109 protein-coding genes, 1 tRNA gene and 2 pseudogenes (2 of these 112 only partly in view) are annotated in these 114,210 nt (G+C 69.1%); 37 read left to right on the top strand and 75 right to left on the bottom strand.

The features are described from left to right. A protein-coding gene (gene dapB, locus HRC28_RS12335) for a 4-hydroxy-tetrahydrodipicolinate reductase (protein WP_182380347.1) crosses the window boundary here: on the bottom strand, window positions 1-611 show its 5' portion. The gene continues 172 nt to the left of window position 1, outside the view; only the first 611 of its 783 coding nucleotides appear in the window; the start codon lies at window positions 609-611; its stop codon lies beyond the left edge, outside the window. A 51-nt stretch (window positions 612-662) separates the two neighbouring features. Between dapB and HRC28_RS12330 the strand changes: the two genes are divergently transcribed. Further along, the gene (locus tag HRC28_RS12330; protein WP_182380346.1) at window positions 663-1,178 is read left to right on the top strand and encodes a class I SAM-dependent methyltransferase; all 516 of its coding nucleotides are present in this window, start codon (window positions 663-665) and stop codon (window positions 1,176-1,178) included. 240 nt (window positions 1,179-1,418) lie between these two features. Then, window positions 1,419-3,131 carry a BCCT family transporter gene (locus HRC28_RS12325; RefSeq protein ID WP_237111818.1) on the top strand — a complete coding sequence of 571 codons (1,713 nt, stop codon included), beginning with the start codon at window positions 1,419-1,421 and terminating at the stop codon, window positions 3,129-3,131. Here HRC28_RS12325 and HRC28_RS12320 read toward each other — a convergent pair. The 5 genes from HRC28_RS12320 to HRC28_RS12300 all read right to left on the bottom strand — a co-directional run bounded on the left by HRC28_RS12320 (window position 3,128) and on the right by HRC28_RS12300 (window position 8,760). Continuing rightward, window positions 3,128-4,495: a pitrilysin family protein gene (locus HRC28_RS12320; protein WP_182380345.1), complete on the bottom strand. Its 1,368-nt coding sequence runs from the start codon at window positions 4,493-4,495 to the stop codon at window positions 3,128-3,130. The genes HRC28_RS12325 and HRC28_RS12320 overlap by 4 nt on opposite strands. After that, window positions 4,492-6,723, bottom strand: coding sequence for a polyribonucleotide nucleotidyltransferase (locus tag HRC28_RS12315; RefSeq protein WP_182380344.1), 2,232 nt, complete (start codon window positions 6,721-6,723; stop codon window positions 4,492-4,494). Before HRC28_RS12315 ends, HRC28_RS12320 begins: the two co-directional genes overlap by 4 nt. Before the next feature lie 254 nt (window positions 6,724-6,977). Continuing rightward, the gene (gene rpsO, locus HRC28_RS12310) at window positions 6,978-7,253 is read right to left on the bottom strand and encodes a 30S ribosomal protein S15 (protein ID WP_182380343.1); all 276 of its coding nucleotides are present in this window, start codon (window positions 7,251-7,253) and stop codon (window positions 6,978-6,980) included. Between the two features lie 161 nt (window positions 7,254-7,414). Next, on the bottom strand, window positions 7,415-8,431 hold the full coding sequence (locus HRC28_RS12305; protein ID WP_182380342.1) for a hypothetical protein: 1,017 nt from the start codon (window positions 8,429-8,431) through the stop codon (window positions 7,415-7,417). Beyond that, window positions 8,428-8,760, bottom strand: a complete 333-nt coding sequence (locus tag HRC28_RS12300; RefSeq protein WP_182380341.1) for a PadR family transcriptional regulator — start codon at window positions 8,758-8,760, stop codon at window positions 8,428-8,430. Before HRC28_RS12300 ends, HRC28_RS12305 begins: the two co-directional genes overlap by 4 nt. Window positions 8,761-8,844: 84 nt before the next feature. Between HRC28_RS12300 and HRC28_RS12295 the strand changes: the two genes are divergently transcribed. Next, window positions 8,845-10,962 carry a molybdopterin-dependent oxidoreductase gene (locus HRC28_RS12295; RefSeq protein ID WP_237111817.1) on the top strand — a complete coding sequence of 706 codons (2,118 nt, stop codon included), beginning with the start codon at window positions 8,845-8,847 and terminating at the stop codon, window positions 10,960-10,962. Between the two features lie 18 nt (window positions 10,963-10,980). Continuing rightward, window positions 10,981-11,391 carry an alternative ribosome rescue aminoacyl-tRNA hydrolase ArfB gene (gene arfB, locus HRC28_RS12290; protein WP_237111816.1) on the top strand — a complete coding sequence of 137 codons (411 nt, stop codon included), beginning with the start codon at window positions 10,981-10,983 and terminating at the stop codon, window positions 11,389-11,391. Between the two features lie 22 nt (window positions 11,392-11,413). Here arfB and HRC28_RS12285 read toward each other — a convergent pair whose 3' ends face one another. The 8 genes from HRC28_RS12285 to rimP all read right to left on the bottom strand — a co-directional run bounded on the left by HRC28_RS12285 (window position 11,414) and on the right by rimP (window position 19,816). Beyond that, a complete protein-coding gene (locus HRC28_RS12285; protein WP_237111815.1) occupies window positions 11,414-12,430 on the bottom strand; it encodes a hypothetical protein in 1,017 nt (338 codons plus the stop codon). Between the two features lies 1 nt (window position 12,431). Beyond that, window positions 12,432-13,379 carry a bifunctional riboflavin kinase/FAD synthetase gene (locus HRC28_RS12280; protein ID WP_182380338.1) on the bottom strand — a complete coding sequence of 316 codons (948 nt, stop codon included), beginning with the start codon at window positions 13,377-13,379 and terminating at the stop codon, window positions 12,432-12,434. Between the two features lie 23 nt (window positions 13,380-13,402). After that, window positions 13,403-14,269: a tRNA pseudouridine(55) synthase TruB gene (gene truB, locus HRC28_RS12275; RefSeq protein ID WP_182380337.1), complete on the bottom strand. Its 867-nt coding sequence runs from the start codon at window positions 14,267-14,269 to the stop codon at window positions 13,403-13,405. Next, the gene (gene rbfA / locus HRC28_RS12270) at window positions 14,269-14,760 is read right to left on the bottom strand and encodes a 30S ribosome-binding factor RbfA (protein WP_182380336.1); all 492 of its coding nucleotides are present in this window, start codon (window positions 14,758-14,760) and stop codon (window positions 14,269-14,271) included. The genes truB and rbfA overlap by 1 nt, the downstream gene beginning before the upstream one ends. A gap of 79 nt (window positions 14,761-14,839) precedes the next feature. After that, a complete protein-coding gene (gene infB, locus HRC28_RS12265; RefSeq protein WP_182380335.1) occupies window positions 14,840-17,734 on the bottom strand; it encodes a translation initiation factor IF-2 in 2,895 nt (964 codons plus the stop codon). Between the two features lie 143 nt (window positions 17,735-17,877). Then, complete coding sequence (locus tag HRC28_RS12260; RefSeq protein ID WP_272902677.1) at window positions 17,878-18,207, bottom strand: YlxR family protein; 330 nt, start codon at window positions 18,205-18,207, stop codon at window positions 17,878-17,880. Window positions 18,208-18,272: 65 nt separating this feature from the next. Next, the gene (nusA, locus tag HRC28_RS12255) at window positions 18,273-19,247 is read right to left on the bottom strand and encodes a transcription termination factor NusA (RefSeq protein ID WP_182380334.1); all 975 of its coding nucleotides are present in this window, start codon (window positions 19,245-19,247) and stop codon (window positions 18,273-18,275) included. Next, a complete protein-coding gene (rimP, locus tag HRC28_RS12250) occupies window positions 19,247-19,816 on the bottom strand; it encodes a ribosome maturation factor RimP (protein WP_182380333.1) in 570 nt (189 codons plus the stop codon). The genes nusA and rimP overlap by 1 nt, the downstream gene beginning before the upstream one ends. Window positions 19,817-19,885: 69 nt before the next feature. Between rimP and HRC28_RS12245 the strand changes: the two genes are divergently transcribed. Next, entirely contained in the window at window positions 19,886-20,386 is a 501-nt protein-coding gene (locus HRC28_RS12245) for a hypothetical protein (protein ID WP_182380332.1), read from the top strand. Beyond that, window positions 20,383-20,868, top strand: a complete 486-nt coding sequence (locus HRC28_RS12240) for a ferritin-like domain-containing protein (protein WP_182380331.1) — start codon at window positions 20,383-20,385, stop codon at window positions 20,866-20,868. Before HRC28_RS12245 ends, HRC28_RS12240 begins: the two co-directional genes overlap by 4 nt. 284 nt (window positions 20,869-21,152) lie before the next feature. Here the strand turns inward: HRC28_RS12240 and HRC28_RS12235 are convergent, their stop codons facing one another. From HRC28_RS12235 to HRC28_RS12220, 4 genes are read right to left on the bottom strand one after another with little or no spacing between them, the layout of a single operon-like run. Next, on the bottom strand, window positions 21,153-21,872 hold the full coding sequence (locus HRC28_RS12235; protein WP_182380330.1) for an HAD family hydrolase: 720 nt from the start codon (window positions 21,870-21,872) through the stop codon (window positions 21,153-21,155). Continuing rightward, the gene (locus HRC28_RS12230) at window positions 21,872-23,656 is read right to left on the bottom strand and encodes a proline--tRNA ligase (RefSeq protein ID WP_182380329.1); all 1,785 of its coding nucleotides are present in this window, start codon (window positions 23,654-23,656) and stop codon (window positions 21,872-21,874) included. The genes HRC28_RS12235 and HRC28_RS12230 overlap by 1 nt, the downstream gene beginning before the upstream one ends. A gap of 48 nt (window positions 23,657-23,704) precedes the next feature. Further along, window positions 23,705-24,070, bottom strand: a complete 366-nt coding sequence (locus HRC28_RS12225; protein ID WP_182380328.1) for a hypothetical protein — start codon at window positions 24,068-24,070, stop codon at window positions 23,705-23,707. Between the two features lie 34 nt (window positions 24,071-24,104). After that, window positions 24,105-25,856, bottom strand: coding sequence for an FAD-dependent oxidoreductase (locus HRC28_RS12220; protein WP_182380327.1), 1,752 nt, complete (start codon window positions 25,854-25,856; stop codon window positions 24,105-24,107). Between the two features lie 146 nt (window positions 25,857-26,002). Between HRC28_RS12220 and HRC28_RS12215 the strand changes: the two genes are divergently transcribed. Continuing rightward, complete coding sequence (locus tag HRC28_RS12215) at window positions 26,003-26,620, top strand: TetR/AcrR family transcriptional regulator (protein ID WP_182380326.1); 618 nt, start codon at window positions 26,003-26,005, stop codon at window positions 26,618-26,620. Between the two features lie 10 nt (window positions 26,621-26,630). Here the strand turns inward: HRC28_RS12215 and HRC28_RS12210 are convergent, their stop codons facing one another. Then, on the bottom strand, window positions 26,631-27,476 hold the full coding sequence (locus tag HRC28_RS12210; RefSeq protein WP_182380325.1) for a DUF4081 domain-containing GNAT family N-acetyltransferase: 846 nt from the start codon (window positions 27,474-27,476) through the stop codon (window positions 26,631-26,633). Between the two features lie 103 nt (window positions 27,477-27,579). On the opposite strand from HRC28_RS12210, the gene HRC28_RS12205 reads away from it, so the two are divergent. Continuing rightward, complete coding sequence (locus tag HRC28_RS12205; protein WP_182380324.1) at window positions 27,580-28,476, top strand: homocysteine S-methyltransferase family protein; 897 nt, start codon at window positions 27,580-27,582, stop codon at window positions 28,474-28,476. Window positions 28,477-28,480: 4 nt separating this feature from the next. On the opposite strand, the gene ispG is transcribed toward HRC28_RS12205, so the two are convergent. The 5 genes from ispG to HRC28_RS12180 are packed head-to-tail and all read right to left on the bottom strand — an operon-like array spanning window position 28,481 to window position 34,385. Then, entirely contained in the window at window positions 28,481-29,632 is a 1,152-nt protein-coding gene (gene ispG, locus HRC28_RS12200; RefSeq protein ID WP_182380323.1) for a flavodoxin-dependent (E)-4-hydroxy-3-methylbut-2-enyl-diphosphate synthase, read from the bottom strand. Between the two features lie 49 nt (window positions 29,633-29,681). Further along, entirely contained in the window at window positions 29,682-31,127 is a 1,446-nt protein-coding gene (locus HRC28_RS12195) for a site-2 protease family protein (RefSeq protein ID WP_346010502.1), read from the bottom strand. After that, a complete protein-coding gene (locus HRC28_RS12190; protein ID WP_182380322.1) occupies window positions 31,063-32,178 on the bottom strand; it encodes a 1-deoxy-D-xylulose-5-phosphate reductoisomerase in 1,116 nt (371 codons plus the stop codon). The genes HRC28_RS12195 and HRC28_RS12190 overlap by 65 nt, the downstream gene beginning before the upstream one ends. Before the next feature lie 10 nt (window positions 32,179-32,188). Beyond that, entirely contained in the window at window positions 32,189-33,166 is a 978-nt protein-coding gene (gene meaB, locus HRC28_RS12185) for a methylmalonyl Co-A mutase-associated GTPase MeaB (protein WP_237111813.1), read from the bottom strand. A 19-nt stretch (window positions 33,167-33,185) separates the two neighbouring features. Next, the gene (locus tag HRC28_RS12180; protein WP_182380321.1) at window positions 33,186-34,385 is read right to left on the bottom strand and encodes an acetyl-CoA C-acetyltransferase; all 1,200 of its coding nucleotides are present in this window, start codon (window positions 34,383-34,385) and stop codon (window positions 33,186-33,188) included. Window positions 34,386-34,578: 193 nt separating this feature from the next. Here HRC28_RS12180 and mce point away from each other — a divergent pair, with 193 nt between their 5' ends. Then, entirely contained in the window at window positions 34,579-35,022 is a 444-nt protein-coding gene (gene mce, locus HRC28_RS12175; protein WP_202033323.1) for a methylmalonyl-CoA epimerase, read from the top strand. 162 nt (window positions 35,023-35,184) lie between these two features. On the opposite strand, the gene HRC28_RS12170 is transcribed toward mce, so the two are convergent. The 3 genes from HRC28_RS12170 to HRC28_RS12160 are packed head-to-tail and all read right to left on the bottom strand — an operon-like array spanning window position 35,185 to window position 37,410. Continuing rightward, window positions 35,185-36,036, bottom strand: coding sequence for a biotin-dependent carboxyltransferase family protein (locus HRC28_RS12170; RefSeq protein WP_182380319.1), 852 nt, complete (start codon window positions 36,034-36,036; stop codon window positions 35,185-35,187). After that, on the bottom strand, window positions 36,029-36,673 hold the full coding sequence (locus HRC28_RS12165; RefSeq protein ID WP_182380318.1) for an allophanate hydrolase subunit 1: 645 nt from the start codon (window positions 36,671-36,673) through the stop codon (window positions 36,029-36,031). The genes HRC28_RS12170 and HRC28_RS12165 overlap by 8 nt, the downstream gene beginning before the upstream one ends. After that, a complete protein-coding gene (locus tag HRC28_RS12160; RefSeq protein WP_182380604.1) occupies window positions 36,670-37,410 on the bottom strand; it encodes a 5-oxoprolinase subunit PxpA in 741 nt (246 codons plus the stop codon). The genes HRC28_RS12165 and HRC28_RS12160 overlap by 4 nt, the downstream gene beginning before the upstream one ends. Window positions 37,411-37,590: 180 nt before the next feature. On the opposite strand from HRC28_RS12160, the gene ccrA reads away from it, so the two are divergent. The 4 genes and pseudogenes from ccrA to HRC28_RS25750 all read left to right on the top strand — a co-directional run. Then, window positions 37,591-38,931, top strand: a complete 1,341-nt coding sequence (ccrA, locus tag HRC28_RS12155) for a crotonyl-CoA carboxylase/reductase (protein WP_182380317.1) — start codon at window positions 37,591-37,593, stop codon at window positions 38,929-38,931. Between the two features lie 199 nt (window positions 38,932-39,130). After that, window positions 39,131-40,384: a hypothetical protein gene (locus HRC28_RS12150; protein ID WP_182380316.1), complete on the top strand. Its 1,254-nt coding sequence runs from the start codon at window positions 39,131-39,133 to the stop codon at window positions 40,382-40,384. After that, window positions 40,381-41,526 carry an AI-2E family transporter gene (locus HRC28_RS12145; protein WP_182380315.1) on the top strand — a complete coding sequence of 382 codons (1,146 nt, stop codon included), beginning with the start codon at window positions 40,381-40,383 and terminating at the stop codon, window positions 41,524-41,526. The genes HRC28_RS12150 and HRC28_RS12145 overlap by 4 nt, the downstream gene beginning before the upstream one ends. A 92-nt stretch (window positions 41,527-41,618) precedes the next feature. Further along, a pseudogene (locus tag HRC28_RS25750) lies at window positions 41,619-42,167 on the top strand (DUF6629 family protein); the annotation flags it as partial. Here the strand turns inward: HRC28_RS25750 and HRC28_RS12140 are convergent. After that, window positions 42,099-43,190: an EamA family transporter gene (locus HRC28_RS12140; protein ID WP_182380314.1), complete on the bottom strand. Its 1,092-nt coding sequence runs from the start codon at window positions 43,188-43,190 to the stop codon at window positions 42,099-42,101. The pseudogene HRC28_RS25750 and the gene HRC28_RS12140 sit on opposite strands and share 69 nt — an antisense overlap. A gap of 38 nt (window positions 43,191-43,228) precedes the next feature. Between HRC28_RS12140 and HRC28_RS12135 the strand changes: the two genes are divergently transcribed. Both HRC28_RS12135 and HRC28_RS12130 read left to right on the top strand, forming a co-directional pair. Continuing rightward, window positions 43,229-43,771, top strand: a complete 543-nt coding sequence (locus HRC28_RS12135; protein WP_182380313.1) for a CGNR zinc finger domain-containing protein — start codon at window positions 43,229-43,231, stop codon at window positions 43,769-43,771. 78 nt (window positions 43,772-43,849) lie between these two features. After that, window positions 43,850-45,010, top strand: coding sequence for an endonuclease (locus tag HRC28_RS12130; protein ID WP_202033321.1), 1,161 nt, complete (start codon window positions 43,850-43,852; stop codon window positions 45,008-45,010). Window positions 45,011-45,020: 10 nt separating this feature from the next. Here HRC28_RS12130 and HRC28_RS12125 read toward each other — a convergent pair whose 3' ends face one another. The 3 genes from HRC28_RS12125 to HRC28_RS12115 all read right to left on the bottom strand — a co-directional run bounded on the left by HRC28_RS12125 (window position 45,021) and on the right by HRC28_RS12115 (window position 47,393). Beyond that, window positions 45,021-45,803, bottom strand: a complete 783-nt coding sequence (locus HRC28_RS12125; RefSeq protein ID WP_182380312.1) for an alpha/beta fold hydrolase — start codon at window positions 45,801-45,803, stop codon at window positions 45,021-45,023. Window positions 45,804-45,812: 9 nt separating this feature from the next. Then, complete coding sequence (locus tag HRC28_RS12120; RefSeq protein ID WP_182380311.1) at window positions 45,813-46,985, bottom strand: 3-hydroxyacyl-CoA dehydrogenase NAD-binding domain-containing protein; 1,173 nt, start codon at window positions 46,983-46,985, stop codon at window positions 45,813-45,815. A 93-nt stretch (window positions 46,986-47,078) separates the two neighbouring features. Further along, on the bottom strand, window positions 47,079-47,393 hold the full coding sequence (locus tag HRC28_RS12115; RefSeq protein ID WP_202033319.1) for a DUF167 domain-containing protein: 315 nt from the start codon (window positions 47,391-47,393) through the stop codon (window positions 47,079-47,081). Between the two features lie 25 nt (window positions 47,394-47,418). Between HRC28_RS12115 and nucS the strand changes: the two genes are divergently transcribed. Beyond that, complete coding sequence (gene nucS / locus HRC28_RS12110; RefSeq protein WP_182380310.1) at window positions 47,419-48,117, top strand: endonuclease NucS; 699 nt, start codon at window positions 47,419-47,421, stop codon at window positions 48,115-48,117. A gap of 155 nt (window positions 48,118-48,272) precedes the next feature. On the opposite strand, the gene HRC28_RS12105 is transcribed toward nucS, so the two are convergent. Beyond that, entirely contained in the window at window positions 48,273-48,716 is a 444-nt protein-coding gene (locus HRC28_RS12105) for a pentapeptide repeat-containing protein (protein ID WP_237111812.1), read from the bottom strand. 117 nt (window positions 48,717-48,833) lie between these two features. On the opposite strand from HRC28_RS12105, the gene HRC28_RS12100 reads away from it, so the two are divergent. Both HRC28_RS12100 and HRC28_RS12095 read left to right on the top strand, forming a co-directional pair. Beyond that, on the top strand, window positions 48,834-49,172 hold the full coding sequence (locus HRC28_RS12100) for a hypothetical protein (RefSeq protein ID WP_182380309.1): 339 nt from the start codon (window positions 48,834-48,836) through the stop codon (window positions 49,170-49,172). A 152-nt stretch (window positions 49,173-49,324) separates the two neighbouring features. After that, window positions 49,325-49,915: a DUF952 domain-containing protein gene (locus tag HRC28_RS12095; RefSeq protein WP_182380308.1), complete on the top strand. Its 591-nt coding sequence runs from the start codon at window positions 49,325-49,327 to the stop codon at window positions 49,913-49,915. 9 nt (window positions 49,916-49,924) lie between these two features. Here the strand turns inward: HRC28_RS12095 and HRC28_RS12090 are convergent, their stop codons facing one another. Both HRC28_RS12090 and HRC28_RS12085 read right to left on the bottom strand, forming a co-directional pair. Further along, on the bottom strand, window positions 49,925-50,455 hold the full coding sequence (locus HRC28_RS12090) for a ferritin (RefSeq protein WP_182380307.1): 531 nt from the start codon (window positions 50,453-50,455) through the stop codon (window positions 49,925-49,927). Window positions 50,456-50,474: 19 nt separating this feature from the next. Next, on the bottom strand, window positions 50,475-50,666 hold the full coding sequence (locus HRC28_RS12085) for a hypothetical protein (RefSeq protein ID WP_182380306.1): 192 nt from the start codon (window positions 50,664-50,666) through the stop codon (window positions 50,475-50,477). Window positions 50,667-50,760: 94 nt separating this feature from the next. Here HRC28_RS12085 and HRC28_RS12080 point away from each other — a divergent pair, with 94 nt between their 5' ends. Together HRC28_RS12080 and HRC28_RS12075 are read left to right on the top strand one after the other, a co-directional pair. Continuing rightward, on the top strand, window positions 50,761-51,120 hold the full coding sequence (locus HRC28_RS12080) for an ArsC/Spx/MgsR family protein (RefSeq protein WP_237111811.1): 360 nt from the start codon (window positions 50,761-50,763) through the stop codon (window positions 51,118-51,120). Window positions 51,121-51,497: 377 nt separating this feature from the next. Then, window positions 51,498-53,186 (top strand): hypothetical protein, encoded by a 1,689-nt coding sequence (locus HRC28_RS12075; protein WP_182380305.1) that lies wholly within the window; start codon window positions 51,498-51,500, stop codon window positions 53,184-53,186. 13 nt (window positions 53,187-53,199) lie between these two features. Here HRC28_RS12075 and HRC28_RS12070 read toward each other — a convergent pair whose 3' ends face one another. Next, window positions 53,200-55,227 (bottom strand): protein meaA, encoded by a 2,028-nt coding sequence (locus HRC28_RS12070; protein ID WP_202033413.1) that lies wholly within the window; start codon window positions 55,225-55,227, stop codon window positions 53,200-53,202. A gap of 117 nt (window positions 55,228-55,344) precedes the next feature. Continuing rightward, window positions 55,345-55,683 carry an STAS domain-containing protein gene (locus HRC28_RS12065; RefSeq protein WP_182380303.1) on the bottom strand — a complete coding sequence of 113 codons (339 nt, stop codon included), beginning with the start codon at window positions 55,681-55,683 and terminating at the stop codon, window positions 55,345-55,347. 139 nt (window positions 55,684-55,822) lie between these two features. Between HRC28_RS12065 and HRC28_RS12060 the strand changes: the two genes are divergently transcribed. After that, entirely contained in the window at window positions 55,823-56,401 is a 579-nt protein-coding gene (locus HRC28_RS12060) for a cob(I)yrinic acid a,c-diamide adenosyltransferase (protein ID WP_182380302.1), read from the top strand. Between the two features lie 54 nt (window positions 56,402-56,455). Next, window positions 56,456-59,626, top strand: a complete 3,171-nt coding sequence (locus HRC28_RS12055; RefSeq protein WP_182380301.1) for a DEAD/DEAH box helicase — start codon at window positions 56,456-56,458, stop codon at window positions 59,624-59,626. On the opposite strand, the gene HRC28_RS12050 is transcribed toward HRC28_RS12055, so the two are convergent. The 21 genes and pseudogenes from HRC28_RS12050 to HRC28_RS11950 form a co-directional block, all read right to left on the bottom strand. Further along, on the bottom strand, window positions 59,627-60,070 hold the full coding sequence (locus HRC28_RS12050; protein WP_182380300.1) for a DUF2550 domain-containing protein: 444 nt from the start codon (window positions 60,068-60,070) through the stop codon (window positions 59,627-59,629). A 7-nt stretch (window positions 60,071-60,077) separates the two neighbouring features. Beyond that, window positions 60,078-60,485 carry a F0F1 ATP synthase subunit epsilon gene (locus HRC28_RS12045; protein WP_182380299.1) on the bottom strand — a complete coding sequence of 136 codons (408 nt, stop codon included), beginning with the start codon at window positions 60,483-60,485 and terminating at the stop codon, window positions 60,078-60,080. A 2-nt stretch (window positions 60,486-60,487) separates the two neighbouring features. After that, window positions 60,488-61,942: a F0F1 ATP synthase subunit beta gene (gene atpD / locus HRC28_RS12040; RefSeq protein WP_182380298.1), complete on the bottom strand. Its 1,455-nt coding sequence runs from the start codon at window positions 61,940-61,942 to the stop codon at window positions 60,488-60,490. Window positions 61,943-61,984: 42 nt separating this feature from the next. Beyond that, entirely contained in the window at window positions 61,985-62,899 is a 915-nt protein-coding gene (locus tag HRC28_RS12035; protein ID WP_056706241.1) for a F0F1 ATP synthase subunit gamma, read from the bottom strand. Between the two features lie 3 nt (window positions 62,900-62,902). After that, window positions 62,903-64,540 carry a F0F1 ATP synthase subunit alpha gene (gene atpA / locus HRC28_RS12030; protein WP_182380297.1) on the bottom strand — a complete coding sequence of 546 codons (1,638 nt, stop codon included), beginning with the start codon at window positions 64,538-64,540 and terminating at the stop codon, window positions 62,903-62,905. Between the two features lie 73 nt (window positions 64,541-64,613). Continuing rightward, the gene (locus HRC28_RS12025; RefSeq protein WP_237111810.1) at window positions 64,614-65,420 is read right to left on the bottom strand and encodes a F0F1 ATP synthase subunit delta; all 807 of its coding nucleotides are present in this window, start codon (window positions 65,418-65,420) and stop codon (window positions 64,614-64,616) included. A 308-nt stretch (window positions 65,421-65,728) separates the two neighbouring features. Continuing rightward, a pseudogene (locus tag HRC28_RS25365) lies at window positions 65,729-66,280 on the bottom strand (F0F1 ATP synthase subunit B); the annotation flags it as partial. A gap of 50 nt (window positions 66,281-66,330) precedes the next feature. Next, entirely contained in the window at window positions 66,331-66,543 is a 213-nt protein-coding gene (atpE, locus tag HRC28_RS12015) for an ATP synthase F0 subunit C (RefSeq protein ID WP_056706247.1), read from the bottom strand. A gap of 134 nt (window positions 66,544-66,677) precedes the next feature. Beyond that, the gene (atpB, locus tag HRC28_RS12010; protein ID WP_237111809.1) at window positions 66,678-67,466 is read right to left on the bottom strand and encodes a F0F1 ATP synthase subunit A; all 789 of its coding nucleotides are present in this window, start codon (window positions 67,464-67,466) and stop codon (window positions 66,678-66,680) included. A 9-nt stretch (window positions 67,467-67,475) separates the two neighbouring features. Beyond that, on the bottom strand, window positions 67,476-67,721 hold the full coding sequence (locus HRC28_RS12005) for a hypothetical protein (protein WP_182380295.1): 246 nt from the start codon (window positions 67,719-67,721) through the stop codon (window positions 67,476-67,478). Window positions 67,722-67,751: 30 nt separating this feature from the next. Next, window positions 67,752-68,186, bottom strand: coding sequence for a hypothetical protein (locus HRC28_RS12000; RefSeq protein ID WP_182380294.1), 435 nt, complete (start codon window positions 68,184-68,186; stop codon window positions 67,752-67,754). A gap of 67 nt (window positions 68,187-68,253) precedes the next feature. Further along, window positions 68,254-69,465: an MraY family glycosyltransferase gene (locus HRC28_RS11995; protein WP_182380293.1), complete on the bottom strand. Its 1,212-nt coding sequence runs from the start codon at window positions 69,463-69,465 to the stop codon at window positions 68,254-68,256. Further along, entirely contained in the window at window positions 69,458-70,162 is a 705-nt protein-coding gene (locus tag HRC28_RS11990; RefSeq protein ID WP_182380292.1) for an L-threonylcarbamoyladenylate synthase, read from the bottom strand. The genes HRC28_RS11995 and HRC28_RS11990 overlap by 8 nt, the downstream gene beginning before the upstream one ends. A gap of 37 nt (window positions 70,163-70,199) precedes the next feature. After that, entirely contained in the window at window positions 70,200-71,081 is an 882-nt protein-coding gene (prmC, locus tag HRC28_RS11985; protein WP_182380291.1) for a peptide chain release factor N(5)-glutamine methyltransferase, read from the bottom strand. A gap of 5 nt (window positions 71,082-71,086) precedes the next feature. Next, the gene (gene prfA / locus HRC28_RS11980) at window positions 71,087-72,160 is read right to left on the bottom strand and encodes a peptide chain release factor 1 (RefSeq protein WP_182380290.1); all 1,074 of its coding nucleotides are present in this window, start codon (window positions 72,158-72,160) and stop codon (window positions 71,087-71,089) included. 82 nt (window positions 72,161-72,242) lie between these two features. Then, window positions 72,243-72,479, bottom strand: a complete 237-nt coding sequence (gene rpmE, locus HRC28_RS11975; RefSeq protein ID WP_182380289.1) for a 50S ribosomal protein L31 — start codon at window positions 72,477-72,479, stop codon at window positions 72,243-72,245. A 138-nt stretch (window positions 72,480-72,617) separates the two neighbouring features. Then, entirely contained in the window at window positions 72,618-74,537 is a 1,920-nt protein-coding gene (gene rho, locus HRC28_RS11970; RefSeq protein WP_182380288.1) for a transcription termination factor Rho, read from the bottom strand. 202 nt (window positions 74,538-74,739) lie between these two features. After that, entirely contained in the window at window positions 74,740-75,657 is a 918-nt protein-coding gene (gene thrB, locus HRC28_RS11965; protein ID WP_182380287.1) for a homoserine kinase, read from the bottom strand. 7 nt (window positions 75,658-75,664) lie between these two features. Next, complete coding sequence (gene thrC, locus HRC28_RS11960; RefSeq protein ID WP_182380286.1) at window positions 75,665-76,741, bottom strand: threonine synthase; 1,077 nt, start codon at window positions 76,739-76,741, stop codon at window positions 75,665-75,667. Then, complete coding sequence (locus HRC28_RS11955; protein ID WP_237111808.1) at window positions 76,738-78,045, bottom strand: homoserine dehydrogenase; 1,308 nt, start codon at window positions 78,043-78,045, stop codon at window positions 76,738-76,740. The genes thrC and HRC28_RS11955 overlap by 4 nt, the downstream gene beginning before the upstream one ends. Window positions 78,046-78,117: 72 nt before the next feature. After that, the gene (locus HRC28_RS11950) at window positions 78,118-79,068 is read right to left on the bottom strand and encodes a zinc-binding dehydrogenase (RefSeq protein ID WP_182380285.1); all 951 of its coding nucleotides are present in this window, start codon (window positions 79,066-79,068) and stop codon (window positions 78,118-78,120) included. A 37-nt stretch (window positions 79,069-79,105) separates the two neighbouring features. Between HRC28_RS11950 and soxR the strand changes: the two genes are divergently transcribed. Then, the gene (gene soxR, locus HRC28_RS11945; RefSeq protein WP_182380284.1) at window positions 79,106-79,561 is read left to right on the top strand and encodes a redox-sensitive transcriptional activator SoxR; all 456 of its coding nucleotides are present in this window, start codon (window positions 79,106-79,108) and stop codon (window positions 79,559-79,561) included. Between the two features lie 2 nt (window positions 79,562-79,563). Here the strand turns inward: soxR and lysA are convergent, their stop codons facing one another. Further along, entirely contained in the window at window positions 79,564-80,952 is a 1,389-nt protein-coding gene (gene lysA / locus HRC28_RS11940; RefSeq protein ID WP_182380283.1) for a diaminopimelate decarboxylase, read from the bottom strand. Beyond that, window positions 80,949-82,628 carry an arginine--tRNA ligase gene (gene argS, locus HRC28_RS11935; RefSeq protein WP_182380282.1) on the bottom strand — a complete coding sequence of 560 codons (1,680 nt, stop codon included), beginning with the start codon at window positions 82,626-82,628 and terminating at the stop codon, window positions 80,949-80,951. The genes lysA and argS overlap by 4 nt, the downstream gene beginning before the upstream one ends. A gap of 84 nt (window positions 82,629-82,712) precedes the next feature. On the opposite strand from argS, the gene HRC28_RS11930 reads away from it, so the two are divergent. The 3 genes from HRC28_RS11930 (at window position 82,713) to rnhA (ending at window position 84,786) form a co-directional block, all read left to right on the top strand. Further along, window positions 82,713-82,785, top strand: a tRNA-Arg gene (locus tag HRC28_RS11930). A gap of 280 nt (window positions 82,786-83,065) precedes the next feature. After that, the gene (gene purT / locus HRC28_RS11925) at window positions 83,066-84,274 is read left to right on the top strand and encodes a formate-dependent phosphoribosylglycinamide formyltransferase (RefSeq protein WP_182380281.1); all 1,209 of its coding nucleotides are present in this window, start codon (window positions 83,066-83,068) and stop codon (window positions 84,272-84,274) included. A gap of 26 nt (window positions 84,275-84,300) precedes the next feature. Continuing rightward, entirely contained in the window at window positions 84,301-84,786 is a 486-nt protein-coding gene (gene rnhA, locus HRC28_RS11920) for a ribonuclease HI (protein WP_182380280.1), read from the top strand. Here rnhA and HRC28_RS11915 read toward each other — a convergent pair. Continuing rightward, window positions 84,773-85,684, bottom strand: coding sequence for an LCP family protein (locus tag HRC28_RS11915; protein WP_182380279.1), 912 nt, complete (start codon window positions 85,682-85,684; stop codon window positions 84,773-84,775). The genes rnhA and HRC28_RS11915 overlap by 14 nt on opposite strands. Before the next feature lies 1 nt (window position 85,685). Beyond that, complete coding sequence (locus HRC28_RS11910) at window positions 85,686-86,258, bottom strand: hypothetical protein (RefSeq protein WP_182380278.1); 573 nt, start codon at window positions 86,256-86,258, stop codon at window positions 85,686-85,688. Window positions 86,259-86,440: 182 nt separating this feature from the next. On the opposite strand from HRC28_RS11910, the gene HRC28_RS11905 reads away from it, so the two are divergent. Both HRC28_RS11905 and HRC28_RS11900 read left to right on the top strand, forming a co-directional pair. After that, window positions 86,441-90,181, top strand: coding sequence for a multifunctional oxoglutarate decarboxylase/oxoglutarate dehydrogenase thiamine pyrophosphate-binding subunit/dihydrolipoyllysine-residue succinyltransferase subunit (locus HRC28_RS11905; protein WP_237111807.1), 3,741 nt, complete (start codon window positions 86,441-86,443; stop codon window positions 90,179-90,181). Beyond that, on the top strand, window positions 90,181-90,357 hold the full coding sequence (locus tag HRC28_RS11900) for a DUF6104 family protein (RefSeq protein ID WP_182380276.1): 177 nt from the start codon (window positions 90,181-90,183) through the stop codon (window positions 90,355-90,357). Before HRC28_RS11905 ends, HRC28_RS11900 begins: the two co-directional genes overlap by 1 nt. Before the next feature lie 34 nt (window positions 90,358-90,391). On the opposite strand, the gene HRC28_RS11895 is transcribed toward HRC28_RS11900, so the two are convergent. Beyond that, window positions 90,392-92,503 (bottom strand): MMPL family transporter, encoded by a 2,112-nt coding sequence (locus tag HRC28_RS11895; protein WP_182380275.1) that lies wholly within the window; start codon window positions 92,501-92,503, stop codon window positions 90,392-90,394. An 82-nt stretch (window positions 92,504-92,585) separates the two neighbouring features. On the opposite strand from HRC28_RS11895, the gene HRC28_RS11890 reads away from it, so the two are divergent. From HRC28_RS11890 to HRC28_RS11865, 6 genes are all read left to right on the top strand, one after another. Beyond that, window positions 92,586-93,245, top strand: a complete 660-nt coding sequence (locus tag HRC28_RS11890; RefSeq protein WP_202033317.1) for a TetR/AcrR family transcriptional regulator — start codon at window positions 92,586-92,588, stop codon at window positions 93,243-93,245. Between the two features lie 10 nt (window positions 93,246-93,255). Next, a complete protein-coding gene (locus HRC28_RS11885; RefSeq protein ID WP_182380273.1) occupies window positions 93,256-93,939 on the top strand; it encodes a hypothetical protein in 684 nt (227 codons plus the stop codon). Further along, window positions 93,936-94,541, top strand: coding sequence for an acetoacetate decarboxylase family protein (locus HRC28_RS11880; protein WP_182380272.1), 606 nt, complete (start codon window positions 93,936-93,938; stop codon window positions 94,539-94,541). Before HRC28_RS11885 ends, HRC28_RS11880 begins: the two co-directional genes overlap by 4 nt. A gap of 180 nt (window positions 94,542-94,721) precedes the next feature. After that, complete coding sequence (locus HRC28_RS11875) at window positions 94,722-95,189, top strand: hypothetical protein (protein ID WP_182380271.1); 468 nt, start codon at window positions 94,722-94,724, stop codon at window positions 95,187-95,189. 48 nt (window positions 95,190-95,237) lie between these two features. Then, a complete protein-coding gene (locus HRC28_RS11870) occupies window positions 95,238-96,326 on the top strand; it encodes a hypothetical protein (protein ID WP_182380270.1) in 1,089 nt (362 codons plus the stop codon). After that, a complete protein-coding gene (locus tag HRC28_RS11865; RefSeq protein ID WP_182380269.1) occupies window positions 96,323-97,939 on the top strand; it encodes a fibronectin type III domain-containing protein in 1,617 nt (538 codons plus the stop codon). The genes HRC28_RS11870 and HRC28_RS11865 overlap by 4 nt, the downstream gene beginning before the upstream one ends. 42 nt (window positions 97,940-97,981) lie before the next feature. Here HRC28_RS11865 and HRC28_RS11860 read toward each other — a convergent pair whose 3' ends face one another. From HRC28_RS11860 to HRC28_RS11845, 4 genes are read right to left on the bottom strand one after another with little or no spacing between them, the layout of a single operon-like run. Further along, complete coding sequence (locus HRC28_RS11860) at window positions 97,982-98,242, bottom strand: HPr family phosphocarrier protein (RefSeq protein WP_182380268.1); 261 nt, start codon at window positions 98,240-98,242, stop codon at window positions 97,982-97,984. Window positions 98,243-98,272: 30 nt separating this feature from the next. Continuing rightward, window positions 98,273-100,351, bottom strand: coding sequence for a fructose-specific PTS transporter subunit EIIC (locus HRC28_RS11855; RefSeq protein ID WP_182380267.1), 2,079 nt, complete (start codon window positions 100,349-100,351; stop codon window positions 98,273-98,275). Then, window positions 100,339-101,328: a 1-phosphofructokinase family hexose kinase gene (locus HRC28_RS11850; RefSeq protein ID WP_182380266.1), complete on the bottom strand. Its 990-nt coding sequence runs from the start codon at window positions 101,326-101,328 to the stop codon at window positions 100,339-100,341. The genes HRC28_RS11855 and HRC28_RS11850 overlap by 13 nt, the downstream gene beginning before the upstream one ends. Next, window positions 101,325-102,092 (bottom strand): DeoR/GlpR family DNA-binding transcription regulator, encoded by a 768-nt coding sequence (locus HRC28_RS11845; RefSeq protein WP_182380265.1) that lies wholly within the window; start codon window positions 102,090-102,092, stop codon window positions 101,325-101,327. The genes HRC28_RS11850 and HRC28_RS11845 overlap by 4 nt, the downstream gene beginning before the upstream one ends. Before the next feature lie 88 nt (window positions 102,093-102,180). On the opposite strand from HRC28_RS11845, the gene ptsP reads away from it, so the two are divergent. After that, window positions 102,181-103,860: a phosphoenolpyruvate--protein phosphotransferase gene (gene ptsP / locus HRC28_RS11840; protein ID WP_182380264.1), complete on the top strand. Its 1,680-nt coding sequence runs from the start codon at window positions 102,181-102,183 to the stop codon at window positions 103,858-103,860. Here ptsP and HRC28_RS11835 read toward each other — a convergent pair. Genes HRC28_RS11835 through HRC28_RS11825 form a run of 3 tightly spaced genes read right to left on the bottom strand, consistent with a single transcriptional unit; the run spans window position 103,857 to window position 106,426 of the window. Next, window positions 103,857-104,108, bottom strand: coding sequence for a hypothetical protein (locus tag HRC28_RS11835; protein WP_182380263.1), 252 nt, complete (start codon window positions 104,106-104,108; stop codon window positions 103,857-103,859). The genes ptsP and HRC28_RS11835 overlap by 4 nt on opposite strands. A gap of 24 nt (window positions 104,109-104,132) precedes the next feature. Then, on the bottom strand, window positions 104,133-105,275 hold the full coding sequence (locus HRC28_RS11830) for an acyl-CoA desaturase (RefSeq protein WP_182380262.1): 1,143 nt from the start codon (window positions 105,273-105,275) through the stop codon (window positions 104,133-104,135). 47 nt (window positions 105,276-105,322) lie between these two features. After that, on the bottom strand, window positions 105,323-106,426 hold the full coding sequence (locus HRC28_RS11825) for a ferredoxin reductase (protein ID WP_182380261.1): 1,104 nt from the start codon (window positions 106,424-106,426) through the stop codon (window positions 105,323-105,325). A 126-nt stretch (window positions 106,427-106,552) separates the two neighbouring features. Here HRC28_RS11825 and HRC28_RS11820 point away from each other — a divergent pair, with 126 nt between their 5' ends. Beyond that, window positions 106,553-107,176 carry a TetR family transcriptional regulator gene (locus HRC28_RS11820; protein ID WP_237111806.1) on the top strand — a complete coding sequence of 208 codons (624 nt, stop codon included), beginning with the start codon at window positions 106,553-106,555 and terminating at the stop codon, window positions 107,174-107,176. A gap of 72 nt (window positions 107,177-107,248) precedes the next feature. Next, window positions 107,249-108,322 carry an alpha/beta fold hydrolase gene (locus HRC28_RS11815; RefSeq protein ID WP_237111805.1) on the top strand — a complete coding sequence of 358 codons (1,074 nt, stop codon included), beginning with the start codon at window positions 107,249-107,251 and terminating at the stop codon, window positions 108,320-108,322. Window positions 108,323-108,331: 9 nt separating this feature from the next. Here HRC28_RS11815 and HRC28_RS11810 read toward each other — a convergent pair whose 3' ends face one another. From HRC28_RS11810 to sodX, 6 genes are all read right to left on the bottom strand, one after another. Then, the gene (locus HRC28_RS11810) at window positions 108,332-109,804 is read right to left on the bottom strand and encodes an MDR family MFS transporter (protein WP_182380259.1); all 1,473 of its coding nucleotides are present in this window, start codon (window positions 109,802-109,804) and stop codon (window positions 108,332-108,334) included. Window positions 109,805-110,029: 225 nt separating this feature from the next. After that, window positions 110,030-110,908, bottom strand: a complete 879-nt coding sequence (locus tag HRC28_RS11805; protein ID WP_182380258.1) for an RNA polymerase sigma-70 factor — start codon at window positions 110,906-110,908, stop codon at window positions 110,030-110,032. Next, the gene (locus HRC28_RS11800; RefSeq protein ID WP_182380257.1) at window positions 110,905-111,507 is read right to left on the bottom strand and encodes a carboxymuconolactone decarboxylase family protein; all 603 of its coding nucleotides are present in this window, start codon (window positions 111,505-111,507) and stop codon (window positions 110,905-110,907) included. The genes HRC28_RS11805 and HRC28_RS11800 overlap by 4 nt, the downstream gene beginning before the upstream one ends. 81 nt (window positions 111,508-111,588) lie before the next feature. Next, window positions 111,589-112,563, bottom strand: coding sequence for a zinc-binding dehydrogenase (locus tag HRC28_RS11795; protein WP_182380256.1), 975 nt, complete (start codon window positions 112,561-112,563; stop codon window positions 111,589-111,591). Window positions 112,564-112,606: 43 nt separating this feature from the next. Further along, window positions 112,607-113,722 carry an NADP-dependent malic enzyme gene (locus tag HRC28_RS11790; protein ID WP_182380595.1) on the bottom strand — a complete coding sequence of 372 codons (1,116 nt, stop codon included), beginning with the start codon at window positions 113,720-113,722 and terminating at the stop codon, window positions 112,607-112,609. Between the two features lie 130 nt (window positions 113,723-113,852). Next, a protein-coding gene (sodX, locus tag HRC28_RS11785) for a nickel-type superoxide dismutase maturation protease (protein ID WP_182380255.1) crosses the window boundary here: on the bottom strand, window positions 113,853-114,210 show its 3' portion. 5 nt of this gene lie beyond the right edge of the window; the window shows 358 of its 363 coding nt (coding positions 6-363); its start codon lies beyond the right edge, outside the window; its stop codon occupies window positions 113,853-113,855.

The raw sequence follows: 114,210 nt of genomic DNA, 5'->3' as shown, positions 1-114,210 counted from the left end.
CCACGAATGCGCAGGCTGTGGACCCGGACACCGTCGACGTCCGCGCCGCGCGCCGCGGCGATGCCGGTGCTGGTCGCGTCCGGGATCGGCGCGCTGCCGGCGTCGCGGCGTGCCGCGGCAATCAGTTCCGCCGTACGACCGGCGGTGCCGCTCGGGGCGTCGGCCTTGGTCGGGTGGTGGAGCTCGATGACCTCGACCGACTCGAAGAACGGGGCGGCGATGGCCGAGAACCGCATCATCAAGATCGCGCCGATCGAGAAGTTCGGGGCGATCAACACGCCTGTACCGGGGCTGTCGGCCAGCCAGCCACGCAGCGTCTCGAGGCGCTCGTCATCGAAACCGGTGGTGCCGACGACGGCGTGAATGCCGTTCTCGATGCAGTAGCGCAGGTTGTCCATCACCACATCGGGATGGGTGAAGTCGACGACCACCTGGGTGCCGGACTCGGCGAGCGACTCGATCGAATCGCCCTGGTCGACACCGACGGTGAAGTCGACGTCAACGGCGTCCTCGACGGCTCTCACCACCTCGGCACCGACCTTGCCGCGGGCACCGAGCACCCCGACCTGGAGCCGTCCTTCTGCTGCATTCTCAGCGACACGTGAAGCCACGAGACCAAGGTAGTGCGTCACCCGGGCCGAGGTTCTGGCAGGCTGACCCCCATGGTGAACAAGATCCCAGCCCGGATCCGATGGGCGGTGGATTTCATGGACGTCCAGCCCAACGACCACGTGCTGGAGATCGGATGCGGTTCCGGAGCCGCCGCCGACCTCATCTGCCGTCGACTCGAGGGCCGAGGCAAGATGTTTGCCATCGACCGTTCCGAGGCCGGCGTGGACCGCACGAAGGCCCGCTGCGCCGAGCACATCGAGGCCGGAAAGCTGACCGTGCGCCAGATCGACCTGGCCACGCTGCGCGTCCCGGTCAAGCGGCTCACGAAGGTGTTCGCCTTCGACGTGCACCTCTTCTGGGTGCGTGACGCAGCCGAGGAGATCGCGCTCCTGCACGAGCGACTGATGCCCGGCGGGTCGGTGCAGTTGTTCTTCGACACCAGCAAGCCCGAGCACGTCCCCGACATGCTCGCCAAGACGTCCGAGCAGTTGCGCGACGGCGGTTTCCGGGTCTACATCGTCGACTCGAAGGCGCCTCCCGTCATCGGAATCATCGGGCGCCGCTGACCCACCCCGGCGCCGGTTTCGACCGGCGGTCGGCAGATTCCGCTTGGCCGAGGATTGGCCAAGCGGGGGGCAGGTCTGGTTAACCTGCTGGTGCATGTTGCCCGTTCTCGGGCAGACCTTGCCGTGTCCGCGGAGCATGATCCGGCGGACCGTTTCCCGGATCGGTGTGGCGTTGAATCGCCCCTTTCTGGTGGCTCAGGGTGCCGAGAGCGGACGGCCGCACGACCCCTGAGGAGTGACGTGACCGAGAACGAACCCATTTCCCTGCCCCACCCCGCGCTGGACCAGGCGATCGAGATCAGCGAGGCGCCGCGCCGGGGCCTGGACCTGGTCGTCTTCGGCTGCGCCGCCGCCGTCAGCGTCGCCTTCGTCCTGTGGGGCCTCACCAGTACGACGTCCCTCGGCAACGCCTCCGATCACGCCCTGAACTGGGTCCTGACCAACACCGGCTGGCTCTTCGTCCTGGTGACCAGCGGCTTCGTCGTCTTCGTCGTCTGGCTCGCCATGAGCAAGTACGGCGCCATCCCGCTCGGCCGCGACGACGAGGAACCCGAGTTCAAGACCGTTTCCTGGATCGCGATGATGTTCAGCGCCGGGATGGGCATCGGCCTGATGTTCTACGGCGTCTCCGAGCCGCTCTCGCACTACGCGACGGCTCCCCCGGGCACCGAGGGCAACGCGGACGCCGCGGCCCAGACCGCCATGGCGACCACGATGTTCCACTGGACGCTCCATCCGTGGGCGATCTATGCGGTGGTTGGCCTCGCGATCGCGTACGGCGTCTACCGCAAGGGCCGCGTCCAGCTGATCTCGGCGGCGTTCGCCCCGATCCTCGGTCGCCACGCCGAAGGGCCCGCCGGGAAGCTCATCGACATGTTCGCGATCTTCGCGACCCTCTTCGGCTCGGCGACGTCGCTCGGTCTCGGCGCACTGCAGATCAGCAGCGGCCTCGAGATCGTCGGCGGCATCGGCCCGCTCGGCAACGGCGCGCTCGTCGCCATCATCGCCGTCCTGACCGCCGCGTTCGTGCTGTCCGCCGTGTCGGGAGTCGCCAAGGGCATCCAGTGGCTGTCGAACACCAACATGGTGCTTGCCGTCGTACTGGCACTGTTCGTGTTCGTCGTCGGCCCGACGGTCTTCATCCTCAACCTCGTGCCGACGTCGATCGGCAGCTACGCCCAGGACCTCGCCATGATGGCGGCCCGTACCGGCGCCGAGGGCCAGGACACCGCGGACTGGCTGGGCACGTGGACGGTCTTCTACTGGGCCTGGTGGCTCTCCTGGACGCCGTTCGTCGGCATGTTCATCGCCCGGATCTCGCGTGGCCGCACCATCCGCCAGTTCGTGACCGGTGTGCTGCTCGTCCCCAGCGTCGTCAGCGTGCTCTGGTTCTGTGTCCTCGGTGGCACGGCCATCGACCTCCAGAACAAGGGCACCGACATCGCGGGCGCCGACGGCCTCGAGGCGCAGCTCTTCAGCACCCTCGACGCCTTCCCGCTGGCCACGGCGGCGAGCGTGCTCGTCATGCTGCTGGTCGCGATCTTCTTCGTCTCCGGCGCGGACGCCGCGTCCATCGTGATGGGCAGCCTGTCCGAGCGCGGGACGACCGAGCCGCGACGACGGGTCGTCATCTTCTGGGGCGTGGCCACCGGCGCGGTCGCGGCCGTGATGCTGCTCGCGGGCGGATCGGACGCACTCCAGGGCCTGCAGACGATCACCATCGTCGCTGCCCTGCCGTTCGTGCTCATCGTGATCGGCCTCGCGGTCGCCCTGATGGCCGACCTGCGCAACGACCCCTTGGTCGTGCGCCGCCGGTACGGCGAGGAGGCGATCGAGCAGGCCGTCATCGCCGGCGTCACCGAACACGGAGACGACTTCGCCTTCACTGTCGAACTGGCCGAACCGACCGAGGACGAAGCCGAGACCGGGTCCGAGTCTGTCGCTGTTCGTTAGGCGGGGCCGACAACGGCCAGCAGCTCCGCACGACCGAACACGTCAGCGGCCACGGCCTGCACCTGCTCCAGCGTCACGCCCTCGATCCGTGCGATGACGTCGTCGATCCCGGTGACCTCGGCATGAACGAGTTCGTTCTTGCCCAGGCGCATCATCCGCGAGCCCGAGTCCTCGAGGCCCAGGATCATGCCGCCGACCAACTGTCCCTTGCCACGGGAGAGTTCGTCGGCGCTGATGCCTTCGGCAGCGATCAGGTCCAGTTGTTCGCGCACGACAGCGAGCACCTCGTCGGTGCGGTCGGGCAGGCAGCCGACGGCGACGCCGACCAGCCCCGAGTCGGCGTAGTGGCTGGCGAAGGAGTAGACCGAGTAGGCCAGACCTCGCTGCTCACGGACCTCCTGGAAGAGGCGGCTCGACGTACCGCCACCGAGAGCGGTGTTGAGCACGCCGAGGGCGAAGCGACGGTCGTCGTCGCGGGCCAGGCCCTCGCGGCCGATCACCACATTGACCTGCTCGAAGGGGCGCTCGACCTTGCCGGATCCGCCGGTCACCCGGGGGCGACGGCGGGCGGCGATGGCACGCGGAGGCTCGGGGACGGCCTGGCCGTCGAGCCAGCCGTGACGTGAGAAGGCCTTCTTGATCGCCTTCACGACAGCGTTGTGGTCGACCGCGCCAGCGACGGAGATGACGGTGTTCGCGGGCACGTAGTGCTTGCGGTAGAACCGCTTGATCTGAGCGGGCGACATGGCTTCGATCGAGCCGGTGGTGCCGGCGATCGGGCGGCCCAGCGGCGACTCGACGCCCCAGGCCAGCTCCGCCAGAAGATTCTGTACGACGTCATCGGGGTCGTCGTCGTGCATCGCGATCTCGTCGAGGATGACGTCGCGCTCGGCGTCGACGTCATGGCCCTCGATCAGCGATCCGGTGATCATGTCGCCGACGACGTCCACCGCGAGCGGCAGGTCATCGGACAGCACCCGCGCGTGGAAGCAGGTGTACTCCTTCGCGGTGAAGGCGTTGAACTCGCCACCCACCGCGTCGAGTTCGATCGAGATGTCCAGCGCGGTGCGCTCCCCCGTGCCCTTGAACAGCAGGTGCTCGAGGAAGTGCGAGGCGCCGTGGGTCGTCGCGGTCTCGTCGCGTGACCCGACCCCGATCCACACACCGAGGGCAGCCGACCGGGATCCGGCCATCTGCTCGGTGACGATGCGCAGGCCGGACGCGAGCTGCGTCCGTCGTACCAGGGAGGTCACGTGGCCGGCGTCGTCACGGACGGTTTCGAGGGTGCGGGTCGAGGCCCGGGAAACGGCCGACGGCCGGTCAGCGTTGCGCTGACCGGCCGTCGTGTTGAGCTTGTTGCTCACGCGTCCTCGGACTCCGCAACCTCGGCGGCTTCCTCGGTCGAGGCAGCCTCCTCGACGACGGGGATCAGCGAGAGCTTGCCGCGGTCGTCGATCTCGGCGATCTCGACCTGGAGCTTCTGACCGACGGAGACGATGTCCTCGACGTTCTCGACGCGCTTGCCACCGGCGATGGCGCGCAGCTTGCTGATGTGCAGCAGCCCGTCCTTGCCCGGCATCAGCGCGATGAAGGCACCGAAGTTCGTCGTCTTCACGACCGTGCCGAGGTAACGCTCACCGATCTCGGGCATGGTCGGGTTGGCGATCGCGTTGACCGCCTGGCGGGCGGCCTCGGCCGCTTCACCGTTGGTCGCACCGATGTAGACCGTGCCGTCGTCCTCGATGGACAGCGTGGCACCGGTGTCGTCCTGGATCTGGTTGATCACCTTGCCCTTCGGGCCGATGACCTCGCCGATCTTGTCGACAGGGACCTTCACCGTGATGATCCGCGGAGCGTGGATCGACATCTCCTCGGGGCCGTCGATGGCCTCGCCCATGACCTCGAGGATCGCCAGACGCGCGTCCTTGGCCTGGTTGAGGGCCTTCGCGAGGACCTCGGCCGGGATGCCGTCGAGCTTGGTGTCGAGCTGGAGCGCGGTGACGAACTCCTTGGTGCCGGCGACCTTGAAGTCCATGTCGCCGAACGCGTCCTCGGCGCCGAGGATGTCGGTCAGCGCGACGTACTCGAGCTTGCCGTCGATCTCACCGGAGATGAGGCCCATCGCGATACCGGCGACGGAGGCCTTCAGCGGGACACCGGCCTGCAGCAGCGACAGGGTCGAGGCACAGACCGAACCCATCGAGGTGGAGCCGTTGGAGCCCATGCACTCGGAGATCTGGCGAATCGAGTAGGGGAACTCCTCGCGGCTCGGCAGCACGGGCACGAGGGCGCGACGCGCCAGGGCGCCGTGGCCGATCTCGCGACGCTTCGGCGAACCGACGCGACCGGTCTCACCGGTGGAGAACGGCGCGAAGACGTACTTGTGCATGTAGCGGCGGTGCTTCTCCGGCGACAGCGTGTCGAGCTGCTGCTCCATCTTGAGCATGTCGAGGGTGGTGACGCCCAGGATCTGGGTCTCGCCACGCTCGAACAGCGCCGAACCGTGGACGCGCGGGATCACGTCGACCTCGGAGTGCAGCGGACGGATGTCGGCGAGGCCGCGGCCGTCGATGCGGATCTTGTCGCGGAGCACGCGCTCACGGACGACGTTCTTGTTGACCGAGCGGAATGCCGCGCCGATCTCCTTCTCGCGACCCTCGAACTGGCCGGCGAGCTTCTCGAGCAGGCCACCCTTGAGCTCGTCGGTGCGGGTTTCGCGCTCCTGCTTGTCACCGATGGTCATCGCGGAGGCCAGGTCGGCCTTCGCGGCGGCCTCGACGGCTGCGTAGACGTCGTCCTCGTAGTCGAGGAAGATCGGGAACTCCTGGATCGGCTTGGCCGCAACGTTGGCCAGCTCCTGCTGGGCCTCGCACAGCTGCTTGATGAACGGCTTGGACGCGTCCAGACCGGCAGCAACGACCTCTTCGGTCGGAGCCTGGGCACCGCCCTGGACCTTGGCGAACGAGTCCTCGGTGGCCTCGGCCTCGACCATCATGATCGCGACATCGCCGGTCTCGGTGACGCGGCCGGCAACGACCATGTCGAAGACGGCGTTCTCGAGCTGGCTGTGGGTCGGGAACGCCACCCACTGGCCGTCGATCAGGGCGACGCGGGTGGCGCCGACGGGGCCGGAGAACGGCAGGCCGGAGAGCTGGGTCGACAGCGACGCGGCGTTGATCGCGAGCACGTCGTAGGGAGCGTCGGGGTTGAGCGCCATCACCGTGATGACGACCTGGACCTCGTTGCGCAGACCCTTCTTGAAGGTCGGGCGCAGCGGGCGGTCGATCAGGCGGCAGGTGAGGATCGCGTCCTCGCCCGGGCGGCCTTCGCTGCGGAAGAACGAGCCGGGGATCTTGCCGGCGGCGTACATCCGCTCTTCCACGTCGATGGTCAACGGGAAGAAGTCGAAGTGGTCCTTGGGGTGCTTGCCGGCGGTCGTGGCCGAGAGAAGCATCGTGTCTTCGTCGAGGTAGGCAGTCACCGAACCGGCGGCCTGGCGGGCCAGGAGGCCCGTCTCGAACTTGATGGTGCGGGTGCCGAACTTGCCGTTGTCGAGAACGGTCTCCACGGCGGAAATGACGGGTTCAGTCAAGGGGTTCTCTTATTCATATGGGTGCGGGACGCGTTGCCCCGCTGAAATGGACTTGATGACGTTCGCCACCTTATCGATCAGGCGGCGAAATGCAGAACGGGCGACCCCATCAGGGGTCACCCGTTCAACAATGTTCATGCAACAGATCTGTGCTCCTGCGTGTGCGGCCGCAAGGCGGCGGGCCGAAGGCGGCCGTCGAGCGAAGCGGGCCGTCGAGGCCCGCCAACGCAGCGGACGCTCCGCAGGAGTGCAGATCAGCGGCGCAGGCCGAGGCGCTCGACGATGGAGCGGTAACGCTCGATCTCGGTCTTCTTGAGGTAGTTGAGCAGGCGACGGCGCTGGCCCACGAGGAGCAGCAGGCCACGACGGCTGTGGTGGTCGTGCTTGTGCATCTTGAGGTGGTCCGTCAGGTGGCTGATGCGGTGGCTCAGCAGCGCGATCTGCACCTCGGGCGAACCGGTGTCGCCCTCGGACGTGCCGTACTCGGCGACGATCTTCTTCTTGGTCTCAGCGTCGGTTCCGACTGCCATGGGTTCTCCCTGTGTTCGCTCGTTGCGCGGCGCCCCAGCCTGATTTCCTGGAGCACTCTCGATCCGCGGCCGTTCTGACGGCGGGTGTGCCGTCGAGAGTTCCCGACGACAACCGACCAAGGTTATCCCGGACCGGCCGCGAGTCTCCAATCGGTGACGCCTCAGCGCGCAGGCGGCTGGGGAAGCTCGACGGTCGGCGCGGTCGGGAACGGGAAGTCCGGCAGGGCGGGCCGGGTCGGGCCGTCCCAGGCATCGGCCGCCCGCTCCCCCGTTTCCGGGTCGACCTTGCCGATCGGGAGCGGGAAGACGTTGAACCGGGGCGAGCCGTTGCTCAACCACGGGTACATCAGGGTCTCGTAGTCCTCGAGGAAGAGGCCGTCGTTGATGGCGAGCGGCCGGCCAGCGCCGTCGAAGAGCTGGGCGCCCGTGACCGGCGCCCCCTGGGCGTCGTACACGAACAGGTTGGTCAGCTCGACCCCGTTGAACATGAGGCCGACCCCGACCTCCTCCGTGGCTCCGTCGACGTACGCCTGCTCGTAGGCATCGTGGTACTCGCCCCAGGTGGCGCGATCCATCGCACTCGGGAGCAGGCAGACCGCGAGCACGTTCAGGCCGATCAGGGCCAGTCGCGCGGCCACATGGCCACGCAACCGCGCCAGCCGTCCCTCGCCCCGAGCCAGCTGGACGCTGCCGATCACGAAGGCTGCGAGCACCGCGAGCCAGTCGACGCCGTAGCTGACGCCGTACCCATGGACCATTTCCTGCAGGAGCATCCAGGCGACCCACGCACGCAGCACCCACCACGCCGGCTGCAGCGATTCCAGGAACTCCCGCGGACTGCCCGGGACCTTGTCGACCAGTTCAACCCAGGTCCGCTTGCCGGAGTCCAGCCACTCACCCACCACAGCCGCGACCGGCCGTCGTTCTCGTCGCTCGGCCGCGACCGGCGCAAAGCCGGCCGCAGTCCGCAGCTCCACGGCGTAGGCGGCCGGGTCGCCCAGCACCTCCGCCGGAGCCTCCGGGCCTGAGTGCTCCGCCAACCGCTCCGAGAGGTCGGCCCGCAGGCCACCGATCAACTCGTCCCGTTCCTCGGCGCTCAGATCGGCGAGCCGACTCTCGACCTCGACAACGAAAGCCTCGACCTCAGGCTGGACAGCGACCTTCACGGTGTCGTTCATGCGGTGGCCTCCTGGCCGGAAAGGAGCGTGGTCACGGTGGTCGAGAAGTGGAGCCAGTCCTCCGACTGGCGCTTGAGCTGGTCACGCCCGCCGGGAGTGATGCCGTAGTACTTGCGGTGCGGTCCCTCGTCCGAGGGCACGACGTACGACGTCAGCGCGCCGGCGGCGTACAGCCTGCGGAGGGTGCCGTAGACAGAGGCGTCGCCGACGTCGCCGAGGCCGGCCGACCGGAGCCGGCGCAGCACGTCATAGCCGTAGCCGTCGTCGTCCTCGACGACCGCGAGTACGGCCAGATCGAGCACGCCCTTGAGGAGTTGGGTGGAATCCATGCAGTGCACACTATTACGGTTTGCACAGTACTGTCGACAGCGGGCGACCTTCCGTGTGTCGGCACGAACTGCGACGATGCGGGGGTGGAGCACAAGGTGGAGCAACGGATCGGCGTCTGCAATCTCTGTGAGGCAAGTTGTGGCCTCCTCCTCACCATCGAGGACGGGCAGGTGACGGGCGCCCGCGGCAACCCTGACGACCCGCTCTCCCGCGGCCACATCTGCCCCAAGGGCGTGGCCATCGGTGACATCCACGCCGACCCGGACCGGTTGCGCCGACCGGTGCGCCGGATCGGTGCGGGGCCGGACGCACAGTGGGAGGAGATCTCCTGGGACGCGGCGTTCGACCTGGTCGCCGACAAGCTCGCGGCCACGATCCGCGACCACGGCGACGATGCGCTGGCCATCTACCTCGGCAACCCGAACGTGCACAGCCTGGGCTCGATGACCCACGGCGTCGCGCTCGCGCAGTCGTTCCGCACCCACAACAAGTTCAGCGCGACCTCGGTCGACCAGCTCCCCCACCAGTTCCTCGGCCACCTGCTCTACGGCCACCAGTTGCTGCTGCCCATCCCCGACATCGACCGCACGTCCTACTTCCTGGTCTTCGGCGCCAACCCGATGGCGTCCAACGGCTCCCTGATGACGGTGCCCGACTTCCCCGGCCGACTGCGCGAGCTCAAGGCCCGCGGCGGACAAATGGTGGTCTTCGACCCGCGTCGCACCGAGACGGCGAAGGTTGCGACCGAGCACCACTTCGTCCGACCCGGCACCGATGCCTGGGTGTTGCTGGCACTGCTGAACGTTCTGTTCGCCGAGGACCTCACCCGCCCGCCGTCGTACGTCGACGGGCTGGACGAGGTGGAACGGCTCGTCGCTGACTTCACCCCCGCCGCGGCCGCCGAGGTCAGTGGCGTTCCCGCCGCGGAGATCGAGCGGGTGGCCCGGGAGTTCGCTGCCGCCGACGGCGCGGCGGCCTACGGCCGGATCGGGGTCTCGACCCAGGAGTTCGGGACCCTGTGCCAGTGGGCCGTGCAGTTGCTCAACCTGGTCACCGGCAACCTCGACCAGGTCGGCGGGGTGATGCTCACCAACCCGGCCATCGATGTGGTCGGGCGCGGCCTGATCGGGCGCGGCCACCACGACCGGTTCCGGTCCCGGGTGCGCCAGGCGCCGGAGTTCGGTGGCGAACTCCCGGTCTCAGTGCTCCGCGAGGAGATCGACACCCCCGGCGACGGGCAGGTGCGCGCACTGCTCACGATCGCCGGCAACCCGGTGCTGTCCACGCCCGACGGCGCGGCACTGGACCGCTCCATCAGCGGACTCGACTTCTACGTTGCGGTCGACATCTACGTCAACGAGACGACCCGTCACGCCGACGTGATCCTGCCGCCGACGACGCTGCTCGAGCGCGACCACTACGACCTGGTGTTCCACGCGTTCGCCGTCCGCAACACCGCGCGGTTCACGCCGGCCGTCTTCGACAAGGGCCGTGACCAGCGCCACGACTGGGAGATCTTCCGCGAGATCTACCTGCGGATGGCACGCAAGTTGCCCCGCAAGACACCGCTCAAGCGGCGCCTCATGGGTGAGGCCCGGATGCGGATGAGCCCCACCTTCCTGATCGGGATGCTGCTGCGCAGCGGCCGCAACACCACGATCACCCAACTGCGCCGCCACCCCGAGGGCGTGGATCTCGGCGCGCTGCGTGCGGGCCAGCTGCCCGAGCGACTGGTCACGAAGGACAAGCGGATCAACGCGGCCCCCGCCATCGTGGTGGCCGACCTCGCCCGGCTCCGCGCCCGCGAGGTGCCGAGCGGCGACCAGTTGCTGCTCATCGGCAGGCGCCACCAGCGCGACTGCAACTCGTGGATGCACAACTCCGAGCGCCTCACCCGTGGCCGCAACCGCCACGAACTGCTCATGCACCCGGCCGACCTCGACGCCCGCGGACTCGTGGACGGTGCCCTCGTGACGGTCAAGTCCCGCGTCGGGTCGGTCTCGGTGGAGGTGCAGGCCACCGAGGACGTGATGCCCGGCGTGGTGTCACTGCCCCACGGCTTCGGACACCAGGTCGGCGGCACCCGCATGGGCATCGCGGCCGAGGTCGTCGGAGTGTCGATCAACGACCTGACCGATCCCGACCGTCTCGACCTGTCCGGCAACGCCGCACTCTCGGGCGTACCCGTCACCGTCTCCTAGGCGCGCGTGGATCTCGACGTGCCTGCAGGCCCCGGCCTGCCCGAAGGGCTGGTCATCCCCGACACCGAACTGGTCGAGCGGTTCTCCCGTTCGCCCGGCCCGGGCGGCCAGTCCGTCAACACCAGCGACACCCGGGTCGAATTGGTCTGGGACCCGACCGACACCAGCGTGCTCACCGACAGCCAGCGTTCCCGCTTGCTCGCCAGGAGCCCGGGACCGATCGCCGTCGTCGCCCACGAACACCGCTCCCAGCACCGCAACCGGGTGGCCGCTCGCGAGCGCCTCGCGGCACGAGTGCGCGAACTGCTCGCCCCACCTCCCCCGCCGCGGCGCGCCACGAAGCCCACGCGGGGGTCGAAGGAGCGTCGGCTCGAGGCCAAGAGACAGCGCGGTACGACGAAGCGGCTGCGCGGTTCGGTGGACGACTGACCCGACCGACCCACGCAGGGGTTCAGTCCTGAACGAGGCTGTCGTTGCGCATCGACCGGTAGGCGACCCGCGCGCTCACGGCGCGTTCGAGCTCCTGGATCACGACGGAGAAGAACTGCCGGCGATACAACTCGTCCGTGACGGCGTAGACCGTGAAGTACAGGCCGCTGAACGCCGCGAGGAAGGTCGAGACCCGGATCAGTTCCTGGCTCAGCCGGGTGCCGGTCAGGTCTCCGAGCGGACCATCGATCGGGTGCAGCGTGCCCTGGGTCCAGGTGCTCACGACGCCCGGCTCCATCGCGACGACGCCGAACACGATGAAGAACGCGAAGACGGCCAGCGCGAGGAGCAACACCTGCAGTGCCTGGGCGACGAGCAGGACCAGCACCAGGTTGGCCTTCTGCAAACCGCTCACCTCGGCGTCGACGGCACCGACCCGGTCGACGCGCCCGGCGATGCTGCGGGCGGCTTCCTCCAGCGGAGTGCCGACACAGGCGTCGATCAACTGCTTGCCTTCGACCTCGTCGTCGACGCTGTCGAGTTCCTCGGGCAGGCGCACCATCAGGAAGCCGACGGCCAGCGCTGCGAACAGCAGCACCGCGATCCACAGCACGCCACCGTCCAGGCTCGCCGCCACCTGCCAGACCTCGGCATTGATGAAGAGGAAGGTGATGAAGAGCAGCAGCAGCGGGAGCGCCCGCGTCACCAGCGGGAACATCAGGCCCAGGGAACGGAAGGTACGGCGGACCGCCCACGTCACGATCAACCACGCCCGGAGCGTGGCGACGGCGTAGACCGCCAGCACCACGCCGACGACGGTCAGGCCGGCCCCCACCCCGGCAGCCGAGCTCAGCGAGGTACCGACGACCACACCGGCGGCAGCACCGACGACCAGCGCCAGAACGGTCAGGGCCACGAGTCGACTGCGCCGCAGGCCGCGTGCGACGGCGGCGCGGTGGTCATCGACGAAGTAAGGCAGGCCGTGCTCGACGAACCACCGCTCTGCTGCCGCAAGGTTCTCGACCGGCCCGTCGGGCACGTCAGGCTCCGAGGATCCCGCGGGCGCGCTTGACGTCATCGGCCATCGCCACCAGCAGCGCGTCGACGGAGTCGAACCGGACCATGCCGCGCAGGCGCTCGACGAAGGTCACCTCGACCTCGCGGCCGTAGAGCTCGAGGTCGGTGCGGTCCAGGACGTAGGACTCGACCCGCCGCTCCCGCTCCCCTGCGAACGTCGGGTTGGTGCCCACGCTGATCGCTGCCGGGTACGACGTCCCCGCATCCGGTCCGTCGAGGACCGTCAACCGGCCGGCGTACACACCGTCGGCGGGCGCCGCAGCCCCCTGACGCACCGGCACGTTGGCCGTGGGGAAACCGAGTTCGCGGCCGCGCTTGTCGCCCTCGATGACGACGCCACGGGTGGCGAACGGTCGGCCGAGGGCTTCCGCGGCACCGGTCACGTCGCCGGCGGCCAGACAGGTGCGGACGTAGGTGGACGACCAGACCTGGGGTCCGCCGTCGAGGCTGACCTCCTCGAGGACGAAGTCGTTCTGGAGCCCGGCCGCGCGCAGCAGGTTGCAGTCACCGGCTGCGCGATTACCGAAGCGGAAGTTCGCGCCGACCACGACGGCCTTGGCATGCAGGGTCGCGAGGATGATCCGGTCGATGAACTCCTGCGGCGTCCAGTTGGCGATCTCACGGGAGAACGGGATGACCAGCACGTCATCAACGCCGGCCTCGCCGAGCAGTCGCAGGCGCTCGTCGATGGTCGTCAGCGTGGGCGGGGCATGTTCCGGACGCAGCACCGCGATCGGGTGGGGGTCGAAGGTGACCGCCACGACGTGCGCGACCCCGACCTCGCCGGCCACCTCGCGGGCACGTCGGACGACGTGCTGATGGCCCAGGTGCATGCCGTCGAAGTTGCCGATCGTCACCACCGTGCGCCCGAGATCACCCGGGACGTCCTCAAAGGCTCGCCACGCTTGCACGGCGCAAGACTACTGATGTGCAGTCAGCCGACGAAGACTGCCTCGGGGCGAGCGGTGTCACCTTCGGGTCGGTAGAGCGCCAGGAACTCACCGTCGGGTGCAAAGACGCCGGTGAGTTCGTCGATCCCGAGGGGCAACGGTCGCCCGAAACGGACCGACTGCGCCTGCTCCTCGTCAAGGTCCAGGGCGGGGAAGGCCGCGCGTGCTGCGTCGGCGATCGGCAACTGGCTGAAGGACTCGGTGAGCTCGTCGAGGGTGCTGGCGACCTCGAGCCCGTAGGGTCCGACCGCCGTACGACGCAGCGCCGTGAGGTGCCCGCCGACGCCGAGGGCCGCGCCGACGTCCCGGGCAATGGCGCGGATGTAGGTACCGCTCGAGCAGCGAACCGTGATGTCCACGTCGAGCCAGTCCCCCTCCACCCGCTGCCCCAGAACGTCGAGCGAATGGATGGTCACGGGGCGCGCCTTGAGTTCGACCTCTTCGCCGGCCCGCACGCGGGCATAGGCGCGTTTACCGTCGACCTTGATCGCGGAGACGGCGGTCGGCACCTGCATGATCTCGCCGACCTGGGTGCCGAATGCCGCACCGACCGGTCCGGACTCCAGGAGGGCCGCACGGGACGTGGCGATGACCTCGCCCTCCGCGTCATCGGTCGTCGTGCTGACACCCAGCCGCACCGTGGCGTCGTAGCCCTTCTCGGTCAGCATCAGGTGACCGAGCAACCGGGTCGCGCGTTCGACCCCGAGCACCAGCACGCCGGTGGCCATCGGGTCGAGCGTGCCCGCATGCCCCACCTTGCGGGTGCCGGCGAGGCGTCGTACCCGGGCAACGACGTCGTGTGACGTCATCCCCGCGGGCTTGTCGACCACCACCAGGCCAGATGCGGCCACTACGCGTCGATGTCCTCGTCGCCGAGAGCAGCGCCAGCGTCAACGGTGTCGTCGGGGTCGTCCTCGTCGGCGATGACGCGCGGCTTCTTGTACGGGTCGGCTTCGCCGGCGGGGCTGGCACCCTCCCGGGCGGCGGCGACGGCAGCGTCGGCCTCGCGGGCACGCGCCAGCACCTCGTCGAGCTGGCGAGCCGACTCGGGGATGCCGTCGAAGGCGAAGGCCAGGCTCGGGACGGTGCGCATGCCGAGCTGCTTGCCGACCTCGGCACGGAGCACACCCTTGGCCGACTCGAGCGCGGCGGCCGTCTCCTGCTGGACGTCACCGTCGCCGAGCACGGTGTAGTAGATGGTGGCGTTCTGGGCGTCGCCGGTCATCCGGACCTCGGTGATGGTCACGAACCCCAGACGCGGGTCCTTGATCCGTCGTTCGAGCATCTCGGCGACGATCACCTTGATGCGGTCGGCGATCTTGCGTACGCGCGGGCTGGCCATGGGTCTGTCCTATCAGTAAACGGAAAACGCCTGCGCCGCCCGGCCCACGAGGGACCGGGCGGCGTGGCTTGAGCAGCAATCAGCTGCGGGGAATCTCGCGCATCTCGAAGGCTTCGACGATGTCGCCTTCCTTGATGTCCTGGAAGTTCTTGAGCACGAGACCGCACTCGAAACCTTCCCGGACCTCCGACGCGTCGTCCTTCTCCCGCTTGAGCGAGGCAAGGTCGATGTTGTCGGCCACGACTGCGCCATCGCGGAGGATGCGGACCTTGGCGTTGCGCCGAAGCACACCACTCGTGACCATGCAGCCTGCGATGTTGCCGATCTTGGACGAGCGGAAGATCGCACGGATCTCCGCCTGGCCGAGGGTCGACTCTTCGTACTCGGGCTTGAGCATGCCCTTGAGGGCCGCCTCGATCTCCTCGATCGCCTGGTAGATGACCGAGTAGTAACGAATCTCGACACCTTCCTTGTCAGCCATCTGGCCCGCCTTGCCCTGGGGCCGGACGTTGAAGCCGATGATGATGGCGTCAGAGGCAGACGCGAGGTCGACGTTGGTCTCGGTGATCGCACCGACGCCGCGGTCGATGACCCGAAGGCTGACCTCTTCGCCGACATCGATCTGGGCGAGGGCGTCTTCGAGCGCCTCGACCGAACCGGACACGTCACCCTTGAGGATGAGGTTGAGCTCCTGGCTCTCGCCCTTCTCCATGGAGGCCATGAAGTCCTCGAGGGTGCGACGGACACGACGCTTGGCCTGCATGGCCGCACGCTCGCGCGCCTCACGCTTCTCAGCGATCTGGCGAGCCATCCGGTCGTCCTCGACGACGAGGAAGTTCTGACCAGCGCCGGGGACGGCGGTCAGACCCAGCACCATCGCGGGACGCGACGGGTCGGCTTCCTCGATGTTGTCGCCGTGCTCGTCGAGCATCGCGCGGACCCGGCCGTAGGCCGGACCGGCGACGATCGAGTCGCCGACGCGCAGCGTTCCGCGCTGGACGAGGATCGTCGCAACCGGACCACGACCGCGGTCCAGGTGCGCCTCGATGACGAGGCCCTGGGCGTCCTGCACCGGGTTGGCGCGCAGGTCCAGCGACGCGTCAGCGGTCAGCACGATCGCCTCGAGCAGCTTGTCGAGGTTGAGGCCGGCCTTGGCCGAGACGTCGACGAACATCGCGTCGCCGCCGTACTCCTCGGGCACCAGGCCGTACTCGGAGAGCTGGCCACGAACCTTCGTCGGGTCGGCGCTCTCCTTGTCGATCTTGTTGACGGCGACCACGATCGGCACACCGGCAGCGCGGGCGTGGTTGAGCGCCTCGACCGTCTGCGGCATGACGCCGTCGTCGGCCGCGACAACCAGCACCGCGATGTCGGTCGCCTGCGCACCACGGGCACGCATCGAGGTGAAGGCCTCGTGACCCGGGGTGTCGATGAAGGTGATGCGACGGTCGTTGCCGTCGACCTGCGTGTGGACCTGGTAGGCACCGATGTGCTGGGTGATGCCACCGGCCTCGCCGGCCACGACGTTGGCGTCGCGGAGCGCGTCGAGGAGCTTGGTCTTACCGTGGTCGACGTGACCCATGACGGTCACGACCGGCGGACGGATGACGAGGTCTTCCTCGCCGCCCTCGTCGGCACCGAACTCGAGGTCGAACGTCTCGAGCAGCTCGCGGTCCTCGTCCTCCGGGGACACGATCTCGACGGTGTAGTTGAGCTCGTCACCGAGCAACTCCAGCGTCTCGTCGCCCACCGACTGGGTCGCGGTGACCATCTCGCCGATGTGGAACAGCATCTGCACGAGCGAAGCCGCGTCGACACCGATCTTGTCGGCGAAGTCGGTCAGCGAGGAGCCACGGGCAAGACGGATCGTCTCGCCGCTGCCCTTGCGGACCCGCATGCCGCCAATGGTCGGGGCCTCCATGGCCTCGAATTCCTGACGACGCGCACGCTTCGACTTGCGACCGCGACGAGCGGGACCACCGGGGCGACCGAAGGCACCCTGGGTCTGGCCACGCTGGCCGGGACGGCCACCGCCGGGACGACCGCCGCCACCGGGGCCGAAGCCACCAGGACCGCGACCGGGAGCGCCGGCACCGGGCGCACCAGCGCCAGCACCTGCACCCGGGGCACCGCGACCCGGAGCGCCACGACCGGGCGCGCCGCCGGGACGACCCGGACCACCGGCACCGGGACGACCCGGACCACCGGGGCCACGGCCACCGGCGTTCGGGCCGAAAGCGGCCGGGGACTTCGGCATCATGGCCGGGTTCGGACGCGGCATGCCGGGACGGCCACCGGGCGCAGCGGCGGGCGGACGCGGTCCACCCGGACCGGCCTCACCCTCGCGGGCCGGCGGAGCGGCAGCAGGCTTGCGGCCCATGCCCTGGCTCGGCGCGAACGGGTTGTTGCCCGGACGGGGGGTACCGCTGGGCTTGCCGACCGGACGCGGTGCGGGAGCCTTCGGCGTCGCACCTCGCGGCGCACCACCGGGCTTCGGACCGGCCGGAGCAGCAGGTGCTTCGGGGGCCTCGGGAGCAGCCGCGGCAGCGGGCGCCTCCACGACGGGCTCGACCACGGGCTCGGGCTCCGGGTCCGGCGTCTTCGCCGGTCCGGGACGCGGGCCGGGGCGCGGAGCCGCAGGCTTGTCGTCAGCAGCAGGGGCTGCAGGTGCCTCGGGCGCAACCGGAGCGTCGGCGACGGGCGCCTCGACAACGGGAGCGGCCGGTGCAGCGGCAGCCTTCTTGGCCGGCGCGGGCCGCGGGGCGGGCGTGGCCGCCTCGCCGCCAGCAGCAGCCGGCTTCATCTTTGCGAGAAGATCGGCGCCGTAGGTGTCTTCGAACTTCTTGACTGCAGGCAGTTCAACGCTCGACGACGCCGTCTTGGCGAATTCGCCAATGGCACTCAGCTTCTCCAGCGCTTCCTTGCTGGGGATGCCGTACTTCTTCGCGAGTTCGGAAACTCGGGTCTTGGCCACAATGCTCCTTCTGGCCCAAGACCCGGGTGGGGATCTTCAGACCGTTGGTGGGTGGTGCAGAACGAACTGGCTCATCGCGAGGTACTCATCGAGTGCTCATGAGCTGCTGCTCCAGTCTCTCTTGGTGGATGCGGTCGGATTGATCAGTGAAGCGAGGCGACGTACTCCCCCACCGGCACGCTGGAAAGCCCGGTTCCACCCGCACTCTGCGCGAAGCGCAGTGCCCGGGAGAAGGCTTTCCGCCGTACCGCGAGGTCGTAGCAACCGGAAGTGGGGTGCAGGTGCGCCCCGCGTCCCGGTGCAGTGCCCTCCAGGTCGGGTACGACGGCTGGTCGGCCGTCTGCGCCCGAGCCGGCGGTCACCCGCAACAACTCGCGTTTGGCGGCTCGCTGTCGACATCCGATGCAGGTCCGGACGGGCCCCTCGAGAGGGAAGACGTCAGGTTCTGCGGGGGAAATCGATTGTCGTGCCACCAACAGACGACTCTACCGCCCGGGAGGTCAGGATCACCAACCGGCAACGCCGCCAGCGCGCGGAATCAGGCCTGGCTCTCCTCATCGGAGTGGATGTCGATCCGCCAGCCGGTGAGGCGGGCGGCCAGGCGGGCGTTCTGGCCCTCCTTGCCGATCGCCAGCGACAGCTGGAAGTCGGGGACGACGACGCGGGCCGAACGGGCCGCGGCATCGACGACGGTGACCGACTGCACCTGGGCGGGCGACAGCGCGTGCGCCACCAGCTCGGCCGGGTCGTCGGACCAGTCGACGATGTCGATCTTCTCGCCGTGGAGCTCGGCCATCACGTTGCGCACCCGCTGGCCCATCGGGCCGATGCACGCACCCTTGGCATTGACACCGGGGACGGTGGTACGGACCGCGATCTTGGTGCGGTGGCCGGACTCGCGCGCGATCGCCGCGATCTCGACGGTGCCGTCGGCGATCTCGGGCACCTCGAGAGCGAAGAGCTTCTTGACCAGGTTCGGGTGCGAGCGCGACAGCGTGATCTGCGGTCCGCGCATGCCCTTGCGGACCGACACGACCAGGCACTTGATCCGGGTGCCGTGGCTGTAGTCCTCACCGGGCACGCGCTCGCTCGCGGGCAGCAGCGCCTCGAGCTTGCCGAGGTCCACGAGGACGTCGTCGGGGTTGCGGCCCTGTTGGATGATCCCGGAGAGGATGTCGCCCTCCTTGCCGGAGAACTCACCGAACCGGATCTCGTCCTCGGCGTCGCGCAGGCGCTGCATCATGATCTGCTTCGCGGTCGTCGCCGCGATCCGGCCGAAGTCGGCAGGCGTGTCGTCGTACTCGCCGATCTTGTTGCCTTCGTCGTCGAGCTCCGCTGCGAGCACGTTGACGTGCCCGGTCTTGCGATCCAGCTCGACCCGCGCCTGCGTGTGCGAGCCCTCGGTCTTGTGGTACGCCGTCAGGAGGGCCTGTTCGATGGCCTCCACCAGCACCTCGAACTTGATCTCCTTCTCGCGTTCCAGCGTGCGGAGGATGTTCAGGTCGATGTCCATCAGTCGGCGTCCTCGTCCATGTGTTCGTCCAGGTCGTCCTGGGCGTTGTCGTCTTGTTCCGTGGGGGTGGAGCTCTTGGGGCGGTTGAACTCGATCTGCACCAGTGCCTTGGCCACGTCGGCGTAGCCGATCCGGACGTCCGAGCCCGCCACGTCGAGGGTCACCCCGTCGTCGTCGCTGGCACCGATCCGGCCGACCACGTCGTTCGTCGTACCTTCCTCGACGGTGGTGACCACCTTGACGAGGCGGCCCTCGTTGCGGCGCCAGTGGCGCGGCAACGTGAGCGGGCGGTCGACACCACGAGAGGTGACCTCGAGGGTGTACGGCAACTCCCCCATGATGGCGGCACCGTCGGACTCGAGGACCACGTCGATCTTCTTGGTCGCCGACGCGACGTCGTCGAGCGTCAGGCCACCATCGGTGTCCAAGGCAATGCGCAACACGCGGCGCTTGCCGGCGGGGGTGAGCTCGACTGCTTCGAGATCCAGGCCGAGTTCGGCCAGGGGAGCAGTGAGAAGGTCGGTGATTCGCTCTGCTGTCGAACGCTGAGCGGGCTGGCCCGAACCCATGCGAATCCTCCCGTTGTCCTGTTGTGGTGGTGCGGATCAACACTACCGGGTCTCGGTAGTGTTCCCCGCGTGCCCGACCGTGTTAGCCACCTCTCCCGTCGCGCCTTCGTCGCATTCGGCCTCGGCGGAGCCGCGCTGACGCTGAGCGGATGCGACGCTCTCGACTCGGTGCTCGGCGACGACGACCCGGTGCCACCGGGAGCGGTCACGCCGACCGCGCCGGCCGCCGACGCCGACAGCACCCTCGTCGACGAGGTCGCCACCGCGATCGCCGAAGCCGGCGCGCTGGCCGCCGCCACGGGTACGACGATCGCCCCCCTCGCCCGGATCGGGGATCGACTGGCCCGGATCCACGCCTCGCACGCGAGCGAACTCGGCCGGACCGAGGCCGCCGCTCCCCCGGTCGTGACCGGACCCAGGGCCGCCGCCCTGCGCACGTTGCTGGCGAACGAAGCCGCCCTCCAGAAACGGCTCGTGGCCGCGGCACAGACCGCCGAGAGCGGTGCCCTGGCCCAGGTGTTCGCCTCGATGGCGGCAGCCCTCGCCCAGCAGCGGGTGGTGCTCTCGTGAGCGAACCGACCACCACCCCCACCGGCACCCCCACCGGCACCCCCACCGGAACCGCCGGGACCGCCACCTCGGCAGTGGACGCCCTGCAGGTCGCGCTGGCTGCTGAGCATGCCGCCGTTTTCGTCTACGGCGCACTCGGGGCACAGACGTCGCAGTCCCGTCAGCCGAGCCTGTACGGCGCCCTCACCCGCGCCTACGCCCTGCACCGCGACCGACGCGACCACCTGACCGGCGTCATCGTGGCCGCGGGCGGCAAGCCCGTCGCCGCCGAGCCCGGCTACGCGTTGCCGGCCGACCTCGGCTCACCGGCCGCGGTCAAGGGGCGCGCGCTCGCGATCGAAGAGGCGGCAGCGTCGACGTACGCCTATCTGGTGGCCAACACCAGCGCGACCGACCGGGCCTGGGCGGTGCAGGCGTTGCTGGACGCGGCCGTGCGCGGGCTGGGCTTCGGCGGGAAGCCCGAGCGGCTGCCTGGGCTCTAGCGCCACCCGATGTCTCGATACGCGCATCGCGACCTCGTGCCTCGGTTCAACGAGGGCCCGTAAAAACGCCAGTGGTTCACGGCCTGGTCTCCGGGAGACTCCCGAGACGTCCCCCGAAGACGGGGCCGCGAACCACTGGTGACCGGGGACACGGTCGTTTTGGTGACGGGAGAGGTGGGGCTCACCGATCACCTGTGCACAATCATGCAACAGAACGGCCCGAGGGTCTGTAACTATCGATCCTCATAAATGTGCAGTGCACAAACCTGCAGTGCAGGCCCCGCTCAGCGCCAGGGAGCGAGGAGGTCCGGGATCTCCGAAAGCCGGTGCGCGACCGCGTCCGGCTGGCCCTCCGTGTGACCGATCTGCTCGGCCGGAATCACGCTGTGCGGGACGTGGATGGCCCGCAGGCCGGCGTTCTGAGCGCCCCAGACGTCGTCGAAGAGCCGGTCGCCGACGTACACGCAGCGCGCCGGGTCGGTGGCGCCGACGGCGTCCATCGCGGCGCGGAACGCGTCGGGTGCCGGCTTCGTCCACGGGATCTCGCTCGAGTAGACGTCGCCGTCGATGAGGTCCAGGACGCCGTCGCGCTCGAAGTAGCCGCGGTGCCACTCACGGGGCCAGATCGTGTTCGACAAGATGCCGACCTTGATCCCCTCGGCGCGCAGCCAGCGGAAGAGCGGCGCCACCTCGACGTCGGTCAGGGTGTGGGGTTCCCAGAAGTCGTAGTACGCGCTCAGCAGGGCCGGGTCGTGGTCGAGACCGGCCTCGTCGAACAGGTCCGCGATGTTCGCACTCTGCTGGTGGTCACGGCTGCGCCCCCACACGACCGAGCCCGCGCCGTGCAGCTTCTCGGCGAACGCGTGGTGGTCGTCCGAGGTGTCCGGCGTCGCCAGCACGGCCTGGGCCAGCGCCAGCGACTCCGCGTGGAAGTCCACGTCGTGCCACTGGGTCAGCGTGCCGCCCCAGTCGAAGATGACCGCGTCGATGCCCGGTGCGGACATCAGGCGCGAACCTGCTGAACGAGTGCCTCCACCGCGCCTTCGAGTGTCAGTTCGCTCTTCTCGCCGGTACGACGGTCCTTGACCTCGATGACGCCGTCGACCACACCGCGACCGACGGTCACGATGGTCGGGACGCCGATCAGTTCGGCGTCCTTGAACTTCACACCGGGGCTGATCTTGCCGGCGCGGTCGTCGAACAGGACGTCGACACCGGCTCCGACGAGCCCGGCGACGAGTTCCTCGGCAGCGGTGAACAGTGCTTCGTCCTTGCCCGCGACGACGACGTGGATGTCGGCAGGAGCGACCTCGCGCGGCCAGCACAGGCCGATCTCGTCGAGGGTGTTCTCGGCGATCGCGGCCACGGCACGGGTCACGCCGACGCCGTAGGAGCCCATCGTGACGGTGACCAGCTTGCCGTTCTCGTCGAGGACCTTGAGGTCCAGCGCCTCGGCGTACTTGCGGCCGAGCTGGAAGACGTGGCCCATCTCGATGCCGCGGGCGGACGCGAGGGTGCCGTCGGTGCAGACCGGGCAGTGATCACCGTCGCGGACCTCGGCGGCCTCGATGGTGCCGTCGGGCGTGAAGTCGCGGCCGGCCACGAGGTCCAGCACGTGTGAACCGGCGACATCGGCGCCGGTCACCCAGCGGGTGCCGTCGACGACACGGGGGTCCACCAGGTAGCGGATGCCGGAGGCGTTCTCCTCGCCCAGCACGCCGGGCCCGATGTAGCCCTTGACCAGCGCGGGGTGACCAGCGAACTCGGCCTCCCCCATCGCCTCGATCTCGATCGGCTCCAACTGGCCCTCGAGGCGCTTCTGGTCGACCTCGCGGTCACCGGGCAGGCCGATGGCGAGGGGCTCGCGCTTGCCGTCGGGGTGGCGCAGCACCACGACGACGTTCTTGAGCGTGTCGCCCGCGGTCCAGGGCCGGTCCTCGCGCGGGAAGGCCGCGTTGAGGTGCTCGACGAGGGTCGCGATGGTCGGGGTGTCGGGCGTGGCCTCGGCGTGCGCGGCAGGTGCCCCGTCCCAGCCGTTGTCGGCGGTCGCCGTCACCGGCGTGGGACGCACTTCGACCGCCTCGACGTTGGCGGCGTAGTCACAGTTGGTGCAGCGGACGTAGGTGTCCTCGCCGACCTCGGCCTTCGCGAGGAACTCCTCGGACTTCGAGCCACCCATCGCGCCGGCGGTCGCCTTGACGATGGCGTAGTCGAAGCCGAGCCGGTCGAAGATCCGGACATAGGCGTCGCGGTGCTTCTGGTACGACGCCTCGAGCCCGGCGTCGTTGACGTCGAAGGAGTAGGAGTCCTTCATCGTGAACTCGCGACCCCGCAGTACACCGGCGCGGGGACGCGCTTCGTCGCGGTACTTGGTCTGGATCTGGTAGAGGCTGAGCGGCAGGTCCTTGTAGGAGCCGTACATGTCCTTCACCAGGAGCGTGAACATCTCCTCGTGCGTGGGGCCGAGCAGGTAGTCGGCGTCCTTGCGGTCCTTGAGACGAAAGATGTTGTCGCCGTACTCGCTCCAGCGACCGGTCGCCTCGTAGGGATCCCGGGGCAGGAGCGCGGGGAAGACGACCTCCTGCGCGCCGATGCCGTCCATCTCCTCGCGGATGATGTTCTCGATCCGGCGCAGCACCTTCAACCCGAGCGGCAGCCAGGTGTAGATCCCCGGCGCGGCGCGACGGATGTAGCCAGCCCGCAACAGCAGACGGTGGCTCGGGACCTCCGCGTCCGAGGGGTCCTCTCGAAGGGTCCGGACGAACAGGGTCGACATCCTCATCAGCACGGGGCGCAGCCTACGGCGGCGCCTGCCCGGACCGCGAACCAGTAACGCTCAGGCGGAGCGCGCGGCCTTGAGGACGCCGCGGATCATCGGGAGCTGCAGCGGGAGCCGCGCCCAGGACGCCGCCTTCAACGCGGAGTTGTCACCGCGTTGGGCGTCGAGGGCCATCTGCACGTTTCCGGGGAAGACGCCCAGCAGGAGCGCTGCGCTGGCGTAGCCCGCGAGCTTGCGGGTGCGCGGATGCAGCATTCCGGCGGCGCAGACCAGTTCTGCGACACCCGAACCGATGATCACCTCGCGGTGGCGCGGCACCCACGCCGGCATCAAGGGCTCGAAGACCTCGGGCTTGACGAGGTGGACGGTGCCGCTGACGACGAACGCACCGGTCACGACCTTGGCGCTGCTGGGAAGGCTCATGGCGCCATGATGGCAGCGCGCACCTCGCGGTCGCTCAGATGACGTCCAGCAGGTTGCGCTGCCCGAGCTTGTAGAGCAGCTTGTCGGTCTGCTTGAGGAGCTTGAACTCGGGCGGGTCGTAGAGCCGGAAGGTCTTCACCTGCGCCGCGGTCGAGCGCGATTCGTCGAGGATCGCGTTCACGGCATGGCGTGCCGACTCGTTGGCCCCCTCCATCGTGGCCAGGTCGATGTCGGTCTGCACGAAGTCACCACTCATCAACAGGTTCGGGATCTTCGTCCGCGCCGTCGGCCGGCTCTTCCAGGAGTCCACGGTGTTCACGAGCAGCGGGGTCTCGTTGATGTTGCGCAGGGTGCCGGCGTCCCACTGCACACCCGGGTCGAGGAACCAGGAGTGGATGATGCCCTCCGGCAGGAGGTCGCCCATGGTGTGGTGGTCGCGGATCTGCGCCAGCACCTCGTCGGCGATCTCCTGGCGACTGCACTGCTTGGCGGGCTTGCCGTAGAGGATTCCCGGCGCGTCCCAGTTCGAGATGTCGACGGACAGGACGTCGACGACCTCGCCGTCGCCGTAGTCACGCGAGATCGTCCGGTCCTCCCAGAACTGCCCCTGGGTCAGCGCGGTCAGGGACCACGGCGAGTCGATGAAGGTGATGTGGCCCTTGGTGAGGTCGGCATGGTCTCGCAGGAAGAACTGGATGCCGACCATCCAGTCCGTCTGCAGCTTCGCGAGGCCCTTCAGCCCGGGATCGAGCGCCAGGACGTCCGGCGTGAGGGTCGGCAGGACGCGCTCGACCGGCATCGCACTGACGAACCAGTCCGCCTCGACCCGGCTCGTCGCGCCGTTGGCGTCAGCGAGCACTGCGGCCACGATCCGGCCGGCAGCGACCTCGTAGCGGACCAGGCGCTGGCCTCCCACGAAGCGCACCCCCAGCCCGCGCAGGTAGGTCACCCACGGATCGATCCATGCCTCATTGGTCGGCAGGTCGAGGACCCGATCCAGGGCACCGTCGTTGCCGCGGCCCATGATGTTGTAGACGAAGGCCTCTCCCATGTTGCCGATGGTCCGCGTGCTGGCGATGGTCTCCTTGGCCGCCACCAGGTTGCGCGTCAGGCCGGCGGCGAGAATCTTCTGGTACGGCCCCGAGCGCTTGGCCGCGCCGACGAAGTCCCACCAGCTGACCTTCTCCCACTGGCCCAGCCGACGCTCGTCACAACTCGTGAGGAACACCAGAAGGCGCTCGACGAAGTACACGAGCTCGTGGGGCGGGACCGCGTGACCGCCCAGGTTGTCCAGCAGGTAGCGGCGCAGGCCATCGACCGTCAGCAGCGACACCGGGTCGGGGCCGATGCCGAACACGAACGCATCGGCGTGGTCGCCGCCGCGCAGGAACTTGCCGCCGGTGGCCGCGACCAGGTTGTCGCCCACGGTGCCGGAGCCGAAGGGAATGCGGCGCATCGTTTCCGGCACGTGGTGGTAGAAGCCGGGGAAGAACCGGAAGCCGTGCTCGCCGGGCAGGTCCGCCCGACCACCACTGCCGGTGCCGGCGAACGGGATGCTGCGCGCCTTGCCGCCCCAGGCGGTCGGCTCGAACACCGTGACCGAGAAACCGCGCTCGATCAGCTCGTGGGCGGCCGTCAGTCCGGCCATGCCACCGCCCAGCACGACGGCGTTCTTGCCGGGCGTGGCCGCGAAGGCCGGCGCCAGGCCGACCCCGGCCAGCGCCGCACCGGCACCCACCGCGACCGAGGACGAGAGCAAGGTACGGCGATCGAGACGCTGCGACATTGATGAACTCCCCACGACGACAACCGACAGTGGTGTCGGTAACTGTTGAAGGCGAGTATTGTGACTGAGGCCACAGAAGGTCAAGGGGGAACGCCAGCCGTTCCGACACCACTGTGGGTTTGCCCTCCCCGCGAGAAGGAGACCGCGTGACGACCACCGGGACCGTACGGCGCCGGCTCACCGCGCCCGCCCGACGCCAGCGCATCGAAGCCGCCGCCGTCGAGGTCTTCGCCGACCGCGGGTACGACGCCTCGTCGGTGGGTGAGATCGCCACGGCCGCGGGCGTCAGCAGAACGGTCCTCTACGACCACTTCAAGTCCAAGCGCGAGCTCTACGTCCAGGTGCTCGACAGCCAGAACGCCGCCATGCTCGCCGAGGTCGGCGCCGGAATCACGGGCGAAGGCGCCGGATCGGACCGGTTGCGTTCCACCGTCACGGCCTATCTCTCGTTCGCCCGGCAACGGCCGGCGGCGCGGCGACTCCTGGTCGACCCGATCCCGACCGGCGATGCAGATCTGGACCAGGTGATCTCTGCCTACCGCACGGCGCGAGCGCAGGCGGTCGCGATGATGCTCGCCCCGGACCTTGCCCGCTCAGGCGTCCTCGCCGGGTCGACCGAGTCCGCCGTGGTCGTCGAACTCCTGATCACCGGAGTCGACGGCGTCGCACGATGGTGGCAGGACCATCCGGTCGCGACGCTCGACGAGGTCACCGACATCGCCTCCCGCCTGCTGTGGAACGGACTCCCCCGGATCGGTGCCTGACCCGGCAGGGTCAGAACATGACGGTGGCGAAGCGTGCGGTCTCGACGAACCCCACCCGCTCGTAGGCCTTCCGCGCCGGCACGTTCCAGTCGTTCACGTAGAGCGACACCGTCGGCGCGATCCGGGCCCGGACCTGCTGGACGACCGCGGCCATACCGGCGGTCGCCAGGCCCTCGCCGCGGCGGTGCGCCGGCACCCAGACACCCTGGATCTGCGCGGCGTCCGGAGTCGCACAGGCAACCTCCGCCTTGAACACGAGTTCGTCGCCGTCGTACCGCACGAACGACCAGGCGCGTCCGATCAACTGGGCCACCCGGGCGCGGTAGAGGTCGCCGGCTCCTCCGGCCTCCGGCGAGACGCCCACCTCCTCGGTGTACATCGCGACGCAGGCGGGATAGAGCGTCAGCAGGTCGTCACGCACCCCGGCGCGGACGCCGTGGTCCGGCGCAATGGCCGGTGCCGTGTCGATGGCGAGGTGTCGCTGGTCCCATCGCATGTCGCGCGGATGGCCCCAGTGCGGGCCGACCTGGCCCCAGATCTCGCGGACCGCGTCCTGTGGTCCCACGATCGTCGAGGCCGTACGACGCCGCGTGAGCGCACGCTCGGCAAAGGCACGCGCATCGTCGGGACCGGCCTGCACCGGCACCATGTTGGCGGCGGCGTGGCAGGCAGCGACCAGTTGGCCGTCCTCGAAGCGGCCCCACATCTCGCCACCGAGCCAGCGTGGTTCGAGACGCGTGGTGTGGGCGCGGTGCACCGCGAACACGTTGACCACCGGATCCTGGTTCGCGAGCTCCAGGAAGGCAGGGAGGTCAGCGCTCGCGAGGACGCGAACGCCGTGTCGGATGGTCAACACGCCATCGAGCGTAGGGCACGAGCCCTGTTGGCACTGACGGTTGGCGTGCTACAAAGCCAAGGTCGAGCGTTCTCGGGGCCCGACCTGCCGAAAGGAGGGCCCCATGACCCGACATGTCACCGACGGCGGTCTGGAGACCGACCTGCTCTTCCTGCGCGGGATCGAGCTCCCCGAGTTCGCCGCATTCCCACTGCTGGACAGCGTCGAGGGCCGCGCAGCCCTCACTGACTACTACCGCGCGTACGTCGACATCGCCGTCCGGGCAGGAGCCCCACTTCTGCTCGAGACGCCCACGTGGCGCGCGAATCCCGACCACGCCACCCTCCTCGGGTACGACGCCGCCGGGCTCGACCGCGTGAACCGGACGGCTGTCGAGTTCATGACCGGGCTGGCCCGCGAGCGCGAGGCCGACCTGGTCGGCTGGTCGGTGGGCGGGATGGTCGGTCCGCGGGGCGATGGCTACGCCTCTGCCGGACCGGTCGAACCCGATGCGGCCGCCGACTACCACCGGCCCCAGCTGGCTTCGTTCGCCTCCGCCGGTGCCTCTCGTGCGTGCGTCCTCACGCTGACGGAGGTCGGCGAGGCGATCGGTTTGGCGCGCGCCGCGGCCGACGTGGGGATCCCGATCGGGATCGGATTCACGGTCGAGACCGACGGGCGCCTGCCTGACGGCACTCGCCTGTCCGAGGCGGTCGCGGCTGTCGACGCGGTCGCGACGCCGGCGTACTTCGTCATCAACTGCGCCCACCCGACGCACATCCTCGCCGGCTTCGACGAGCTCGACGGCGCTGCGTGGCGTGAGCGGATCGGTGGCCTGCGGGTCAACGCCTCGACGATGACGCATGCAGAACTCGACGAGTCCGAGGTGCTCGACGAGGGCGACCCGGTGCAGCTCGCCATCGATCAGCAGCCGCTGATCGATGCGTTCGGAAACCTCGAGGTGCTGGGCGGCTGCTGCGGCACCGATGCACGGCACGTCGCGGCCATGTGGGGCGTCTGAGTCGTCAGGACACGGAGATCGACGGCTCGGCGCCCTCGACCGGCTCCATCGACTCGGCGAGCTTCAACGCCTCTTCGATGAGAGTCTCCACGATCATCGATTCGGGGACGGTCTTGATGACCTCGCCCTTGACGAAGATCTGGCCCTTGCCGTTGCCGGAGGCGACACCGAGGTCGGCTTCACGGGCCTCACCGGGGCCGTTGACGACACAGCCCATGACGGCCACGCGCAGCGGCACCTCGAGGCCCTCGAGGCCGGCGGTGACCCGCTCGGCCAGCGTGTAGACGTCGACCTGGGCGCGGCCGCAGGACGGGCAGGAGACGATTTCGAGCTTGCGGGGGCGCAGGTTGAGCGACTGCAGGATCTGGATGCCGACCTTGACCTCCTCGACCGGCGGGGCCGACAGGGACACGCGGATGGTGTCACCGATGCCCTGCGAGAGGAGGGCACCGAAGGCGGTCGCCGACTTGATGGTGCCCTGGAACGCCGGGCCCGCCTCGGTGACACCGAGGTGCAACGGCCAGTCCCCCGCCTCGGCGAGAAGTTCGTAGGCGCGCACCATCACGACGGGGTCGTTGTGCTTGACCGAGATCTTGAAGTCACGGAAGCCATGCTCCTCGAACAGGCTGGCCTCCCACACCGCGGACTCGACGAGCGCCTCGGGCGTGGCCTTGCCGTACTTCTCGAGCAGTCGCTTGTCGAGCGAACCCGCGTTGACCCCGATCCGGATCGAGGTGCCGCGGTCGTTGGCGGCCCTCGCGATCTCCTTGATCTGGTCGTCGAACTTCTTGATGTTGCCGGGGTTGACGCGGACCGCTGCACAGCCGGCGTCGATCGCGGCGAAGACGTACTTCGGCTGGAAGTGGATGTCCGCGATCACGGGGATCTGGCTGTGCTGGGCGATCTCCGCCAGCGCGTCCGCGTCGTCCTGGCTGGGGCACGCCACGCGCACGATGTCGCATCCTGCAGCCGTCAGTTCGGCGATCTGCTGCAGCGTGGTGTTGACGTCCGAGGTGAGCGTCGTGGTCATCGACTGGACCGACACCGGGTGGTCGCTGCCGACGCCGACCTTGCCGACATTGATCTGGCGGGTGGTCCGGCGCGGAGCCAGTACCGGCGGGGGTGCTTCCGGCATGCCCAGGCTGATCGACGTCATGGCCTCAAGACTACTTCCACGGCACAGCGTGGCCGCTTCGGGGAAGGCGTCAGGATTCGAGGTGGAGCGGTACGACGAGGTCGCCGACGATCAGCACGACGCCCATGACGAGCAGGGCGCTCGCGACGACGTACGCAATGGGGAGAAGTTTGGCCGCGTCGACGTAGCCGGGGTCGGGGCGCCCGAAGACCTTCGCCCAGCCGCGGCGGATTCCCTCCCACAGCGCACTGGCGATGTGACCGCCGTCGAGGGGCAGCAGCGGCACGAAGTTGAACATGCCGATGAAGAAGTTGAAGCCGGCGATCAGCATCAGCAACGACACCGTCTTGTCCTGGACGTTGATCTCGTCGTGGGACGCGACCTCACCGGCGAGACGGCCGCCGCCGACGATGCTGACCGGGCCGAGCGGATCACGCTCCTCGACCCCGACGATCGCCTTCGCCACGCCCCACACCTTCTCGGGCAGGGTGGCGAGCGACTTGGCCACGTCGACCGTCATGTGGCCCATCTGGCCGATCGTGTAGAAGACACCGCCCGTACGTGCGTGGCTTTCAGGGCTGACGCCGAGGAAGCCCACTTCCTGGGTCTCGGTGTCACCGGACTTGAGGAAACGGGGCGTCACCGTCGTGTTGGTGGTGATCGTCTGCTCGACGCCGTCGCGTTCGATGACGATCGTCGCCTTGTCGCCCTTGTTGGCCCGGACGAGGCCCTGCATCTGGTCCCAGTCGGTGACCCGGGCGCCGTTGAAGGAGACGATCCGGTCGCCCTTCTGGATTCCCGCCGCGTAGGCCGGCGTCGGGGAGGTCTGGACCTCCTCGGCGGTGCAGGCCCGCCCGTCCTCGGACGGCGGAACCACGCAGGCGTGGACTTCGTCGACGGTCGTCTCCACGACGTTGTCGCTCCCGTTGCCGTAGGTGGCGAACACCCCGGCGAAGATCAGGAACGCGATCACGATGTTCACGCTCGGACCACCGGCCATCACGATGACCTTCTTCCACCACGGGAAGCGGTAGAAGAGGCGGTCGTGGTCCTCCGGACCGACCAGCTCCCACTCGGCTGCACGGGCGTCCGAGATCAGCTGGGTGAACATGCCGGTGTTGGACTTGCGGACCTTGAACACCTCGTTGCCGTCGGCGTCCACCTCGACCTCGTCGGCAAGGTCGGCCGCAGCCGGGGGCAGCATCCCGACGATCTTGACGTAGCCACCGAGCGGGATCGCCTTGACGCCGTACTCGGTCTCGCCGACCTGCTTGCTCCACACCGTCGGCCCGAAGCCGATGAAGTACTGGGTGACCTTCCCGCCGAACTTCTTCGCCGGGATCATGTGCCCGAGTTCGTGCAGGCCGATGGACGCCAAGATCGCAGTGAAGAAGATCAGGACGCCGAGGGTGTAGAGCAGAACGGTCATGCGGGCGATCAGGTCCTTGCGGTCAGGAAGCGGCGATGGATCGGGCTGCGGCGTCCCGCGCCCACGCGTCGGCCGCGAGGATGTCATCGAGGGAAAGCTGCTCACCCGAGGGTACGTCGTGCGCGGCTACCGCGCTGGCGACCACGTCAACGATCCCGGTGAACGGCAACCGGCCGGTGCGGAACGCCTCGACGGCGACCTCGTTGGCGGCGTTGTAGACCGCCGGCACGGTGGCGCCGCGGGCTCCCGCGGCGCGGGCCAGCGCGACGGCCGGGAACGCGTCGTTGTCGAGCGGGAAGAACTCCCACGTCTCCGGCTTCGTCCAGTCGACGGCGGGCGCGGAGTCCGGCACCCGGTCCGGCCAGGACAGGCCGAGGGCGATCGGGATCAGCATCGTCGGCGGGCTGGCCTGGACCAGGGTCGAGCCGTCGACGAATTCCACCATCGAGTGCACGACGCTCGTCGGGTGCACCACGACCTCGATCCGGTCGTACGGAATGCCGAAGAGCAGGTGCGCCTCGATCACCTCGAGGCCCTTGTTGACCAGGGTCGCGGAGTTGATGGTGATCACCGGACCCATGTCCCAGGTCGGGTGGTTCCCGGCTTCCTCCGGCGTGACCGACGTGAGCTGGTCGCGGGTCCGCCCGCGGAAGGGTCCGCCGCTGGCAGTGAGCACCAGTCGTCGTACGTCGTGGTAGCCGTTGGTCGAGCCTGTCGAGACCCGCAGGCACTGCGCGAGCGCGCTGTGCTCGGAGTCGACGGGCACGATCTGGCCCGGCCTGGCGCGCTCCAGCACCAACGGGCCGCCCATGACGAGCGACTCCTTGTTGGCCAGCGCGAGCGTGGTGCCGGCGTCGAGAGCGGCCAGGGTGGGGCGCAGCCCGACGGCACCGGTGATGCCGTTGAGGACGACATCGCAGGTCTCCTGCGCGGCGTCGACGCTCGCCTCCTCGCCCAGCCCGTGGAAGCGCGGAGAGAACTCCGCGACCTGCTTCTCGAACAGGTCGGGGTTGCTGCCGCCCGCAGTCAGTCCGACGACACGGAACCGGTCCGGGTTGGCCCGGACGAGGTCCAGGGCCTGGGTACCGATGGATCCCGTCGACCCGAGGATGACGACGTCCTTCACACCCTGGTCCATGGCGCCATCCTCACAGGAGGCTGTCGGCGGCGGCGTAGGGGTCGGTCTCACCGGCCACCACCGCCTTCGCGAGTTCGTCGAGGCGGTCGCCCTCGCCCACGGTCCCCCACCGGCGCCGGAGCGCGGTCAGGGCGAGGGTCTCGATCTCGTTGCGGGCGCGCCGGACGCGCCGGCGCTGGAGCTCGCCGCTCTCGCGCAGCCAGTCGCCGTGTTGCTCGATCGCGTCGACGACTTCCACGACACCGTCACCGGTCGAGGCGGTGGTCTTCAGGACCGGCGGCTGCCAGGCGCCGTCGCGGCGTTCGGCGAGGCCGAGCATCGAGCGCAGGTCGCGACGCACCTTCTCGGCGCCCTCACGGTCGGCCTTGTTGACGACGTACACGTCGCCGATCTCCAGGATCCCGGCCTTGGCCGCCTGGATGCCATCGCCCATGCCGGGGGCGAGCAGCACGATCGTGGTGTCGGCCTGGCCGGCGACCTCGACCTCGCTCTGACCGACGCCGACCGTCTCCACGAGGACGACGTCGAAGCCCGCCGCGTCCAGGACGCGTAGTGCCTGCGGGGTGGTCCAGGCCAGTCCGCCGAGGTGCCCGCGGGCCGCCATCGAGCGGATGAAGACCCCGGGGTCCAGGACGTGGTCGCCCATCCGGATCCGGTCGCCGAGCAGCGCCCCGCCGGAGAACGGCGACGACGGATCCACAGCGAGTACGGCGACCCGCTGGTCGCGCTTGCGCAGTTCACCGATCAGCGCGTTGGTGGACGTCGACTTGCCGACGCCGGGCGAGCCGGTGAGGCCGATGATCCGGGCGTGCCCGGCGTACGGCGAGAGGACCCTGGTCAGCTCCGGCAGCAGCGGCGATTCGTCCTCGACGAGCGACACCAGCCGGCCGACCGACCGCGGATCGCCTTCGCGGGCCTTCTCCACCAATGCAGGAACGGCCGCCGCGGTGACACCGCGGCGGCCGCCCTGAATGCCTACGTCAGGCAAAGCGTTCCTGTCTGACTCGTCAGGCAGAGGGGACCCGGATGACGAGGGCGTCACCCTGACCGCCACCGCCACACAGCGCCGCGGCACCGACGCCGCCACCGCGGCGCTGGAGCTCGAGCGCGAGGTGGAGGGTGATGCGGGCGCCCGAGGCACCCAGCGGGTGACCGATGGCGATGGCGCCGCCGTTGACGTTCACCTTCTCCTCCGGAATGCCGAGGGCGCGAGCCGACTCGATGCCGACAGCGGCGAACGCCTCGTTGAACTCGACCAGGTCGAGGTCGGCAACGGTCAGGCCGGCCTTGTCGAGGGCCTTCTGCGTCGCGTTGGCCGGCTGCAGCTGGAGGGTGGAGTCGGGGCCGGCGACCTGGCCGTGGCTGACGATCTCGGCAAGGATCGGCAGGCCGAGCTCCTGGGCCTTGTTCTTGCTCGTCACGACGACGACGGCGGCACCGTCGGAGATCTGCGAGGCGGAGCCAGCGGTGATCGTGCCGGTCTTGGAGAACGCGGGACGCAGGCCCGAGAGCGACTCGGCCGTGGTGTCGCCACGCACGCCCTCGTCGGCGCTGATGACGACCGGGTCACCCTTGCGCTGCGGGATGCTCACGGGAACGATCTCGTCGTCGAAGACGCCGTTCTTCTGACCAGCAGCGGCGAGCTGGTGCGAACGGGCCGAGAACTCGTCCTGCTCCTCGCGGCTCAGCGGGTTGTCACGCTCGGCGTTGACGGCCTCGGTGAGGTTGCCCATCGCCTGGGTGGTGGTCTGGTCGTAGAGCGCGTCGTAGGCCATCGAGTCGACGAGCGCGACGTCGCCGTACTTGAAGCCCTCACGGCTCTTGGGGAGCAGGTGCGGAGCGTTGGTCATCGACTCCATGCCACCGGCGAGGACGATCTCGGCCTCACCGGAGCGGATCAGCTGGTCGGCCTGCGCGATCGCGTTGATGCCCGAGAGGCAGACCTTGTTGATCGTGATCGACGGGACGCTCAGCGGCAGGCCACCGGCGATACCGGCGCTGCGGGCGGGGTTCTGGCCCGCACCGGCCTGGAGAACCTGGCCGAGGATGAGGTAGTCGACCTGGTCTGGCGAGACGCCCGACTTCTCCAGCGCGCCCTTGATGGCGACGCCCGCGAGGTCGGCAGCAGAGAAGGACTTGAGCCCTCCGAGCAGGCGGCCGATCGGGGTACGTGCCCCGGCGACGATGACGGTGGGGTTGTCGGACATTGCTGCCTCCGTGAAAGAACCGTGTGAAAAGGAACAGGGTGACGATGCGTTCGGGGAAACGTGCGGCCGAACCTCATCAACACTACTCGCGGGTCACGTGCGTGTGGGAGGGGTCTCAACGCGGCCGGCTGAGGCACTCGTCACAGCCGGACAGGCGCCGGGGCGTCCGCCGGACTTCGGCACAATGGGTCCCATGAGCCTTGACCTCCCGAAGCACCTGTTCACCGCGATCGACCACGTCGGCATCGCCGTGCCCGACCTCGACGTCGCCATCGCGTTCTACCGCGACAACTTCGGCATGGTCGTCGCGCACGAGGAGACCAACGAGGAGCAGGGCGTCCGCGAGGCCATGGTCGCCGTCGGTGACTCCGGTTCCTGCATCCAGCTGCTCGCTCCCCTGAACGACGAGTCGACGATCGCCAAGTTCCTCGACCGCAGTGGCCCCGGCCTGCAGCAGCTCGCCTACCGCGTCACCGACCTCGACCAGGTCTCCGCGATCCTGCGCGAGCGTGGCCTGCGCCTGCTCTACCCCGAGCCCAAGCGCGGCACCGCCAACAGCCGGATCAACTTCATCCACCCCAAGGACGCCGGCGGCGTGCTCGTGGAACTGGTCGAGCCCTCCGCCGCCCCCCACTGACCCACGAGGTGCGTGGGTTTCTTGGTCGAGGTGCGGCAGTTTCTTGGTCGACGTGCGTCAGTTGCGCACTCTCGGGTGAGAAACCCACGCACCTCGCGTAAGAAACCCACGCACCTCGCGTAAGAAACCCACGCACCTCGCGTAAGAAACCCACGCACCTCGTCAGGCCCAGCGGAACCGGACTTCGTCTCCGGGACGGAGCTGGGCCAGCCGGTCGGTGTCGGCGTCGATGACCACACCGACCACCGGATAGCCACCCGTCACCGGGTGGTCGGGTCCGAACACCACGGGTCCGCCGTTCGGCGGGACCTGGATCGCGCCACGGAGGGCGCCCTCGCTCGGCAACTGGCCACGCTCGGCCACCGGCGTGAGGGACGCGCCCTCGAGGCGTAGCCCGACGCGGTCGCTGGCCGACCCGACCCGCCACGTCACGGAGACGAGCCGATCGGCATCCGTGACCCAGTCCGCGCGCGGGCCCTGCAGGACGCGCAGGACCGGCCGGTCGTCGTACGACTGCGACGGGACGGCGTCGACGAGCATCTCGCCCGCGATCGCGTCGCCCACCGGCAGTCGATCGCCCGCGGACAGCGGCGCCGGACCGAGACTGGCGAGGGTGTCGTGGGCGCGGGAGCCCAGGAGCGGCGGCACCGCGATGCCGCCACGTACGGCGAGGTACGAGCGCAGGCCGGACGTCGGCGTCCCGAGCCGGAGCCGCTGGCCGGGGCGAAGCGCCAGGACGGCGCCCGTCGGTTCCGCGCGTCCGTCGACGTCGAGCGGCACCGGGGCACCGGTCACGCACACCCACACGACACCGGTTGCCTCGACCTCGAGACCGCCGAGGGTCACTTCGAGCGAGGCCGCACCGTCGGCGTTGCCGACCACCCGGTTCCCGAGTCGGTACGACGACCGATCGGCCGCGCCACTGGACCCGACGCCGATCGCGGCGTGCCCCGGCCGACCCGCATCCTGCACGAGGCAGGCTCCGCCGAGCGCGCGCACGACCAGCTCAGCCATCGATCGCCTCGAACCGCACCGTCACACCAGCACCGAGCAGTGCAGGCGGATCCCGCTCCAGGTCCCACAGCACGGTGTCGGTCTGGCCGATCAGCTGCCAGCCGCCGGGCGAGGACCGCGGGTAGATCCCGCTGAACTCCCCCGCCAGGCCGACGGCGCCGGCGGGCACCTTCGCCCGGGGTGACTCGTGCCGCGGCACCTGCAGCCGGGGGTCGCCGCCGACCAAGTAGGCGAAGCCGGGCGCGAAGCCGCCGAAGGCCACCCGCCACGGCGTGCCGGTGTGCGCGGCGACGACCTCGTCCTCACTCAGCCCCGTGTGGGTCGACACGTTCGCCAGGTCCGGGCCGTCGTACTGCACCGGGATGACGACCTCCGGGGCTGGTCCCTGGCCCAAAGCACCGAAATCCGCCCTTTGAAGGTGCGTTTCGTCAGGAACCATCGCGCGCAGCGCGTCGAGGCCGACACCCGGGCGAGCGACGAGCAACACCGTTCGAGCCCCGGGTACGACGTCCGCGACCAGATCACCGACCCGCCCCAGCAGCGCGGGGTCCCGCAACGCATCCACGCACGCCACCACCGCGGCGGTGTCGGCCAGTTCGAGCAGCAGTCCGCGGTCGCCGTACGGGAGCACCTTCATGACGAGCCGAACGCCTCCACCGCGATCCCGGCGTCCGACAGTGCGGCCCGCACCGCAGCGGCCGAAGCGGCAGCCCCCGGCGAGTCACCGTGGAGGCACAGCGAGTGCACCTCCCCGGATGAGGCCAGCCTGACGGCCTGCGCAGCCACGGCAGCAGGATCCACGAGCAGCGCTCCCGGCTCGGACCGCGGGACCAGCCCACCGGACGGCAGGTAGGCGCGATCGGCGAAGCCCTCAGCCACGACAAGCAGGCCCGCCGCGGTCGCGCGGTCCAGGAAAGCCGATCCAGCGAGGCCCAGGACCGGCAGTCCACCGAACGCGACGACCGCCGCGATCACGGCATCCGCCTGCTCCGGGTGCTTGCTCACCGCGTGATAGAGCGCACCGTGGGGCTTGAGGTAGGTGACGCGACCTCCGGCCGCAGCAGCCAGCCCGGCCAGGGCCGACAACTGGTAGAGCACGTCTGCTTCGAGGTCCTCCGGCGCGACGTCGATGAACCGCCGCCCGAAGCCAGCGAGGTCGCGGTAGCCCACTTGCGCCCCGATCGCCACGCCCTGCTCGACCGCGAGCGCACACGTGCGCCGCAGCGTGAGCGGGTCGCCCGCATGGAATCCGCAGGCCACGTTGGCGCTCGACAGGTGCGGCATCAACGCCCGGTCATCACCCAGCGGCCAGCGACCGAAGGATTCGCCGACATCGGCGTTGAGGTCGATCGTGGACGGGCAACCCGGTGGCAACGTCACAGGGCCTATCGTGGCCCATCGAAGAGCCGCCGACAGGTGAAGGGCGCCCGGGCGCTGACTGAGACAACCGTCACGAAGGCCCCATCCTGCGGTTACTCATGGGTAATCTTCGCGGCGGCCGTGCCCAATTAGCGATTGCCACCCCAAGAATTCAGAACCAGGGAGACAACGACCGTGCAGCACATCCTCGACGCCATCCTCGCCGACGACGCCTCTTCGCAGGACTTCGCGAGTTTGGCCCTTCCGGAGTCCTACCGCGCCGTGACCGTCCACAAGGACGAGGTCAACATGTTCGAGGGCGTGCCCTCGAAGGAGAAGGACCCGCGCAAGTCGCTGCACGTCGAGGACGTGCCGCTGCCCGAGCTCGGTCCGGGCGAGGTCTTCGTCGGCGTCATGGCGTCGGCGATCAACTACAACACCGTGTGGACCTCGATCTTCGAGCCCGTCTCCACGTTCGGGTTCCTCGAGCGCTACGGCAAGCTCTCCGAGCTGACCAAGCGCCACGACCTGCCGTACCACGTCGTGGGATCCGACCTGTCCGGCGTCGTGCTCCGCGTCGGCGCCGGTGTGACGAAGTGGAAGCCGGGCGACCGCGTCGTCGCGCACTGCCTCTCGGTCGAGATGGAGTCCGCTGACGGCCACGACGACTCGATGATGGACCCCGAGCAGCGCATCTGGGGCTTCGAGACCAACTTCGGTGGCCTCGCCGAGGTCGCGATGGTCAAGGCCAACCAGCTCATGCCCAAGCCCGAGCACCTCACCTGGGAAGAGGCCGCTGCGCCCGGCCTGGTGAACTCCACCGCCTACCGCCAGCTGGTCTCCAAGAACGGCGGCAACATGAAGCAGGGCGACAACGTCCTGATCTGGGGCGCCTCCGGTGGCCTGGGTGGCTTCGCGACGCAGTACGCCCTCAACGGTGGCGCCACCCCGATCTGCGTGGTCTCGAATGAGGAGAAGGCCCAGATCGTGCGCAACATGGGCGCCGAGCTGGTCATCAACCGTTCCGAGGAGAACTGGAAGTTCTGGAACGACGAGAACACCCAGCAGAACCCCAAGGAATGGCTGCGCCTGGGCAAGAAGATCCGTGAACTCACGGGCGGCGAGGACATCGACATCGTCTTCGAGCACCCGGGCCGCGAGACCTTCGGCGCCTCGGTGTTCGTCACCCGCAAGGGCGGCACCATCACCACCTGTGCCTCGACCACGGGCTACATGCACGAGTACGACAACCGGTACCTGTGGATGAACCTCAAGCGCATCGTTTCCTCCCACTTCGCCAACTACCGCGAGTCGTGGGAGGCCAACCGCCTCATCGCGCAGGGCAAGATCCACCCGACCCTGTCGCGCGTCTACTCGCTCGACAACGTCGGCCAGGCCGCCCTCGACGTCCACAAGAACCTCCACCAGGGCAAGGTCGGCGTCCTCGCCCTCTCGCCCGAGGAGGGTCTCGGCGTCCGCAACGGCGAGCTCCGCGAGAAGCACCTCGACAAGATCAACCTCTTCCGCGGCATCTGATCGGTCTCGAGACGGTCGCTGAGCGACCTCCTCGACCACGCACGACGAACGGGCTCGCGCTCTGCGCGGGCCCGTTCGCCCTTCCCGCGTGTGATGCTGGTCCGATCCGGCGGGGCGGGCTGGGATTCCCCTTGCTCATCGGGGATCATGGGCCGCGTCCCCCCACGAACCGCATCGAGAGCCAGGGAGGCTCATTCAAATGAGCGACCAGGGTCTGTCCATTTTCGACGACGAGCCGAACACCAGCCAGGAGCCCAAGCACGTGAGCACCAAGGCCACTGAAGACGAGCCGACGCAGGTCATCCCCGCCGTGAGCCCCGCTCCGGCAGCACGCCCGCAGGCAGCCACCCCCGCCCGCGCAGCCCAGACGACGGGTCAGGCACGCCCCCGCGCCGCATCGCCCGCGGCGCCCCCCGCCGCGGCCGGCGCGCGCCCCGTCGGCTTCACCGGCACCCCGTCCTCGGGTGGCCTGCCGGTCGTCCGCAAGGGCGGCTACGACCGTGACGCCGTGGACGCGCAGATCCGCACCCTCTCGAGCGAGAAGGCGACGCTGGGCGCCAGCCTGACCGAGTCCGAGCAGCGCGTGATCGACCTCGAGAAGGAGGTCAACCGCCTCAAGGCCGACCTCTCCGAGAGCGAAGCACCCTCGTACGCCGGCCTCGGTGGCCGCGCCAGCGCGATGCTGCGCCTGGCCGAGGAGGAGACCAGCGAGATCCGTGGCGGTGCCGAGGCGGATGCCGCAGAGATCCGCGAGCAGGCCGCCCGCGATGCCAAGGCCATCCGCGCGGAAGCCGCCCGCGAGGCGGACGACATGCGTGCGGTCCAGTTGCGTGAGCTCGAGGAGAACCGCACCCGCCTGCTGACCGACGCCGAACAGGAGCGCTCGCTCGCCAAGAGCGAGGCCGCGGACACCCTCGCGGCCGCTCGCCGCGAGGCCGACCAGCTGCGCCTCGCCGCGCAGCAGGAGGCGTCCGAGCAGCGCAGCCAGGCCCAGCGCGAGGTCGAGCAGGCCCGCGCCGCCGCCGACCGCGAGGTCCAGGAGGCGCGTCGTGCGCTGGCCGTGGAGAAGGAGCGCCTCGCTCGCGAGGCCACCGACCACCACAACACTGCCGTTGCCGAGACCCGCCGCCTCGTCGAGGAGTCCGAGCAGCGCGCTGCCGCGGCCGAGGCCCGTGCGGTCGAGGCCAGCAAGCAGGCGACCGAGAACCGTTCGGCCGCCCAGGTCGAGTCCGAGGGCCTGCTCGCTCGCGCCCGGCGCGAGGCCGAGCAGATCGTCGTGTCGGCCCGCACCCAGGCCGAGGCCATCACCGCCAGCGGTGACGCCGAGGTCCAGCGCGAGGTGGCTGCCAAGCGCGCCGAGCTCGACCGCCTCACCAAGCGCCGCGACGCGATCACGGCCCAGCTCTCCTCGCTCGCTGACCTCGTCGCCGGGTTCGGCGAGGACGAGAATTGAGCACACCTGACACCGACGGCGTGGTCGAGGACGGCGTCCAGGAGCACGCCGGAATCGACCCCGCCGCCCCTGTCGAGGCGGCCACGCCGCCGTACGGTCAACCCGGCAAGCCGTTCGACCGCCGGTCGCCGTTCTACTACGGGTTCGTCGGTGCGCTCGGCGCGCTGATCGCCTACTGGCTGTTCCAGGCGATCCTCGGCATCGGCTCGGTGCTGATGCTGGTCGTGGTGTCGTTCTTCCTCGCGGCGGGCCTGAACCCGTCGGTGGAGTTCCTCGAGCGCCGCGGCCTGCGGCGCTCGTTCGCGGTGACCCTGGTCATCGTGATCGCGCTCGCGATGGTGGGCCTGTTCCTGGTCGCCATCGTCCCGGTCATCACCGACCAGATCACGGCGATCACCAACAGCGCACCGGGCTGGCTCGACGAACTCAAGAAGAACGACCGGATCCAGGACCTCAACCGCGAGTACGACGTCATCGACAAGATCCAGTCGAAGATCGAGGACGGCGACTTCCTGTCCAGCCTGTTCGGCGGCGTGCTCGGCGTCGGGCTGAAGATCATTTCGGCACTCTTCAACCTGTTCATCATCCTGGTGCTGACGCTGTACTTCCTCGCCTCGCTGCGGACCACCACGGGCGCCCTCTACAAGTTGGCTCCCGCCTCGCGCCGCGACCGGGTCGCGAAGCTCGGCGACAAGGTGATCCACAACATCGGCGGGTACGTCTCGGGGGCCTTCGTCGTCGCCCTCAGCGCCGGCATCTCCTCGCTGCTGTTCCTGTCCTTCACCGAGATCCGCGAGTACGCCGTCGCGCTGGCCTTCGTCGTCGCGGTACTCGACGTCATCCCGATGATCGGCGCCACCATCGGCGCGGTCCTCGTGTGTGCGATCGCGTTCGCCACGGACCTCAAGACCGGCATCGCCTGCGTGATCTTCTACGTGATCTACCAGCAGGTCGAGAACTACGTGATCTACCCGCGGGTGATGAGCAAGTCGGTCGACCTGCCGGGTGCCGTGATCGTGATCGCGGCCCTCGTCGGCGCCGGACTCCTCGGCGTCGTGGGTGCGCTGCTCGCCATCCCGGTGGCGGCCGCGATCCTGCTGATCATCCGCGAGGTCGTGGTGAAGCGGCAGGACGCGCTCTGACCGATGGGGCGAGCGTGTCTCCGGCGCAGCCCGCGGGCAGCAAGCTGCCGCCTCAGGATTCCGGCACCACCTAACGCGAGGGGACCAACCGCATGTGTTTCTCCGCAGAGATGGATCTGGCAGCCGGTCTCGTGATCACCGGGATCGGTGTCAACACGCTGCGCCAGGTCCGCACCCGCGACCAGGTGGCGTTGGCGTCCCTGCCGATGGTCTTCGGCGTCCACCAGCTCATCGAGACGCTGGTCTGGTGGAACCTCGAGGGGCACGTTTCCGACACGATCGGTGACCTCGCCGCCTGGGTCTACGCAGCGATCGCCCTGGTCGTCGTACCCATCCTCGTGCCGTTCGCGTTCCTGCGGCTCGGGACCACGCTGCACCCGGTGTTCGATCGGCTGTTCATGGGGCTCGGGTTGCTCGCCGGCGCCCTGGGCCTGCACGCACTGGGTTTCGAGGACGTCGCGCGGCGCATCGACGGCCACCACATCTCCTACGCCCCTGGTGACCCGTTTGCCGTGGTGACGCTGAGCGCCTACGTCATCGCGACCTGTGCCCCGAGCCTCGCGGCCCGGGGCTCAGCGCTGCGCTGGTTCGGGGTGGGGAACCTCGTCGTCGTCGCGACGCTGGTCTGGCTGGACCAGAACGCCGTGATCTCCCTGTGGTGCGTGTGGGCGGCGTTCACCAGCGTGCTCATCAACCTGCACCTGCGCGGCGGGATCACCGCCGGCAACGCTCCGCTCCCCCAGCTTCACCCCGATCACGCCCAGCAGGATCAGCGCACCGCCGACGAACTGGATCGCTGACGGCAGCTCGCCCAACAGGGCCCAGGCCCAGATGACGGCCAACACGACCTCGCTGAGCGCAACGAACGACGCCAGGCGGGAGCCGAGGCGCCGACTGGCCGCGATCCCGGTGCCATAGGCGAGCGCGGCGGTCACGAGACCGAGCAGGACCAGGGGTACGACAACACCGACCTCCGTGCCGGCATAGGCAACCTGGGCATCGACCGCGTCGACCGGTAGCACACCGATCAGGGCGAGCACGCCGAGGAAGGTGCCACCGACGACGAGACCGCCAGCGGCCAGTGCCATCGGCGGCAGGCCACTGCGGTCGTCAGCCGAGATGACGAAGTACGACGCCGCGCCGACCATCGCGGCGAGCGCCCACGCCGCGCCGGCCAGGTCGAAGTCGGCTCCGGAGAACAGGTCGAGCACGAGCAGCAGACCGGCAGCAGCGACGACTGCGCCGAGCACCGTGATCCGGCCCGGACGCTGGCCGTGCATCAGCCACATCCAGACGACGACAGCCGCGGGCGCGGTGTACTCGATGAGAAGTGCCGGGCCGACCTCCATCGTGCGGACGGCGGAGAAGTAGCAGAACTGTGCTCCAGCGACCGCCAGCGTGCCGTAGAGGAGCACGGTGAGGGCGTTGCGCCGCAGCACGCCCCAACGGCCGTGCAGCGCGACGATGCCGAAGGGCAGCACCACGGCCGCACCGATCGCGATCCGGATCAGGACGACGGCTCCTGCAGTCCACCCGGCGTCGAGCAGCGGGCGGGCCAGCGCACCCGAGAGTCCGAAAGCAGCCGCCGAGGTGAGCGCGAGCAGGAGTCCGGGTGCAGCGCGCGACACCGGAACCGCCTCGATGTCACGGGTCAACGTCGTCATGACTCATGACCGTACGCTGGGTGCGGTAACCTGTCAAAGTGGTTTTCACCCATGACACGAACTGGTCGCTGCAGGCGGCCGTCGCCCTCGTGAACTCGGCCGTCGAGCCCGCGACGATGACGACCGTCGCGGAGCTGGACGACTTCTTCGGCGAGTACGGCTACACCGGCCGCCACGACGGCGACCAGGCCGAACTGGACGAGGTGCGCGCCGTCGTACCGCAGCTGCGGGCCCTGATGACGGCCGACCGCGACCGCGCGGTCGTGCTTCTCAATGCGATGTTGCTCGAGGCCAGTGCGCTCCCCCAGCTCCAGCGCCACGACGGACTCGACTGGCACCTGCACGCCGTCGGGCCGGACCGGCCGTTCGCCGAGCGGATCGTGGTCGAGACCGCGATGGCGATGATCGACGTCGTCCGGGCCGACGAGATGTCACGTTTCAGCACCTGCGCCGACGATGACTGCGAGGGCGTCGTCCTCGACCTGTCCCGCAACCGTTCCAAGCGGTTCTGCTCGGTCACCTGCGGCAACCGCAACGCCGTGGCGGCCTACCGTGCCCGCCAGGCCGAGACGGACGAGTAGCCAACGCCCGATGACGGGCGTGTGACATCTGGCGCCAGGGGCTGTTCAGGGCGTCGCCGGTGAGACAGGATCCCGAACATGACACGCATGCTCGGGCTGCGTCGGCGAACGCTCTGCGCCCTCCTCCTCATCCTCCTGGCCACCTCGCTCCTCCTCGTCGCGCCGCGGCCGCAACCAGCGTCGGCCGCCGCGCCGATCACGGTGGCGCAGGCCATCGCCACCCAGAACTCGTCGACGGCGACCGTTCGCGGGTACGTCGTCGGGCAGCCGACCGCGACCTCGACCGTCGTCCGAAGCAACTTCCCGAACGACTACGCGCTCGCACTGGCGGACTCCCCCAGCACCACCTCGACCGGGTCGATGCTCTACGTCCAGATCCCCTCGGCGTTCCGCGCGTCCTTCGGGCTCAAGACCAACCCGTCGCTGCTCGGCAAGCAGATCGACGTGACCGGCACCCTGGCGGCGTACTTCTCGCACCCCGGCCTCACCGGCAGCAGCGCGTTCGCGCTCGTCGGCACCAACCCGGACCCCGATCCCGACCCGGGCGACCCGAGCATTCCGGCGGGCTACTACGACCCCGCTGCAGGCAAGGCCGGCGCCGCGCTCGCGACGGCGCTCTACGGCATCATCGACGGCAACGCGCGCCTGACGTACACCCAGGTCTGGGAAGCACTGAAGGTCACCGACGCCGACCCGAACAACGCCGCCAACGTCATCGAGTTCTACTCCGGCCGTTCGGTCCCCAAGACCACCAACGGGGGCAACGCCGACGACTGGAACCGTGAACACACCTGGCCGCAGAGCCACGGCGACTTCGGTACGGCGTCCGGCCCCGGCACCGACCTGCACCACCTGCGTCCCGAGGACGTGACGGTCAACTCCACCCGCGGCAACAAGGACTTCGACAACGGCGGCTCAGCCGTCTCCCAGTGCTCGGACTGCTTCACCGACGCCGACTCGTTCGAGCCGCGCGACTCGGTCAAGGGCGACGTCGCCCGCGGCCTGATGTACATGGCCGTCCGCTACGAAGGCGGCGACGGCTTTGCAGACCTCGAGTTGAACAACCTGATCAACGGCACGACGCCGTACCTCGGCAAGATCTCCGTCCTGCTCGCCTGGCACGCCGCCGACCCGGTCACGGCCGCCGAGCGGGCTCGCAACGGCAAGATCTACGCCGACTACCAGGGCAACCGGAACCCGTTCATCGACCACCCCGAGTACGCCGAAGCGATCTGGTAGGTCGAGACCCTCAGTCGCCCAGGAAGCGCTGCAGCACGTCGAGGAAGATCTCGGGGCGCTCGGAGTGCAGCCAGTGGCCGGCGTCCTTGATGGTCACCTTGCGGTTGCGCGGGAACCAGCGGTCCATCGCGGCGTCGTACTCGGGCTTCACGTAGTCGGAGCGGCCGCCAGCCAGCCACAGCACCGGTCCGCCGTACGGCGGCCGGTCGGCCAGCTGCGCCTCGGGCCAGCCGCTGATGACCGGGAGGTCTCGCCCGAGCACTTCGAGGTTCATCTGCCAGCTCCAGCCGCCCGGCGCAGCCGGGTCGCGGCGGAGGTTCTGCAGCAGGAAGGACCGCACCGTCGTGTCGGGCACGGCCGGCTCGAGCAGACGGTCGGCGTCGGAGCGCTGCACCACCTGGGACAGGTCCATCGCCTGCATCGCGGCGATGTAGCCGGGGAACTCACGGCTCGCCTCGTAGTTGACCGGCGAGATGTCCGCGACGCAGAGCCGCTCGACGCGCTCCGGGTGCAGGAGGGCGAGGAACATGGCCACCTTGCCTCCGAGCGAGTGCCCCACCACCGTCGCCGGACCGTCGGGCAAGAGCTCGGCGACCTGGGCCGCCGCCTCGACGAAGTCGAAGCGCTCGGGCCACGGGGAGCGTCCGTGGTGCGGCAGGTCGACCAACAGCACCTGGTGCTTCTCGGCGACCTGCTTGGCGATCTGGGTCCAGTTCTTTCCCTGGCCGAACAGCCCGTGCAAAAAGACCACACGGCTCCCGGTCGTGCCGAGAGCCGTGTGGTGAAGCGTCACGCGTGAAGGCTACTTGGCGTAGTTGTGGAAACCCGCACCGGTCTTGCGGCCGAGGTCACCCGCGGCAACCTTCGCCTCGAGCGTCTTGGCCGGCTGGAAGCCCGGCTCGGCGAACTCGGTGAAGAGTTCCTTCTGGATCGCCAGCGACACGTCGTTGCCGACCACGTCGAGCAGCTCGAACGGGCCCATCGGCAAACCGGCGGTCTCCTTGATCGCGGCGTCGATGGTCGTCAGCTCGACACCCGACTCGCTGAGCGTCACTGCGTCGTTGAGGTACGGGAAGAGCAGCAGGTTCACGATGAAGCCCGCACGGTCGCCGGCGGAGACGCCGACCTTGCCCACGTTGGCGGTGAGCGCCCGAACGGTCTCGTCGACGTCGGCGGACGTCGCGGAGGTCGTGATGATCTCGACCAGCTTCATCACCGGTGCGGGGTTGAAGAAGTGCATGCCGATGACGTCCTGCGGACGACCCGTCGCGTCGCCCAGCTGCGTGATCGGCAGCGAGGAGGTCGTCGTCGCGAGGATCGCGCCCGGCTTGGTGATCTTGTCGAGGTCGCGGAACAGCTCGAGCTTGATCTCGAGGTCCTCGGCGATGGCCTCGACGACGATGTCGACATCGCCCAGCGCCTCGCGCTCGGTCGAGCCGGTGAGGCGGCCCAGCAGGTTCGCCTTGTCGTCCTCGGTGCCCTTGCCCTTGGCGATGGCGCGGTCGAGGTTCTTGGTGATGTAGCCGACGACGCCGTCGAGCTTGTCCTGGCTGCGGCCGACGTACACGACGTCGCACCCGGCCTGGGCGAAGACCTGGACGATGCCCGAGGCCATCGTGCCGGTGCCGACGACGCCGACCCGGGTGATGTCGTGCTTGAAGGTCGGGGTGGCGCTCTCACCGGCGGCCGCGGCCTCCTCGGCGAACGTGCGGCCGTCGGCGGCCAGCTTCTCCAGCAGGTCGGCCGGCTGGTGCAGGTGGTCGCCGGTCTCGGCGAAGCGGGCGGCCAGCAGGTCGCGGACCTGGGCGGCGCCGATCTCGTCGACGACGGTCAGCGGGCCCTTGGGGTAACCGCAGCCGAAACGCATCGCGGCGTCGATGTCGGTCACCGAGGCGTAGCCCGACTCGTAGGTGCGCACCGCGTGGTTGAGGTACGGAAGCACCAGCGTGTTGAAGATCTGCTCGCTCGAAGTCATGGCCCGGATTCTCGCAGTCGAAGGGGCCCGTGACTACCCGTCGGTAACAATCTGGACACAACGAGAGGGACATCACACGTCCGCTGGTCGAGGTCAGCCCCGCCGAGCCGACAGGTCGATCCTCACTACCTTCGAGCGAGACGTCTGGCCCCGCACCAGCGTGACTGCTGACTTCGGTACGCCGACCTCCCGGGCCAGCCAGCGTAACAACTCCTCGTTCGCCCGGCCGTCGACCGGTGGCGAGGCGAGACGGATCTTCAGTTCGGCACCATCGACGCCCGTTGGACCGACCACGTCGGTGCGCGAGGCGCCGGGCTGCACACGCACCGAGAGCAGCCAGGTCGCCGTACTACCGACCCCATCCGTCGACTCGGGACGCCACCACGGACGGTCGGGCTCGATCTCCACAACCCGGACTGTAGATTCATCGCCCGTGAGACTTGTCGTGGCACGCTGCCAGGTGGATTACGCCGGACGCTTGAGCGCACACCTGCCGATGGCGACGCGGGTGCTCATGCTCAAGTCGGACGGCTCGGTGCTGGTGCACTCCGACGGAGGCTCCTACAAGCCGCTGAACTGGATGTCCCCGCCGTGCACGGTGCGCGAGGGCAAGACCGACGACGGCCAGATCGAATGGACCGTGACCGCGAAGGCGGCCAAGGGCGCGACGCCCGACACGCTGCGGATCCTGATCGAGGAACTCCTCCACGACTCCTCCCACGACCTGGGCATCGACCCCGGTCTGCAGAAGGACGGCGTCGAGAAGCACCTGCAGGAGATGCTCGCCGACCACCCGGGCACCCTCCACGAGGGCCTGACGCTGGTACGACGCGAGTTCCCCACCGCGATCGGACCGGTCGACCTGATGTGCCGCGACGTCGACGGCCTGAGCGTCGCGGTCGAGATCAAGCGCCGCGGCGACATCGACGGCGTCGAGCAGCTCACCCGCTACCTAGAACTCCTCAACCGCGATCCCCTGCTGACCGGCAAGGGTGCGGTCCGCGGCATCTTCGCCGCCCAGGAGATCAAGCCGCAGGCGCGCGTCCTGGCCGAGGACCGCGGCATCACGTGCGCCGTGGTCGACTACGACGCGCTCCGCGGTCTGGACGACCCGTCCGACCGGCTCTTCTGACCGGACGAGATGTTGTCGGCCGCAATCCGCTCGATCGGCCAGATCAGACCCAGCCCGAACTCACCCACGACGCCATTTGTCTCCAGCAGCAGCACAACGAGGTCGTCGTCGAGACGCGGTCCCGGAGACTTGGCACGAGCGAATGGCCGCCTCTGTCAGGCGCCTTCATCGTTCAACGCCACGTAGCCGATCACTCGATCGAAGGAGGCACCCGCCAGGTCCGCGCCCTCGAACCGGACGCCGGTGAGGTTCGTGCGACCGTTGTCAGATCCCGTGTTGACGTACGAGAACCGCGCGTCTCTCAGATCAGCATCACGCAGGTCAGCGCCCGTCAGGTCGCACCCAGCAAAGGTCGCTCCACGTAGATTGGCGCCCCGAAGATTGGCGCCCGCGAACGAGCACATCTTGAAGAACGCGCGCATGGTTGCCAGCCGCAAGTCGGCTCTGCTGAGGTCGACGTGCTCGAACACCATTGCCCCCGCCACGACCGAGGTGAGGTCCGAGCCTGGGAAACTCTCATTGCTCACGACTCCGCGCGAGAGCGCCGCCCAGCGGGCGCGTGCCGATTGCGTCATGGCGACAGTCTGCCCTCGCTCCACGTCGATCCCGCGATGGGTTTTCCACACCTCTCCCCGCAATGTGCCTTGTACGGCCACCCTTGTCGGTCCCGACTGCAAGCGTGGCGACGTCGACCACACCCAAGGGAAGGAAGTCCAATGTCGTCTCCGAAGAAGGCCGCCCCCACTCCACACAGGTTCGACTGCGATCTCGCGTCGCTCGAAGGCATCACTGTCCTCGGCGAGTCAGCCGCCGTACTGTTCAGCGTGATGCTGCGGTTGGAGTTCGGGCCAGCGCGCGACGGCATGGCAGCGATGTCCGCAACCGTCCCAGCCAGCGAATCAGAAGCGCTCAAGCGAGCGATGACGCGGGCCGAGCGGGACGTTCCGGGCGACCGACGCACTCGAGGTCAACGAGATCACGATCGGTTCCTGACCGTCGTGGAGCGCGTCGGAGAAGTGATCGACGCTCTGGACCACCAACGCGGCGCGGCCTGAGTTGTTCCACGACCTGCGCAAGATCGCACTTGTGCACGGTTGTGGTCGCCGAACTGGCAGGATCTGACGTCACAACCGCGCATGTGCGCGATTGTTGACAGCGTTGCCGATCTGCCGCGCTACGTCCGACCACTGACCTCGGGAGTACGACGATGGCCACGATCTTCCACCTCGCGCTCGCCTCGGACTGGGCGGCTGCCCAGGAGTCGGGTGCGTACACGACGTCCACGCTGGGCCGGACGCTGGCGGAGGAGGGCTTCATCCACGCCAGCCGGGCCGATCAGTGGACGGCCGTGCGGGAGCGCTTCTACGGCGACGTGAGCGAGCCGCTGGTGCTGCTGCAGATCGACACCGACCTGCTCGACGTGCCCGTGGTCGAGGAGCCGGCTGTGCCAGGTGGAAGTGAGACGTTCCCGCACATCTACGGGCGGCTGTCCGCGACGGCCGTGGTCAAGGCGATCCCGCTGAGCGCAGCGGCCGAGGCGCCCGCGGCCGCACCTGTCGCGGCAGCGGCAGCGGCGGCCGTCGTACCGACGACGTCGGCGCAGCCGACCGAGAGCTTCTCGCGGATCTACTTCCGCGAGATGTTCTTCAACATGGCGATGCTCTGCATCGTCCTGGCGCTCGGCACGATCGGCGGTCTCCTCGGAGGCTGGATCGGCGGGCTCGCCGGGGTCGCCGCCGGCGGCGTCATCGCCGTGGTGCTCTACCGCCGCCGCCACGCCAAGCCGACGCTGGCCTGACCGCCAGGATCAGGCAGCGCCACCGGCCGCAGGCGGCGCGGTCGGGTCCGTGGCGCCGCCACCCTGCTCGCGAGCGACCCACTGCTCGATCGCGTTGATGTCGTCCTTGCTGCGGCTCACGACGGCGAGCAGGTCGTTCATGGTGGCGACCTCCTCGACCTGCTCCTTGATGAACCACTGCATGAACTGTTCAGACGCGAAGTCGCTCTCGTCACGCGCGATCCGGAGCAGGCCGTAGATCTGCTCGGTCACCTTCTTCTCCTGCGCGAGGGCGAGCTGGATCGGAGCCGTGATGTCGTCGAACACGGAGACCGGGGCGTCGACGCCAGGAATGGCGACGTCCGCATCGGTGTCCAGCAGGTACTGCACCATCATCATCGCGTGCTCGCGCTCCTCGAGCGCCTGGGCGTAGAAGAACGCCGCCAGCTGGGGCATCGTCAGCGAGTCGTAGTAGACGGCGCACGCGAGGTACTGGTTGTGCGCGGCGAACTCATTGCCGATCTGGGCGTTGAGCTGGTCGGTGAATCGAGGGGCAGCCATGCGACAACCCTAGCGAACCTCACGCGGCCTTCTGCAGGCCCTTCTTCGTGACCTTCTTGCCGTCCGCGCGCACCAGGACGCGCTTCTTGACGGTGTAGCCGGAGGGCAGCGTGCCTTCCTTGAGCATGCGCAGGGGGCAGCGGCCGCACTTCGACTTCGAAACGCAGCACTTGGTCTTGGGGAGCTTCAGCTTCCCCTTCTTGTTGCCCACGGAAAAAGGGTAAGCGATTGAGGCTAGGCAGACCTAACCAACGTGACCGGCGTCACGGTGTGTCGCAGGACATGTCCGACGCTAGGGTGCGGCGGTGATCGAGATCTGGCTGAACCCGTCGTGCTCGAAGTGCCGCACCGCCGAGAGCGAGTTGCAGGCGTCGGGCGTGGAGTACGTCGTGCGCCGCTACCTCGACGACCCGCCCACAGTCGCCGAGCTCGAGGACGTGCTCACCCGCCTCGGCCTGGAGCCGTGGGACATCGCCCGCACCGCCGACGCCTCCCGGCTCGGCGTCACCCTCCCGGCCCGCGACGCCGCGCACCGCGCGGAGTGGGTGACCCTGATGAACGCCGAACCGAAGCTCATCCAGCGACCGATCATCACCGCCACCGACGGTACGACGGTCGTGGGGCGCGACCCCGCGTCGGTCGCGAAGGTCATCGACGCGGGCTGATCCCACGGTCGCTGCGCGCGGCCTGCCCGGTCGGGCGGACAGTTCTGCCCCATGGACCGTTCCCTGAGTGGGACGATGCGGGAAGGATCAGTAGGACAACGGGCCTGACCGACGGGATGACTGGTGGCCGAACGGGTTTGCCGGACATGTGGCACGCCGGAGAACGGCGAGGCCGCCTTCTGTCATGTCTGCGACACGTACCTGGGCTGGAGCGTCACCACCAGCATCCCGGTGCCGCCGTCGGGCGGTGGCCCGGTTCTCCGCCTCCCCCGCCCACGCCGCCCGGGACCCGACCGGACACCCCGGTCCGGCCACCAGTCGACGCGCCCCGACGCGACCGTGTGCTGCCACCAGCGGCGTCACTGACACAGACCGAAGTGATCGTGTCGCCGGAGGCTCCGGCGATCTTCGAGGTGTCGATCAAGAACGATTCGACCATCGTCGACGCCTACGTGATCCACCTGGCGGATCCGCCGCCCTGGCTGACCCTCGTCCACAGCGAGAGCAACCTGTTGCCGGCCACCGTGCGGACCGTCGTGGTCACGCTTGCCGTGCGGCCGGGCGTGACGGCCATCGCCCAACGGGTGACGATGCCGATCCTGATCCGGTCGTCCACCGACCCGACGCAGGTCACGCCGCTGGAGATCGAGGTCGTCGTACCGCGGGCAGGGCCGCAGGCCCTCGCCAGCGCCCACCCCCAGGTGGTCCGCCTCGCCGACGTCGCCGAGGGCACGTTCACCGTGCAGCTCGACAACCGCGCAGCCAACTTCGACCGCCGCTACGTCCTCAGCGCCAGCGACCCGGAGGACGTCGTCCGCGTCGGGTTCATCCCGTCGACCATCGACCTGCCCGCCGGCGGGACGGCGGAGGCGACCGTCCGTTTCTCGGCCCCGGCGCCGCCGCCGGGCAAGGACATCTCCCGGCAACTGACGATCACGGCGACGGATCCCGAGGGCGCCGTGTCGGTCGCGGTCACCGTCGCGCAGAGCACCGCTGCGCCACCGGACAGCCTGCCGGTCCGGGTGCGACTCGAGCCGGCGGCGCCCGCGCTGGTCGACACCGGTACGACGGCCGTCAACGTCGTCCTCGACAACCGTGGCGGCCGCGCACTGGTGAAGTTCAACCTCAGCGGCCGGGATCCGGGCGGGAAGGTCCGGTTCCAGTTCGACCACACCCGGGTCGCCGTCCAGGCGGGCACCCTGGGCTACGTCCGCGTCGTCCTCGAGACCTCGCTGCCCGCGCGCGGCGCAACGGAGTCCCGCGCCTTCTCGGTCACCGCTGTCAGCGACGACGGCCAGGAGGCCGAAGCCACGGGCACGCTCGAACTCTCGTCCCGCCCCGACCCCATCACGTCAGCAGCGCTCCACGTCCACCCCGAACATCTGGCCACGAAGGGCCGCAAGGGCGAGTTCACGGTCGACGTGGACAACCGGCGGGGCGCCGAACCGCTCCACGTCCGGCTCAGCGGCGCAGACGAGTACGGCACGGCCCGGCTGGCCTTCCAGCCCGACGTCCTGCTGGTCCCGCCCGGGCAGGCGGCCCGTGCGGGGATGGTGATCGAACACGCCCGTCCCGCCGGCGGGGAGACCGCGTCGCGCCGGGTGCAGGTTCGTGCGACGTCGGCCACGGGCAGCATCGAGGCCGAGGCCAGCTTCACCCAGCACGCGGAGAACAACCGCCGTCTCTGGGCGGTGGTCACCGTGCTCCTCGGGGTCTGCGTGATCCTGCCCGGAATCATCCTGTGGGCGATGGCGCCCGAGTTCGACAGCAGCACCATCGAGTCCGCCGTGCGTCAGGTCGCCGACGAAGCGAACGCGGGCCAGATGCCCAACTCCGACGCCGTGATGACCACCGCGGCCGGCGCCCTGCTGGCACTGCTCGTCCTCAGCACGGCCCTGATGCTGCTGGGCCTGACCGGGGGCGGGCGCCTGGTGCGGACCGGCGCCATCGTCGCGGCAGCCTGCGGCGTCGGCGTCCTGGTGGCCAGCAGCGTCCCGATCGGCCTGCCGTTCGTCGTCGTCGGATCCGTCGTCGCGTTCGCCGGTGGCGTCATGCTGCGCCGCTGACCGCTGGTCTCCGTCAGAGGCCGTTGGCCTTGCGGATCACGTTGACGATGCCGCCCATGATCTCGGTCAGGCCGAAGTCCTTGGGCGTGTAGACAGCAGCGACACCCAGTTCCTCGAGGCGCTTGCCGTCAGACTCCGGGATGATGCCGCCGACGATGACCGGCACGTCGCCCATGCCCGCGGCCTTCAGGCCGTCGAGTACGGCGGGCACCAGCTCCATGTGCGAGCCGGACAGGATCGACAGGCCCACGCAGTGGACGTCCTCGGAGACCGCAGCCGCCACGATCTGCTCGGGAGTGAGGCGGATGCCCTGGTAGATGACCTCGAACCCGGCATCGCGGGCGCGGACGGCGACCTGCTCGGCACCGTTCGAGTGTCCGTCGAGACCGGGCTTGCCGACCAGCAGGCGCAGACGCCCGCCGAGCTCGTCACCGGTCGCCTTCACGGCGTCGCGTACGGCGGTCAGCTCGGCACCGGCCTCGGCAACGCCGACAGCTCCGGCCACGCCCGTGGGCGCACGGAACTCGCCGAACACCTCGCGCAGGGTGCCGGCCCACTCCCCCGTGGTCGCACCGGCGCGGACCGCGCGCAGGGTCACGGCCATCAGGTTCTCGTCGGTCTTGGCAGCCTCGGCCAGGGCCTGCAGCGCCGCGGCAACCTCTGCCTCGTCGCGCTGTTCCTTCCAGGCCTTCATCGACGCCAGGGCCGATGCCTCGGCCTGGGGGTCGGCGGCCATGATCGCGTCGTCGAGGTTGGCGGTCAGGGGCGACGCCTCGGTGGTCTCGTACTTGTTGACGCCGACGATGATCTCCTCGCCGGCCTCGATCCGACCACGCCGCGCAGCGTGCGCGGAGACGAGCTCGGACTTCATGTAGCCGGATTCAACGGCAGCGATCGCGCCGCCCATCGCCTGTACCCGGTCCATCTCGGCCTTCGCGCCGGCCACCAGTTCGGCGACCTTGGCCTCGATGACGTGGCTGCCGTCGAAGATGTCCTCGTACTCCAGCAGGTCGGACTCGAAGGCCAGCACCTGCTGCAGCCGCAGCGACCACTGCTGGTCCCACGGCCGCGGCAGACCCAGCGCCTCGTTCCACGCAGGAAGCTGGAGCGCACGAGCGCGGGCGTTCTTGCTGAGCGTGACGCCGAGCATCTCCAGCACGATCCGCTGGACGTTGTTCTCGGGCTGCGCCTCGGTCAGACCCAGGCTGTTGACCTGCACGCCATAGCGGAAGCGGCGCATCTTCGGGTCCTGGACGCCGTACCGCTCGCGAGTGATCTCGTCCCACAGCACATTGAAGGCGCGCATCTTGCACGTCTCCTCGACGAAGCGGACGCCCGCATTGACGAAGAAGGAGATCCGGCCGACGACCTTCTCGAAGTCGTCGTCGGACACCTGGCCGGAGGCCTTCACCTGGTCGAGCACGGCGATCGCCGTACACATGGCGTAGGAGATCTCCTGCACGGGCGTCGCGCCCGCCTCCTGCAGGTGGTAGCTGCAGACGTTGATCGGGTTCCAGTTCGGGATCTGGTGGACCGTGTAGGCGATCATGTCGGCGATCAGCCGCAGGGAGTGCTCGGGCGGGAACACGTAGGTCCCGCGCGAGAGGTACTCCTTGATGATGTCGTTCTGGGTCGTGCCGGCGAGCTGCTTGGCGACCTCGGCGGGGTCCACGCCGGGGTTCTGCTCCTCGGCGGCCACCTGGTACATCGCGAGCATCCACATCGCGACGGCGTTGATCGTCATCGACGTGTTCATCCCCGTGAGCGGGATGTCCTTGAAGAGCTTGCGCATCTCGCCGAGGTGCGGGACGGGTACGCCGACCTTGCCGACCTCGCCGCGCGACATGATCGAGTCGGGGTCGTAGCCGGTCTGGGTCGGGAGGTCGAACGCGACCGACAGGCCGGTCTGGCCCTTGGCCAGGTTGCCGCGGTACAGGGCGTTGGACGCCTCGGCCGTCGAGTGGCCGGCGTAGGTCCGCATCACCCAAGGGCGATCCTTGGCGTGCGAGGCCTTGTCGGGCGTGGCAGCAGCGTCAGGCATGGAGCTCATGAGCGAAGCGTAAGGCGATTGCTACCGCGAAGTAACGCCTGACCAGTGTGGGGTTGTGCACAACGCCACACTCCGTTCCGCCTGCGCGTGAACGGAACCGGACCCTGATCAGGCAGGAATCGGCTCCCGCTCGAGCTCGATGACCCGGATCAGGTGGGTCAGGTGCAGCATCCGGCGTACGGCGGGGCAGGCACCGCGCAACACCACGCGGGCGCCGTACCGATGGGACCAGCGGCTGGCCACGGCGAGCATCTTGAGCGCCGTGGCATCGACCGAACGGACCTGACTGATGTCCACGACGACGCGGCTGCCGACCGCGACCGACTGGAGGTGTTCGTAGACCGCCGCGCGCACGGCACCGGTGCTGCGCACGTCGAGGTCGCCGCCGAGGACGAGCACTGGCCCGTCCGCGCCGTAGTCGACGCGGATGTCGACACACGTTCCCATCTGGTTCTCCTGCATGGTGACCCTCCCGAGAGCGGGCCGCCTTCGCGTCCCTGTTACCCACCATGACGCCCGAGAGGTGTGATCGGTTGCACCCGGCCGCCGGAAATTTTCTTCGCGTGTCGGTACTACGCTCCGGACCATGGTCAATCTCACGCGCATCTACACCCGCACCGGCGACGCCGGAGAGACCCGTCTCGGGGACATGAGCCTGACCACGAAGACCGACCTGCGGCTCGCGTCGTACGCCGATGTCGACGAGGCGAACGCCCTCATCGGCGTCGCGATCGCGACCGGTGGACTCGAGGACGACGTGGTCAAACTGCTCACCCGCGTCCAGAACGACCTGTTCGACGTGGGTGCCGACCTGTGCACGCCCGTCGTGGCCAACCCGGAGTACCCGCCCCTGCGGATCGAGCAGGAGTACGTCGACCGGCTCGAGGGCTGGTGCGACCACTACAACGACCAGTTGCCGAACCTGCGGTCCTTCATCCTCAACGGCGGTACGCCCGGCGCGGCGCACCTGCACGTCGCCCGCACCGTCATCCGTCGGGCCGAGCGCGGCGCCTGGGCGGCGTACGAGGTGCACGGCGAGGTGATGAACAAGCTGGCGATCACCTACCTCAACCGCTTGTCCGACCTGGTGTTCATCCTGGCCCGCTACGCGAACCGCACCGACGGCGACGTGCTGTGGGTCCCCGGGGGCGAACGCGGCGAGTAACCGCCTGTGCAGGGAATCCACGCCTGTCCCTGCCCCGTGGAACGATGGAGGGCCGTGAACGTCCTTGCTCAGCTCTCCGACACCTTCCTGGCCCGTCACTTCGACGCCGGGACGCTGGAGCGCGCCCAGGACGTCGTCGCCGCTGGTTTCGTACGACGTCCCGAGATCGGGCTGCTGACGGCGGGATCGGTGACCGCGACCGCCGAGGTGCAGGGCACGCGAGAGGTCCCCTACCAGGTGCAACTGCATGCCGAGGCGCCCACGGACACCTACGCCGGCTGGCTGTTCACCGTCTGCACCTGCCCGGTCCCCACGCCCTGCAAGCACGGCGCCGCCCTCGCCCTGACCCTGCGGCAGACCTTCACCCAACCGGCGGGCGAGGCGGCGTGGCGGCGCTCGCTGGAGCGGCTGGTCGCCGAGCTCGACCGCAACCAGCCACGGCCCCACGACGAGGTGCCGCTGGCCCTGGAGATCAGCCTCGAGGAGCCGCGCAGCCACTACCGCTCGGTGGGACCGACGCTGCGGGTCCGCCCGATGCGGCAGGGCAAGAACAAGCCGTGGATCAAGACGGGCGCCGACTGGAGCGACGTCGGCCTCGGCGGGGTCGCACAGGGCTTCCCGAAGGCGCAGTCCGACGCGATCTCCGCACTGCACGCGCTGTGGGCCGGTCACCGCGCCTACTACTACGCCGGAGTCGCGCCGTCGCTCGACGAGTTCGGCGAGCACGTCGTGCGCGCGCTGCGCAACGCCCGCGACGCCGGCGTCACCCTGATCGCTGCCCGCCCGCTGCGCGACATCGTGATCGCCGACGACCCGGCCGAGGTGGTCGCCGAACTGACCGACGTGCAGGGCGGCACCTCGCTGCGCGCTGCCGTCACCCTGGGCGACCAGACCTGGCGCGGCGAGTCCGTGATCGCCATCGGCAATCCCGCTTCCGTGGTGGGTCTGAACGACGCCGGGAGCCTGGTCATTGCGGCGACCACCGCCCCTGTCCCGGCAGCCCTGCGCCACCTGCTCGACGGCCCGCCCATCGTCGTACCGCCTTCCGACCTGGCGGACTTCCGCGACTCCTTGCCCGGGCTGATGCGGCACCTGCCGGTGCGTGCCGACGACGCCTCGGTCGACCTGCCCGAGCCGCTGCGACCCACGCTCGTCCTGACCGTCACCTGGCACACGGCCACGAAGGCCGGCCTCGCGTGGACGTGGCGGTACGGCGCCGACCGGGCCTGCCCGGTCACCAGCACCGACCCCCTCGGCGGGGTCCGCGATCGCGCCGCCGAGCGTGCGCTGCTCGACACCGTGCCCCGCGACCTGTTGGCACGGTCCAGCGCCACCGACGGGGAAGCGCTGGCGCTCGCCATCCACGAACTCCCCCACCTGCGCACGATCCCGGACGTCGAGGTGATCGAGGAGGAGCGTCCCGACTTCCGCGAGACCGACCTCGCCCCGGACATCCAGTTCGTGCTCGCCGAGCCCGAACGTGACGCCGCCGCGACCGACTGGTTCAACCTCGCCGTCACGGTGAAGGTCGACGGTGAACCGATCCCACTGCCCGACGTGCTGGCGGCACTGACCCTCGGCCAGGAGTTCCTCGTGCTGCCGAGCGGGCTCTACGTGACCGCCGACCGCCCGGAGTTCGACCGGCTACGGGAAGTGGTCGAGGCCGCGGCCGAACTCCGTGAACGCGACGGCGACCACATCGGCATCGGCCACCACGACCTCGGCCTGTGGGCGCAGCTCGCCGAGGCCGGCATCGTCGACAGCCAGGTCGCGGCGTGGGTCGAACGGGCCCAGGCACTGCGGGACCTGACCGACATCCCCCAGCCCGAACCGCAGGGACTCGTCACCGACCTGCGCAGCTATCAGCGCGAAGGCTTCTGGTGGCTGGCGTTCCTGTGGCAGCACGGCCTCGGCGGCATCCTCGCCGACGACATGGGCCTCGGAAAGACCCTCCAGGTCCTGGCGCTGATCACCCATGCCCGAGCCGAGCGTCCTGACGAGGGCCCGTTCCTGGTCGTCGCTCCGACCAGCGTCGTGACGGCATGGGCCAGCGAGGTCGCCCGCCACGCGCCCGGCCTGCGCGTCGGCGTGGTCGGACGTCGTACCGACGACATCGCGGCGATTGCCCGCGACCACGACATCGTGGTGACGACCTACACGCTGCTGCGGCTCGGCCACACGCACTACAGCGACGTCGCCTGGTCCGGGCTGATCCTCGACGAGGCGCAACAGGTCAAGAACCACCAGAGCAAGACCTACTCCGCCGTCCGCACCATCGACGCGCCGTTCAAGCTGGCCGTCACGGGAACACCGTTCGAGAACCGCCTGATGGAGCTGTGGTCACTGCTGTCGATCACGGTGCCCGGGCTCTACCCGTGGCCGCGCCAGTTCGCCGACAAGGTCGCTCGACCGGTGGAGCGCAACGGCGACAAGGCCGTCCTCGACCGGTTCCGGGCGCGGATCAAGCCCTTCCTGTTGCGGCGCACCAAGGAACTGGTCGCAGCCGACCTGCCCCCGAAGCAGGAGCAGATCCTCGCGGTCGACCTCGAGGCGAAGCACCGCAAGATCTACGACACCCACCTGGCCAGGGAGCGGCAGCGCATCCTCGGCCTGGTCGACGACTTCGACCGCAACCGGGTCGCGATCTTCAGTGCGCTGACCACCTTGCGCCAACTCGCCCTCGACCCCGCCCTGGTCGACGTGGAGCACGAGGAGGTCGGCTCGGCGAAGCTCGACGTCCTCGTGGACCATCTGCTCGAACTGACCGCCGAGGGCCACCGTGCCCTGGTGTTCAGTCAGTTCACCTCGTTCCTCACGCGCGTCCGCTCGCGCCTCGACGACGCCGGCATCGCCGCGACCTACCTCGACGGCCGCACCCGCGACCGCGGCGCCGTCATCGAGGACTTCCGCTCGGGCGCCGCGCCGGTCTTCCTGATCTCGCTCAAGGCGGGCGGCGTCGGCCTCACCCTCACTGAGGCCGACTACGTGTTCGTTCTCGACCCGTGGTGGAACCCCGCCGCCGAGGCCCAGGCCGTCGACCGCGCACACCGGATCGGCCAGACCCGCCACGTCCACGTCTACCGGCTGGTCGCCAACGACACGATCGAGGAGAAGGTGATGGAGCTCAAGGCCCGCAAGGCCGACCTGTTTGCCCAGGTCATCGACGGCGACGGCGCCATGAGTACGTCCATCGGGGCCGACGACATTCGCAGCCTCTTCGACTGACTACCGCCGGTTCCAGTCCGTTCCGGGCGGCATGGCCTCGAGCCACGCCTGGAAGCCGGTGAGCGAAGAGATGCTCATCGCCAGCTCCACCAAACCGTCGGAGGACTGACAGCCGATCACGAGGTGGTCGGGGTACAACGACGCCTGCTCGGCGCCGAGCGGTGTGCGCTGGCCGTCGTACGACAGGTCGTCACGGTTCCAGGACCGCTTCGGTCGCGGGGACAGCGTGAAGACACGGAACCACTCGAGGGTCTCGCCGGAATAGCGACCCAGACCCAGCACCCAGCCCCGCTCGGGGACGTCGGTGCGGTACCGGTGGCTCAGCTCGAAGGTGCCCCCGTGCCGGGAAAGAAGACGGCGCCGGACGATGAGTCCGGCGCCGTACAGCACGCAAAGGAGCAGCAGACCACCCGAGATGTCGAGGAGCAGCTCCCACCAAGCCATCTGCGTACTACGAAACCTTCTCTGCAGCGCGGATGCGCGCCTCGGCGTGACGCACCCGCTGCTCGGCCTCATTGTTCGAGTTGAGCAGGCGCTGCGCCTCCTCGAGCTCGATCCGGGCCTGGTCCAGGTGGATCTCCTCGGCCCGCTCGACCCGCTCAGCCAGGATCGAGACACGGTCGTTGGCAACCGAGAGGAACCCGCCGTCGACAGCGACGACCATCAGGTCATCGGTGCCGGCGACCTGGATTTCGACCACCGACGCCGACAGCAGCGACAGCGTGGGCGCGTGGCCCCGCAGCACACCGATGTCGCCCTCGAGCGTGCGCGCGATGATCATCGACGCCTCGCCGGACCACACGGTCCGGTCGGCGGCGACGAGCTCGACGTGCAGGTGCCCGACTGTGGACTCAGCCATGATCAGAGGCTCTTCTGGATCTCGGCCCAGTTGCGCTCGACGTCGTCCAGACCGCCGCACATGAAGAAGGCCTGCTCGGCAACGTGGTCGTAGTCGCCGTCAGCGATCTTGTTGAACGCGTCGATGGTGTCGCCGATCGTCACGGTCGAGCCCTCGATGCCGGTGAACTGCTTGGCAACGTAGGTGTTCTGCGACAGGAAGCGCTGGATACGACGGGCGCGGGACACGATGACGCGGTCCTCTTCGGACAGCTCGTCGACACCGAGGATGGCGATGATGTCCTGGAGTTCCTTGTTGCGCTGCAGGATCTGCTTGATGCGGATCGCGCAGTCGTAGTGCGCCTGACCGATGTACTGCGGGTCGAGGATCCGCGAGGTCGAGGTCAGCGGGTCAACGGCCGGGTAGATGCCCTGCGACGCGATGTCACGGGACAGCTCGGTCGTCGCGTCGAGGTGCGCGAAGGTCGCGGCCGGCGCGGGGTCGGTGTAGTCGTCCGCGGGGACGTAGATCGCCTGCATCGAGGTGATCGAGTGACCACGCGTCGAGGTGATCCGCTCCTGGAGCGTGCCCATCTCGTCGGCAAGGTTCGGCTGGTAACCCACGGCGGACGGCATGCGGCCGAGCAGCGTGGAGACCTCGGAACCGGCCTGCGTGAAGCGGAAGATGTTGTCGATGAAGAGCAGCACGTCCTGCTTCTGCACGTCGCGGAAGTACTCCGCCATCGTCAGGGCCGACAGCGCGACGCGAAGACGCGTGCCCGGCGGCTCGTCCATCTGACCGAAGACCAGGGCGACCTTGTCGAAGACGCCGGCCTCCTGCATCTCGACGATGAGGTCGTTGCCCTCACGGGTGCGCTCGCCGACACCGGCGAACACCGACACACCGGCGTGGTTCTTGGCCACACGGGCGATCATTTCCTGGATCAGAACGGTCTTGCCGACACCGGCACCACCGAACAGACCGATCTTGCCGCCGGTGACGTACGGGGCGAGCAGATCGATGACCTTGATGCCGGTCTCGAACATCTGCGTCTTGGACTCGAGCTGGTCGAAGGCCGGAGCCTTGCGGTGGATGCCCCAGCGCTCGGTGATCTCGGCGGTCTCGCCCTCTTCGAGGTTGAGGATGTCGCCGGTCGTGTTGAACACGCGACCCAGGGTCACGTCACCGACGGGAACGGTGATCGGGCCACCGGTGTCGGTCACGGCCTGGCCGCGGACCAGGCCGTCGGTCGGCTTGAGGGAGACGGCGCGCACCATGCCGTCGCCGATGTGCATGGACACCTCGAGGGGCAGCACCGAGGTGACACCGTCGAGCGTGACCGTGACCTCGAGCTTGTTGTAGATCTCGGGCATGTTGTCGACGGGGAATTCAGCGTCGACAACCGGGCCAATGACCCGTGCGATCCGACCCACCGAGGCCGCACCGCTGGCGGTGGTCTCTTCAACCGTTGCAGTCATGTCTTACTCCGTTGATCCGAAAAGATGTTTGGTCTGGTGGGGTCAGTCGTTGGCAGCCTGAGCGTCGGCGAGCGCATTCACGCCACCAACGATCTCGCTGATCTCCTGGGTGATGCCGGCCTGGCGCGCCTGGTTGGCGATCCGGGTGAACTTCTTGATGAGTTCTTCGGCATTGTCCGTGGCCGACTTCATTGCCTTCTGACGGGCAGCGAGCTCGGAGGCCGCGGACTGGAGCAGGCTGTAGAAGATCCGGCTCTGCACGTACTGCGGAAGCAGCCCGTCCAGGACCTGCGCAGCGGACGGCTCGAACTCGTAGAGCGGGAGCAGTTCGTCGGCATCCGGAGCGTCCGTGCCCTCGATGACCTCCAGGGGCAGCAGCCGAACGGCCGTCGGCTCCTGGGTGAGCATCGAGCGGAACCGGGTGTAGACGACGTGGACCTCGTCCACGTCACCGTCCTCGCCCTGCTCCTTGAGGAACGCCGTGATCAGCGCACTGCCGATCTCGGCGGCCTTGTCGTAGGTGGGCTGGTCGGAGAAACCGGTCCAGGATTCCACGAACGCGCGGCTGCGGAACTTGAAGTACGCCTCCGCCTTGCGACCGGCAAGGAAGTAGTCGATCTCCTTGCCCTCGGCGCGGAGCCGCTCGCTGAGCCGCTCCGATTCCTTGAGCACGCTCGAGGAGTAGGCACCGGCCAGACCGCGGTCGCTCGTGATGATGAGCACCGCAGCCCGCTTGGGGTTCTCCTGCTCGCGCGTCAGCGGGTGGTCGACGTTCGAGAACGTCGCGACCGCCGACACGGCGCGGGTCAGCTCACGGGCGTACGGCGCTGCCGCCGCGGCCTTCTGCTGCGCCTTGATGATCCGGGACGCAGCAATGAGCTCCATGGCGCGCGTGATCTTCTTCATCGACTCGGTCGACTTGATCCGCGCGCGGTACTCACGCAGCGATACGGCCATGTGTCAGCCCCGCTTCTGCTTGACGATCTTTTCCTGCTCGAGCTCGTCGTCGGCCAGGGCGCCAGCTTCGGGCTCGTGCCCGACCTTGATGGAGCCACCGTCGGAGGTCTCGAACTGGTCGAGGAAGGAGTCGTACGCCGCAACGACGCCGCCCTCGTCCTCGAACTTCTGCGACTCGCGGATCGCCGAGAGCAGGCCCTCGTGCGAGCGACGCAGGTAGTCGATGAACTCGCGCTCGAAGCGGAGGACGTCACCCGTGGGCACCTTGTCCAGGCGACCGGAGGTGCCGAGCCACAGCGAAACGGTCATCTCCTCGAGCGGGTACGGCGAGTACGCCGGCTGCTTGAGGAGCGCCATCAGGCGCTGACCACGGGCCAGCTGCTGCTTCGACGCCGCGTCGAGGTCCGAGGCGAACATCGCGAACGCCTCCATGGCGCGGAACTGCGCCAGGTCGACCTTGAGCGAACCGGTGACAGCCTTCATCGCCTTGGTCATCGCCGCGCCACCCACTCGGGAGACGGAGATACCGACGTCGATGGCCGGGCGCTGGTTGGCCGCGAACAGGTCCGACTGCAAGAAGATCTGGCCGTCGGTGATCGAGATGACGTTGGTCGGGATGAACGCCGAGACGTCGTTGGCCTTCGTCTCGATGATCGGCAGACCGGTCATCGAGCCCGCGCCGAGCTCGTCGGAGAGCTTCGCGCAACGCTCGAGCAGGCGGGAGTGCAGGTAGAAGACGTCACCCGGGTACGCCTCGCGGCCCGGCGGGCGACGCAGCAGCAGCGACACGGCACGGTAGGCCTCGGCCTGCTTGGTGAGGTCATCGAACACGATGAGGACGTGCTTGCCCTCGTACATCCACTCCTGGCCGATGGCCGAGCCGGTGTACGGAGCGAGGTACTTGAAGCCCGCGCTGTCGGAGGCCGGGGACGCCACGATCGTGGTGTACTCCAGCGCGCCAGCCTCTTCGAGGGCGCCGCGGACCGCAGCGATCGTCGAGCCCTTCTGGCCGATGGCGACGTAGATGCAGCGAACCTGCTTCGACGGGTCGCCCGTCTCCCAGTTCTGCTTCTGGTTGATGATCGTGTCGATCGCGATCGTGGTCTTGCCGGTCGCGCGGTCACCGATGATCAGCTGACGCTGGCCACGGCCGATCGGGGTCATCGAGTCGATGGCCTTGATGCCGGTGGCGAGGGGCTCGTGGACCGACTTGCGGGCCATGACGCCGGGAGCCTGCAGCTCGAGCGCACGACGCTTGGTCGTCGCGATCTCGCCGAGGCCGTCGATCGGGGTGCCGAGCGGGTCGACGACGCGACCGAGGTAGTTGTCGCCGACGGGGACCGAGAGGACCTCGCCCGTACGACGGACCGGCTGGCCCTCTTCGATCTTGTCGAAGTCACCCAGGATGACGACACCGATCTCGCGCTCTTCGAGGTTCAACGCGAGGCCGAGCGTGCCGTCCGCGAACTCGAGGAGCTCGTTGGCCATGGCCGAAGGGAGGCCGGCGACACGCGCGATGCCGTCACCGGCGGAGGCGACGGTGCCGACCTCTTCCTTGCTGGCGGCCGCAGGCTTGTAGTCCGCGACGTACTTCGCGAGGGCGTCGCGGATCTCGTCCGGACGGATGGAGAGTTCCGTCATCTCAGGTGCCTTCTCTCTTCTGGCTGCTGTGAAGTCTGTGGTGATGTGTGGTCAAGCGTGGTGGAGCGGTGGTTCAGCCGGCGATCTTGCGGCGAGCGTCATCGAGGCGGGAGGAAACCGTCCCGTCGATCACGTCGTCGCCGATCTCGACCCGGACACCGCCGACGACCTCGGGGTCGACCACGATGTTGAGGTGCACAGTGCGGCCGTACTGGCGCGACAGTGCCGTGGCGAGGCGGGCCTCGTCCTGGGCGGACAGGGCGCGGGCGACACGAACGGTCGCCACTCCCTGACCGTTGACGTCGGCCGCGGTCTTCTCGTAGTCCTCGAGGGCCAGGCCCACGTTGCGGTACGAGCCCGACAGCGCCTGGCGGACCAGCTGCACCGTTGCGGGGAGCGTCTTGCCGCCGATCAGCGACTCGACGAGACCGGCGCGGTCAGCGACCGACCGGACACGGTCCGACAGTGCGTCGCGCAGGCCGGGGTTGCCGTTGACCAGCTGACGCACGGCGAAGAGCTCGTCAACGAGCTTTGCACCCTGCGCACCGGTCGAGCGGACCGACGCGATGACGCCGACCTGCTCGAGGGCATCGGCCAGGTCACGCGTCTTGGTCCAGCGACGACCAACGGCCGTCGCAACCAGACCCAGCGCAGCGGCGTCGACCTTGCCGGCGAACAGGCTGTCCACCAGACCGACACGAGCCTCGGGCGCCACCGACTGGTCGGTGGCGAACCGGCGAAGCGAACCCTCGGTGCGGAACGCCTTGGCCGCAGCGAACAGGTCGCCGGCCACCTGAGCGGCCGACGCCTCGGACACCGCACCGAACTGCTCGGTGACGGCGGCCATCGCCTCGGCAGACGCTCCACGGAAGGACACCATCAGTTGTCGTCCTTCTTCCGCGTTCCCGCCTTGGTGAAGCCGGCAGCGATCGCCTCTTCCTCCGTGGCGAACCAGTACTCGGCCTCGGTGCCGTCGTACCAACGGCCACCGGGGAGGTGGTACAGCATCGAGGCGGCGTTGCCCTTGACGGTGTAGCCCTCGGGCTGGCTGCCGTCGGCCGGAGCCTTGACGGCACCGGCGAACGAGCGCTCCTCGGCGTCGTCGGCCAGCAGCGGCTGCTCGACGTCGGCGAAGCCGGCCGGTGCCTCGGGTGCAGCGGACTTGGCAGCCGGAGCGGCCTGAGTCACTGCGGCGACCGGGTCGGCCGTCTCGAGCTCGGCGAGGAAGCGCTCGATGACGCGAGACTGACGCTCGTCGTCCTCCAGCGACTCACCGACGATGCGGCCGGCGAGGCCGGTCGCCAGGGTGCCGACCTCGGCACGGAGCGAGGTGACCGCCTGCTGGCGCTCGGCCTCGATCTGCGCCTTGCCGTGGTCGAGGATGCGGGTCGACTCGGCCTGGGCCGACTCCCGCATCTCGGCCACGATCTGGGCACCCTGCTCGCGAGCTTCCTCGCGGATACGGGCTGCTTCGTGACGGGCGTCCGCCAGCTGCTTCTCGAGCTCGGCAAGCTTGGCGTCCGCCTCAGCCTGCTTGCTCGCAGCAGCTTCGATGCCGCCCTCGATTGCCTGCGTGCGCTCGGCGAACGTCTTCTCGAAGTTCGGAACAACGAACTTCTTGATGGCAAAGAAGAGGATCGCGAACACCACGAGGGCGAGGACGATCTCAATCGGCTCGGGGATGAGCGGATTGTGTGCCTCCTCCTCACCCGTGGAGGCGAGGATCAACAGTGACTTCATGGACCTGACCTTGTCGATCGAGTAAAGGGCGGACGCCGTCTACCGGCGGATTACTTGCCGGTGAGGACGAAGGCGAGCGCGATGCCGATAATGGCAAGCGCCTCAGCGAGCGCGAAGCCGAGGATCGCGATCGACTGCAGGCGGCTCTGGGCCTCCGGCTGACGCGCAACACCGTTGATGTACGCGGCGAAGATGAGACCGATGGCGATACCCGGGCCGATGGCCGCGAGGCCATAGCCGATCATGTTGAGCGAGCCGCCCATGTCGCCGGTGATAGCCAGTGAGTTCACGGCCTTGTTCCTTTCGGTTGTTTCCTTTTGCGGGAAAACTGTGGGTGGGGAGTTGAGTCTGTGTACTTCGGTTGCGGTCCGGGGACCGCGGTGCAGATCAGCGCAGGTCAGTGCTCGTCGGCGAGCGCGCCCTGGATGTACATCGCGTTCAGCAGGGTGAAGACGTATGCCTGCAGGAACTGGACCAGCATCTCCAGGAAGCTCACGAGGATCGCGAGCACCCAGGCCAGCGGGCCTGCGACGTACCCGATGCCGCCGACGTCCTGAATCAGGTAGAGGCCACCGGTCGAGAACAGCACCAGCAGGATGTGGCCCGCGAACATGTTGCAGAACAGACGCAGGGCCAGCGTGACCGGGCGAACCAGGATGTTGGAGAAGAACTCCAGCGGAACCAGGAGCGGGTACATCAAGGGGCTGACACCCGAGGGCACGCACTGGAGCTTGAGGTAGCCCAGCAGTCCGTGCTTGTGGATGCCGACCGCGTTGTAGACCAGCCAGGACATACCGGCCAGGGCGTAGGCCATGCCGGCCCGGCTGAAGGTCGGGAACTGGATGAACGGAATGCTCGCGAAGAGGTTGTTCACCAGGATGAAGAAGAAGACCGTGACGAGGTACGGCACGAACTTCTGGAAGTCGTGGCCGCCGATGATGTCGCGGGCGACGCTGTTGCGAACAAAGCCGTATGCGCCCTCGCCGGCGAACTGCAGCCGGCCGGGAACCATCGCACGCTTGCGGGCGGCGAGGTAGAGGAACGCAAAGACCACAATGCCCGCAAGGAAGAGCTGGACCATCGGCTTGGTTACTTCGGTGCCGAAGATGCCGGGCAGTTCAAAAGTGTGCGGGCCCGGGGCCGGGAACGGCTCTGCCGTGACGGTGGCGCTGGCTGTGATGTTCACCAGGTCTCCTTATTCCGTGTCCTGCGGATCGTGCACGTCATGGGCGGTGTTCTCGGGCTGTTCGGGCCGGAAGCGGGCGAAGGTCATGTAGATCCCCAACGCCGCGCCCACCAGGATGCCGACTGCCACCAGGTATCGAGTGCCGAGCCAGTGGTCCGCTAGGCCCCCCAGCACTCCGTAGAAAGCGACCCCGGCCACGATGTAGCCGAACGCATGCCACGGATCGCCCTTGGGCTTCTCCTCGGGCTGACTCATTGCGCCCCGGACAATAGCAGTCGCGGATGGTCATCGCGCACCGCCCTCGGACGGGGTCTGGAACGCCGGGATGCGCGCCGTCGTCGCGAGGCGGATCTGGGCCGCCATCCACACGAAGGCACCCACGATGATCGCGCCACCGAGCCAGTTGCGGTTCAGTTCGTCATCGAGAAGTCCGGCACTGCTGACGGCCACGAAGGCCAGCGCCATGGCCGCCACCTGGAAGGTGTAGGTCAGCAGCGCGAACAGGAGGGACGCGGCGGGCATCAGTCGGGCCACGGCGTCCACAGTGAAGGCTCCGAAGGCAAAGATCCCGACCGCGATGAGGGTGCCGACGACGGCGCCCCACGCAGCGGGTGAACCCGAGACCAGCGCGCCGACCGCCACAAGGACCACTCCGGCGGCGAGGGCCGCAAGGGCCGCACGCATCAACACGGAGGATGCCCGGGTCTCGGTCGTCATCATCGGCGGCCGTTTCTAGTCGCTGTTCCAACGGGCCCGAAGGGAGCTCTTCGGGAGTTCGTGAAAGTTATCACAAAGTCTCGGCAGGGTCCGCACCGGCCCCCGGATCAAGCCCTGGCTCCGCCTGGTCCGGTCCCTCGAGGGCGGCCTCGATGACGTCCTCGAGGGCCTGGTTGTGCACCAGCGGAAGCGCAAAGGTGAGCGCCACCGTCACCACGAAACCGACAGCGAGACCGATCCACACCACCGCGCCCGTGAACACGCTCGCCACCACCACGCCGAAAGCGATCAACCCCGCCCACAGCCACATGATGATCACGGCCCGGCGCTGGGAATGGCCGATCTCGAGCAACCGGTGGTGCAGGTGCTGCTTGTCGGGAGCGAAGGGCGAACGTCCGGCCCGCGTTCGTCGTACGACGGCCATGACGAGGTCGCCCAGGGGCACGATCAGGATCAGGATCGGCAGGGCCACTGGCAGCAGAACGGGGAGCAGGCTGGACCGAGCCCCGTCCGCGCCCTGGGTGAGGTCTCCGGGGGCGAACTGCGTGGTCACCGTGATCGCGGTGGCCGACAGGACCAGCCCGATCAGCATCGACCCGCTGTCGCCCATGAAGAGCCGGGCCGGATGGAAGTTGTGGATCAGGAAGCCGACGCAGGCGCCAGCCAGCGCGGCCGAGAGCAGCGCCCCGGTCGTGGCCCGGCTGACGTCGTTGAGGTACGACAGCGAGTAGCAGAACAGGAAGAACGCGGAGGCGCTGATCCCGATCACGCCCGCCGCGAGCCCGTCGAGGCCGTCGATGAAGTTGACCGCGTTGACGGTCGCGACCACCGCGAAGGCGGTCAGCAGGGCGCCCTGGGCGGTGTCGAGCGCGAACACCTCGCCCGTCGATTGGTAGAAGTACCGGAACTGGATGCCGGAGTAGACCAGCACCCCGACCGCGAGCACCTGTCCCCCGAACTTCGTCAGGGCATCGAGGTCGAAGATGTCGTCGATCACGCCCACCGCGCACACCAGCGCGCCGGCGATCAGCACGGCGAGGGCGTCCTCGAAGACGAACGGGTTCTCGTTGCCGAGGAACGGGAGTTCGCGGGCGACGAAGTACGCCGCGAACAGGCCTCCGAGCATCGCCAGCCCGCCGAGGTACGGCGTCGGGTCCGCGTGCACGTCGCGGTCACGCACCTTCGCCACCGCTCCCGTGCGTACCGCGATCTCCCGGGCGACGACGGTCAGCAGGTAGGTGACCGTGGCGGCGACCAGGAAGACGACGAGATACTCACGCATCGGTCGGCTCGGCCTCCGTCGGTTCCGGGAGGCCCGTGTCGACCGTGACAGCGAGGTCGGCCAGGGCGGCGTCGATGTCCGCGACCGCGATGGCGCCCTCGCGCAGCAGGCGCGGGCGGTCCCCCGTGGCGTCGATGATGGTCGAGGCGACACCACCGGGCGACGCGCCGGCGTCGACGATCACGGCGACCGACTCCCCCAGCATCTCCTCGGCAGCCTCGGCGTCGAGCGCTGCTTCCTGGCCCGACAGGTTGGCCGAACTGACGGCCAGCGGTCCGGTGCGGTCCAGCAGGGCGCGGGTGAGCTCGTGGTCGGGCATCCGGATGGCGACGGTGCCGCGGGTGTCGCCGAGATCCCACTGCAGCGAGGGCTGCTGGTGGCACACGATCGTCAGCGCGCCCGGCCAGAACTTCTCGACGAGCACGGCGACGTAGTCAGGCACCCGCGTCGCGAGCGCCTCGAGCGTGCCCTTGGTACCGACGAGCACCGGCGGAGGCATGTCCCGACCGCGCCCCTTGGCGGCCAGCAGGCGCGCCACGGCATCAGGGTCGAACGCATCAGCGCCGACGCCGTAGACGGTGTCGGTCGGGATCACGACGAGGCGACCTCGGCGGACGGCCCGGCTCGCGGCATCCATCGCCGCTTCGCGTTCCTCGTCGGTCTGGGTCGGCAACCGCTCGGCACTCACGGCGCCCATCCTCGCATCGTTGCCTGAAGAAAACGCACCGGCGTCGTCACCGTGGCCGGCGAGCGGTGAGGTACCGGGGGCGCTCGGCAAGGTCGCGATGGTCGCGAACTTCCTCCCAGCGACCGCTGCGGCTGAACACGGCCGGGGCCGACTCCCCCTGGGCGTCGGCGTGCTCGATGCCGATCACGCCACCCGCCTTCAGGAGTACGACGCCGCGCTGCTCGAGCACCCGGATGGCGTCGAGCCCGTCGTCACCGGAGAACAGGGCCAGGTGCGGGTCGTGGTCGCGAGCCTCGACGGCCACCGACTCCCACGCCTCGAGCGGGACGTACGGCGGGTTGCTGACCAGGACGTCGACCTGACCCGCGAGGTCGTCGAATGCCTGGGCGAGGTCCCCCTGGCGCAGGTCGACCGACGTGTCGGCGAGGTTCTGCTCGGCCCACGCGTACGCCGGCGGGTCGAGCTCCACGGCATGGATCTGCGCCTCGGGCACCTCGTCGGCGATGCTCCGCGCGATCACGCCCGAGCCGGTGCACAGGTCGACCACGACCGGGATCCGGCCGTCCGCGACGACGGCCCGGGCCTGGTCGATCGCCCAGCCGGCGAGCAGCTCCGTCTCGGGACGAGGCACGAAGACACCCGGCCCCACGGCGACCGAGATGTGACGGAACCAGGCCCGCCCGATCAAGTGCTGGAGCGGTTCTCGCTGCGCGCGACGGGTGATCAGGGCGTCGTACTCGAGGGCCGCGGCAGCGCCGACCTCGCGGACGAGGGGCAGCTGGGAGCGACGGGTGCCGAGGACGTGCGCGAGGAGCTCGGCGGCGTCGTACTCGGGGCTGGCGACGCCGGCGGATTGGAGACGTGCGCTCGCTGTCTGGAGGAGCGAACGGGTCTCGACCGGCTCGACCGACGATTCGGGCTCGACCACCGGAGTCAGTCCTCCAGGGCCGCGAGACGGGCAGCGAGGTCCGTCTCGACGCAGGAATCGAGCAGCGGCTGCAGCTCGCCGTTGAGCACCTGGTCGAGGTTGTAGGCCTTGTAGCCGGTGCGGTGGTCGGAGATCCGGTTCTCCGGGTAGTTGTAGGTGCGGATCCGTTCGGAGCGGTCGACGGTGCGGACCTGGCTGCGCCGGGCGTCGCTCGCCTCCGCGTCGGCAGCGTCCTGTGCAGCCTGGAGCAGGCGGGCGCGGAGGATGCGCATCGCGGACTCCTTGTTCTGCAACTGTGACTTCTCGTTCTGGCAGCTCGCCACGATGCCGGTCGGGACGTGCGTGATCCGCACGGCCGAGTCGGTGGTGTTGACGCTCTGACCACCGGGACCGGAGGACCGGTAGACGTCGATACGGAGGTCGTTGTCGTTGATCTCCACGTCGACCTGCTCGGCCTCGGGCATCACGAGCACGCCGGCGGCGGAGGTGTGGATCCGTCCCTGGGACTCGGTGACCGGCACCCGCTGGACGCGGTGCACGCCGCCCTCGAACTTGAGCAGGGCGTACGGCGCCTGCCCGGGCTCGACGGCACCGGTTGCCTTCACGGCCACGGTCACCGACTTGTAGCCGCCGAGGTCGGACTCGGTCGCGTCGAGGATCTCCATCTTCCAGCCACGCTGCTCGGCATAGCGGCTGTACATGCGGAACAGGTCGGCAGCGAACAGCGCGCTCTCCTCGCCGCCCTCCCCCGACTTCACCTCGAGCAGGGCGTCGTTGTCGTCGGTCGGATCGCGCGGCACGAGCAGCCGGCGCAGCCGTTCGGCCGCCACCTCACGCTGCTCCAGCAAGGACGTGGCCTCTTCGGCGAACGCCGGGTCGTCGGCAACGAGTTCGCGTGCGGCCTCGGCGTCGTCGCCGTACTGCTGCCACTCCCGCCAGGTCGCGATGATCGCGTTCAACTCGGAGTAGCGCCGGTTGACGGTGCGCGCCAGTCGGGCGTCGGCATGCGTCTCCGGCTGGCCCAGCTGTTCCTCGAGCGCGGCGTGCTCGGCGAGCATGCCCTCGACGGCTTCGAACACCCTGACTCCTTCGATACGCCTTGTGGGGAAATGACGAACGCCGGTCCCACCCGTGAAGGGCAGGACCGGCGCTCGGAGGTCGCTACTTGGAGGCGTCGGCCTCGGCGGCAGGAGCCTTCTTGGCGTAGCGGGCCTCGAACCGGGCAACGCGGCCACCGGTGTCGAGGATCTTCTGCTTGCCGGTGTAGAACGGGTGGCACTGCGAGCAGACGTCGGCGTGCATCTTGCCGCCCTTCGCGGTGCTGTACGTCGTGAAGACGCTGCCACAGGTGCAGGTCACTTCGGTGACGACGTAGTCGGGGTGAATGTCCTTCTTCATGGGTGTCCTCTCGAGGGGGCCCGGGTCGTCAAGCGGATGCCGACGTGAACCGGAGCCAACGGATGATTCTACGTCGCTGCCGAGCGCGACCCCAAACCGGCGGAACACCAGTCGGGGCCGCGCCTGCGGAAGCAGCGCTCAGGCGCGGGCCTTCTTCTGCACCTGGAGCAGGAACTCGTAGTTCGTCTGGGTCTTGCGCACCTGCTCGAGCAGGTGGGTCGCAGCCGCCCGACCCTCGCGGTCCGCGAGGTCACGGTGCAGCGCGCCGAGGATGGCGACCTCCTCCTTGCCGAGCAGCAACTCCGACCGGCGAGTACCCGAGGCGACGGGGTCGATGGCGGGGAAGATGTCCCGCTCGGCGAGGTCACGACGCAGCCGGATCTGCAGGTTGGCCGTGCCGGTGAACTCCTCGTAGATGGCCTCATCCATCTTCGAACCGGACTCGACCAGCGCCGTGGCGAGGATGGTGAGCGAACCACCGTTCTCGATGTTGCGCGCGGCGCCGAAGAACTTCTTCGGCGGGAACAGCGCCGCGGCGTCGACGCCTCCGGGCAGGATCCGGCCACTGGCGGGCGCCGCCAGGTTGTAGGCGCGGCCCAGACGGGTCAGCCCGTCGAGGAGTACGACGACGTCGTGGCCGAGTTCGACCAGGCGCTTCGCACGCTCGATGGCGAGCTCGGCCACCGTGGTGTGGTCGGTCGCCGGACGGTCGAACGTGCTCGCGATGACCTCGCCCTTGATGGCCCGCTGGAAGTCGGTGACCTCCTCGGGACGCTCGTCCAGGAGCACCACCATCAGGTGGCACTCCGGGTTGTTGGCCGTCACTGCGTTGGCGATCGCCTGCAGGGTCGTGGTCTTGCCCGCGTTCGACGGGGACTCGATCACACCGCGCTGGCCCTTACCGATCGGCGCCACCAGGTCGAGGATCCGGCCGGTCACGTTGTCGGGGGTGGTCTCCATCCGGAGGCGCTCGTCCGGAGAAACCGGGGTGAGCTGGTCGAACTCGACGCGGTTCTTCGCCTGCTCCGGGTCGACGCCGTTGACGGTGTCGATGCGGACCATCGGGTTGAACTTCTCGCGACGCTCGCCTTCGCGCGGCTGGCGAACCTGACCGGCGATCGCGTCGCCGCGACGCAGTCCGTAGCGACGCACCATCGACAGCGACAGGTAGACGTCGTCGACACCGGCGAGGTAGCCGCTGGTCCGGACGAACGCGTAGTTGTCGAGGACATCGAGGATGCCGGCGGCCGGGACGAGCACGTCGTCCTCACGCACCTCGGTGTCGGGCTCGCGGGTCGATCGTGCCGTGGTGCGGTCACGGTCCCGGCCGCGGCGGCGACGGTTGCGGCGGCTGCCGGGGTCGCCACCCTCGCCGTCGCCGTCGAAGTCGTCCTCGCGGTCACCGTCATCGGTGTTGCGGGCCTGGTCGTTCTGGTTGCCCTGCTTCTGCTGGTTCTGCTGGCCGCCCTGGTTCTGCTGGCCGCCCTGGTTGCCCTGGCGGGGCTGGTTGCCGTCCTGCTTGGGCTGGTTTCCCTGGCCCTGCTTGGCCTGGCCACCGTCCTGCTTGGCCTGGTTCCCCTGGCCCTGCTTGGGCTGGTTCCCGTCCTGCTTGGGCTGGTTCCCGTCCTGCTTCGCCTGGCCCTGCTGCTTGGCCTGACGCTGCTGGTTGCCCTGCCGGCCACCCTGCTGGTTGCCCTGCTTCGGCTCGTCGGCCTTCGGCTCGTCGGCCTTCGGCTCTTCAGCCTTCGGCTCATCCTTGGGCTTCTCGGCCTTCGGCTCCTCGGCCTTGGGCTCTGCCTTGGGCTCGGCCGCCTTCGGAGCGGTGCGCGGCGCCGACTGCCCGGCCTGCCCCGACTGGGCAGCCTTGATGGCGTCGACGAGCGCGGCCTTCTTCATGCTGCCGGCGCCCGGGATGCCCATACCGCCGGCCATCGCCTTGAGGTCGGCCAGCAGCATGGCGTTGAGTCCACCGGCGCGCTTCTTGGGCGCCTTGCTGGCGGCCTCGGGGGCCTCGGCAACAGAGCCGGCAGCTTCGGTGGAATCGAGAGTTTCGGTCACGTGAGTCCTTCAGACGTGTCACGCACGTTCCGGATCCGGAGATTTCCGCACGGAACGGCACTGGATTGAATCCTGCACGGCTGCACCGAGAGACCTGGGCCTTCGGAGCCGGCCGCGCCGGAGGAAGTGGGAGGCACCAGAGGTGCCTGCCGGGCGCCGAGAACTGCGGCGCGTCGCCAATGTATCACCACGAGAGGGTGATTCAGCGGCCGTCCGCAGGCGCGGCGCCGACACCGCTGATCGCGAGCGAGTGGGTGACCCAGCCTTCGGGGCACCGCTGGGCCAGGTCCTGCGAGGCGCGGCTGTCGACGCCCTCGGAGAACGCCAGCACGGTCGGACCCGCACCGGAGATCACCGCGGCGACACCATCGGCGCGCAGCGCCTCGACGAGGGCGAGGCTGGCGGGCATCGCCGGACGGCGGTACTGCTGGTGCAGCCGGTCCTCGGTCCCGCGGAGCAGTTCCTCGGGGCGTCCCGAGAGCGCAGCGACGAGCAGCGCGGCCCGGCCCGCGTTGGCGGCGGCGTCCGCATGGGGCACGGTGGCCGGCAGCAGCCCGCGGGCCGCCTCGGTCGACACCGGGTCGGCGGGGACGAAGACGACGGCACTGACCCGCGGGTCCACGGAACCAGACACAGCGAAGAACGAACCGTCCGTTTCCTGGCCCGAGATCACGAATCCGCCGAACAGGGCCGGGGCCACGTTGTCCGGGTGGCCCTCGAGTTGCGCAGCGATGTCGAGCAGCGCGGCGTCGTCGAGCAGGAGGTGCCCGCCCGCGACGAGCTCGCGGGCGAGCCACACGCCGCCGACGATCGCGGCCGACGACGACCCGAGTCCGCGGGCGTGCGGGATGACGTTGGTGCAGCTCAGCCGGAGTCCGGGTGGGTTCTGGCCCAGGCGCTCGAAGGTCGCGCGCATGGCACGGACCACCAGGTGCCGCTCGTCGAGCGGGACCTCGCCATCGCCGTACCCAGAGACCTCGACGACCAGACCACTCTCGAGCACCTCGGCTTCGAGCTGGTCACGGAGGTCGAGCGCGAGGCCAAGGGTGTCGAAGCCGGGGCCGAGGTTGGCCGAGGTCGCGGGCACGGTGACCCGGACGGGTCCGTCGACGAACGTCATGACTTGCTCAGAGACCGGCTGCGCGCGCGGCGGCGTCGACGTCGGCGTCCACGATCGTGTCGGGCAGCACCAGCCCGTCCAGCGCGGTCGCGATGTCCTTGAGGCCGTGGCCGGTGGTGGTGATCACCACGGTCGCGCCCTGGTACGACTCCCCCGCGGCGAGCTCAGCCAGGAGACCGGCGACACCGGCGGCCGATGCGGGCTCCACGAAGACACCGTCCTTGGCCGCGAGTTCCTTCTGGGCAGCCAGGATCTGGGCGTCCGACAGGGCCGCGAACCGGCCACCCGACTCGTCGCGGGCCGCCTCGGCGAGTTTCCAGGAAGCGGGGTTGCCGATCCGGATGGCGGTTGCCCGGGTCTCCGGGTCAGGGAACGGCTCACCGGTCACGAGCGGCGCAGCGCCCTCGGCCTGGAAGCCTCGCATCACGGGACGCTTCGTGGCGCGGCCCAGGGCGGCGTACTGCGTGTAGCCGAGCCAGTACGCAGAGATGTTGCCCGCGTTGCCGACGGGGAGCAGGTGGAAGTCGGGGGCATCGCCGAGGAAGTCGACGATCTCGAACGCGGCCGTCTTCTGGCCCTCGAGACGGTGCGGGTTGACCGAGTTGACCAGGGCGACGGGGTACTTCCACGCCATTTCGCGCGCCATCCGCAGGCAGTCGTCGAAGTTGCCGCGGACCTGGATGACGTGCGAGCCGTGGAGAACGGCCTGAGCCATCTTTCCGGCCGAGATCTTGCCCTCGGGGACGAGCACGATCGGGGTGACGCCGGCCTTCGCGGCGTACGCCGCCATCGAGGCGGACGTGTTGCCGGTCGACGCACAGACGACGGCCTTCGCCCCCTCGTGGACGGCGACCGAGAGCGCGGCGGTCATGCCGCGGTCCTTGAACGAGCCGGTGGGGTTGCTGCCCTCGACCTTGAGCCACACCTCGGCGCCGGTCAGGCCGGAGAGCCACCCGGAGTGGACCAACGGGGTCCCACCCTCACGAAGCGTGACGGCCGGGGTGTCCTGGGGGATGTCGAGGAGTTCGCGGTACTCCTCGATCACGCCACGCCACTGCCTGCTGGTGGTGTTGGTACTGCTCACTCTTCGGTCCCCTCGACGCGCATCACCGAGGTGACCTCGCGGACGATGTCCATGTCGCGCAACTGCTCGACGGTCGCGGCGAGGGCCGCGTCCGTGGCTTCGTGCGAGACGACGACGAGCTGGGCGTCGTTGCCCCGGCCCTCTTGACGAACGGTCTGGATCGACACGCCGTGGTCGGCGAAGGCCAGCGCGACCGCGGCCAGTACGCCGGCGCGGTCATCGACGTCGATCGCGACGTGGTAGCGGGTGCGGGTCTCGCCCATCGAGAGCAGGGCGCGGTCGGCGTACGCCGACTCGCCCACGCCGCGGGTGCCCTGGCGGTGGTTGCGCGCCACCGTGACCAGGTCGCCCAGCACCGCGCTGGCGGTCGGCGCCCCACCGGCGCCCGGACCGTAGAACATCAGCTGACCGGCGGCCTCGGACTCCACGAACACGGCGTTGTAGGCGCCGCGCACGCTGGCCAGCGGGTGCGACCTCGGGATCATCGCGGGGTGCACCCGGACGCTCACGGCCGGCTCCTCGCCCTGGGCGCCGGGGACCAGTTCGGCGATGGCGAGCAGCTTCACGACGCTGCCCATCTCCTTCGCGGAACGCACGTCGGCAGCACTCACGTCGGCGATGCCCTCGCGGTGCACGTCGGCGGCGGTCACGCGCGTGTGGAAGGCCAGGCTCGCGAGGATCGCGGCCTTCGCGGCGGCATCGAAGCCCTCGACGTCGGCGGTCGGGTCGGCCTCGGCGTACCCGAGGGCCTGCGCCTCCTCGAGCGCGTCGGCGAAGCCAGCACCCGTGCTCTCCATCTTGTCGAGGATGAAGTTGGTGGTGCCGTTGACGATGCCGAGCACGCGGGTGACCTTGTCACCGGCGAGCGACTCGCGCAGCGGGCGCAGGATCGGGATCGCGCCCGCCACGGCGGCTTCGTAGTAGAGGTCGCGACCGGCCTTCTCGGCCGCCTCGAACAGCGTCGCGCCATCCTCGGCGAGCAGCGCCTTGTTGGCCGTGACGACCGAGGCACCGTTCTCCAGCGCGGAGAGGATCAGGGACCGGGCGGGTTCGATCCCGCCGATCACCTCGATCACCAGGTCGATGTCGGGGCGGGCCACCAGGGCTGCCGCGTCCGTCGTGAGGAGTCCGTCGGGTACGTCGACCTCGCGCGGCGCGTCGAGCCGTCGTACGGCGACACCGGCGAGCTCCACGCGTGCTCCGACCCGGGCCGCGAGGTCATCTGCCTGCTCCCCGAGGAGTCGCACCACCTGCGACCCGACGGAACCGCAGCCGAGGACGGCAACCTTGAGGGGACTGTTCACACGGGCCAGCCTATCGGCGGTCGGGTCCGGCCCGCCCCCGGATAGTCGATCGCGGACAATCCCGGACGGCCGTCAGCGTTCGACCACGAGCACGACCTTGCCGATCGAGGCACGGGTCTCGAGGGCGCGGTGCGCAGCGGCGGCCTCGGCGAGCGGGAAGACCGACCCGACGTGCGGCACGCGGGAGCCGTCCGCGGCGGCGTCAAGGGCGGCCCGTTCGAACTCGCCGAGCCGTGCAGCCAGCGGCGGACCGAGCACGTCGACGATCGGGCGGTCGGGGGCGTCGTACCCCTCCATGTCGCCGGAGAAGCGCACCATCCGACCGCCCGGCTCGAGCATCCGGTGGATCGTGCGGGGCACCTCTCCCCCGACGCCGTCGAGGAGCACGGTGATCCGGGGCTCGGCCGCACGGAGGGTCGTGGCCCAGTCGGCCTGTCGGTAGTCGATCGCGGTGTCCGCTCCGGCTCCGCGTACGACGGCGAGCTTGCTGCCGCTCGCCAGGCCCACGGTGCGGGCGCCGGCGTTGCGAGCACCCTGGAGCAGGAGCGTGCCGAGGCCACCGGCTGCGGAGGTCACGGCGACCACGTCGTCCGCGGTGATCGCGGCGAAGGAGAGGATCCCGGCAGCGGTGCGTCCGGTCCCGATGGCGGCGACAGCGGTCAGCGGGTTGAGCCCGTCCGGGATGTCGTAGGCCCGCGCAGCGTCGACGACCACCCGTTCGGCGTACCCACCGCGACCGGCCGGGCCGAGGTGCGCGACGACGCGCCGCCCCAACCAGCTGGCGTCGACACCCTCACCCACCTGGTCGACTGTTCCGGCGACCTCGCGGCCGGGCACCATCGGCAGTTCCGGGGGTGCGAAGCTGGCCGGGCCGTTGCCGGAGCGGATGTAGGTGTCGACCAGATGGACGCCCGCGGCGTCGACCGCGATCCGGATCTGGCCCGGCGCGGGGCTGGGGTCGGGCAACTCTTCGAACTGGAGGACATCGGCAGGCCCGAAGGCGTGGTGGCGGATTGCGTGCATGACTTCAGTGGACAACCTCAAGTAACGTTGAGGTCAAATGAATGACATCAACCGCGAGATCCGCAGCCACGACCTGACGCCGGGCGAAGTCGCCCGCCGCGCCGGGGTCGCCGTCTCCGCGCTCCACTTCTACGAGCGCGAGGGACTGATCCAGGCCATCCGGACCACCGGCAACCAGCGCCGCTACCACCGCGACGTACTGCGCCGGATCGCGTTCGTCCGGGTCTCCCAGAGCGTCGGCATCTCGCTCGCCGAGATCCGCGAGGCGCTGGCGTCACTCCCCGAGGGACGCACGCCCACCAAGGCGGACTGGGCGCGGTTGTCGCGCTCGTGGCGCGAGAGCCTGGACGACCGGATCAGCCGTCTCGAACGCCTCCGCGACACCCTCGACGGGTGCATCGGGTGCGGCTGCCTGTCGATGAAGTCGTGCATGCTCGCCAACCCCGGCGACCTGCTCAGTCAGTACGGCACCGGAGCCGTGCGGCTCCAGTAGAACTACCCGAGATCCGTTGCGAGCAGGTCCTCTTCGGTCTCGCGACGGACGATGACCCGAGCCTGGCCGTCCTTGACCGCGACGACGGGCGGTCGCAGCGCGTGGTTGTAGTTCGAGGCCATCGAGCGTCCGTAGGCGCCTGTCGCGGGAACGGCGAGCAGGTCACCGGGCGCGACGTCGCCGGGCAGGAACTCGTCCTTGACGACGATGTCGCCCGACTCGCAGTGCTTGCCGACCACGCGAGCCAGGACGGGCTCGGCCGCGGAAGCGCGGGATGCGAGCGTGCAGGAGTAGTCGGCGTCGTACAGCGCAGGACGCAGGTTGTCGCTCATTCCGCCGTCGACCGACACATAGGTACGGGTGGCGCCACCGTCGAGGGCGACCTGCTTGACCGTGCCGACCGTGTAGACGGTGCACATCGACGGGCCGACGATCGCGCGTCCGGGCTCGATCGAGAGATGCGGTACGGCGATGCCGAGCGCCGCACACTCCCCCGTCACGATCTTCGTGATCTGTTCGGCGAGCACAGCGGGATCCGCCGGGTCGTCTTGGGTCGTGTAGGCGATGCCGAAGCCGCCTCCCAGGTCGAGTTCGGGCAGGACGTGGCCCAGTTCCTCGGCGATCCGGGCGTGCAGTGCCAGCACGCGACGCCCGGCGACCTCCCAACCGGAGGTGTCGAAGATCTGTGAGCCGATGTGGCTGTGCAGTCCGCGCAACTCGAGGCTCGGCTGGGCGAGGACGCGCGAGGCCGCCTCGAAGGCGTCACCCGAGGCGATGGAGAAGCCGAACTTCTGGTCCTCGTGGGCCGTCGCGATGAACTCGTGGGTATGGGCCTCGACGCCCGCAGTCACCCGGATCATCACGCTCTGGACCACACCCAGCTGGTTCGCGACGTCGGCCACCCGCTCGATCTCGTGGAACGAGTCCACGATGATGCGACCGATGCCGGCGTCGACCGCTCGCCGCAACTCCATCGGGGTCTTGTTGTTGCCGTGGTAGCCGATCCGCTTCGGATCCACTCCGGCACGCAGGGCGACGGTCAGCTCCCCGTTGCTGCAGACGTCGAGGCAGAGCCCCTCCTCGGCCACCCACTGCGCCACCGCGACGCTCAGGAACGCCTTGCCGGCGTAGTAGACGTCATAGCCCTCGAACGCGTCGCGGAAGCCACGGGCCCGCTCCCGGAAGTCGTTCTCGTCGAGGACATACGCCGGCGTGTTGACGTCGGCGACGAGGTCCGGGATGGCCAGCCCGCCAATGTGCAGCACGCCCTGGTCGTCCTTGCGTGCCGATGACGGCCACAGGATGGGCACCAGGTCGTTGACATCGGCCGGCTCACGGAGCCAGACCGGCGACGTACCGGTGTAGCCGCCGGGCGAGACGTGCGCGTTCACATCCGCTCCGGCGCGCTGACGCCGAGCAGGTCGAGTCCGTTCGCGAGCACGGTCCGGGTCGCCGCGACGAGCACGAGACGTGCTTCGTTCGTCGGGGTGACCGGCTCGTCACCCTGAGGGAGCATCCGGCACTCCTTGGTGTCGTACCACTTGTTGAACACCGAAGCCGTGTCCTCGAGGTAGCGGGCGATCCGGTGCGGCTCGCGGAGCTCGGCCGCACTGGCCACCGCGCCCGGGAAGGCGGCGAGGGCGCGAAGCAACTCCCCGTCCCGGTCGTGGCTGAGCAGGGACGGGTCGAAGTCCTCAGGCAACGACATGCCGAGATCCGCAGCGTTCTCCTGCATCCGACAAGTCCGGGCGTGCGCGTACTGGACGTAGTAGACCGGGTTGTCGTTGGAGGCCTTGGTGATCTCGGCCACGTCGAGAGCCAGCGGGGTGTCCGCCGGATAACGCACCAGCGAATAACGCAGTGCGTCGACGCCGATCTCCTCCGCCAACTCTTCGAGCGTGATGAAGGTGCCCTTCCGCTTCGACATCTTCAGCTCTTCGCCGTCCTTGACGATCTTCACGAGCTGACCGATGAGGACGTTGAGCGTCTTGTCGGGGTCGTCACCGACGCAGGCAGCCATCGCCCGGAGCCGGCCGACGTAGCCGTGGTGGTCGGCACCGAGCAAGTAGATGCAGTGGTCGAAACCGCGCGCCCGCTTGTTGAGGTAGTAGGCGGTGTCGGAGGCGAAGTAGGTCAACTCGCCGTCCGACTTGATGAGCACCCGGTCCTTGTCGTCGCCGAAGTCGGTCGTGCGCATCCAGAGCGCACCTCCCTCTTCGTAGACGTGGCCGAGGTCCTTGAGCCGCTCGAGAGTGTTCGGCACCCCGCCGCTCTCCTGACCGTCTTCATGCAGGGAGAGCTCGGAGAACCACACGTCGAAGTGGGTGTTGAAGCCGTCGAGCTGCTCCTGCTGCTCGGCCAACTGGATCTCGTACCCCTTGGCCCGTACGGCGGCGAGCCGCTCGTCGGCCGGCAAGCCGAAGATGCCGGGGCTGGCTGCCTCGACCTGCTTGGCCAGGTCGTCGACGTACGCGCCGGCGTAGCCGTCCTCCGGCTTGGGCTCGCCCAGGGCCGAGGCGATGATCGACGCGGCGAAGTGGTTCATCTGCACGCCGCGGTCGTTGATGTAGAACTCGCGGGTCACCTCGGCGCCGGCGGCGCTGAGCACCCGGCCGATCGCGTCGCCGAGCACCGCCCACCGGGTGTGGCCGAGGTGCAGCGGTCCGGTCGGGTTGGCCGAGATGAACTCGACGTTGATCTTCTCGCCGGCAAGCGTCTCCGTGTGGCCGTACGACGACCCGGCCGCCACGACGTCCGCGGCGACCTTGCCCTGGGAGCCGGCCTCGACGGTGATGTTGAGGAAGCCGGGCCCTGCGACCTCGACCGCGCCGATGCCCTCGGCGTCGGTCAGCCGACCGGCGAGGAGCTCGGCGAATGCCCGCGGGTTCGTGCCGGCCTTCTTCGCGAGTTGCATGGCGACATTGGTGGCGTAGTCACCGTGGCCCTTCTGCCGCGGTCGCTCCACCGTCACCTCAGCCGGAATGCCGTCAGGCAGGGCGATCGCGCCCTCGTCCACGAGCGAGGACAGGGCGCCGACAATGGCGGTGGAGAGTTGCGCAGGGGTCACCCCCCAAGCCTATCGGCGGCCTCCGGTTTCTCTGGCACGGATATCGCCCGGTAGGGTTCACCGCGCACTCCCTGTGGGGAGTTTGCCTCCGTAGCTCAGGGGATAGAGCACTGGTTTCCGGTACCAGGTGTCGCAGGTTCGAATCCTGCCGGAGGCACCGAAAGATGGAGACGACGGACCTGCGGCAACGCAGGTCCGTTACTCATTTCAGCAGGCACACCCTGTGTTGATTGATATCAATCAACACCGAGGCGAGGTGCCGCCAGCGCCGAAGCCTCGCTTACCTGCGCTGAGCACGCACCTGGTGAGTGCCCAGAGCAGGTAAGCGGCGTGCTGACCAACATCACCCGCATCGTGCCTGTTCATCCCGCGGCGGCGCTCACGAATATCCGGTCCGGCCACGCCAAGGTATCCGCCCCCGTCCTAGAGTTCCGCGCGTGACGACCATCGGGACTCCCCTTTCTGCCACGGCCACCCGCGTCCTGCTCCTCGGCTCCGGCGAGCTCGGCAAGGAAGTGGTGATCGAACTCCAGCGCCTCGGGGTGGAGACCATCGCCGTCGATCGGTACGCCGACGCGCCGGCCATGCAGGTCGCCCACCGCAGCCACGTGATCGACATGCTCGACCCGGTCGCGGTCCGCGGCGTGATCGAGCAGGAGAAGCCGCACTGGGTGGTGCCGGAGATCGAGGCGATCCACACCCCGACGCTGCTCGAGCTCGAAGCGGAGGGCGTGACCGTCATACCGACGGCACGGGCCGCGCGGCTGACGATGGACCGCGAGGGCATCCGGCGACTGGCGGCCGAGGAGCTCGGACTGGCCACGTCGCCGTACCGCTTCGCGGACACGCTCGAGGAGTTCGAGGCGGCCATCGCCGAGGTCGGCACGCCGTGCGTGGTCAAGCCGGTGATGTCGTCCTCAGGCAAGGGCCAGTCGGTCGTGCGCGGCCCGGACGACGTCGCCCACTCGTGGGAGTACGCGCAGGCCGGCGGCCGCGCCGGTGCCGGTCGCGTCATCGTGGAGGGCTTCGTCGACTTCGACGAGGAGATCACCCTGCTCACGGTGAAGCACGCCAGCACCGACGGCGGACCCGACGTCATCTCCTTCTGCGCCCCGATCGGCCACACCCAGGTCGACGGTGACTACCGCGAGTCGTGGCAGCCGCAGGCGCTCTCCGACGTCGTACTGGAGAAGGCCCAGCGGGCCTCTGCCGCCGTCGTCGCGAACCTCTGCGGCGAGACCGGCCGGGGACTCTTCGGCGTCGAACTGTTCATCCGCGGCGAAGAGGTGATCTTCTCCGAACTGTCGCCGCGTCCCCACGACACCGGTCTCGTGACGCTCGTGTCGCAGGACCTGTCGGAGTTCGCGCTGCACGCCCGCGCCGTTCTCGGTCTCCCGATCCCGAACATCCGCACGCGAGGCGCCTCTGCGTCCTGCGCCGTCCTGTTCGAGGGTGAGATCGAGGCGCCGCAGATCGCCGGGGTCGACGCAGCACTCGCCGAGCCGGACACCAGCGTCCGGTTGTTCGGCAAGCCGGCCGTGTCCGGTCGGCGCCGGATGGCGGTGACCCTCGCCCTCGGCGACGACGTCGACAAGGCCCGGGCAAAGGCCCGGCGCGCTGCGGCACACCTCCGCGTCGCCAACTGACCTGACGGCCCCCGTACCCTCCCTCTGTGCCCGACTCCCCACCCGATGCGCGCAGCCTCGTCACGATCCACACCGACGGCGCCTGCTTGGGCAACCCGGGACCGGGCGGCTGGGGTGCGTGGCTGCGGTACGGCGAGCACGCCCTCGAGTTGTACGGCGGCGAGCCCGACACCACGAACAACCGGATGGAGCTGATGGCTGCCATCCGCTCCCTGGAGACGCTGACGCGGCGTTCGACTGTCGACCTCTACACGGACAGCAGCTACGTCCGGAACGGGATCCTGTCGTGGGTCGTGAAGTGGAAGGCCAACGGCTGGCGCACCTCGGCCAAGGCTCCTGTGAAGAACGAGGACCTGTGGCGCCGACTCGACGCGGCCGCCGAGCAGCACGACGTCACCTGGCACTGGGTCAAGGGGCACGCCGGTGACCCGGGCAACGAGAAGGCCGACGAGCTCGCCGGGCGGGGTGCCCGGGAGGCGCGCGACGCAGGCGCGGAGGTCAACAGCGCTTGATCGTGGCGTCCTTGCGGGCGTCGTTGCCGTAGCGCTTGGCCGCAGCAGTGTTCGGGATGACCACGCTCGCGCCACCGATGTTGCCGATCGCACCGGGCAGCACGCAGGTGGTGACTTTCGCGGGGTCCACCTGCGCGACCGCTTGGGCGATCCGGAACAGCTGCGCCGGCGAGACGCCCTTGGTGTGCAGGCGCTTGAGGACGTTCAGCACACCGCTCTCGATGAAGCCGGCTTCGGTCGCGCGCTCGGCAACCCGCGCGCGGATCCCCCGCAGCACCAGTTGCTGGTTGGCCGAGCGGTCGAAGTCGCCGGCGGGCAGCGACTTGCGGATCCGGCCGAACTCGACGGCCTTCATCCCATTGACCTTGACCTTCCCCTTCTTGAAGCCCTTGGGATGGAGGTTCACGTCGGAGAAGGCACGCGGGTTGTTGACTGTGATGCCGCCGATGCTGGTGATCAGTTCCGCCAGACCGCTGAAGGTCGCGACCATCACGTAGTCGGGTTCGACGCCGAGCAGGTTGCCGACCGTCTTGCCGAGCAGTTGCGGTCCGCCGAAGTAGAGCGCCGCGTTGACCCGGTTCGAACCGACGCCCGGAATCGGCACCCAGCTGTCGCGCGGGATCCCGATCGAGGTTGCGGCGCCGGTCTTCGTGTTCATGCCGACCATCTGCAGCGCGTCGCCGCGACTGCGGAGCGGATCCTCCCGCGGCCGGGCGTCCGAGCCGACCGCGAGGATCCACACGACATCAGGGTCGACGTCGACGCCGGCCGTCTTCTCGAACTTCACCAGGGTGAACTCGGTCGGGGCGGGCGTGCTGTCGGGCACCACCAGGGCCAGCAGGCCCAGGATCGCGCCGAGGAACATCGTCCGCATCACGTGCTGAACTCGAAGGCGCATGTCAGGAACCTTCCTCGTCGCGCTGGACGTCGAAGCCGAAGACCTGCCAGCCGCCGGCCACCGGTGTGAGCATTAGTCGCCCGGTCACCCGGTCGGTGCGCTCGACGGCACCGGTCATCGCGATGACGAGCCGGAACCGGACGGTCGCGCCTGCGAGCTTCCCCTTCGGGACAAGCACGTCGACGCGGACCACTCGTTGCGTGGCTTCGACCGCTTCCAGGTCGGCGCCCAGGTCGGCGTTGCTGAGGATCGCTGCCTGCTGCACGGCGAGCCCTCGGGCGTCCTTGGTGAAGTCGGCGAACGCTGTGTCGAACTTCTCACGGGGGTAGTCGCCGACGTACGCATTGTCGAACCAGCGGTCCACGACCTGCGTCACCTCGGCCAGTACGGCGGCGGCAGCAGCGTCGCTGAGGGCGCCCTTCACGACTCCCAGAGCGGCGTCGGTCGCGATCGGCTCGGACGCGGTTTCGCCCGCAGGACCGCCACTTTCGGCCGGATCGTCATCGCCGCTCGAGCAGCCGGCGAGGGCCAGCACCAGTGTCAACAAGAGCGCGGCCCATGGTGTTGTTCGCACGTCGTGCGCCACCCTTCGATTCACGCCCGGAACCCCGGCCGAGTGTCTGTTGCGCAACACCTTGCCCCAAAGGGTGACCGAGGGGCGGTATTTGCCTCGGCATGGGACTAGCCTTGCCACTCGACAGCCACCCGCTATCGGCGGCGGGTCGGTCCAGCTCATCGGAAGAGGCGAAGCACGTCGTGACGCAGTCGTCAGACCAGTCCACCGGATCTCCAGTCCCCGAGGGATTCGGAGCCAACGAGTGGCTCGTGGAGGAGATGAAGGAGCAGTTCCAGGCCGACCCGAACAGCGTCGATCCGGCGTGGGCCGCCTACTTCAAGGGAGCGGGCGGCAACGGTACGACGCCCGCCGCTTCCCCCGCCGCTGCGGCTCCTGCCGCGCCGGCTCCCGCTGCTGCTGCTCCGGCGGCTGCCCCGGCGGCTGCCCCGGCGGCTGCCCCGGCCGTCGCCGCGCCGACCCCGAAGGCCACCCCTGCCCCGCAGGTGAGCCCGGCCTCCTCGACGACGCCGACGCCTCCCAAGGAGGACGGCACCAAGCCGACGCCGAAGGACGCCCCGCGCCCCGCGCCGGTCGCCGCCAGTGACGAGCCCACCCTGACCGTGCTCCGCGGCATCCCCGCGGCGACCGCGAAGAACATGGACATCTCGCTGTCGGTCCCGACGGCGACCTCGGTACGCAACATCCCGGTCAAGCTGCTCTGGGACAACCGCATCGTCATCAACAGCCACCTGACCCGCGCCCGTGGTGGCAAGGTCTCGTTCACGCACCTCATCGGCTACGCCATCGTCAAGGCGATCAAGGCCCAGCCGGCGATGAACAACACCTACGACGAGATCAACGGCAAGCCGACGATGGTCACGCCGGCCCACATCAACCTGGGTCTGGCGATCGACCAGCAGAAGAAGGACGGCACGCGCCAGCTCGTCGCGCCGTCCATCAAGGCCTGCGAGTCGATGGACTTCGCGCAGTTCTGGACGGCGTACGAAGAGATCGTCCGCAAGGCCAAGGACAACAAGCTCACCATGGAGGACTACACCGGTACGACGGTGAGCCTCACGAACGTCGGCGGCCTCGGCACGAACAACTCGGTGCCGCGCCTCATGCAGGGCCAGGCCGCCATCATCGGCGTCGGCTCGATGGACTACCCGCCGGAGTTCCAGGGCGCGTCCGACGAGACCATCGCCCGCAACGCGATCTCGCGCATCCTGACGATGACGTCGACGTACGACCACCGCGTCATCCAGGGCGCGCAGTCGGGTGAGTTCCTCGGCCAGGTGCACCGCTACCTGCTCGGCCAGGACGGTTTCTACGACGAGATCTTCCGCGCCCTCCGGATCCCCTACGAGCCGATCCGCTGGAACAACGACATCGCGACGTCGCACGACGACGAGATCGACAAGCAGGCCCGGATCCTCGAACTGATCCACGCCTACCGCGTCCGCGGCCACATGATGGCCGACACGGACCCGCTCGAGTACAAGCAGCGCAGCCACCCCGACCTGCGCATCGAGTCGCACGGCCTGACCCTGTGGGACCTCGACCGCGAGTTCCCGACCGGCCAGTTCGGGGGCGGCAGCCGTCGCTTCATGAAGCTGCGCCACATCCTCGGGATCCTGCGCGACTCCTACTGCCGCACCACCGGCATTGAGTACATGCACATCATGGATCCCGAGCAGCGTCGCTGGATCCAGGAGCGCGTGGAGCAGCCGCACACCAAGCCGCCCCGCGAGGAGCAGTTGCGGATCCTGCTGAAGCTCAACGAGGCCGAGGCCTTCGAGACCTTCCTGCAGACCAAGTTCGTCGGCCAGAAGCGGTTCAGCCTCGAAGGTGGCGAGACCACCATCCCGGTGATCGATGAGATCGCGGAGGCTGCCGCGCAGTCCTCGCTCGACGAGGTCACCATCGGCATGGCCCACCGCGGCCGCCTCAACGTGCTGGCCAATATCGTCGGCAAGTCCTACAACCAGATCTTCCGCGAGTTCGAGGGCAACATCGACCCGCGCACGGTCCAGGGCTCGGGCGACGTGAAGTACCACCTCGGCGCCGAGGGCGAGTTCGTCGCCGGCACCGGCGAGACCATCAAGGTCTCGGTCGCCGCGAACCCGTCGCACCTCGAGACCGTCGACCCGGTCCTGGAGGGCATCGCCCGCGCCAAGCAGGACGTGCTCGACCAGGGCGAGGCGTTCCCGGTCCTGCCGCTCCTCCTGCACGGTGACGCGGCATTCGCCGGTCAGGGTGTCGTCGCCGAGACGCTCAACCTGTCCCAGCTGCGTGGCTACCGCACCGGCGGCACGATCCACCTGGTCATCAACAACCAGGTCGGGTTCACCACGTCCCCCGGTTCCTCGCGTTCCACGCTCTACTGCACCGACGTCGCCCGCATGGTCCAGGCGCCGATCTTCCACGTGAACGGCGACGACCCCGAGGCCTGCATCCGGGTCGCGCGGCTGGCGTTCGAGTACCGCCAGGCCTTCAAGAGCGACGTGGTCATCGACCTCGTCTGCTACCGCCGCCGCGGCCACAACGAGGGGGACGACCCGTCGTACACCCAGCCGTTGATGTACGACCTGATCGAGCAGAAGCGCTCGGTCCGCAAGCTCTACACGGAGTCCCTCATCGGTCGTGGCGACATCACGATCGAGGAGGCCGAGCAGGTCCTGCGCGACTACCAGCTGCAGCTCGAGCGGGTCTTCACCGAGGTGCGCGAGGCCGACACCAAGCCGTCGGAGTGGACTACGGTCCCGGACTACCCGGACAAGCCCGAGGGCGAGACCCAGACGGCCATTCCGATGGAGGTCCTCAAGCGGATCGCGGACGCCTATGTCAGCCCACCCGAGGGCTTCACCGTGCACCCGAAGGTGATGCCGCAGCTGCAGCGCCGCGCTGCCTCGATCACCGCAGGACCGATCGACTGGGGCACCGGCGAGATCCTCGCGTTCGGCTCGCTCCTGATGGACGGTCGCCCGGTGCGACTGGCCGGCCAGGACTCGCGTCGCGGCACGTTCGTGTCCCGCTTCGCGACGGTGATCGACCGGATCAACGCCGACGAGTGGACGCCGCTGTCCAACCTCACCGAGGACCAGGCCAAGTTCTTCGTCTACGACAGCCTGCTGTCGGAGTACGCCGCGCTCGGCTTCGAGTACGGCTACTCCGTCGCCCGCCCCGAGGCCCTCGTCCTCTGGGAGGCCCAGTTCGGTGACTTCGTCAACGGCGCCCAGTCCGTGATCGACGAGTACATCTCCGCCGGCAAGACCAAGTGGGGCCAGGACTCGGGTGTCGTGCTGCTGCTGCCGCACGGCTACGAAGGCCAGGGTGCCGACCACTCGTCCGCACGGATCGAGCGGTTCCTCACCCTGTGCGCCGACGAAGCGATGGTCGTCGCACAGCCGTCCCACCCGGCGTCGTACTTCCACCTGCTGCGCCGCCACTCCCTCGGAGGCGAACACAAGCCGCTCATCGTCTTCACGCCGAAGTCGATGCTCAAGCGCAAGGAAGCCGCGGCCCAGCCGGCCGACTTCACGTCGGGCTCGTTCCGCCCGGTGATCGGCGACGACACGGTCGACGCCGCGAAGGTCACCACGGTCCTGCTCGTCTCCGGTCGCCTCACCTGGGACCTGGTCGTCGAACGGACCAAGAGCGAGCGCGACGACGTGGCGATCGTCCGCGTCGAGCAGCTCTACCCGTGGCCGATCGAGGAGATCAAGGCCGAGCTGGCGAAGTACCCGAACGCCAAGGTCCGCTGGGTCCAGGACGAGCCGTTCAACCAGGGCCCGTGGCCGTCGTACCACCTCAACGTGGTGCCCGAGCTGGGTCGCCCCGTCGAGCCGATCACCCGTGCCGCCTCGTCGACGACGGCGGTCGGTACGGCCAAGCGCCACCTCGAAGAGGCCAAGGTCCTGATCGGCAAAGCCTTCAGCTGATGTACTTCACCGATCGCGGGATCGAAGAGCTCGAGAAGCGCCGGGGTGACGAGGAAGTCACCCTGGCGTGGCTCAGTGAACGACTGCAGGAGTTCGTCGACATCCACCCGGACTTCGAGATCCCGGTGGAACGGTTCGCGACCTGGTTGGCACGGCTGGACGACCCGGAGGACTGAGTCCCCCGGGCCGTCCCGGTCCGTTGGTCGAGCCCTACTCGACGACCAGGTGGCCTTCCGACAGTCCGATCCGCCGGTGCAGCACCCGCAGCGGCTTGGGCGCCCACCAGGCGCGTTCGCCGAGCAGCCGTACGCCGGCGGGCAGCAGCACGCCCCGCACCAGCGTGGCGTCGATCAGGATCGCCAGCCCCGTCCCCAGCCCGAAGAACTGGATGAAGCTCACCGAGCTGACCAGGAACGCGAAGAAGCTGATCGCGATCAGGGCCGCCGCCGTACTGACGATCCGGCCGGTGTGGGCCAGTCCCTGGACCAGCGCCTCCTCGTTGCTGAAGCCGGCGTCACGCATCTCCTTGATCCGGCCCATCACGAAGACCTCGTAGTCCATCGACAGGCCAAAGGCGACGCAGAACAGCAAGACCATCATCGAGCTGTCCATCGGTTGCGGGGTGAAGCCGAGCAGCCCGGACAGGTGGCCGTCCTGGAACACCCACACCATCGCGCCGAGCGTCGCGCCGAGACCAACGGCGTTGAGAAGCAGGGCCCGGATCGGCTGGATCACGCTGCCGGTGAACAGGAACAGGATCACCATCGTGGTCAGGACCAGCCAGCCCACGACCGCGGGCAGGCGTTCGCCGATGCCCTCCATCTGGTCCTTGAGCTCGGCGGTTGCGCCACCGACCAGCACCTCGGTGTCGGCCGGGGGCGAGACGTCGCGGACGGTCTGGACCAGGTCGCGCGCCTCGGTTGACCGCGGGTCGAGGTCGGTGACGACGGCGAGCAGGTCGGCACCCTCGCCGTGGCGGACGTCGACGCGCACGACACCGGGGAGCGTCCCCAGTTCCCCCGTGTACGACGCCAGGTCGGCCTCGGACAGCGGCGTGGTCGTGACGACGTCGATCGGGTGGGTACCGTCGCCGCCGAACTCCTCGCGGATCAGGTCTCCGGCCTGCCGACTGGACGCACTGGTGGGCAGCACCCGGTCGTCCGGGGTGCCGAGCGTGATCCCGGCGAGCGGGAGGGCCATCACGCCGAGGCCGACGAGCACGGGCAGCGCGCTGAGGACAGGCCGCCGCGCCACGAATCGGGCCAGCCGCTCCCAGGCAGGGGCCGCCTCACCGCGGATGCCGCGCACCCCGGGCACGCGCCACGCGTCGATCCGGTCACCGAGCAAGGCGATGGCCGCCGGCAGGATCACCACGGCGCTGAACGCGGTGATCAGCATGACGCCGATGCCGGCGTAGGCGAAGGACCGCAGGAAGTACATCGGGAAGAGCAGCAGCGAGGCCAGCGCCACCGCGACGGTGGTCGCGCTGAAGGTGATCGTCCGTCCGGCGGTCTCGACGGCGCGTCGTACGGCCTCGTCATGGGTCCGTCCGGCAGACCTCTCCTCGCGGACACGGGCCACCATCAGGAGCCCGTAGTCGACCGCGAGGCCGAGTCCGAGACCGGTCGTCAGGTTCACGGCGTAGATCGACACGTCGGTCATCGACCCGAGGATCGACAGTTCGGCGAAGGTCCCGAAGATCGCCGCGACCCCGACAGCGAGGGTCACCAGCGCACCGACGACGTTGCCGAAGGCAAGCACCAGCAGGACGAGGATCAGTGGGATCGCGATGCTCTCGGCGAGCCCGAGGTCCTTGCCGATCTGGCCACCGATCTCCTCGCCGACGATCTCTCCCCCGCCGACGACGACCGTGATCGCGCCGTCCGTGCCCTTGTAGGAGTCGAGCACCGCGGCCGGATCGGCGTCGGCACCGTCGGCCGTCGACGCGGTGACCAGTGCATGGCCGCCGTCGACCGAGCGCAACGGGCCTGCCCGTGCGTCGAAGTACGACGTCACGTCGGCCAGGTCCGGGTCGGCTCGCAGCCGATCGGTGAAGGCCTTGCCCGCCGCGGCGACGGCCGGTGCGTCGACGTCGCCGCCGTCCGCCTCGACCACGAACACGTAGTCCGCCGAGCCGTCGAACCGCTCGGCGAGGACGCTCGCCGCGCGGCTGCTCTCCGAGTCCGGGTCATCGAACCCGTCAGTCTGCAACTTTCCGAAGGCACCGAGGCCGACATAGGCCGCGACCACCACTCCCAGGACGCCGAGGCCCAGGACCCAGCGGGCCCGCCCCGTCACCAGCACTCCGATCCACCGGAACATCACGCTCTCCTCGCATGTGTACGGATGTAAACTTTACGAGCGTTAACTTGGCATGGATGTGCACAGGTGTCAACATGTATCCGTGACCACCCCGACCGCCGCCCGGAGCAGCTACCACCACGGCGACCTGCGCAATGCGCTGGCGCGGGCGGCAGCCGACCTGGCGGCCACGGGCGGCCCCGACGCGGTCACCATCCGGGGCGCCGCGCGCGAGGTCGGCGTCACCCCCACCGCGGCCTACCGGCACTTCTCCAACCAGGCCGACCTGCTGGCGGCGGCCCGGGAGCTGGCCATGGACGGAATGGTCGTGGCGATGGCCGACTACCTCGGCCAGGTTCCGACCGACGCCGATCCCGTTCAGCGTGCGATCGCCCGGCTCGGCTCGACCGGACGCGGTTACATCCGGTTCGCACAGGAGGAGCCCGGGATCTTCCGGACCTGCTTCACCGGACAGCTGCGCGGGGCGAGTGACCCCGATCCCGGCCTCAACGCGATGGGGCCGTACGCACTGCTCGGGCAGATGCTCGACGAGCTCGTCGAGGTCGGCTACCTGGCGCCCGAGGACCGCCCGGGAGCCGAAGCCGGCCCCTGGGCCGCGGTCCACGGGCTCGCCCTGCTGTTCATCGACGGCCCGCTGCGTGACTTCGGTCCCGCCGACCGCGAGGCCGCGATCGAGAAGACCCTGGCAATGACGGTGCGCGGGCTCGCGACCGGCCCCCGCGGAAGGATCATTGCCCACTAGGGTGACGCGGGTGAGCGACGAACTCATCACCTATGCGACCTGGGGCGAGCGCTTCTTCTCGACCGCCGTCACCACCGACCGCGTCCTGAACGGCGTGAACGTCCTCGCCGGGCGCCCGATCGAGGTCGGCCCGATCGGCGTCGGCCCCGGCCGCATCGCCAAGGTGATTGCGAAGGGCCAGATCGGCACGGCGACCGGCCAGCGGGTCGACACCCTGCCCGTCACCTTCAACGTCGAGCTGCCGGTGACGCTGAAGTTCACCCTCGACCTGGCCATGGACAAGCTGGACTTCGACGCCGACATCACCCTGCCCCTGGTGATCACCGCCCACGCGTGCGCCGACCTCTCCATCCAGCTCGAGGTCGCCCCGCCCACGCCGGCCCAGGTCGTCGTACGCCTCAAGGCCCAGGGCCTGCGCGCCTCGATCACCAGCAGGGCCGCCAACGTCGAGGGCGAGCTGCGCCGTTTCGTCGCCAAGTACGTCGCCCGCGAGCTCGGCCAGCCCTATGTGCAGCAGGCCACCGTCATCGACGTCGCCGGTGCGATCGAAGGGGCCGCCGCACGACTGGTGCCCCGCGAGGAGAGCCCCACGGCCGCCAAGCTCACCGACGCGCTGCCCGCAGCAATGGAGGCCGAGCTCGAGCACACCGCACAGATGTTCATGGACGCCGGCGACGGCGAGAAGCAGGAGTGAACCCGTATCCCCCCGCGCCGTGGCACATGCATGGCTCGCTCTGGCTGTCCGTCTTCCGGGTGAGCGAGGACGTCGATGAGCGTCACCCCGCCGGGACGTACGGCGTCGCGCTGGTCTCCTACGAAGAGCCGAGCCCGTTGACGTACCACGAACTACTCGTCGCCCGGACGACAAAGAACGACGACGGCAAGGGCGCCGTCACCATCACCGACATCTGGGTCGACTCGGCGGCATCGCAGGCCGGTGGCCGCGAACTCTGGGCCATCCCGAAGCAGTTGTGCGACTTCGACATGGAGAGCAGCTTCCGTGGCCCGGTCACCTCGACCGACTGGACCGCCCTGGACAACCGTCGTCCCATCGTCGACGCGAGCTTCACCGACGTGTCCCGCGCAGCGCCCCGGGTGCCGTTCACGGGCCGGGTCGTCCAACCCGGCATCGCCGATCACCCGGAGACGGCCAACGTCGTGATGAAGGGCAACGCGAAGGCGCTCCCCTGCCGGGCTCGCTGGTCGTTCGCCAGCGACGGACCACTCGCCTTCCTGGGCGACGCGCGTCAGCTGGGATCGTTCCGGATGTCGTCGTTCCGGCTCTCCTTCGTCTGACCAGTCTCGTCCTCGGCAGCCAGCCCGGCTGTCAACCATCGTTTCCGATGTCCCCGGCCACGTAACACCCATCAGCCGTTGCGGTTGGTCGCTGTGGTTCCTCCACCCGTGGCATTTCCGTGATCTCGGCCGGCGTTGCTGCGGCATCCACCAGCATTCACAGATCACAGGGGCACTCTCATGGCCATTTCCAAGAAGAAGAAGTTCGCCGTCGCCGGTGGCGTCGGCGCACTCGTCATCACCGCCAGCGCCGCGTTCGCGTACTGGACCAGCACCGGCAGCGATGACACCACCGCGTCGGTCGCCAACGAAGGCGAATGGACCGTTCTCATCGACGACGCCACCGTCGGCGACGGCACCACGTTGACGCCGGACGGCGACATCGACACCATCAGCTTCGCCGTCGACAACGACGAAGAGGGCACCAAGCAGATCACCGGCACCACCGTCGAGATCACCGACGTGGACGCGACGGGCACCTGCTCCGCAGCCGACTTCGCCATCACCGACATCACCTCGAACGCTGGCGTCGACGTTGCTGCCGGCGGCTCGGTCCCCGGCTCCTTCAAGGTCCAGATGATCGACACCGGCGTGAACCAGGACGGCTGCAAGGGCGCCACGTTGACCTACACCGTCACCGTCAGCTGACGCTGAATCCCTGCTGGATCTGACGACCGACGCGACCGAGAGGCCATCATGTTGAAGCACTGGACCGGGAGATCTCGTCTCCTGCTCACGCTGCTCGCTGTCCTCCTGGTCGCGTCGGTCGGATCCGCTCCCCTTCGTACGGCGTCCACGACCGTTGGAACGGAACTGACCCTCACCGCCACGCAGAGCACCGTCGGTGTCGCCCTCGGCGGTAACGCGGTCGTCGCGGTCGCCGTCAGCGGCCCCGGATCCCTCCTGGGACCGGTCAACCTCTCGGTCACCGGTGCACCGAGCGCCTCGGTCGTCACCATCCTCCCGAACCCCGTCCCCGCGGGCCTTCCTGCGGTGATCTCGGTGCTCACGTCCGGCTCCACGCCGGTCGGCACGCACTTCCTCAAGATCACCGCCACCAACGGCGCCAGCACCACCACGGTCACCGTCAAGCTCGTCGTGACCCTTCCGACCGGCTTCACGATGACCCTCGCTCCCCCGTTGCGGACCGTGGTGGACGGCGAGACGACCTCGTTCACCCTGAACATCAACCGCGGCCTGCTGGCCGGCCCGATCGGGCTCACCCTCTCCGGCGTCCCGCAGTACGCGACGGCCACGGTCAGCCCGTCGCTGTCGATCCTCGGCAACACCGCGACGATCACGATCAGGACGGCGACCAACGTCGTCCCCGGCACGTATCTGATCACCGTCGCCGGCAAGTCGTTGCTGTCCTCGGCCACCGCGTCGGCGTACCTCGTCGTCCTCCCGCAGACCTACCCGAACTTCCCGGTCTCCGGCGACCCCGACCGTGAACTCGCACCCGGTGCACCGGAAGCGGCGATCGACATGGAGATCACCAACCCGTTCGACGCAGCGATGACCGTGTCGAACATCGGCGTGACCATCGAGGGCACCGACACCAGCAGCCAGCCCGGCGGTTGCGCGGTCGACAACTTCGAGATCCTCGCGTACGGCGGCCCGGCCACCCTGGTCGTCCCGCCGAACAGCACACGCACGCTCTCGCAACTCGGCGTCGCGCGCGCCGACTGGCCGGCGATCCGGATGCTCAACACGTCCGCCAACCAGGACATGTGCAAGGGCGTCGACGTCGATCTTCGCCTCAACGCGAAGGGAGCTGGCGCGTGAACGCCCGTCGCGTCTCCTCGTCGCGCAAGCGCTCGGCCGCTGAGCGACGCAAGAGCCGCCGCCAGCCCCGCCATGTCGCCGCTCGCGCGCGGCACGGACTGCGCAGTGCCCGCGTCGAAGTCATCGGCGTCGTCGCCGTCTCCGTCGCCGTGCTGCTCGTCCTCGCCGGCAGTGTCGTCGCCTACTTCGGCGCCACCGGCTTCGACACGGCCACTGGCGGCGTGGGATCGCTCTCGGCCCCCACGAATGTCTCCGCCACCCAGGTCGGTACCAGTGCGAGCGTGAACGTCACCTGGACCGCTTCGTCCGGCACGCCGGTCCCCGACGGGTACTACGTCACGCGTACGACGGGTCCCACGACGGTCAACGTCTGCGGCAGCTCGCCCGCGAGCCTGCTCTCCGCCACGTCGTGCACGGACACCGGCGTCACCAGCGGGAGCTACGCCTACCGCGTGATCGCCGTGTACCGATCCTGGACCGCCACCTCGGCACCCGCGAACGTCAGCGTCAACGTCGTCGTGATCGCCCAGCCGGTGATCACCAACATCCGGCCCACGAACGGCACGTTTGGCGCCACCTGGGCTGCCATCTCGTGCACGACCAACAACGACCGTCGAGTATGCGCGAACGTCACCACCCCCATGGGCACCACGATCAGCGCGGTCACGGTGCAGATCAGCCGTGCTTCAGATGGTCGTTGCTACGACGGCACCGGCGCCGGCGAAGGCGACTGGCCGAGCTCTGGCTGCCCATCGATCCCGACGAGCGGCGGCGCCAACTACTTCACCGACCGCCTCTTCAACCCCAGTTACGCGGAAGACGACATCTACACGTTCACGGTGACGGCGACCAACAACGTGGGTGGTACCGCCACTGCCTTCACGACACGCGCCATCGACAACGCCCTCCCGACCGGTTCCCTGTCGCCGACCGTGACGACGACCGGCGCCAACGTCCAGCTCACGGCGAGCGACCTCAACGGGATCGCCTCGATCTCCTACCGCGTCGACTCGAACGCCGGGGCACTCACGACGGTCACCGGGCCGGGGCCGCTCACCCTGCCGACGCTCGCGCAGGGAACGCACGAGGTCGACTACTTCTTCACCGACAACGCAGGGCGATCGTCGGCCACGGTCAACAACGCCGTGGTGACGGTGGACGGCGCCGCTCCGACGGTCAACGGCTTCGTTCCGGCACCCGGCACCACCGGCGCGACGTTCGGGGACGTCGACTGCACCCTGGGGGGCGGCGCCGGCCTCCGCCTCTGCGCGAACGTCCTGGAGAACGGGGACAGCGGACTCTCGACCGTCACGTACCAGCTCAAGCGCCAGTCCGACGGCAGGTGCTACGACGGCAGCGGGGCCAACCCCTCGGACTGGATCGTCGCGTGCAACAACCTGACCATGGCCGCTCTCGGCCTGGCACTCCACCGGACGCCGACCATCCTGAGCGCAGGCTTCAACGCCGCCGACACCTACGTGTTCACCGTGACGGCGACCGACAACGCCGGCAACGTCGGCACGGCGTTCTCGACGTTCATCCTCGGGGCAGCGGCCCTGCAGGCACCGGCGAGCGCGCCGGCAGGGACATCCTCCGACGTCCAGGCTGAGTAGCCGCCAGAACTGATCCTGTCCCGGCCGGCAGGACCTGGGACCTCACTCAGCGTCGAGATCCTGCTCGACAAGAGCGGCGACCGCCGCAACGTCGGACTCGACCTCGCCCGACACCTCCACGCGGTCGCCGTGGCCGGCGCCGAGCGTCATGATCAGCAGGGCGGAGCTGGCGTCGACGGCCTCGTCGCCCGGGAGCCCGATCAACACCTCGGACCCGAGTTCTTCGGCGGCCTCGGCGATGATGCCGGCCGGGCGGGCGTGCAGGCCGACGGCGGAACCGACGGTCACGGTGATGGTGTGCATGGGACTGCCTTTCGGGTGGGTGTGAACGAATCAGACGTGAGCGAGTTCGGACTCGGGCTGCGCGACCGGGCGACCGACCGACTTGAGCGCGATGACGGCGGTCGCAGAGACCAGGACACCGGCGACCAGGGCGATCATGAACCCCGCCACGCCGTCGACAGCAAACAGCACGAAGATGCCGCCGTGGGGCGCACGCAGGCCCACGTCGAAAGCCTGGGCAAGGCCGCCGGTCACGCCGCTCCCCAGCACGATGGCCGGAATGACGCGCAGCGGGTCCGCCGCCGCGAACGGGATCGCCCCTTCGGTGATGAACGACGCCCCGAGCAACCAGGCCGCCTTGCCGTTCTCGCGCTCGGCGGGGGTGAACAGACCGGGGCGCACGAAGGTCGCGAGGGCCAGGGCGATCGGCGGGACCATGCCGCCCAGCATCACGGCGGCCATGATCTTCAGCTCGGGGGCGCCGGTCGCGAGGCTGGCACCGCCGATGCCCAGCACGGCGAAGCTGTAGGCGACCTTGTTGAGCGGCCCACCCATGTCGAAGGCCATCATCATGCCGAGCACCGCCCCGAGGACGATGGCGTTGGAGCCGTCCATGCTGTTGAGTCCGTCATTGAGCCGCTCCATCAGCCAGGTGATGGGCCGACCGAGCAAGAGGAGCATGACCAGGCCGGCGACGATGCTCGTCACCAGCGGCACCACGAGCACCGGCATCAGGCCGCGGGCCCAGGTCGGCACCTTCCATCGCGAGACCCACAGCGCCACGACACCGGCGAGTACGCCACCGACGATCGCGCCGATGAATCCGGTCTGCGCGGCCCCGACGGGCACATCGTCCGCGCTGGCGAACCCGACCAGGTTGGTCGCCAGGGCGCCCATGATGAAGCCCGGAGCGAGCCCGGGACGGTCCGCGATCGCGTAGGCGATGTAACCCGCGAAGGCCGGCACGAACAGTGCGAACGCGGCCTTGCCGATCACGAAGAGCAGGACGCCGAGGTAGAGCAGGACACCCGAGTCGAAGGCGACGTGGTCAAGGCCGTACGACGCCGGGGACGGCGGGTCGAGAAGAGTGTGGTTGACCAGGATGTCCCCCGCGACGTTGGCGCTGTCGTAGCCGCCGAGGAGGAAACCGAGTGCGATGAGCAGGCCACCGGCAGCCACGAACGGGATCATGTAGGACACGCCGGTCATCAGCACACGCCGGGTCCGCCCGCCCCACGACTCGCCCGTCGTCGACGCGTAGGCGTCCGTCGTACCGCCGCCTGCAGCGCCTTCGACCCGGGCTGCATCAGGATCGGTGGCAGCCCGTAGCGCGTCGGCAATGACCGCGTCGCCGTCGTCGATCGGGCGCTTCACGCTGGTGGAGACCAGGGGCTTGCCGGCGAAGCGGCCGCGGTCCCGGACGCCGACGTCGACCGAGAAGATCACGGCTTCGGCAGCGTCGATGGTGGCCTGCGACAACGGCTTCGCCCCCGCCGACCCCTGGGTCTCGACGGCGATGTCGACGCCGGCCCGGGCGGCCGCACCCTCGAGTGCTTCGGCCGCCATGTAGGTGTGCGCGATGCCCGTCGGGCACGCGGTGACGGCGACGAGACGGCGCTTCGCGGCCGAGACGTGCTCCACGACCGGCGAGGCACTCGCCTGCGCGCCGGTGTCGGCGGGCGGAGCAACCACGGCCCGGACGATGGCGACAACGTCCTCGGGTGTCGCAGCGGCGCGGAGCGAGTCGGTGAACTCGGACTTCACGAGTGACCGCGCGAGCTTCGCGAGGATCTGGAGGTGCGCGTTGCCGCCGCCATCCGGCGCCGCGATGAGGAACACCAGGTCGGCTGGGCCGTCCTTGGCGCCGAAGTCGACGCCGGGAGTCAGCCGGGCGAAGGCCAGCGTCGGCTCGGTGACTGAAGCCGAGCGACAGTGCGGGATGGCGATACCGTCCTTCATGCCGGTCGCAGACTTCGCCTCGCGGGCGCGGAGATCGGCGCGCAGCAGGTCGACATCGGTCGAGCGGCCCTCCGTTGCGACGACCGCGGCGAGCGCCGCGATCACGGCGTCCTTGTCGCTCCCGAGATCGTTGTCGAGGCTGACCAGCCCGACGGTCATCAACTCTGCCATGACGGCGCTCCTTCGATGGAGGTGGTGCTCGACGGCAGGTCGAGCTCTTGGATCCGGACCGCATCGATCCGGAGGTCTGCAGGCGTGGGCACGGTGGTTCCGGGCAGACCCGCCGCCGCGCTGCCGTAGGCAACGGCCTCGGCCAGGCGCTCGGGCGCCGACATGCCACGCAGTTCAGCGCGCAGGTAGCCGAAGAGACTGCTGTCCCCTGCTCCCACGGTGCTCACGACACGGGTCGCTGGAGCCTCGGCGTACCAGGCACCCGTGCCGTCGACCAGGACGGCACCGGCACCGCCCAGTGTCGCCAGGACGGCACCGACACCGCGACGGACCAGGCCACGGGCCGCCAGCGCGACCCGGACGGGGTCGTTCTCCAGCAGCTCCGGGTCGATCCCGGCCACGGCAGCCAGCTCCTCCGCGTTCGGCTTGAGCAGGCTCGGCGCTCCGGCGGAGGTCAGGCCTGCCACCAGCGCCTCCAGCGCCGCATCACTGGTGTCCACGGCGACCAGGCGCCCCGCAGCACGCAGCTGGGCGGCCAGGACGGAGTACCAGTCCGTCGGCGCCCCCGGCGGCAATGAGCCGGCCAGCACGACCCAGACCGCGGGCAGGTCCATGACCCGGTCGGCGAGGGACGCGAGGTCGCTCGCCGACACAGGTGCGCCGGCGGTGTTGAGCTTGGTGGTGGTGCCGTCGGGCTCGGTGAGAGTCAGGTTCACCCGCATCGCTCCCGCCGGTGGGACAGGACTGCACGGGACGCCGAACGCCTCCAGCTCCCGCACGAAGGAACCGTCGGCGTCCGCGGGCAGCACCGCGCAGGTCGGCACAGAGGCAGCGACACAGGCCCGGGAGATGTTGACGCCCTTCCCACCCGGCTGGTCGACGATCCCGGCGACGCGGTGGACCCCGCCCCGCACGAGCGGACCCGGGAGCTCCGCCGTCCGGTCGATGCTGGGGTTGGGGGTGACGGTGACGATCACGCGACCACGACCTCGATGTCGGCCCCGGCGATCGCCGCGCGGTCGTCGCGCTGGATCGATGCGTCCGTGACCAGGACGTCGACCTCGTCGAGCGCAGCGAACCGCACCGAGCTGTCGACGCCCACCTTGGTGGCGTCAACGAGGCCTACCACCCGATCGGCTGCCAGGACGAACGCACGCTTGGTCGCCGCCTCCTCGCTGTCCGGCGTCGAGAACCCGTGACCGACGCTGACCCCGTTGGCGCCCATGAAGGCCATGTCGACACGAAGTACGCCGACGGCCGCGACGGTGGTGGCGCCGACTGCGGCGTGGGTGTGGGGACGCACGCGGCCGGGCAGGAGGTGCAGCTCGATCCGGTCGTTGCCGGCCAGCCGTGCGGCGATCGAAACGCTGTGCGTGAAGACGACCAGGCGGTGCGTCGCCGGAATCGCGTCGGCCAGTCGCGCCGTCGTACTCCCTGCGTCGAGGAGGATCGACGCGCCGGCGGGGGGCAACAGCTCGAGCGCAGCGCGGGCAATCCGGCCCTTGGCCTCGACGTTCGCCGCGTCCCGCTCACCCAGCGCTGGCTCGAGGGTGGTGAGTGCCGACGCCGGGACAGCACCACCGTGCACACGCCGAACCAGGCCGAGCGCTTCGAGAGCGGTGAGGTCACGCCGCACCGTCTCGGTCGTCACGGCAAAGAGGGCGGCGATCTCCGCCACCGACATCCGGCCCTGAGCGACGACCTGCTGGACGACGGCCTGCTGGCGTTCCTCGGCGTACATGGTGTGACCTCCCTCACGAATCTTTGTTTGTGTTGTTTTATGCCCGTTTCCGTTGCTTGTCAAGGGGTGTTCGGATTAGCGTGTGAGCATGGTCACCACGTTGCACGGCACTCCCGTTGTCCCCGGCCTCGCCTACGGACCTGCGCAGGTCACCGTCTCCGCCGTCCCCGAAGAGGCGATCAGGACGTACGGAGACGGCGGCCACGCCGACGACGTGGCCGCCCTTGCCGCCTACGACGCCGCGGCGGCCGTGGTCGCCGAAGGCTTCCGCGAGAAGGCCACCACCGTCGACGGCGCGACCGCGGGCGTGCTGATCGCGAGCGCGGGCCTGGCCACCGATCGGGGCCTGCGCGGGGCGGTCCGCAAGAACCTGCGCGCCGGCGAACCGCTGCTGACCGCCGTGGACCGGGCCGTCGAGCAGTTCGTGACCGTGTTCACCGGCATGGGCGGACTGATGGCCGAGCGGGTGACCGACCTGCGCGACATTCGCAGCCGGATCATCGCCCGTCTCGTCGGCGAGCCCGAACCGGGGGTCTCGATGCCGACGGCGCCGACGATCCTCGTGGCCGCCGATCTCGCTCCGGCCGACACCGCCGGACTCGATCCGGCCCTGGTGATCGCCTTGGTCACCGAGCGCGGCGGCCCGACGAGCCACACCGCGATCATCGCGCGCCAGCTCGGCATCCCGTGCGTCGTGGGAGCCGCCGGCGTCGTCGCCGCCTCAGCCGGACGCCAACTGCTGGTCGACGGAGCGACCGGCACGATCGAGGTCGATCCCGACCCGGCGGCCTCGTCCGCGAGAGTCGCTGCCGATGCTTCCTCCCGGGCCGCACTGGCCGAGTGGGAGGGTCCGTGCCGGACGGCCGACGGCCACGATGTGAAGCTGCTCGCCAACGTCGCGGACGCCGCGTCCTCCGCCGCCGCCGCGCGCGGTCCCGTCGAGGGGGTCGGCCTCTTCCGGACCGAGCTCAGCTTCCTCGATCGCGAGACCGAACCGAGCGTGGAGGAGCAGACACTCCTCTACGCCGAGGTCCTCGCTCCCTTCGCGCGCGACGGGCAGCACGTCGTCGTGCGCACGCTCGATGCCGGGTCCGACAAGCCGATCGCCTTCGCGACCCACGGCGACGAGGAGAACCCGGCGCTGGGAGTGCGCGGGCTCCGCCTGTCGTTCACCGACCAGGGACTCCTCGATCGCCAACTCGACGCCGTCGCCGCCGCAGCCGAGCGGACCGGTACTCGGACGTGGGTGATGGCTCCGATGGTGGCCACCGTCGATGAGGCACGCGGTTTCGCCGCGGCCGTCCGGTCCCGTGGTCTCGAGGTCGGCGTGATGGTCGAAGTCCCCAGCGCCGCCCTGCTGGCTGACCGGATGCTCGCCGAGGTCGACTTCCTCTCGATCGGCACCAACGACCTGACCCAGTACACGATGGCTGCGGACCGGATGTGCAGCGACCTCGCCCACCTGACCGACCCGTGGCAGCCAGCGGTCCTCCAGCTCGTCGCCCTCACCGCGCAGGCCGGGCAGCGCGCGGGGAAGCCCGTCGGCGTGTGCGGGGAAGCCGCGGCCGATCCCCTCCTGGCCTGTGTCCTGGTGGGTCTCGGGATCACGTCGCTGTCAATGGCGGCCGCTGCCGTCCGCCCCGTCGGGGCACAGCTCGCCACGGTCACCCTCGACCAGTGTCGAAAAATGGCGGACGCGGCGCTCGCGGCTGCGGATCCTTCCGCAGCACGCGAGGCCGCGCGCCTCGTCGATACCTCGGGAGCCTAGGCCTCCGGGTCGACCTCGATCGTCGACGAAGCCTCGTCCTGGCCGTGCTCCGCGATCGCCCGGCGGGAGGACTCACGGATCTCGAAGATCTCCGTGGCGAATCCGCCCACCGCACTGGCGACCTCACCGACGGCACGGGTCAGGATCGTGGCCACCTCACCCACGGTGTGAGCCGCGGCCTCGACACCTGACTGCATGGTGTCCTTGGCGATCTCGGCCTTGCTGAGGTGGTCGCGTCCGTCGTTCATGGGTCCAGTGTCCCCTGTCAAGGCTCAGGCAGCCAACGAGTCGTCGATCACGGCCTGCGGACCGCGGACGGGCGCCGCCGGCGTCTTGCCGCCCGGGAACGCGAGGCGGACGATCTTCTTGAAGACACTGAACAGCTGCCGGGGCAGGGAGCCCGTGTTGTAGGGCAGGCCGTAGCGCTCGCAGATCTCCTGGACCTCGACGGCCATCTCCGGGTAACGGCGCGCCGGGATGTCCGGGAACAGGTGGTGCTCGATCTGGTGCGACAGGTTGCCGCTCATCACGTGCATCAGCTTGCTGCCGGTGATGTTGGCCGAGCCGAGCATCTGGCGCAGGTACCACTGGCCGCGGGTCTCGTTCTCGGTCTCCTCCTCGGTGAACGTCGCGACGCCCGCCGGGAAGTGACCGCAGAAGATGATGTTGAAGGTCCAGATGTTGCGGATGATGTTGGCCGTGAAGTTGCCAGCCAGGGTGCTGAGGAAGAACGGGCCGGTCAGCAGCGGGAACAGGACGTAGTCCTTGAGGATCTGCTTGCCCATCTTCTTGCGGAGCCGGCGCCAGATCGGGGCGTTCTCGCCGCGGAAGAGCGGGCGACGACCGGCCAGCACCTCTTCGGCCTCGAGGTCGTGGACCGCCACGCCCCACTCGAAGAAGGTCATCAGCAAGAACGCGTAGAGCGGGTTCCCGAGGTAGATGGGGCGCCACTTCTGGTCCTCGTCCATCCGGAGGATGCCGTACCCCACGTCGCGGTCCTTGCCCACGATGTTGGTGTACGTGTGGTGCATGTAGTTGTGGCCGTACTTCCAGTTCTCGGCCGGCGCCATCGTGTCCCAGTCGAACTGGCGGGAGTTGAACGCGGGGTCGCCCATCCAGTCGTACTGGCCGTGCATGACGTTGTGGCCGATCTCCATGTTGTCGAGGATCTTCGACACGCTCAGGGAGGCGACGGCCAGCGGCCAGGCCGGCGGCAGGTAGAACAAGGCGCGGCCGGCGATCTCGAAGCTGCGCTGGGCCTTGACGACCTTGCGGAGGTACTCCGCGTCGGGCTCGCCCAGGTCGGCGATCGTGCGCAGGCGCAGGGCGTCGAGCTCGGCGCCGAGGCTGTCGATCTCGGCGTGGGTCAGGCCGTGGTACTTCTCGTTCGTGGTCTCCACGATGGTGTCAGTCATCAGAATTCCTTCGGTGGTTGAGGTGCGAGCGGAGCGAGCCTCGAAACTCACAGGTCGATGTGGCAGTCACCGGCGGCGGCGGTCACGCAGATGCGGACCTCCTCGTCCGGCACAGCGGACTCCTCGCCGGTCAGGATGTTGCGGACGGTGCCCACGGTCTTGGTGCGCGTGCACGAGAAGCAGATGCCCATCCGGCAGCCGAACTCGGGCGTGAGCCCGGCCTGCTCGGCCTGCTCGAGGATGCTGGCGCCGGAGGCGGCGACGGTCTTGCCGGAGCGGGTGAAGGCGATGTCGCCCTCGATCTCCTCGCCGGGACGGGCAGCCCGGGCAACGGCGGGCTTGAAGAACTCCATCCGCAGCCGGGTCGAGTCGTCGTACGCCGCCTTGACCAGCTCGACGAGCCCCGGAGGGCCACAGAGCCACGTGTCGGTGTCGCGGTAGTCCGCCACCAGCCGACGGAGTTCGAACTCGCTGAACACCTGGTCGCCGTAGCGCAGGTGGACATCGATGCCGTTGTCGGCCGCGGCGATCTCGGCAAGTTCATCGGCGAAGATCTGGTCCTCGGCGCTGCGGGCGAAGTGCAGGAAGGTGACCTTGCGGCCGGCGTGGGCCACACCGTCGCGCTGATACCCGTCACGCAGCAGCGTGCGGATCATCGACATCGCCGGCGTGATGCCCGAGCCGCCGGTGATGAAGAGCAGGCGGCTGATGGTCGGGGTCGCCGGGCTCTCGACGAGGGTGAACTCGCCCTGCGCCTGGCTGAGGTGGATGATCTGACCGGGCGCCGCCTCGCGGACGAGGTACGACGACACCTGGCCTTCGTCGTGAGCGCGGATCGTGAGGGTGAACCGCTCCCCCTTGCCCGACGCGGCCGAGGAGATCGAGAACGCCCGGGTGTAGCGCTTGGCCACGCCGGGGATCTCGACGCCCACGAGGACGTGCTGGCCGGCCTGGTGGCCGCGCCACGTGGACGTGGGCTGGAGGGTCAGGGTTGCGACCGGGGCGTCGCCGTCGGTCTCGCGGTGGATCGACACGATCCGGGCGCGGACCTCGTGGGCAGCCCACATCGGGTTGAAGCGTTCGAGGTAGCGGTCGACACCATGCGGGCTGGCGAGTGCGCCAACGAGCCGGGAACGCAGGATCGCGGACATTCGGCCTCCTTCGGTGGAAGTTTGGGTGTACGTCTGTACACCGAAACTCTGACGCGTTCTGCACCGCCGGTCAACGCGCCTCGCGCGTGACAGTGCACACATGTTCACTCACGGTAGGATGGTGAGGTGACCGAGACCCGCGTGGAGCGCAAGGAGAAGACGCGCCGCGCGATTCTGGATGCGGCCCTGGGGCTGTCGGCAGACACGACCCTGGTCGCCCTGTCCCTGCGGCAGGTCGCCAAGGAGGTCGGCATCGTGCCGACCGCGTTCTACCGGCACTTCCCCTCGATCGACGACCTCGGCCTGGCGCTGGTGGAGGAGTCCCTCGACACCCTGCGCACCCTGCTGCGCGAACTCCGGCACACCGTCGGCAACGACGCACGCTCGATCATCGACGGATCGGTCACCGTGCTGGTCGACCAGGTCCGCCAGCACCATGCGCACTTCGGCTTCATCGCACGGGAACGGTTTGCCGGTCCCCCGCCGGTCCGCGAGGCGATCGCCCGCGGGATCGAGTTGGCCGAACGCGAACTGGCCACCGACCTCGCTCACCTGCCGGGCACGGACAGCTGGTCCGAGGAGGACCTCCAGACGCTGTCCTCGCTGATCGTCGGCGCGATGGTGACGACCGCAGAGCGGCTGCTCACGGCCGGGCCCGGCTCCCCCGCGGAACGCAAGATCGCCGACAGCACCCGTGCCCAGCTCCGGATGATGCTGATCGGCGCGAAGCACTGGCGCTCGGACCGCTGACCGCCGATCAGCCAACCGTCACGCTCGTCACGTTCGATGGACGTGGCGCGCCGGGACCGTCACGCTGACGCGGTGTCCTCCGCTCCCCTGACGACCACGCTCAGTACCGCTGCCCGCAACGCCTGGGCGATCTCGCCCTTCGGCGACGGCGTCGAACAGTACGACGGCCTGCCGACCACCGTCCTCAGTGACGAGCCGCACCGCCGGCTGAGCCGCTACGACCGCGCCACGTCCGCCACGGCGCCCCGTCCCGTGCTCCTGGTGCCGCCCCTCGCCGTGTCCGCGCGTTGCTTCGATCTCCGACCGGGCCAGAGCCTGGCCGCCCATCTCGTCGACGCCGACCGGGCGACGTACCTCATCGACTACGGCTCCATCGGCTTCGCGGACCGCGCGATGGGCTTCGAGACCTGGATCGACGACATCCTGCCCACCGCGATCCACGCGGTGCTGGCCGATCACGACGCCGATGCCGTCGACCTCGTCGGCTGGTCCCTCGGCGGCACGATGAGCCTGCTGACCGCGGCCGCCCACCCCGATCTGCCGATCGGCTCGCTGACGGCCTTCGGCACCCCGATCGACTACCGGCAGATCCCCGCCGTGCAGCCGCTGATCACTGCCGACCGGTTGCTCGGATCACGCGCGATGGTGGTGCCGACGGCAGTCCTGGGCGGCGTGCCCCGCCATCTGGTCCGCGCCAGCTATCGGGCCATGGCGCCGCGTCGCGAGCTGACCAAGGCCGTCCACCTGGCGCGGCACCTCCTCGACACCGAGGCGCTGGCCCGGACCACCGCGATCGACGACTTCATCGGCGAGATGCCCGGCTACCCGGGCCGCGCCTACCACCAGATCCACACCCGGCTGATGGCGCGCAACGAACTCCATTCCGGCGTGGTCCACCTGAGCAGCGACCGCGCGGTCCACCTCGACGCCATCACGGCGCCGGTGCTGTTCGTCGGCAGCGAGACCGACAACATCGCCAACGGCCCGGCCGTGCGCGCGGGCGTGGACGTCGTACCCGGGGCGCGTTACGCGGCCGCAGACGGACTCAGCCACCTCGGCCTGGTCGCCGGACCGCGCGCCGCCCAGCTGAGCTGGACGGCGATGGACGACTTCCTGGCCGAAGTGGCTGAGGAACTTCTCGTCTGACCTCGCGGGTCAGTGTGCGGCGGGTGCCCCTTCGGGAGCCTCGACCTTGGACGGCAACAGCAGGGCCATCGCTACCACGACGATGCCGATGATGGCACCTGTCGCGAAGGCCCACTGCAGACCGCCCATGAACGCCTCGCCCTGGGTGTGACCCGACTCGGCGAGGTGCTCGCTCCGGTTGGTCATGATGACGACCAGCATCGCGGTACCGATCGCACCGGAGACCTGCTGCAGCGTCCCGAGCAGCGAGCTGCCGTGCGAGTACAGGTGCGGGGCGAGGTCGCCCAGGCCGATGGTGAAGACCGGCGTGAAGATCATCGCCAGGCTCGCCATCAGCGCCACGTGCAGCCCCAGGATGAGGGCGTACGGCGTCTCGGCACCGATCCGGCTCAGGCCGAACATCAGGACCACCATGAAGATCGAGCCGGGGATCACGAGGGGTCGCGATCCGATCCGGTCGTAGATCTTGCCGACCCGCGGGCCGAGCAGGCCCATGGCGAGGCCACCGGGCATGACCAGCAGGCCGGTCTGGAGCTCGGAGAGGCCGCGCAGGTTCTGCAGGTAGAGCGGCAGCAGGATCATCGATCCGAGGAAGGCCATGAAGGCGGCCGACATGAGGACGAGCGAGACGGTGTAGTTGCGGTGCTTCAGCGTCCGCAGGTCCATCAGCGGACGCTCGGAGCGCTGCAGGAACAGCTGGTAGACCGCGAAGGCCGCGATCAGGATGACGCCGCCACCGATGTACAGCGCGGGCTCGGGCCAGTCCGCATTGCCGACCTTGCTCAGGCCGAACACGAAGGTGCTGAAACCGCCGGCAGCGAGCACGACGCTCAACCAGCTGACCGGGCTCGTGGTCGTCTCGCCGACGTTCTCCAACGCCCGGAATCCGAAGAAGCCGACCAGCAGGGCGATCGGGAGGACGACCACGAAGATCAGGCGCCACGAGCCGAAGTGGAGCAGCACGCCGGACACCGTCGGCCCGAGCGCAGGAGCGACGGACATGGCCAGGGTGACCTGGCCCATGACGCGGCCGCGGTCCTCGGCGGCCACCACGGTCATCAGGGTGGTCATCAGCAGCGGCATCATGACCGCCGTACCGCCGGCCTGGACGACGCGGCCCACGAGCAGGATGCCGAAGGTCGGAGCCAGCGCGGCGATCAGCGTGCCGATGCTGAACGTGATCATGGCTGTTGCGTACGCCGTCCGGGTGGTCACGCGCTGCAGGAACCAGCCCGTCACCGGGATGACGGCCGCCATCGTCAGCATGAACACCGTCAGCGACCACTGGGCAGTGGACTCGCTGATGTTGAAGTCCGTCATCAGACGCGGCAACGCGTTGACGAGGGTCGTCTCGTTGAGGATCACGACGAACGTCGCCGCGACCAGGAGCTTGATCACCAGTGGAGTCCGGCCCGGGTTCGCCGAACTCGTGAACTCATCTTCGAACTCGGCAATGTCGCCGGTCTCGATGGGCGCAGTCATGGGGGGTCCTAACGTTGGTGGTGGCATGGGCCAGCGGTGGCCGGCCGCCATCAGGTGCATCTCGATGCTCGGTGGGCCCGTCGCTCACTACTTCTACGAACGGGCCGTCATCGTTTCGACAGCGGAAACGACGAAAACTCATCGAAGGTTCGTCGAAACCCTGTGGTGGTCAATGCTCCCGCACCCCGGGAGATTCCCGCCAACGAATAAAAACGGTAACGAGTTTCAGGCCGTGACATCCCGGCTGAGCGCCGTTTCCCCCACCAGGCCGGTCAACTTGTGCGGATTGCGCATCGCGTAGATCCGTGCGATCCGGTCTCCCTCGAACACCAGGCTGACGGCCGTGAGCTCGCCCTGGACCTCGATCCGGGCTGCCGGCGCACCATTGATCCAGACCATCTCCACGACGCCACCGGGCGCGATGAGCGCGAAGTTGGACAGCAACCGGGCCACCGGGTCCGATCCGCTGAGCGGCTTGCGGATCGCCTGCGCGATGCCCCCGCCGTCGGCCTTCAACACCACGTCGGGCGCCAGTACGGCGAGCAGGCCCTGGACGTCGCCAGTCTGCACAGCAGCGAGGAACCGCTCCACGACCGCCCGTTGCTCGTCGCGGTCGACCGCGACGCGAGGCCGCCGGGCCGCGACGTGGTTGCGCGCCCGCAGTGCGATCTGCCGCACCGTGGCCGACGACTTCCCCACGGCCTCGGCGATCTCGTCGTACGGCGTGTCGAAGACCTCGCGCAGCACGAACACAGCGCGCTCGGTCGGCCCGAGCGTCTCCAGCACCGTCATCATCGCCATCGAGACGCTCTCGGCGAGTTCGATGTCATCGGCCACGTCCGGCGCGGTCAACAACGGCTCGGGGAGCCATTCGCCGACGTACTCCTCACGACGGCGGGCCATCGTCCGCACCCGGTTGAGTGCCTGCCGGGTGACGATGCGGACCAGGTATGCGCGCGGATGCTGCACCTCGGAGTGGTCGACCTCGGCCCAGCGCAGCCACGTCTCCTGGACGACGTCCTCGGCATCGACCGCTGAACCGAGCATCTCGTAGGCGACGGTGAACAGCAGGTTCCGGTGCCGGACGAACGGGTCCTCGCTCACAGCGACGAGGGTACGACGCCAGCGGGCCCCGCCAGCACGGCCATCGGACGCAGACCGCACGATGCGGCGAAGCCCTCCGACTCGATGCCGAGCGCGACATTGCCGCGCGCCATCAGGTTCGCCATGCCGACATAGGACGTCAGCTCGACCAGTCCCGGCGCACCGAGCGCGTCGAGCAGTCGCGCCGACAACTCGTCGGTGACCGTGGGCGGCGTGGCGGTCATCGCCTCGGCGTACTCGAGGACGTCACGCTCGAGGGGCGTGAACGCCTCGGAGGTGCGCCAGAGCGGCACTTCGCGGGCCTTGTCGAGGTCGAGACCTTCGTTGTGCGCCTGGAAGTAACCGAGGTCGAGGCAGAAGCTGCACCCGATCTGTGCCGCGACCGCCATGTGCGCGTAGGACTTGAGGTCGAGGTCGACCTCGTTCCACTTCCGCGACTTCTGGCCGAGGGCCATCGTGGCCTTGAGGGCCGGCTTGTGGTGCCACAGGACGCCGAGCGACTCGGGCACCTTGCCGAACATCTTCTTGCTGAACTTCTTCACCAGGGACCCGTAGACACCATCGATCGGGATGGCCGGGACGCGCGTCGTGCTGGTCATGTCTCTCTCCTCCTGTGGGGGTGGGTTCGGCATGTTGACACCGACGCACCGCCCGGTGTGACAGGAAGGCGAAAGAAAAGTTCAGCGGGTGAAGATGATCTTTCCGAAGACGTCACCCGAGGCCATTGCGGCGAAGCCGTCGCGCGCCTCGGTCATCGGCAGCACCCGGTCGATCACGGGCCGCAGGCCCGTGGCGTCGAGCATCGTGACGAGGGACGCGAGCTCGTCGCGGGTGCCCATCGTCGAGCCGATGACGCTCAACTGCAGGAAGAAGATCCGGGTCAGTTCGGCGTCGTCGAGGTTCGGGCCCGACGTCGTGCCCGAGACGACGATCCGGCCACCGGGCCGCAGCGCGCGGATCGAGTGCGACCAGGTGGCGCGCCCGACGGTCTCCATCACGGCGTCGACCTTGACGGGCAGCCGGGCACCGGACTCGAACACCTCGTGGGCGCCGAGCTCGAGTGCCTTGGCGCGCTTGGCCTCGTCACGGCTGGTCGCCAGCACCCGCAGGCCACCCGCCCGCGCCAGGGCGATGAGCGCCGTGGCGACACCGCCCCCGGCGCCCTGCACCAGCACGGTCTCGCCGGGCTTCATGGCGCCCTGCGTGTAGAGCATCCGGTAGGCAGTCAGCCAGGCCGTCGGCAGACAGGCAGCTTCCTCGAAGGACAGCGAGGCCGGCTTCGGGACGATGTTGCCCCTGGGCACGATCACCTTGTCGGCGAAGGTGCCCTGGTGCCGCTCGGACAGCAGCGACCGGCGCGGGTCGAAGGTCTCGTCTCCGCGCCAGGCAGGGTCCGAGACGACCGCGTGGACGACGACCTCGTTGCCGTCCTCGTCGTACCCGGCGGCGTCACAGCCGAGGATCATCGGCAGCGCCTCGGCCTTGAGGCCGACCCCACGCAGCGACCAGAGGTCGTGGTGGTTCAGCGACGCAGCCTTGACGGTGACCGTCGCCCACCCCTCGGGTGCGACCGGGTCGGGACGTTCGCCGACGACCAGTCCGGTCAGCGGTTCGTCGGCGGAAGCGGCAAAGGAATCGGCGTAGACAGCGAACACGTGCCGAGCCTAGCGAGCGCCGAGGTCGACCCCGCGCAACAGGTCAGGCGCGGGCAACGCCGTCGCGGCGTGCGGCCTCGGCCACCGCCGCGGCAACGGCCGGGCCGACCCGCGGGTCGAACGGCGAGGGGATCACGAACTCCTCGGTGAGGTCGTCGCCGACGAGCGCGGCCAGCGCGTCGGCAGCGGCGACCTTCATGCCCTCGGTGATCGAACTCGCGTGCACGTCGAAGGCGCCGCGGAAGATGCCCGGGAAGGCCAGCACGTTGTTGATCTGGTTCGGGAAGTCCGACCGGCCGGTGGCCACGATCCGGGCGTGCCGGTGGGCGACGTCGGGATGGACCTCGGGGTTCGGGTTCGCCATCGCGAAGATGATCGCGTCGTCGGCCATGGTCGCGACGACCTCTTCGGGCACGGTTCCGCCGGACACACCGACGTAGACGTCGGCGCCGTTGAACGCATCGGCGAGGGTGCCCCGACGGCCGCACTTGTCGGCGGTCAGTTCGGCGAGCGCCTTCTTCGACGGCGTGAGGTCGTTGCGGTCCGAGCTCACGACGCCCTTGCGGTCGGTCACCGCGATGTCGCGGATGCCGGCAGCGAGCAGGATCTTCGCGATCGCCACACCGGCGGCGCCCGCACCGGAGATGACGACGCGGGTCGTCTCGGCCTTGCGTCCGGTCAACTTGAGGGCGTTGGTCAGCGCGGCCAGGGTGACCACGGCAGTGCCGTGCTGGTCGTCGTGGAAGACGGGGATGTCGAGGGCCTCCTTGAGACGGTCCTCGATCTCGAAGCAACGCGGCGCGGAGATGTCCTCGAGGTTGATCCCCCCGAAGCTCGGCGCCAGGCGCACGACGGTCTCGATGATCTCCTCGACGTCGGTCGTCGCCAGGCAGATCGGAATGCCGTCGACGCCGCCGAACTGCTTGAAGAGAATCGCCTTGCCCTCCATCACGGGCATGGCCGCAGCGGGGCCGATGTCACCGAGACCGAGGACGGCGGTGCCGTCGGTCACGATCGCAACGGTGTTGGGGACCCACGTGTAGTGGCGGGTCAGGCTCGGATCGGCAGCGATCGCTTCGCACACCTCGGCGACACCGGGGGTGTACGCGAGGGAGAGCTGGTCCTTGGTGCTGACGTCGGCCGTGGAGACGGTCGCCATCTTGCCGCCGACGTGCAGATCAAAGACCGGTTCGCCCGCGTGCGGGTGGGAAGAAGAAACGTCAGCGGCCACGACCGGCAATCCTCGCACACGCAGGGCAGTTACCTGGCGACTGTCCGGATGAGACAGGTCACAGCACCTGCGGCCGTGGCCAGACACGCAGCCGCGCCACGCCCAGGACGTCGTCCGGTGCGATCGCTCCACGATGCCGGGAGTCGGTGCTCTGCTCCGGGTTGTCGCCCACCAACCACCAGCGCACGCCACGCCGTTCGCTGGCTCGCTTGATCACCAGGGTGTCGTCGGGAAACCGGGCCACCACGACGTGCCCGGGTCGCACCCGGGCGCCATAGGACACCAGCAGGCGGTCTCCCGCCGACAGGGTCGGTTCCATCGATTCACCGCGTACGACGGCCATTCCGATCTTGCCGCCGATCCTGCCGCCGATCCTGCGTCGGTGTCCCGACGTACGACCTGCCGTTGCCCTGCCT

The organism is Nocardioides sp. WS12 (assembly GCF_014108865.1).
In the GTDB taxonomy this organism is placed as follows: Bacteria; Actinomycetota; Actinomycetes; order Propionibacteriales; family Nocardioidaceae; genus Nocardioides.
This window is presented reverse-complemented; position numbering and strand designations above follow the sequence as displayed.

Bases quoted from the DNA above. Each gene is read 5' to 3' on its own strand.
- HRC28_RS12095 (WP_182380308.1), top strand. From the start codon at position 49,325: ATGGCCACGATCTTCCACCTCGCGCTCGCCTCGGACTGGGCGGCTGCC.
- HRC28_RS12100 (WP_182380309.1), top strand. From the start codon at position 48,834: ATGTCGTCTCCGAAGAAGGCCGCCCCCACTCCACACAGGTTCGACTGC.
- HRC28_RS11950 (WP_182380285.1), bottom strand. From the start codon at position 79,068: ATGCACGCAATCCGCCACCACGCCTTCGGGCCTGCCGATGTCCTCCAG.
- HRC28_RS11790 (WP_182380595.1), bottom strand. From the start codon at position 113,722: ATGGCGACCGTCTCCACGGCCGACGTCAGCACCAAGGACCAGCTCTCC.
- HRC28_RS11990 (WP_182380292.1), bottom strand. From the start codon at position 70,162: ATGGGCGCCGTGAGTGCCGAGCGGTTGCCGACCCAGACCGACGAGGAA.
- HRC28_RS11845 (WP_182380265.1), bottom strand. From the start codon at position 102,092: ATGTACGCCGAGGAACGCCAGCAGGCCGTCGTCCAGCAGGTCGTCGCT.
- HRC28_RS12195 (WP_346010502.1), bottom strand. From the start codon at position 31,127: ATGACATCCTCGCGGCCGACGCGTGGGCGCGGGACGCCGCAGCCCGAT.
- rbfA (WP_182380336.1), bottom strand. From the start codon at position 14,760: ATGGCCAGCCCGCGCGTACGCAAGATCGCCGACCGCATCAAGGTGATC.
- ispG (WP_182380323.1), bottom strand. From the start codon at position 29,632: ATGACGTCGATCAGCCTGGGCATGCCGGAAGCACCCCCGCCGGTACTG.
- HRC28_RS11860 (WP_182380268.1), bottom strand. From the start codon at position 98,242: ATGCACACCATCACCGTGACCGTCGGTTCCGCCGTCGGCCTGCACGCC.
- HRC28_RS12130 (WP_202033321.1), top strand. From the start codon at position 43,850: ATGACACGCATGCTCGGGCTGCGTCGGCGAACGCTCTGCGCCCTCCTC.
- rpsO (WP_182380343.1), bottom strand. From the start codon at position 7,253: ATGGCAGTCGGAACCGACGCTGAGACCAAGAAGAAGATCGTCGCCGAG.
- HRC28_RS12190 (WP_182380322.1), bottom strand. From the start codon at position 32,178: ATGGACCAGGGTGTGAAGGACGTCGTCATCCTCGGGTCGACGGGATCC.
- HRC28_RS11825 (WP_182380261.1), bottom strand. From the start codon at position 106,426: ATGTCCGCGATCCTGCGTTCCCGGCTCGTTGGCGCACTCGCCAGCCCG.
- thrB (WP_182380287.1), bottom strand. From the start codon at position 75,657: ATGACGTTCGTCGACGGACCCGTCCGGGTCACCGTGCCCGCGACCTCG.
- atpD (WP_182380298.1), bottom strand. From the start codon at position 61,942: ATGACTGCAACGGTTGAAGAGACCACCGCCAGCGGTGCGGCCTCGGTG.
- HRC28_RS12060 (WP_182380302.1), top strand. From the start codon at position 55,823: ATGGTCAATCTCACGCGCATCTACACCCGCACCGGCGACGCCGGAGAG.
- atpE (WP_056706247.1), bottom strand. From the start codon at position 66,543: ATGGGCGGCTCGCTCAACATGATCGGCTATGGCCTCGCGGCCATCGGC.
- HRC28_RS11895 (WP_182380275.1), bottom strand. From the start codon at position 92,503: ATGTTCCGGTGGATCGGAGTGCTGGTGACGGGGCGGGCCCGCTGGGTC.
- HRC28_RS11995 (WP_182380293.1), bottom strand. From the start codon at position 69,465: ATGCGTGAGTATCTCGTCGTCTTCCTGGTCGCCGCCACGGTCACCTAC.
- HRC28_RS12025 (WP_237111810.1), bottom strand. From the start codon at position 65,420: ATGGTGTCCTTCCGTGGAGCGTCTGCCGAGGCGATGGCCGCCGTCACC.
- soxR (WP_182380284.1), top strand. From the start codon at position 79,106: ATGAATGACATCAACCGCGAGATCCGCAGCCACGACCTGACGCCGGGC.
- HRC28_RS11810 (WP_182380259.1), bottom strand. From the start codon at position 109,804: ATGACTGCGCCCATCGAGACCGGCGACATTGCCGAGTTCGAAGATGAG.
- HRC28_RS12000 (WP_182380294.1), bottom strand. From the start codon at position 68,186: ATGATGACGACCGAGACCCGGGCATCCTCCGTGTTGATGCGTGCGGCC.
- HRC28_RS12090 (WP_182380307.1), bottom strand. From the start codon at position 50,455: ATGGCTGCCCCTCGATTCACCGACCAGCTCAACGCCCAGATCGGCAAT.
- HRC28_RS12305 (WP_182380342.1), bottom strand. From the start codon at position 8,431: ATGAACGACACCGTGAAGGTCGCTGTCCAGCCTGAGGTCGAGGCTTTC.
- HRC28_RS11915 (WP_182380279.1), bottom strand. From the start codon at position 85,684: ATGCGCCTTCGAGTTCAGCACGTGATGCGGACGATGTTCCTCGGCGCG.
- HRC28_RS12300 (WP_182380341.1), bottom strand. From the start codon at position 8,760: ATGGATTCCACCCAACTCCTCAAGGGCGTGCTCGATCTGGCCGTACTC.
- rimP (WP_182380333.1), bottom strand. From the start codon at position 19,816: ATGGGTTCGGGCCAGCCCGCTCAGCGTTCGACAGCAGAGCGAATCACC.
- HRC28_RS12220 (WP_182380327.1), bottom strand. From the start codon at position 25,856: ATGTCGCAGCGTCTCGATCGCCGTACCTTGCTCTCGTCCTCGGTCGCG.
- HRC28_RS12005 (WP_182380295.1), bottom strand. From the start codon at position 67,721: ATGAGTCAGCCCGAGGAGAAGCCCAAGGGCGATCCGTGGCATGCGTTC.
- rpmE (WP_182380289.1), bottom strand. From the start codon at position 72,479: ATGAAGAAGGACATTCACCCCGACTACGTCGTCACCGAAGTGACCTGC.
- HRC28_RS12045 (WP_182380299.1), bottom strand. From the start codon at position 60,485: ATGGCTGAGTCCACAGTCGGGCACCTGCACGTCGAGCTCGTCGCCGCC.
- atpA (WP_182380297.1), bottom strand. From the start codon at position 64,540: ATGACGGAACTCTCCATCCGTCCGGACGAGATCCGCGACGCCCTCGCG.
- HRC28_RS11830 (WP_182380262.1), bottom strand. From the start codon at position 105,275: ATGACTGACACCATCGTGGAGACCACGAACGAGAAGTACCACGGCCTG.
- HRC28_RS11855 (WP_182380267.1), bottom strand. From the start codon at position 100,351: ATGGCAGAGTTGATGACCGTCGGGCTGGTCAGCCTCGACAACGATCTC.
- HRC28_RS12065 (WP_182380303.1), bottom strand. From the start codon at position 55,683: ATGGGAACGTGTGTCGACATCCGCGTCGACTACGGCGCGGACGGGCCA.
- HRC28_RS12205 (WP_182380324.1), top strand. From the start codon at position 27,580: ATGACCCGACATGTCACCGACGGCGGTCTGGAGACCGACCTGCTCTTC.
- HRC28_RS12120 (WP_182380311.1), bottom strand. From the start codon at position 46,985: ATGACTTCGAGCGAGCAGATCTTCAACACGCTGGTGCTTCCGTACCTC.
- HRC28_RS12070 (WP_202033413.1), bottom strand. From the start codon at position 55,227: ATGCCTGACGCTGCTGCCACGCCCGACAAGGCCTCGCACGCCAAGGAT.
- HRC28_RS12150 (WP_182380316.1), top strand. From the start codon at position 39,131: ATGAGCGACCAGGGTCTGTCCATTTTCGACGACGAGCCGAACACCAGC.
- nusA (WP_182380334.1), bottom strand. From the start codon at position 19,247: ATGGACATCGACCTGAACATCCTCCGCACGCTGGAACGCGAGAAGGAG.
- HRC28_RS11835 (WP_182380263.1), bottom strand. From the start codon at position 104,108: ATGAACGACGGACGCGACCACCTCAGCAAGGCCGAGATCGCCAAGGAC.
- HRC28_RS11800 (WP_182380257.1), bottom strand. From the start codon at position 111,507: ATGACCAGCACGACGCGCGTCCCGGCCATCCCGATCGATGGTGTCTAC.
- HRC28_RS12165 (WP_182380318.1), bottom strand. From the start codon at position 36,673: ATGAAGGTGCTCCCGTACGGCGACCGCGGACTGCTGCTCGAACTGGCC.
- HRC28_RS12180 (WP_182380321.1), bottom strand. From the start codon at position 34,385: ATGTCCGACAACCCCACCGTCATCGTCGCCGGGGCACGTACCCCGATC.
- ptsP (WP_182380264.1), top strand. From the start codon at position 102,181: ATGGTCACCACGTTGCACGGCACTCCCGTTGTCCCCGGCCTCGCCTAC.
- HRC28_RS12140 (WP_182380314.1), bottom strand. From the start codon at position 43,190: ATGACGACGTTGACCCGTGACATCGAGGCGGTTCCGGTGTCGCGCGCT.
- HRC28_RS12330 (WP_182380346.1), top strand. From the start codon at position 663: ATGGTGAACAAGATCCCAGCCCGGATCCGATGGGCGGTGGATTTCATG.
- HRC28_RS12050 (WP_182380300.1), bottom strand. From the start codon at position 60,070: ATGGCTTGGTGGGAGCTGCTCCTCGACATCTCGGGTGGTCTGCTGCTC.
- HRC28_RS12225 (WP_182380328.1), bottom strand. From the start codon at position 24,070: ATGAGCCTTCCCAGCAGCGCCAAGGTCGTGACCGGTGCGTTCGTCGTC.
- mce (WP_202033323.1), top strand. From the start codon at position 34,579: ATGAGCCTTGACCTCCCGAAGCACCTGTTCACCGCGATCGACCACGTC.
- HRC28_RS11875 (WP_182380271.1), top strand. From the start codon at position 94,722: ATGGCCATTTCCAAGAAGAAGAAGTTCGCCGTCGCCGGTGGCGTCGGC.
- HRC28_RS11870 (WP_182380270.1), top strand. From the start codon at position 95,238: ATGTTGAAGCACTGGACCGGGAGATCTCGTCTCCTGCTCACGCTGCTC.
- HRC28_RS11900 (WP_182380276.1), top strand. From the start codon at position 90,181: ATGTACTTCACCGATCGCGGGATCGAAGAGCTCGAGAAGCGCCGGGGT.
- HRC28_RS12235 (WP_182380330.1), bottom strand. From the start codon at position 21,872: ATGTCCGCACCGGGCATCGACGCGGTCATCTTCGACTGGGGCGGCACG.
- HRC28_RS12170 (WP_182380319.1), bottom strand. From the start codon at position 36,036: ATGGCTGAGCTGGTCGTGCGCGCGCTCGGCGGAGCCTGCCTCGTGCAG.
- HRC28_RS12035 (WP_056706241.1), bottom strand. From the start codon at position 62,899: ATGGCCGTATCGCTGCGTGAGTACCGCGCGCGGATCAAGTCGACCGAG.